The organism is Sphingobium sp. SA916, from assembly GCF_002894065.1.
Taxonomy (GTDB): domain Bacteria; phylum Pseudomonadota; class Alphaproteobacteria; order Sphingomonadales; family Sphingomonadaceae; genus Sphingobium; species Sphingobium fuliginis.
Map to the genome: position 1 here is coordinate 1 of NZ_LXYF01000027.1, position 92,597 is coordinate 92,597.

86 protein-coding genes and 8 pseudogenes are annotated in these 92,597 nt (G+C 60.5%); 54 read left to right on the plus strand and 40 right to left on the minus strand.

Going from position 1 to position 92,597, the window contains the following annotated elements:
- From A8G00_RS06425 to A8G00_RS06450, 7 genes and pseudogenes are all read left to right on the plus strand, one after another.
- Positions 1–284: pseudogene (locus A8G00_RS06425) on the plus strand (transposase); the annotation flags it as partial.
- 51 nt (positions 285–335) lie between these two features.
- Positions 336–569 (plus strand): annotated as a pseudogene (locus A8G00_RS06430) (transposase); the annotation flags it as partial.
- A gap of 225 nt (positions 570–794) precedes the next feature.
- Positions 795–935 (plus strand): hypothetical protein, encoded by a 141-nt coding sequence (locus A8G00_RS25055; protein WP_157035906.1) that lies wholly within the window; start codon positions 795–797, stop codon positions 933–935.
- Positions 936–1,019: 84 nt separating this feature from the next.
- On the plus strand, positions 1,020–1,349 hold the full coding sequence (locus A8G00_RS06435) for a transposase (protein WP_046766339.1): 330 nt from the start codon (positions 1,020–1,022) through the stop codon (positions 1,347–1,349).
- Between the two features lie 62 nt (positions 1,350–1,411).
- A pseudogene (gene tnpB, locus A8G00_RS25560) lies at positions 1,412–1,603 on the plus strand (IS66 family insertion sequence element accessory protein TnpB); the annotation flags it as partial.
- 181 nt (positions 1,604–1,784) lie between these two features.
- Positions 1,785–2,003, plus strand: a pseudogene (locus A8G00_RS06445) (transposase domain-containing protein); the annotation flags it as partial.
- 43 nt (positions 2,004–2,046) lie between these two features.
- Positions 2,047–2,199 (plus strand): annotated as a pseudogene (locus A8G00_RS06450) (IS701 family transposase); the annotation flags it as partial.
- A 260-nt stretch (positions 2,200–2,459) separates the two neighbouring features.
- On the opposite strand, the gene istB reads toward A8G00_RS06450, so the two are convergent.
- The 6 genes from istB to A8G00_RS06470 form a co-directional block, all read right to left on the minus strand.
- Complete coding sequence (istB, locus tag A8G00_RS06455; RefSeq protein ID WP_024018982.1) at positions 2,460–3,269, minus strand: IS21-like element helper ATPase IstB; 810 nt, start codon at positions 3,267–3,269, stop codon at positions 2,460–2,462.
- Positions 3,269–4,732, minus strand: a complete 1,464-nt coding sequence (gene istA / locus A8G00_RS06460; protein ID WP_162833671.1) for an IS21 family transposase — start codon at positions 4,730–4,732, stop codon at positions 3,269–3,271. The genes istB and istA overlap by 1 nt, the downstream gene beginning before the upstream one ends.
- 203 nt (positions 4,733–4,935) lie before the next feature.
- Complete coding sequence (locus A8G00_RS25065) at positions 4,936–5,088, minus strand: hypothetical protein (RefSeq protein WP_161942147.1); 153 nt, start codon at positions 5,086–5,088, stop codon at positions 4,936–4,938.
- A gap of 209 nt (positions 5,089–5,297) precedes the next feature.
- Positions 5,298–5,876, minus strand: coding sequence for a DUF4142 domain-containing protein (locus tag A8G00_RS06465; protein WP_024018980.1), 579 nt, complete (start codon positions 5,874–5,876; stop codon positions 5,298–5,300).
- 37 nt (positions 5,877–5,913) lie between these two features.
- Positions 5,914–6,069, minus strand: coding sequence for a hypothetical protein (locus A8G00_RS25070; protein ID WP_172451803.1), 156 nt, complete (start codon positions 6,067–6,069; stop codon positions 5,914–5,916).
- Between the two features lie 315 nt (positions 6,070–6,384).
- On the minus strand, positions 6,385–7,221 hold the full coding sequence (locus tag A8G00_RS06470) for an IS5 family transposase (protein WP_024018979.1): 837 nt from the start codon (positions 7,219–7,221) through the stop codon (positions 6,385–6,387).
- Positions 7,222–8,020: 799 nt separating this feature from the next.
- Here A8G00_RS06470 and A8G00_RS06475 point away from each other — a divergent pair.
- A pseudogene (locus tag A8G00_RS06475) lies at positions 8,021–8,356 on the plus strand (transposase); the annotation flags it as partial.
- Here the strand turns inward: A8G00_RS06475 and A8G00_RS06480 are convergent.
- Complete coding sequence (locus tag A8G00_RS06480; protein ID WP_024018977.1) at positions 8,333–9,262, minus strand: DMT family transporter; 930 nt, start codon at positions 9,260–9,262, stop codon at positions 8,333–8,335. The pseudogene A8G00_RS06475 and the gene A8G00_RS06480 overlap by 24 nt on opposite strands.
- 80 nt (positions 9,263–9,342) lie before the next feature.
- Between A8G00_RS06480 and A8G00_RS06485 the strand changes: the two genes are divergently transcribed.
- The 9 genes from A8G00_RS06485 (at position 9,343) to A8G00_RS06525 (ending at position 19,093) form a co-directional block, all read left to right on the plus strand.
- Positions 9,343–10,779: an aromatic ring-hydroxylating dioxygenase subunit alpha gene (locus tag A8G00_RS06485; RefSeq protein ID WP_253257933.1), complete on the plus strand. Its 1,437-nt coding sequence runs from the start codon at positions 9,343–9,345 to the stop codon at positions 10,777–10,779.
- A 25-nt stretch (positions 10,780–10,804) separates the two neighbouring features.
- Entirely contained in the window at positions 10,805–11,329 is a 525-nt protein-coding gene (locus tag A8G00_RS06490; RefSeq protein ID WP_008827666.1) for an aromatic-ring-hydroxylating dioxygenase subunit beta, read from the plus strand.
- A gap of 42 nt (positions 11,330–11,371) precedes the next feature.
- Entirely contained in the window at positions 11,372–12,469 is a 1,098-nt protein-coding gene (locus A8G00_RS06495; protein WP_024018976.1) for an NAD(P)-dependent alcohol dehydrogenase, read from the plus strand.
- A 72-nt stretch (positions 12,470–12,541) separates the two neighbouring features.
- The gene (gene ppdK / locus A8G00_RS06500) at positions 12,542–15,208 is read left to right on the plus strand and encodes a pyruvate, phosphate dikinase (RefSeq protein ID WP_008827668.1); all 2,667 of its coding nucleotides are present in this window, start codon (positions 12,542–12,544) and stop codon (positions 15,206–15,208) included.
- A gap of 52 nt (positions 15,209–15,260) precedes the next feature.
- Positions 15,261–16,223: a dihydrodipicolinate synthase family protein gene (locus A8G00_RS06505; protein WP_008827669.1), complete on the plus strand. Its 963-nt coding sequence runs from the start codon at positions 15,261–15,263 to the stop codon at positions 16,221–16,223.
- Positions 16,224–16,248: 25 nt separating this feature from the next.
- The gene (locus A8G00_RS06510) at positions 16,249–17,262 is read left to right on the plus strand and encodes a ketopantoate reductase family protein (protein ID WP_024018975.1); all 1,014 of its coding nucleotides are present in this window, start codon (positions 16,249–16,251) and stop codon (positions 17,260–17,262) included.
- Positions 17,263–17,275: 13 nt separating this feature from the next.
- Complete coding sequence (locus A8G00_RS06515; protein ID WP_008828091.1) at positions 17,276–18,343, plus strand: tartrate dehydrogenase; 1,068 nt, start codon at positions 17,276–17,278, stop codon at positions 18,341–18,343.
- Between the two features lie 44 nt (positions 18,344–18,387).
- On the plus strand, positions 18,388–18,672 hold the full coding sequence (locus A8G00_RS06520) for a DUF1330 domain-containing protein (RefSeq protein ID WP_008828092.1): 285 nt from the start codon (positions 18,388–18,390) through the stop codon (positions 18,670–18,672).
- 10 nt (positions 18,673–18,682) lie between these two features.
- The gene (locus A8G00_RS06525; RefSeq protein ID WP_008828093.1) at positions 18,683–19,093 is read left to right on the plus strand and encodes a BphX family protein; all 411 of its coding nucleotides are present in this window, start codon (positions 18,683–18,685) and stop codon (positions 19,091–19,093) included.
- Here the strand turns inward: A8G00_RS06525 and A8G00_RS06530 are convergent, their stop codons facing one another.
- From A8G00_RS06530 to A8G00_RS06540, 3 genes are all read right to left on the minus strand, one after another.
- Positions 19,094–20,026, minus strand: a complete 933-nt coding sequence (locus A8G00_RS06530) for a 2-dehydropantoate 2-reductase (protein WP_008828094.1) — start codon at positions 20,024–20,026, stop codon at positions 19,094–19,096.
- Positions 20,027–20,030: 4 nt separating this feature from the next.
- On the minus strand, positions 20,031–21,350 hold the full coding sequence (locus A8G00_RS06535; protein WP_008828095.1) for an LLM class flavin-dependent oxidoreductase: 1,320 nt from the start codon (positions 21,348–21,350) through the stop codon (positions 20,031–20,033).
- A 62-nt stretch (positions 21,351–21,412) separates the two neighbouring features.
- On the minus strand, positions 21,413–22,342 hold the full coding sequence (locus A8G00_RS06540; protein WP_008828096.1) for a fatty acid desaturase: 930 nt from the start codon (positions 22,340–22,342) through the stop codon (positions 21,413–21,415).
- Positions 22,343–22,536: 194 nt separating this feature from the next.
- Here A8G00_RS06540 and A8G00_RS06545 point away from each other — a divergent pair, with 194 nt between their 5' ends.
- Both A8G00_RS06545 and A8G00_RS06550 read left to right on the plus strand, forming a co-directional pair.
- Positions 22,537–23,388, plus strand: a complete 852-nt coding sequence (locus A8G00_RS06545) for an IclR family transcriptional regulator (RefSeq protein WP_008828097.1) — start codon at positions 22,537–22,539, stop codon at positions 23,386–23,388.
- Between the two features lie 100 nt (positions 23,389–23,488).
- On the plus strand, positions 23,489–24,721 hold the full coding sequence (locus A8G00_RS06550; protein ID WP_253257934.1) for a multidrug effflux MFS transporter: 1,233 nt from the start codon (positions 23,489–23,491) through the stop codon (positions 24,719–24,721).
- Positions 24,722–24,730: 9 nt separating this feature from the next.
- Here the strand turns inward: A8G00_RS06550 and A8G00_RS06555 are convergent, their stop codons facing one another.
- From A8G00_RS06555 to hpaH, 3 genes are read right to left on the minus strand one after another with little or no spacing between them, the layout of a single operon-like run.
- Positions 24,731–25,897 carry a CaiB/BaiF CoA-transferase family protein gene (locus A8G00_RS06555; RefSeq protein WP_024018973.1) on the minus strand — a complete coding sequence of 389 codons (1,167 nt, stop codon included), beginning with the start codon at positions 25,895–25,897 and terminating at the stop codon, positions 24,731–24,733.
- Positions 25,898–25,901: 4 nt separating this feature from the next.
- Positions 25,902–26,690: an HpcH/HpaI aldolase/citrate lyase family protein gene (locus A8G00_RS06560; protein WP_008828100.1), complete on the minus strand. Its 789-nt coding sequence runs from the start codon at positions 26,688–26,690 to the stop codon at positions 25,902–25,904.
- A 9-nt stretch (positions 26,691–26,699) separates the two neighbouring features.
- The gene (gene hpaH, locus A8G00_RS06565) at positions 26,700–27,515 is read right to left on the minus strand and encodes a 2-oxo-hept-4-ene-1,7-dioate hydratase (RefSeq protein WP_008828101.1); all 816 of its coding nucleotides are present in this window, start codon (positions 27,513–27,515) and stop codon (positions 26,700–26,702) included.
- A 139-nt stretch (positions 27,516–27,654) separates the two neighbouring features.
- On the opposite strand from hpaH, the gene A8G00_RS06570 reads away from it, so the two are divergent.
- The 10 genes from A8G00_RS06570 to A8G00_RS06615 all read left to right on the plus strand — a co-directional run bounded on the left by A8G00_RS06570 (position 27,655) and on the right by A8G00_RS06615 (position 38,325).
- On the plus strand, positions 27,655–28,515 hold the full coding sequence (locus A8G00_RS06570; RefSeq protein WP_008828102.1) for an alpha/beta fold hydrolase: 861 nt from the start codon (positions 27,655–27,657) through the stop codon (positions 28,513–28,515).
- Positions 28,516–28,610: 95 nt separating this feature from the next.
- Positions 28,611–29,138, plus strand: coding sequence for a TIGR02444 family protein (locus A8G00_RS06575; protein ID WP_229710705.1), 528 nt, complete (start codon positions 28,611–28,613; stop codon positions 29,136–29,138).
- 43 nt (positions 29,139–29,181) lie between these two features.
- Positions 29,182–30,099, plus strand: a complete 918-nt coding sequence (locus A8G00_RS06580) for an SDR family NAD(P)-dependent oxidoreductase (protein WP_024018971.1) — start codon at positions 29,182–29,184, stop codon at positions 30,097–30,099.
- A gap of 10 nt (positions 30,100–30,109) precedes the next feature.
- On the plus strand, positions 30,110–31,279 hold the full coding sequence (locus A8G00_RS06585; protein WP_008828105.1) for an acyl-CoA dehydrogenase family protein: 1,170 nt from the start codon (positions 30,110–30,112) through the stop codon (positions 31,277–31,279).
- A gap of 108 nt (positions 31,280–31,387) precedes the next feature.
- Positions 31,388–32,602 (plus strand): CoA transferase, encoded by a 1,215-nt coding sequence (locus A8G00_RS06590; RefSeq protein ID WP_008828106.1) that lies wholly within the window; start codon positions 31,388–31,390, stop codon positions 32,600–32,602.
- Positions 32,599–33,813, plus strand: coding sequence for an acetyl-CoA C-acetyltransferase (locus A8G00_RS06595; RefSeq protein ID WP_008828107.1), 1,215 nt, complete (start codon positions 32,599–32,601; stop codon positions 33,811–33,813). The genes A8G00_RS06590 and A8G00_RS06595 overlap by 4 nt, the downstream gene beginning before the upstream one ends.
- A 2-nt stretch (positions 33,814–33,815) precedes the next feature.
- Positions 33,816–35,408 carry an acyl-CoA dehydrogenase family protein gene (locus A8G00_RS06600; RefSeq protein WP_103000338.1) on the plus strand — a complete coding sequence of 531 codons (1,593 nt, stop codon included), beginning with the start codon at positions 33,816–33,818 and terminating at the stop codon, positions 35,406–35,408.
- Positions 35,405–36,265 (plus strand): MaoC family dehydratase N-terminal domain-containing protein, encoded by an 861-nt coding sequence (locus tag A8G00_RS06605; protein ID WP_024018969.1) that lies wholly within the window; start codon positions 35,405–35,407, stop codon positions 36,263–36,265. The genes A8G00_RS06600 and A8G00_RS06605 overlap by 4 nt, the downstream gene beginning before the upstream one ends.
- A gap of 22 nt (positions 36,266–36,287) precedes the next feature.
- A complete protein-coding gene (locus A8G00_RS06610; protein ID WP_037517491.1) occupies positions 36,288–37,163 on the plus strand; it encodes a MaoC/PaaZ C-terminal domain-containing protein in 876 nt (291 codons plus the stop codon).
- Positions 37,150–38,325: an acyl-CoA dehydrogenase family protein gene (locus A8G00_RS06615; RefSeq protein WP_031308881.1), complete on the plus strand. Its 1,176-nt coding sequence runs from the start codon at positions 37,150–37,152 to the stop codon at positions 38,323–38,325. Before A8G00_RS06610 ends, A8G00_RS06615 begins: the two co-directional genes overlap by 14 nt.
- A gap of 94 nt (positions 38,326–38,419) precedes the next feature.
- Here A8G00_RS06615 and A8G00_RS06620 read toward each other — a convergent pair whose 3' ends face one another.
- The 17 genes from A8G00_RS06620 to bphC form a co-directional block, all read right to left on the minus strand.
- The gene (locus tag A8G00_RS06620) at positions 38,420–39,604 is read right to left on the minus strand and encodes an acyl-CoA dehydrogenase (RefSeq protein ID WP_008828112.1); all 1,185 of its coding nucleotides are present in this window, start codon (positions 39,602–39,604) and stop codon (positions 38,420–38,422) included.
- Positions 39,605–40,022: 418 nt separating this feature from the next.
- Entirely contained in the window at positions 40,023–40,388 is a 366-nt protein-coding gene (locus A8G00_RS06625) for a cytochrome c (protein WP_008828113.1), read from the minus strand.
- Between the two features lie 31 nt (positions 40,389–40,419).
- Positions 40,420–41,886 (minus strand): FAD-binding oxidoreductase, encoded by a 1,467-nt coding sequence (locus A8G00_RS06630; protein WP_008828114.1) that lies wholly within the window; start codon positions 41,884–41,886, stop codon positions 40,420–40,422.
- Positions 41,887–41,899: 13 nt separating this feature from the next.
- The gene (locus A8G00_RS06635) at positions 41,900–42,124 is read right to left on the minus strand and encodes a non-oxidative hydroxyarylic acid decarboxylases subunit D (RefSeq protein WP_008828115.1); all 225 of its coding nucleotides are present in this window, start codon (positions 42,122–42,124) and stop codon (positions 41,900–41,902) included.
- Complete coding sequence (locus tag A8G00_RS06640; RefSeq protein ID WP_226869789.1) at positions 42,121–43,575, minus strand: non-oxidative hydroxyarylic acid decarboxylases subunit C; 1,455 nt, start codon at positions 43,573–43,575, stop codon at positions 42,121–42,123. The genes A8G00_RS06635 and A8G00_RS06640 overlap by 4 nt, the downstream gene beginning before the upstream one ends.
- Before the next feature lie 19 nt (positions 43,576–43,594).
- On the minus strand, positions 43,595–45,034 hold the full coding sequence (locus tag A8G00_RS06645) for an aldehyde dehydrogenase family protein (protein WP_008828117.1): 1,440 nt from the start codon (positions 45,032–45,034) through the stop codon (positions 43,595–43,597).
- Between the two features lie 41 nt (positions 45,035–45,075).
- Positions 45,076–46,623, minus strand: a complete 1,548-nt coding sequence (locus A8G00_RS06650) for an FAD-binding protein (RefSeq protein WP_082718778.1) — start codon at positions 46,621–46,623, stop codon at positions 45,076–45,078.
- A gap of 8 nt (positions 46,624–46,631) precedes the next feature.
- A complete protein-coding gene (locus A8G00_RS06655; RefSeq protein ID WP_061939277.1) occupies positions 46,632–47,201 on the minus strand; it encodes a hypothetical protein in 570 nt (189 codons plus the stop codon).
- A 2-nt stretch (positions 47,202–47,203) separates the two neighbouring features.
- A complete protein-coding gene (locus A8G00_RS06660; protein WP_235600877.1) occupies positions 47,204–47,809 on the minus strand; it encodes a UbiX family flavin prenyltransferase in 606 nt (201 codons plus the stop codon).
- A gap of 166 nt (positions 47,810–47,975) precedes the next feature.
- The gene (locus tag A8G00_RS06665) at positions 47,976–49,448 is read right to left on the minus strand and encodes an NAD-dependent succinate-semialdehyde dehydrogenase (protein ID WP_061939273.1); all 1,473 of its coding nucleotides are present in this window, start codon (positions 49,446–49,448) and stop codon (positions 47,976–47,978) included.
- Positions 49,449–49,580: 132 nt separating this feature from the next.
- Positions 49,581–52,079 carry a TonB-dependent receptor gene (locus tag A8G00_RS06670; protein ID WP_061939270.1) on the minus strand — a complete coding sequence of 833 codons (2,499 nt, stop codon included), beginning with the start codon at positions 52,077–52,079 and terminating at the stop codon, positions 49,581–49,583.
- 27 nt (positions 52,080–52,106) lie between these two features.
- Positions 52,107–54,287 carry a TonB-dependent receptor gene (locus A8G00_RS06675; RefSeq protein WP_061939268.1) on the minus strand — a complete coding sequence of 727 codons (2,181 nt, stop codon included), beginning with the start codon at positions 54,285–54,287 and terminating at the stop codon, positions 52,107–52,109.
- A 27-nt stretch (positions 54,288–54,314) separates the two neighbouring features.
- On the minus strand, positions 54,315–54,908 hold the full coding sequence (locus A8G00_RS06680) for a 2-hydroxychromene-2-carboxylate isomerase (protein WP_061939266.1): 594 nt from the start codon (positions 54,906–54,908) through the stop codon (positions 54,315–54,317).
- Positions 54,905–56,167 carry a Rieske 2Fe-2S domain-containing protein gene (locus A8G00_RS06685; RefSeq protein WP_103000331.1) on the minus strand — a complete coding sequence of 421 codons (1,263 nt, stop codon included), beginning with the start codon at positions 56,165–56,167 and terminating at the stop codon, positions 54,905–54,907. Before A8G00_RS06685 ends, A8G00_RS06680 begins: the two co-directional genes overlap by 4 nt.
- Before the next feature lie 24 nt (positions 56,168–56,191).
- A complete protein-coding gene (locus tag A8G00_RS06690; RefSeq protein WP_103000332.1) occupies positions 56,192–56,680 on the minus strand; it encodes an aromatic-ring-hydroxylating dioxygenase subunit beta in 489 nt (162 codons plus the stop codon).
- Positions 56,680–57,006 carry a non-heme iron oxygenase ferredoxin subunit gene (locus tag A8G00_RS06695; protein ID WP_008828127.1) on the minus strand — a complete coding sequence of 109 codons (327 nt, stop codon included), beginning with the start codon at positions 57,004–57,006 and terminating at the stop codon, positions 56,680–56,682. The genes A8G00_RS06690 and A8G00_RS06695 overlap by 1 nt, the downstream gene beginning before the upstream one ends.
- A gap of 44 nt (positions 57,007–57,050) precedes the next feature.
- Entirely contained in the window at positions 57,051–57,950 is a 900-nt protein-coding gene (gene bphC / locus A8G00_RS06700; RefSeq protein WP_103000333.1) for a biphenyl-2,3-diol 1,2-dioxygenase, read from the minus strand.
- Between the two features lie 231 nt (positions 57,951–58,181).
- Between bphC and A8G00_RS06705 the strand changes: the two genes are divergently transcribed.
- From A8G00_RS06705 to hcaB, 18 genes are all read left to right on the plus strand, one after another.
- Positions 58,182–59,600: a Rieske 2Fe-2S domain-containing protein gene (locus A8G00_RS06705; protein ID WP_103000334.1), complete on the plus strand. Its 1,419-nt coding sequence runs from the start codon at positions 58,182–58,184 to the stop codon at positions 59,598–59,600.
- Positions 59,597–60,091 carry an aromatic-ring-hydroxylating dioxygenase subunit beta gene (locus A8G00_RS06710; protein WP_103000335.1) on the plus strand — a complete coding sequence of 165 codons (495 nt, stop codon included), beginning with the start codon at positions 59,597–59,599 and terminating at the stop codon, positions 60,089–60,091. The genes A8G00_RS06705 and A8G00_RS06710 overlap by 4 nt, the downstream gene beginning before the upstream one ends.
- 25 nt (positions 60,092–60,116) lie before the next feature.
- Positions 60,117–61,067, plus strand: coding sequence for a PdxA family protein (locus tag A8G00_RS06715; RefSeq protein WP_253257935.1), 951 nt, complete (start codon positions 60,117–60,119; stop codon positions 61,065–61,067).
- Between the two features lie 10 nt (positions 61,068–61,077).
- Complete coding sequence (locus A8G00_RS06720; RefSeq protein WP_008828132.1) at positions 61,078–62,358, plus strand: Rieske 2Fe-2S domain-containing protein; 1,281 nt, start codon at positions 61,078–61,080, stop codon at positions 62,356–62,358.
- On the plus strand, positions 62,355–62,843 hold the full coding sequence (locus A8G00_RS06725; RefSeq protein WP_008828133.1) for an aromatic-ring-hydroxylating dioxygenase subunit beta: 489 nt from the start codon (positions 62,355–62,357) through the stop codon (positions 62,841–62,843). Before A8G00_RS06720 ends, A8G00_RS06725 begins: the two co-directional genes overlap by 4 nt.
- Positions 62,844–62,885: 42 nt before the next feature.
- Positions 62,886–63,491, plus strand: coding sequence for a glutathione transferase GstA (gstA, locus tag A8G00_RS06730; RefSeq protein ID WP_008828134.1), 606 nt, complete (start codon positions 62,886–62,888; stop codon positions 63,489–63,491).
- A 167-nt stretch (positions 63,492–63,658) separates the two neighbouring features.
- Positions 63,659–64,510 carry an alpha/beta fold hydrolase gene (locus tag A8G00_RS06735; RefSeq protein WP_008828135.1) on the plus strand — a complete coding sequence of 284 codons (852 nt, stop codon included), beginning with the start codon at positions 63,659–63,661 and terminating at the stop codon, positions 64,508–64,510.
- A gap of 18 nt (positions 64,511–64,528) precedes the next feature.
- Positions 64,529–65,452: a catechol 2,3-dioxygenase gene (locus A8G00_RS06740; RefSeq protein WP_024018961.1), complete on the plus strand. Its 924-nt coding sequence runs from the start codon at positions 64,529–64,531 to the stop codon at positions 65,450–65,452.
- A gap of 2 nt (positions 65,453–65,454) precedes the next feature.
- Positions 65,455–65,886 (plus strand): heme-binding protein, encoded by a 432-nt coding sequence (locus tag A8G00_RS06745; protein ID WP_037517470.1) that lies wholly within the window; start codon positions 65,455–65,457, stop codon positions 65,884–65,886.
- Positions 65,887–65,926: 40 nt separating this feature from the next.
- Positions 65,927–67,411, plus strand: a complete 1,485-nt coding sequence (locus A8G00_RS06750; RefSeq protein ID WP_008828138.1) for a 2-hydroxymuconic semialdehyde dehydrogenase — start codon at positions 65,927–65,929, stop codon at positions 67,409–67,411.
- A gap of 4 nt (positions 67,412–67,415) precedes the next feature.
- Positions 67,416–68,210 (plus strand): 2-keto-4-pentenoate hydratase, encoded by a 795-nt coding sequence (locus A8G00_RS06755; RefSeq protein WP_008828139.1) that lies wholly within the window; start codon positions 67,416–67,418, stop codon positions 68,208–68,210.
- Positions 68,211–68,232: 22 nt separating this feature from the next.
- Entirely contained in the window at positions 68,233–69,171 is a 939-nt protein-coding gene (locus A8G00_RS06760; RefSeq protein ID WP_008828140.1) for an acetaldehyde dehydrogenase (acetylating), read from the plus strand.
- The gene (dmpG, locus tag A8G00_RS06765) at positions 69,168–70,199 is read left to right on the plus strand and encodes a 4-hydroxy-2-oxovalerate aldolase (protein ID WP_008828141.1); all 1,032 of its coding nucleotides are present in this window, start codon (positions 69,168–69,170) and stop codon (positions 70,197–70,199) included. The genes A8G00_RS06760 and dmpG overlap by 4 nt, the downstream gene beginning before the upstream one ends.
- Before the next feature lies 1 nt (position 70,200).
- The gene (locus A8G00_RS06770; RefSeq protein ID WP_024020833.1) at positions 70,201–70,971 is read left to right on the plus strand and encodes a 2-keto-4-pentenoate hydratase; all 771 of its coding nucleotides are present in this window, start codon (positions 70,201–70,203) and stop codon (positions 70,969–70,971) included.
- A 1-nt stretch (position 70,972) separates the two neighbouring features.
- Positions 70,973–71,206 (plus strand): 2-hydroxymuconate tautomerase, encoded by a 234-nt coding sequence (locus tag A8G00_RS06775; RefSeq protein ID WP_008828143.1) that lies wholly within the window; start codon positions 70,973–70,975, stop codon positions 71,204–71,206.
- Positions 71,196–71,477 (plus strand): 2Fe-2S iron-sulfur cluster binding domain-containing protein, encoded by a 282-nt coding sequence (locus A8G00_RS06780; RefSeq protein ID WP_008828144.1) that lies wholly within the window; start codon positions 71,196–71,198, stop codon positions 71,475–71,477. Before A8G00_RS06775 ends, A8G00_RS06780 begins: the two co-directional genes overlap by 11 nt.
- A gap of 19 nt (positions 71,478–71,496) precedes the next feature.
- Positions 71,497–73,002: an aldehyde dehydrogenase gene (locus A8G00_RS06785; protein WP_008828145.1), complete on the plus strand. Its 1,506-nt coding sequence runs from the start codon at positions 71,497–71,499 to the stop codon at positions 73,000–73,002.
- A 31-nt stretch (positions 73,003–73,033) separates the two neighbouring features.
- Positions 73,034–73,834 (plus strand): 3-(cis-5,6-dihydroxycyclohexa-1,3-dien-1-yl)propanoate dehydrogenase, encoded by an 801-nt coding sequence (gene hcaB / locus A8G00_RS06790; RefSeq protein ID WP_031309914.1) that lies wholly within the window; start codon positions 73,034–73,036, stop codon positions 73,832–73,834.
- Between the two features lie 59 nt (positions 73,835–73,893).
- On the opposite strand, the gene A8G00_RS06795 is transcribed toward hcaB, so the two are convergent.
- From A8G00_RS06795 to A8G00_RS06825, 7 genes are all read right to left on the minus strand, one after another.
- On the minus strand, positions 73,894–74,934 hold the full coding sequence (locus tag A8G00_RS06795) for a 2Fe-2S iron-sulfur cluster-binding protein (protein WP_008828147.1): 1,041 nt from the start codon (positions 74,932–74,934) through the stop codon (positions 73,894–73,896).
- An 82-nt stretch (positions 74,935–75,016) separates the two neighbouring features.
- Entirely contained in the window at positions 75,017–76,120 is a 1,104-nt protein-coding gene (locus tag A8G00_RS06800; protein WP_008828148.1) for an alkane 1-monooxygenase, read from the minus strand.
- 86 nt (positions 76,121–76,206) lie between these two features.
- Positions 76,207–78,747: a TonB-dependent receptor gene (locus A8G00_RS06805; protein ID WP_103000337.1), complete on the minus strand. Its 2,541-nt coding sequence runs from the start codon at positions 78,745–78,747 to the stop codon at positions 76,207–76,209.
- 50 nt (positions 78,748–78,797) lie between these two features.
- A complete protein-coding gene (locus A8G00_RS06810) occupies positions 78,798–79,349 on the minus strand; it encodes a 3-phenylpropionate/cinnamic acid dioxygenase subunit beta (protein WP_008828561.1) in 552 nt (183 codons plus the stop codon).
- Positions 79,350–79,363: 14 nt separating this feature from the next.
- Positions 79,364–80,731, minus strand: a complete 1,368-nt coding sequence (locus A8G00_RS06815) for an aromatic ring-hydroxylating dioxygenase subunit alpha (protein WP_008828560.1) — start codon at positions 80,729–80,731, stop codon at positions 79,364–79,366.
- 25 nt (positions 80,732–80,756) lie between these two features.
- Entirely contained in the window at positions 80,757–81,284 is a 528-nt protein-coding gene (locus A8G00_RS06820) for an aromatic-ring-hydroxylating dioxygenase subunit beta (RefSeq protein ID WP_024020830.1), read from the minus strand.
- A complete protein-coding gene (locus tag A8G00_RS06825) occupies positions 81,277–82,629 on the minus strand; it encodes an aromatic ring-hydroxylating dioxygenase subunit alpha (RefSeq protein ID WP_008831827.1) in 1,353 nt (450 codons plus the stop codon). The genes A8G00_RS06820 and A8G00_RS06825 overlap by 8 nt, the downstream gene beginning before the upstream one ends.
- 210 nt (positions 82,630–82,839) lie before the next feature.
- On the opposite strand from A8G00_RS06825, the gene A8G00_RS06830 reads away from it, so the two are divergent.
- Positions 82,840–84,486 (plus strand): sigma-54-dependent Fis family transcriptional regulator, encoded by a 1,647-nt coding sequence (locus A8G00_RS06830; RefSeq protein WP_024020829.1) that lies wholly within the window; start codon positions 82,840–82,842, stop codon positions 84,484–84,486.
- 107 nt (positions 84,487–84,593) lie between these two features.
- Complete coding sequence (locus A8G00_RS06835; RefSeq protein ID WP_008829811.1) at positions 84,594–85,820, plus strand: NAD(P)/FAD-dependent oxidoreductase; 1,227 nt, start codon at positions 84,594–84,596, stop codon at positions 85,818–85,820.
- A 19-nt stretch (positions 85,821–85,839) separates the two neighbouring features.
- Here the strand turns inward: A8G00_RS06835 and A8G00_RS06840 are convergent, their stop codons facing one another.
- Positions 85,840–86,628 carry a 1,6-dihydroxycyclohexa-2,4-diene-1-carboxylate dehydrogenase gene (locus tag A8G00_RS06840; protein ID WP_024020828.1) on the minus strand — a complete coding sequence of 263 codons (789 nt, stop codon included), beginning with the start codon at positions 86,626–86,628 and terminating at the stop codon, positions 85,840–85,842.
- A 149-nt stretch (positions 86,629–86,777) separates the two neighbouring features.
- On the opposite strand from A8G00_RS06840, the gene A8G00_RS06845 reads away from it, so the two are divergent.
- From A8G00_RS06845 to A8G00_RS06865, 4 genes are all read left to right on the plus strand, one after another.
- Positions 86,778–87,764 (plus strand): dihydrodipicolinate synthase family protein, encoded by a 987-nt coding sequence (locus A8G00_RS06845; protein WP_008829814.1) that lies wholly within the window; start codon positions 86,778–86,780, stop codon positions 87,762–87,764.
- Between the two features lie 43 nt (positions 87,765–87,807).
- Entirely contained in the window at positions 87,808–88,983 is a 1,176-nt protein-coding gene (locus A8G00_RS06850; RefSeq protein WP_008829815.1) for an aromatic ring-hydroxylating dioxygenase subunit alpha, read from the plus strand.
- Positions 88,980–89,477: an aromatic-ring-hydroxylating dioxygenase subunit beta gene (locus A8G00_RS06855; RefSeq protein ID WP_024020827.1), complete on the plus strand. Its 498-nt coding sequence runs from the start codon at positions 88,980–88,982 to the stop codon at positions 89,475–89,477. Before A8G00_RS06850 ends, A8G00_RS06855 begins: the two co-directional genes overlap by 4 nt.
- A 358-nt stretch (positions 89,478–89,835) precedes the next feature.
- A complete protein-coding gene (locus A8G00_RS06865; protein ID WP_082718776.1) occupies positions 89,836–90,504 on the plus strand; it encodes a TetR/AcrR family transcriptional regulator in 669 nt (222 codons plus the stop codon).
- 2 nt (positions 90,505–90,506) lie between these two features.
- Here A8G00_RS06865 and A8G00_RS06870 read toward each other — a convergent pair.
- Positions 90,507–90,872 (minus strand): annotated as a pseudogene (locus tag A8G00_RS06870) (transposase); the annotation flags it as partial.
- Here A8G00_RS06870 and A8G00_RS06875 point away from each other — a divergent pair.
- Positions 90,864–91,180: pseudogene (locus A8G00_RS06875) on the plus strand (transposase); the annotation flags it as partial. The pseudogenes A8G00_RS06870 and A8G00_RS06875 sit on opposite strands and share 9 nt — an antisense overlap.
- A gap of 329 nt (positions 91,181–91,509) precedes the next feature.
- On the opposite strand, the gene A8G00_RS06880 reads toward A8G00_RS06875, so the two are convergent.
- On the minus strand, positions 91,510–92,532 hold the full coding sequence (locus tag A8G00_RS06880) for an IS110 family transposase (protein WP_008832424.1): 1,023 nt from the start codon (positions 92,530–92,532) through the stop codon (positions 91,510–91,512).
- Positions 92,533–92,597 lie beyond the last annotated feature (65 nt).

Genomic DNA, 92,597 nt, shown 5'->3' on the forward strand with positions numbered 1-92,597 from the left:
GCGTTGCGGCATCGGCCAATCTTTTCCTGGATGGTTTGTTGGGTGAGAAACGGCGCAAAACAGGATGGATGCGTGCAGAGGCGGCCGGAGATCCTGAGCCCTGGCGACAGCGGGCCATTCTGGGTCGCGGACGCTGGGACGCGGATGCGCTGCGTGACATCGTGCGTGACTATGTCGTGGAAAACCTTGCCACAGCTGACGCGGTCCTGGTCATCAATGAGACCGGCTTTCTCAAGCAGGGCAAGTCCTCCTGCGGTGTCGCTCGTCAATACACGGTGAGTAGCCCCTAGATTTCTGGACGCCTTCTATCCTAATTTTGAGGACAGGAGACGACGATGGGGAAGCCCAATTTCAGCGATGAGTTCAAGCGTGATGCGGTGGCCCAGATCACCGAGCGCGGGTATCCGGTAGCGGAGGTTTCCGAGCGGCTCGGCGTCAGCCAGCATTCGCTGTACGCATGGAAGCGGCAACTGGCGAAGGTGGTGTCTGGCGATGCCGGCAAGGATGCCGAGATCCGTCAGTTGAAGCGCGAGTTGGCCCGGGTGACCGAGGAGCGCGATATACTAAAAAACGATCGCGGGTTTGGCCCGCCTGTTCGCGGTAGAAACGGGCCGTGGTATGATGGCAGGCGGAGGGTCGCGGCCGTTAGCTTATTGGTGGTGTGATACCCCGTTAAAAAACGTGGCCCGTGGGCATTTGCGTACTTGAGAGTGGTGGCGCCGTCCTCGGCGACCCCGGTTAGGAAGATGACGGTTTGCATCGCCCATACCCTCCAGTTGTGATGGAGGAATGGAGTGAACAAATCAAAATCGGGCGGCATTGACGCTCTACCCATGCTGTCGCCTGGCGCGGCAGCCATTGATATCGGTTCGACCATGCACATGGCGGCGGTCAATCCCGATGTCGATGATCGCCCGGTCGTATCGCTCCGGTGAGGGCCGCCTTGCGGTGATCGGCTGATATTTCGAGATGGTACCGGTGCAAGCGCCGGTGTTTGCACCGATACTAAGGACGGTGCGATGAGTCAGATCACGGTAATTTCGGGGCCGGAGCGGCGACGTGTATGGACCGACCAGCAGAAGCGCACACTCGTCGCGGCGGTTTCGGCGCCCGGTGCTAACGTGGCGGAGATTGCCCGCCGTGCCGATCTGCGGCCGAACCAGATCTACAGATGGCGGCGGCAGATGGGGCAGGCAGCCCAAGGCTTTGCAGAAGTGCAGGTGCAGCCCGATCCGATGCCAGTGACCGGATCGGCGATCACTGTGGAGTTCGAGCGGGCGATCGTGCGGATAACTGCTGGCGCCTCGCCGGGGCTGGTGTCGGCAGTACTGCGGTCGGTCAAGCCGTGATCCCAGTCCCCTCCGGCGTTCGGATATGGATTGCAACGGGGCACACGGACATGCGGCGCGGCATGCGCAGCCTGGCCCTGCAGGTGCAGCAGAGCTTCGGATGTGATCCCTTCGCCGGGGATCTCTACATTTTCAGGGGACGCCGCGGCGACCTCTGCAAGATCATCTGGCATGATGGTGTCGGCATGTCGCTTTATGCCAAGCGTCTCGAGCGCGGGAAGTACATCTGGCCTTCGGCCGTGGACGGGGTGATTGCCATCTCCCCTTCGCAGATGGCCTGCATGTTGGAGGCTATCGACTGGCGTAACCCCAGGCGGATTGATGGCGTTGAGCTTACAGCATTCGATGAGCGTAGCGATCACCGCCCAGTTGTCGCCGCCCTCATCGGAGCCGGCGAAAAGGGCATTCTTACGGTTATGCATACATTTCCATAACCGTAAAAACTGGTTATTCGCCGGTTCAAAGGCAGGCGGTGATCGCGCTGCCGCCATCTACTCCGTCATCGAGACCGCCAAGCTCAATGGCCTCGATCCGCAAGCCTATATCGCGGATGTCATCGCCAGGATCGCAGGCAACTGGCCCGCTGCCCGCTGGGATGAACTCATCCCATGTAACTGGCGGCCAGATCAGCAGCAGATCGCCAACGCCGCCTGAGCCGCGGTCTTCTCGCCACGCTCACAAGGAGATCGCCCATACTCCTGCTCCCGATGCATGGCAGCGCCTCTCCGCGGGCGAAGGCACCAAAGGCGCACGGCTTCATGACTGGGCCTATTGCGAACTCGCCGATCTCGACGCCGACGAATATGATGAGACCAAATCGGGTCTTTGGACCCGCGGCCTGCTGATCCGCCACACTGTAGGGCGACATTTACGGAGGCCGGTTGGCGTCAATTATGATGGCCGGTAAGCGGCCGCACCGAGTGGTGGGATTTGGGTATCACGCGAGCCTTGTAGTGGCAACGGGCCTTGGGCAACCGGATGTTGGTAATTGTCGCTGGCGCCGGTGGTGAAGGCAGCTGTGGCATTGCGGGAGTAATTGACGGTGGCGACAATTACCTGGTGTCGCAATGCCTTATGCGGAATGCTCCCTGGACGCGAGGTTGGCGACAATTACGATGGCCGGTCCGATGCCGGGCCGGTTGGGTGATTATTGGCTGGTTCGATGCGACTGATGGCGGAGCGTTTTCGGTAGCTCTCGCCGTTCATCTCGATGATGGTTGAGTGGTGAACGAGGCGGTCGATGGCGGCGACACTCATGGCGGGATCTGGAAAAACGTTGTCCCAAGCGGAAAATGGCTGGTTGGCGGTGATCGCGATCGAATGGCGCTCGTAGCGATGGGCGATGAGCTCGAACAGGGCGCTGGTCTCGACCTGATCCTTGCGGACATAGGACAGATCGTCGAGCACGATGAGGTCGTACTTGTCGAGTTTGTCGAGCATGGAGGGCAGACTGAGATCGCGGCGCGCAGCCTGAAGTTTCTGGACCATATCGGTGGTGGAGCAGAACAGGACCCGGCGCCCAGTATCGATAAGCGTATGGCTGATCGCCGAGATGGCGTGCGTCTTGCCGGTGCCCGACTGTCCGAAGAACAACAGGTTGCCCCCATTGTCGATCCAACCATCGCCTGTTGCGAGCGAGAGCAGATGGGGTTTGCGCACACCAGGGGCAGCGTCGAAATCGAAGGTGGCGAAGGTCTTGCCTGCTGACAGGCCGGACTGGTCCCGATGCCGCTGGATACGCCGCGTGGTGCGTTCGGCCATCTCGATCTCGAGAAGCGAGGCGAGCAGTTGAACAGCAGGCCATCCATCCCGATCGGCGGTATCGGTAAGCCGCTTCCAGTTGCGGTTGATGCTGGGCAGGCGCAGGGCCTTGAGCATGGTGGGCAGCACGGCTGCGGCTTGATCCTTGGTCCGGGTCATCAGCGCAACTCCATGCTGGTAAGCAGGCTGTTATATCCGCGCGGATCCGGTGGTGGGATCGTCACCTCGTGCCTGGCTCGAAGGGTCGGAAGAAACTCCTGCCTGAGCGCGGTGACATCGGGGAGACGACCAGCATCGAGTGCCGCGTCGATGCGCAGAGCCAGCGCGTCGACACAATCTCCTCTTGCCGCGATATCGAGCAGGGCGACGGTGTCACGGCAGGCTTGGTGGGCATCAAGCTGGTCGTCGAAGGCTTGCCATGCCCGCCTGTAGGCGTGGGCGGGGAACAGGGCGTCGCGGTATACCAGGTTCCGCAATGCCCCGGGCTTGCGCCTCAGGTTGGCGATCATGTGGCGAAAATCGATCTGGTGGCCTCTTTGGGGATGCGGCATACGGACCCGTGGGGTGGTCATCACCTTGTCGGGGCCGAGGAATAGATCGATGCGGTCATCGAAGAGATGGGCGTGCAGCCGACGACCGACCAGGCGGGAGGGGACCGAATAGATGACCCTGTCGATAGGAACGGTGCCGTTACGGCTGACATCAACCGCGATCATGGCAAAGTCTGTGGTGCGGTGTGCTGGCAGGCGTCCCAGCAGGCGGCGTTCCTCGTCGACGAGCCTGGCCTTGCGGCGGTTCTGCTTGGCGACTTCGGCTTCTACAAAATCGCGCCAGGCGCCGAGGCTGTCGAAGTCCCGGCTGCCCCGGCGACGCAGGGCTTGGTCGAGGCGTCGCTTGAGATGGCCATGAGGGCCTTCGATCGAGCCGTTCTCGTGGGCCTCGCCGCGGTTGTTGCGGGTCGCGATCATGCCGTAATGACGGCAAAGGTCGTCGTAGCTGCGGGTGAAATCCCGCTGCGCATCGGCGTCGAGGTTCTTGTAGGCAGCGGACAGGGAATCGCTGCGGTGCTCGACCGGGACGCCGCCCAGCTTCCACAGCGCATCCTGCAGATGCTCGGACAGGGCGGCAAAGCTCTCGCCCCCCAGTACGACAGCGGCATGCTCCCAGCCACTGCAGGCCAGGCGGAAATGATAGAGCCGGTGGGCGAAAGGCTCGCCGGTGATGGTGACCTTCAGGTCGTCGCAGACCGTGAAATCCGATAGGCCCTGCCGCCCGCTCTCGTGGCGCTGCGGGAAGAATATCTCCTTCTCCTCGCCATGCAGCGCCCGCCAGCGGGCAATCCGACGTTCGAGCGTGCGCCTGATCCTGTCGGGAACGGCCTCTTCGCCAAACTCGTCCTGTAGCGTCTCGAAGATGGTGACGGCGAGAATGCCGTCGATCTTGAGCAACTCCTCGATACGGGGCCAGAAAGGCTCAAGAGGATCGGCGCGGGTGCGCCAATGGCGTCCCTGCTTCTTCTGGGAAGGCAAGCGCGGATCGTTCTCGATCCGGCGTGCGCTACGCTCGCTAATACCGGCCTTGGCGGCCGCAACGGACTGGGTGTGATGGCGACGTTCAACCATGAAAAGAAATACCTGCTGATCGGAAAGGTGGTGGCCCGGCATCGCAACCCATCGCTTCAATGTTCGATGAGTGTTCCGATACCACCGCTCGCCGCAGCCCGATCCGCACTCCCGCCCAGGGGAGAAAAGATCGCCATCGGTTGTCTGGCCTGCTCTCCGGTCGGGGCTCCGCCCCTCCCTGCGATCAGGCCAGACAACCGATCCTACCGGCCATCATAGTTGCCGCTGAACCGGCCATCGTAAATGTCGCCGCGCAGCCACACCATCAGCGATGGTGACCTTGCGGGCGTGTCGGGGAGCGCAATCGTCGGCAGAAGCTCTCCTCGCTCACCGAAGAGGGACGTGCTCTCGCGCAAGCGCTTTTCGAAGATCTCAGGCCCAACCTGGCGAATGCTTACTGGGGCAGCAAACGTATCGGCCGTTACGGCTGCTGACAGTGATGGAGCATCTCTGCTGGCCGGATCAGGCGAGCAATGCCGCCGGCTACAACCGCAGCATCAATGGCAGTAAACAGGTGCCGGACCAGGTCTGGGGGGCTGCGTCGACCTGGCCCGGCGGGTATCACCTATCCTGCAAGCCCGGTGGGGGTCAGCGACTTGCCGGTGGCGAGCTCGTTCTCCAGCACCGGGACCGCGGTACCGGCGACCTGCTGCAGCGCCGGGTCGGTTCCGTCCTGTGCGTAACCCTTATGCACCGCCCAGGTATCCTGCTGAACCTGCGCCGACTGGGTGAGATAGAGGTTGTCGAAAGCGCTCTTCGGCGCCTTCTGGAGCAGCTTGAGGAGGGCAGCGCGGTCGGCGGAAAGGGTCGAGGACGGCGCCTTGATCGTGCGCTGATCGTTCTTCAACGCCGCCAGCAGCGCTTTGTGGCTACTTTGCGTCTCTGCCAGAACGCGCTTCGCATAGGCCTTGACGTCATCACGCTGCGCGCGCGTCGCGGCGAGCTGCGACGCCTTGATCTGGTAAAGATTGGCGTCGGCCGCGGCGAGCACGTAGTTGGGTCCACTCTGGCTTGCGATCGGCGAGACGCCGATGTCGGCGCTGGTCATCGTTCCCGAAGTCGCCGGCGAAACAGCCTGAGCCAACACCGGAACTGGCGCCAGGGTAAGCAGCGCGGCAAATATCGCAATCTTCATCGAAATCATCCGTTGGTTTTGTTAGACATTGACCAAGATCAACGGCTCAAACGATAAGGAAACGGAACGGTTCCCTTTTTGGGTCTAATCTGGGTAAATCGGCCCGGCGCGTGACGGCGGGGGGCAGACCTTTGTCGGCGATCGGCCGCCTGATCCGCAGCGCCAGCAGCTCAGCGACATGACGCGCACCCAGCTCGGACATGGTCGCATTCTTTTCGCCATACCCGTTATCGCTGACTATCCTCGACCATGACAAGCTTCTCTCAAAGATCGCTCGTGCGGTCGATAATAAGCGGGTAGGTAATTTAGTTGTTCGCGCGCATATCACTGATGTCCGACCGGGCCAGTTGAGTGCGTCAGGTCAAGGCGTTTACCTGCTGGTATGGGGCGGGTAGACAGCGACAATCGAACTCGCGACAGACTAATTGCCGCGCGAACCTTGCACTGTGAGGATTTGACATCCAAGGCAGCGGTACCACGGTGAGCGTCGGGATTAAGAGCCGGATTCGGAAGTTTCTCAATTCTGACAAAGCCTTGCGGTTCTGCGCGTGAGCATGCGGATTGAGGCGACGAGGGCCCAAGCGGTGGACGAGGCTATGGATCGCTCCCAGTCTTTTGCGAGCCGACGACAGCGCCCGAGCCAGGCAAAAGTCCGTTCGACCACCCATCTGCGGGGCAGCACCTGAAAGCCTTTCGCCTTGTCCGATCGCTTGATGATTTCGATCGTCCATTTGCCCATGCCAACCAAGGCGGATCGTAGCTTATCGCCTGCGTAACCGCCATCGGCAAAGATGTGTCGCAGCCAGGGAAACCGTTTGCGAATGGCTGCCAGCACATCGACGGCCCCATCTCGGTCCTGAATATCGGCGGCATGTACGAGGATGAAGATGAGGAAGCCGCAGGTGTCCGTCAGGATATGTCGCTTCCGGCCTTTCACCTTTTTGCCCGCGTCATAGCCCGAGATTCCGCCACTTTCGGTGGTCTTGACCGATTGGCTGTCGATCACTCCGGCGCTGGGCGAAGCTTCACGCCCTTCGATTTCCCGCAGGTTCATGACCAGCACCGTGTTGATCGCGTCGAACAGACCGGCATCGCGCCAGGCATAGAAATAGCGCCGCACCGTCGATACCGGAGGAAAGCACTTCGGCAGAAGCCGCCACGCCCACCCGCTTGCCGCGATGTACAGCATCGCGTTCAGAACCTCGCGCATGTCGGTAGTCCGGCGTCGGCCACCTCGCCTCGCCGGTGGAACGAAAGGTGCTGCCAGCACCCACTCCGTGTCCGTCATATCCGATGGATATCGCAAACCTTCCCGACTATGCTCACGCCGGGCAATACCAGTCCATGCCACCATCCACTCCTTCTTGTCGCAAAGAGGCGTGAATCACAACATGCTGGTATTGCTCAACAACTTTCGGATCGGGCTCTGAAATATGCTTTGATATCAGCATAGCCAATTGCGGTCCTCTCGATGCAATTAGCGGCGGCGGTTCTTATCGCGTGCCTCCGGCGCCGGAGGCACGCAGCCGATTTCATTGTCCATCGATCCCCCGTCTTGATCAGATCTGCGACGAGCTGGCGCGACGCCTCCCCAATCGTTCCTACCATTCGCGCGCTCTCGCCCCGATCGCGCGCGGTCTTCATGGCCCCGTCGCCAATCGCCTGAGCAGGCGCAAGGCGGGGACCCGGCGGCACTCGACCCTTGGCTATCTCAGCCCCATAGATTTCGAACGGGAAGCTGGCGTAGCCTGGTTGAACCTATCTCGGTGTCCGCCAAACCGGCAGCCCGCTCGGTAGCAGTAGTCGTCACCGGCGAAGCGTCGAGCGATCCCGCTGAGACGGGAGCCGCGGGCGTGGTGAAGCTCCTCGATCAGCTCGCCGGATACGCCAGGGTAATAGACGCGCCTGCTCCGCGACGCGTCCGCTCATCGCGCGGTTCGCGCGTGTACTTCTCTGTAATGACTTCAACGCCGCCGACGCCGCCATGAAGGCGCGGCTTGGAAGCGACGTGCCAACGCCTTCAGTTTTAGTCCCAAGGAGATCGTCCGGTTCATCAAATCTCGGCCTAATTCCAGCCACGCGCTGGACGAGGCGAATGGGCGCGCTGTCTGGCCGCAAGCCCTGGCCGGACACTCGCCTTGCTGGTCCATAGCGCTGAGGTGCAGGATCGCGATGGCGCTGTGCCGCTGCTCAAGCAATCGCGCCAGCGCCACCCTTGCGTTGAACATATCTTCGCCGACAGCGCCTACAACAGCGATCGCGTCCGCAACGCTACCGCCATGACCGTCGAAATCGTCCGGAAATTCGCCGATCAGACCGGCTTCGTCGTCCATCCAAGGCGATGGGTCGTCGAGCGGAACTTCGCATGGAGCAATCGAAACCGACGCCTCGCCAAGGACTTTGAGCGAACCATAAATTCCGCGACTGCTCTGCTATACGCCGCAGCAGCCAGGGCCTCATTGACCTTATGTCTTGACCCGACGCGATAAGAGGATTGATGCAACCACCAACAGCGAACCGATTAGGTGGTATTTTGCGAACCGTTCTCCAAGCAGAGGTACGGCCATCAGGACCCCGAGCACCGATGGCAGGTTCATGTAGACCCCCGCGCGGCCCGAGCCGACCAAGGCGACCGCGCGATTGAACAGCGCGTAGGACAGCAGCGAAGGAAATATCCCGATATAGAGCAGCGATGCGAGCGCAGCAGGTGAAGCCACGGTCAGGCCAGCCCACCAGAGGTGCCAGGCATAGGGCACACTCAAAGCCGCGATCCCGACCCCGAACAGGACAGCCAGCAAACTGAGGTGGTGCATCGCCGGTGCGCGGCGCAGGAAGGTGGCATAGGCGGAATAGAGAAAAACCGCAATGATGGCGAGCAGATCGCCTCGGTTCAGCGCATCCCAGCGCAGATAGTCGGGATGCCCCTTGGTCATGATCCACGCGATTCCGGTGATCGAAAGGAGTGCGCAAACGAGGAGGATCGGGCGCACCCTCTCCCGAAACAGCACAACTGGCATGAGCAGGGTCATCACCGGCATGGTCGATTGCAACAGAAGATTGTTGGTCGCGGTGGTGAACTGCAGGCTTTGATAGACGAGAAAAGAAAACAGCCCCACCCCTACAGCCCCGAGGAGCCCAAGGAACCGCCAGCCGCCAACAATGGCGGGCAGGTCGTCGCGGAGGTGCCGCCAAGCGAAAGGGAGCACGAAGACCAGCGCCACCACCCACCGCCAGAACGCCAGAGTCACAGGTGAGAGCAAGTCCTTGGCCGCCCGCCCGACGATCGGATTCAGGGCCCAAAAGAACGAGGCCAGACACAGCAATAGGGCTGGTGATTGCCAGAGCCTGGACCCAAGACCAAGGATGCTGGACGTGTTGCTATCGGCATCTTGCAACCTAACATTCTCCCCACAAACGCCCCTTGAGAATCGTCCTTGCGCCAACGGTAGGTTTTGCATATGGTGCATCGCGTTGCATGTATAGCACGAATCGACTATGCGGCACTCGTAACAAAAAGCATGGGAGCGATGCGATGAATGGATCGTCGGCACTCGTCGATAACGCCGGTGCGAGCCAGTCTCGCCGGGTGTTCTGGGATCAAGATGTCTATCAGCTGGAGCTGGAGCGAATATTCTCGCGATGCTGGCTCATGCTCGGGCATGATTCGCTAGTTCCCAAACCGGGCGACTTCATTACGACGTACATGGCAGAAGACCGTGTCATCTTGTCGCGGCAGCCGGACGGTTCGCTGAAGGCGTTCATCAATTCCTGCACGCACCGCGGCAACCAGATCTGTCATGCTGACAGCGGCAGCGCCAAGGCGTTCGTGTGCAATTATCATGGTTGGGTTTTCGGTCAGGATGGTTCGCTCGTCGATGTTCCGATGGAAGAGCGGTGCTATCACAGCGATCTCGACAAATCCAAGCTAGGGCTCGCGCCGATCCGGGTCGAAACTTACAAGGGCTTCATCTTCGGCTGCCATGATCCCGAAGCGCCATCGCTTGAGGACTATCTGGGGGACTTCTGCTGGTACCTCGATACGATCTGGGACGGTCCGGACGGTGGTCTGGAACTGGTCGGGCCGCCGTTGAAAAGCACCCTCGCCTGCAATTGGAAAGTCCCGACCGAGAACTTCGTCGGCGATGGGTATCACGTGGGCTGGACGCATGCCGCCGCTCTCCAGATGATCGGGGGCGAGCTGGCTGGCCTGTCGGGCAATCGCGCCGACATGCCGTTTGACGACCTTGGTCTGCAATTCACCATGCGGCATGGCCACGGGTTTGGCCTGATCGATAATGCGGCGACTGCGATCCACGTCAAGCGCGACGGGTACGTCAAATATCTCGAGCAGACGCGGGGCGGAATTCGCGAAAAATTCGGGCCGGAGCGCGAACGGCTCTATGTCGGTCACTGGAATACGTCGATCTTCCCCAACTGTTCGTTCCTCTACGGAACCAACACCTTCAAGATCTGGCATCCGCGCGGGCCGCATGAAATCGAGGTCTGGACCTATACCATGGTGCCGAAGAATGCCGACACCGAAACTAAGCGGTCGATCCAGCGCGAAGCGATCCGTTCATTTGGTACGGCGGGAACGCTCGAAAGCGACGATGGCGAAAACATGTCGTCGGCCACCTACAACAACAACGGTATCATCACCCGAAAGGGGCGGATGAATTCGAGCATGGGCAAGGACCGCGAAGGGCCGCACCCCGTCTATCCAGGAATTGTCGGGGTCAGCTTCATCGGCGAAACCTCGTATCGAGGCTTTTATCGTTTCTGGCAAGAAATTCTCGATGCGCCAGATTGGGCCGCCATCCGGGCCAATGACGATACCTGGGATGCAATGTGGACCAACCGTAATTTCTGGCCTGAACGTCTGTCGGCGAAGCAAGCCGAGCCGCAAGACTGATCCCGACAGCAATCTGGACCGCAAGATGACCGAAACACGCAAGCCCGTAGGCATGGAACTGCATCATGCCATCGTCAGTCACTATTCCGCCGAGGTGCGGATGTTGCAAAACCAGCAATATCGCCAATGGTTCGATACTGTAATCGCCGAAGATATCCATTACTGGATGCCAGTTTACGAACAGCGGTTTGCACGTGACCGCCGCCCGGATCCAACCCCGGGGGATGCCGCAATCTACAACGATGACTATGCCGAGCTGCAGCAGCGGGTCGACCGGTTGCTGACGGGCCAGGTATGGATGGAAGATCCGCCATCACGAATCCGCTATTTCGTTACCAATGTCGAAGCATTCGAAATTGCACCGTTTGAATTCGAGGTGTTCTCCAATGTTCTGGTGCACCGCAATCGCCGACAGAGCGAAGTTTACGTGCACACGCTGGGACGCGAAGACAAGCTGCGGAAAACAGACAGCGGCTTCAAGGTATTCAGCAGGAAGCTGAATATCGACGCGCGCGTCGTGCAGGACAAGAATCTCTATTTCTTCGCATAAGCAAATTCGATCAAATAGAAATCAGGAAACGGGAGAGAAATAATGGACGCATACGCGGCAATTATTGAGCGTCAGGGTGGTGAATTCGTTCTGGATAACGTCTCAATCGAGGATCCGCGCGACGGCGAAGTGCTGGTCAAGGTTGCTGCAGCTGGCATGTGTCATACCGACCTGACGGTTCGCGATCAATATTACCCGACGCCGCTGCCGGCGGTGCTGGGCCATGAAGGTTCGGGCGTTGTCGAAAAGGTCGGACGCGGCGTGACCACTGTCAAGCCAGGCGACAAGGTCGTGCTCTCCTTCAGCTATTGCGGCACCTGTCCATCGTGCCTCAAGGGGCATCAGGCCTACTGTCCGAGCCTGTTCCCGCTCAATTTCATGGGCCGCCGCCTGGATGGTTCGACGCCGATTACCCGCCACGGCCAAGAGGTCAACGCCTGCTTCTTCGGGCAATCCTCGTTCGCGACCTATTCGATCGCGTCGGAAAACAACTGCGTCAAGGTTGCCGACGACGCACAGATCGAACTTTTGGGCCCACTGGGCTGCGGCATCCAGACCGGGGCGGGCAGCATCCTCAATGCGCTTTGTCCCGAACCTGGCTCCTCGATCGCGATCTTCGGGGCCGGGTCGGTGGGCCTCAGCGCAGTGATGGCCGCCAAGGCCTCGGGCTGCCTCAAGATCATCGCGGTTGACCGCAACGCAGGCCGCTTGGAACTGGCGCGTGAACTGGGCGCCACCGATGTGATCGACGCCAACACGGTCAACGCTCAGGAAGCGATCGTCGCGATGACCGGTGGCGGCGCCGACTATGCCATGGATACTACCGCCATTCCAGCGGTGCTGCGCTCGGCGGTGGACAGCACGCACAACATGGGTGAAACCGCAGTGGTCGGCGGGGCGCAGCTGGGCACCGAATTTTCGCTAGACATGAACAACATGCTGTTTGGCCGCAAGTTGCGTGGCGTAGTCGAAGGATCGAGCACCCCGCAGGTCTTCATCCCGCAACTGATTGCGATGCAGAAGGCCGGGCTGTTCCCGTTCGAGAAGCTCTGCACCTTCTATGATCTCGACCAGATCAACCAGGCCGTCGAGGATACCGAAAAGACCGGCAAGGCGATCAAGGCCATTCTCAAAATGTAGATCGCTTCTGGGGCGGCGCACCAATCGAATTGCGCCGCCTTGGACCTGCACCTGAACCTCAGGAATTTAACAATGTCGAGTGTGTTTCCCTTCGGTTCCGGCGTTCTGGTCGCAGGTCAGATTGACCTCGACAAGCGCGTCCTGGGCGGGAAGGGGGCCAACCTCGCCGAGATGGCGCGGATCGGGCTGCCCGTCCCGCCTGGATTCACGATCTCCGCCGGCGAATGCCTCGCTTATCTTGACCACGGCAGAGCTTCACTTGATCGCATCCGCGATGAGGTTTCGGCTGCTTTGGGGCTGGTCGAACGGGCGACGGGCAAGACGTTCGGCAATCCTCGCGATCCCCTGCTGGTCTCGGTGCGTTCGGGAGCGCGGGTATCCATGCCGGGGATGATGGACACGATCCTCAACCTTGGCATCAATGATGCGACCGTCACCGGCCTGGGCCAGTCCTCCGGGGATGAGCGGTTCGCGCTCGACAGTTATCGCCGCTTCATCCAGATGTATTCCAGTGTCGTGCTCGAAATCGAGCATGGCGTATTCGAGGCAGCCCTTGACCGCATCAAGGAAGATCGCGGCGTCGATGAGGATATCGATCTTCGAGTGGACGATCTGCGCGGCCTGATCGCGACCTTCAAGGATCTCGTGCTTGCCCATCACGGCGCGGCCTTTCCTCAGGATGTACATGAACAACTCTGGACGGCAATCGAGGCGGTGTTCCTCTCATGGGACTCACCGCGAGCCAAGGTCTACCGGCGCCTGAACGATATCCCCGGAGATTGGGGCACGGCGGTTAACGTCCAGGCCATGGTGTTCGGAAATCTTGGCGAGACCAGCGCTACCGGTGTCGCCTTTACCCGCAACCCTGCAACCGGCGAGAAGGCCTACTACGGCGAATGGCTGGCCAACGCCCAGGGTGAGGATGTTGTCGCCGGCATCCGCACGCCCCAGTATCTGACCAGGGCTGCCCGCGAAGCCGCAGGTGCGCGGCTTCCCTCAATGCAGGAAGCGATGCCGAAGGCCTATGCTCAACTTGCTGAGGTGTTCGAACTGCTGGAGCGCCACTATCGCGACATGCAGGACATCGAATTCACAGTCGAACGCGGCAGGCTCTACCTCCTTCAGACCCGTTCGGGCAAGCGCACTGCCATGGCCGCGCTCAAGATTGCCGTCGACATGGTCGAAGAGAGCCTGGTCGACGAAGTGACCGCGCTGCTCCGCCTCGACCCGGCCTCGCTCGACCAGTTGCTTCACCCCTCGCTCGATCCGAATGCGCCGCGGGTGCTGCTCGGAAAGGGTTTGCCTGCCTCGCCCGGGGCAGCCTCGGGGGGTGTGGTATTCGATGCGGAAACAGCGGAACGGTGGGCCGAATTTGGAGAGAAGGTCATCCTCGTCAGGCATGAGACGTCGCCTGACGACATCCATGGCATGCACGTCGCAACCGGCATTCTGACGGCGCGCGGCGGCATGACCAGCCACGCGGCCGTGGTCGCGCGGGGTATGGGCCGGCCATGCGTGGCGGGCACCGCCAGTCTCAAGATCGACCCGGTCGCGCGGGTCGCCGAGATCGGCGGCCAGCGGCTCGAAGAGGGCGCATTCATTACGATCGACGGTTCGACCGGCGAAGTGTTCCTGGGCGAACTACCGACAATCCAGCCCAAACTTTCGGGCGATTTCGCAACGGTGATGGCATGGGCTGACAAGCATCGCCGCCTGAAGGTTCGGACCAACGCGGAAACCCCGCTCGATTGCGAAATGGCCCGCCGGTTCGGGGCCGAAGGGGTCGGGCTTTGCCGAACCGAGCACATGTTCTTCGATGAAAGTCGGATCCTCGCTATGCGGCAGATGATCCTGGCCGACAGCGAAAAGGAACGACGCTCCGCGCTCGACCAGCTTTTGCCCGAACAGCGCGCCGACTTCCGACGAATCTTCGAGATCATGGAAGGCTTGCCAGTCACCATCCGCCTCCTCGATCCGCCGCTGCACGAGTTTCTGCCGCATACGGATAGCGAGTTCACCGAGCTTTCGCGGGCGATGGGTATTGACGTGGAGCAGGTTCGGAATCGCGCAATCGAATTGGCGGAAACCAACCCCATGCTGGGGCATCGAGGCTGCCGACTTGGCGTGGTCTATCCCGAAATATACGAAATCCAGGCTCGCGCGATTTTCGAGGCTGCGCTCGAAGTCGCGGGCGAGGCGGGCATGGCGGTCTGTCCCGAAATCATGATCCCGCTGGTCGGATTGCCGCGTGAACTCGAATCACTGAAGGATACCCTGTACAGGGTAGCTGAAGTCGTGTTCGCCGAAAAAGGCGAGCGGATCGCCTTTAGCGTTGGCACCATGATCGAGCTGCCGCGGGCAGCCCTGGTTGCCGACGAAATCGCTGCAAGCGGGGAATTCTTCTCGTTCGGAACCAATGATCTGACCCAGACTACGCTGGGCATCAGCCGCGACGATGCGGCGCGTTTCCTGGGTGCTTATGTGGAAAAAGGCATTATCGCCAAGGACCCGTTCGTCACTCTCGATATCGAAGGGGTCGGCAAGCTGATCGAAATGGCATCGCGCAAAGGGCGCGAAACTCGGCCCGACCTTAAACTGGGGATCTGCGGCGAGCACGGCGGCGATCCGGCCACGATCGCTTTCTGTGAGGAGATCGGGTTGGACTATGTCAGCGCATCGCCTTTCCGGGTGCCGATTGCCCGACTGGCTGCGGCCCAGGCGGCGCTGGCGCCTTCATGAACGGCAGATGCAAGCTGAAATTCTGAACCAAATCGAGATGAGGTGCACATCAATGGAATATGATCGTAAGGACGCCAAGGCTTGGGCTACGAAGACCGTCAGGGGCTTCTATCAGTGTCCGATTACCCCGATGACCGCCGATTACAAGTTCGATGTGGACGGTATCCGCTACAACATCGATAAATATGTCGAAATGGGCGTAGATGGCTTGGCCGTCGGCGGGTTCATCTCCGAATGTTGGAACGTCTCAGCGTCAGACTGGTTTCGCTATCACGAGATCGTCGCCGAGGCGAATGCCGGGCGGCTCGATCTGTGGACCATCGTGCTCGATCCCAGCGTCTATACCGCGATCGAGAAGATGCAGTTCGTCGAGAAGCTCGGGTATAACGGGGCTGAGGTGATCAACCCGGTTGTGCAGCTCAAGCGCGACGACGAAATCTATGCCTGGTTCAAGTTCCTGACCGACAACACCGATCTGGCCGTCTGCCTCTACCGGACCCCGGTTTCGGGAACCGTGCTGAGCTGGGACCTGATGCGCCGCCTGGCCGATATCGATACCGTGATCGGCGTCAAACAAGGTGCCATGAGCCGTGCCGAGACAATCAAAATCCGCCAGCTAATGCCCGAAGGCTTCAACACGATGGAGCCATTCGAATACTTCTTCCTCGACGATCTGCGTCTTGGCGGCACCGTTTGCTGGGGTGAATTGTCTTACATGCTGTACGGCAAGAAGCGCCATTTCGCCAAGGAATACATCCGCCTGGCGCATGAAGGAAAATGGGAGGAAGCGCGGGCCGCTTCCGATCAGCTCAGCGAAGTCCGCGAATTCTATCACGACAACTTCCTGTGGGATATCGCCCGCACCGCGACCTATGCCAGCGCACTTGCCAATGTGAAGGCCTGGTACGAAGCGATTGGCCTCAAGGCTGGCCCGATCCTGCCGCCGGTGGCTGATGTGACGCCGGAAAAGAAAGAGCAGATCAGGGCCAAGCTGGTCGAACTGGGCATTGCCTGAGCCGAACCAACGGGAATCCCAAAGCATGTCCAAGCAATTGCATTTCTGTTTCCACGGTGCCGGCGGGCTAGGCTCGGTCATCGGCGGATTCCTGGCGCGCGGCGGCCACAAGGTCACGCTGATTGCGCGCAAGCCCCATGTCGAGGCGATCCGCCGGGATGGCCTGAGTATTTCGGGTGTGCGGGCGCAATTCGTCCAGCGCGAAAACCTCTTCGCGGTCGAAACGCCCGAGGAGGTTGAAGGCGACATCGACTATTACATCCTGCTGACCAAGGCCAAGGGTACCGATCAGGCGCTGGCCGATGCGCAGGTGTTGGTCGATCGCACCGCTTGCGCGCTGACTTTGCAGAACGGCGTGGGCAAGGAAGGCAAACTCCAGGCCGCGTTTGGCAAGGACAAGGTGATCGGCGGCTCGATCATGGACGGGGCGACCCTGCTCGAACCGGGCAAGGCGCTCAATCACATGGCGGTTCCCGTCACCGCCTATTTCGGCGAGCTGGAAGGCGGGGAGAGCGAGCGCACGCGGATCATGGCCGTAGCGCTCGACGCTGCGGGCATGGGTTCGCGCTCAACTCCCGATATCGTCCATGTCCATTGGGAAAAAGTGGTTCAGGTCGGTGGAGCATCGTCGTGGAGCGCCAGTACGCTGGGCGCGCTTCCAAAGCTCGATTTTGTGGATGGTGTGGCGGTTCGCGAAGGCGCCGAACACTATGTCCACGTCGTCAAGGATCTGCTGGCGATCTACAAGGCACTTGGCTACGAACCGCAGAACTATTTCGCGCCTGTATCCAGATTGGTCGAGATTGACCGTGAAAGCTTTGAAGAGGCAGTGTACGGTGTCATGGCGATGGGCACCAGATTCAAGCCGGAAAACCGTCCCGTCCGCACCTCGATGCATGACGATCTCGTGGCGGGCCGGCGGATGGAAGTTGACGAGGTCCTGGGGCCGCTCGCGGCGGCAGCGGAGCAACTGCAGGTTCCTGCGCCAGCCTTTCTCAGCGCTTATCGGGTGCTCAAGACTTTGAACAGCTATCTGTAGGGAAAGATTGACCATGAGGCGTTATTCCATCGCCAGCATTCCGGGAGATGGAATTGGCCGCGAAGTGGTGCCTGCCGCAATCGCGGTGCTGACGGCGGCAGCGGCCAAGTGCGGTTTCGTGCTCGAATTCCGGCACTTCGACTGGAGCTGCCAGACCTACCTCAAAACCGGCAAGATGATGCCCGATGATGGGCTAGACCGGTTGCGCGATCATGATGCGGTGTTCCTCGGCGCGGTCGGCTTTCCCGGGGTACCCGATCATATCTCGCTGTGGGGGCTGCTGTTGCCGATCCGGCGCGAGTTCGAGCAGTACGTCAATCTGCGTCCGGTGCGGCTGCTGCCGGGCATCGCTTCGCCCCTGCGCGACAAGGCTCGCGGCGACATCGATTTCTGGGTGGTGCGCGAAAACTCGGAAGGCGAATATTCCCAGATCGGCGGTCGGACCGGAACTGGCGAGAACGAAATCGTCGTCCAGCAGGCGATCTTCACCCGCCGGGGCACCGACCGCATCTTGCGCTATGCCTTCGACTTCGCTCGGCGGAGCGGGCGCAGGCATGTGACCAGCGCGACGAAGTCCAATGGACTCTATCATTCGATGCCGTTCTGGGACGAGCGCTTTGCCGCGATCGGCGCCGAATACCCCGATGTTGCCGCCGATCAGTATCATGTCGATATTCTCGCCGCACGCTTTGTGATGTCGCCCGAACGGTTCAATGTGGTGGTTGGTTCGAATCTTTTTGGTGATATCCTTTCCGATCTGGGGCCGGGAATCACTGGCACCATCGCTGTGGCTCCTTCTGCTAACCTCAACCCCGAACGGCGGTTCCCTTCGATGTTCGAGCCGGTCCACGGGTCTGCCCCGGACATCGCCGGGCAGGGCATCGCCAATCCGATCGGCCAGATTTGGTCGGGTGCAATGATGCTGGAGCATCTCGGCGAAACCGAGCCCGCCGCGCTGGTGATGCGCGCACTCGAAACGGCGCTCATTGCGCCCGATATCGCGAGGACCCCCGATCTTGGCGGAAACGGGACAACTGCGGGATTTGCGCAAGCTGTTCGCAACACCTTGCTGGGGCTCTAGCGGGAAAGCTGGCGGTCCCGGCGCTGACCAAAGGAAACGGAGTGATGGCTGCCTATTTCATCGGATCGATCAAATCGCACGACGAAACCTGGGTGGCAGGCTATATGGCCGCAGTTCCGGCGCTGGTCGGACGCCACGGCGGGGAAATGGTCTGCCGTTCGCACGAGTTCGTCCGTTATGAGGGCGAGGGAGCCGCACCTGACTATGTCGTGGTGATCCGGTTTCCTTCGATGGAGGCGATCGACGCCTTCATGAACGATCCGGACTATGCGCCGCACAAGGATGCGCGCATCGCCTGCGCCACATCGGATATCTTCGCGATCGCCTGAGGAGGCCGCCATGAAGGTTCTGCGCACTTACCTGATCGCCGTGGGGATCTGGTATCTCTGCAATCTCGTGCTGCTCTGGCCGCCGGTCTATGCGGGGGCCCTGCGGCTGATCTACCCCGGTATTGCGCTGGGGCAGGGGACGCCGTCTTTCGGCCTGCTGCTTGATGCCTGGTTGATCGTTGGCATCCAACTGGCAGCAATCGGCCTCGTGGCGTTGTGGGGCGCGCGCGATCCGTTGCGCTACTGGGCGCTGGTTCCGGTGATCGTGCTGACCGAACTCGTCGGCTCCGCCTGGGACATCTATAGCGTCGTTTGGAGCGGCGAAGCCTTGTGGGTCGGCTTGACGACCTTGGCCGCGCATGCTGTGATCATGGCGGGTGCATGGTTTGCCAGGCGCGCGATGGAGCGGGATATCGTCTGATCAATCAGGTTGAAGCCCGCGGGCGCGCAGCCGCGCGAGGATTTCGTCTGTGGCCGGGCAGGGCAGGTCGGCCTGTCGCGCGAAGCGGGGTATGGCCCCACTGAGGTGGACGAATTCCGACGGTCTGCCCGCTTCGAGATCGCGCTGCAGCGAACTGGTGACGTCGGGTGGAAAGCGGCCGATGAAGTCCAGCTTCTCGTATATGCAATCGGGCGGCAATTCGATGCCCAACGCCGCTGCGATCCGTTCGACCTCGGCCATGGCCTCGCGCAAAAGCGCGCTGGCCTGGGGATGGCCCAGCACCTGACCGACCTTCAGGCCGAACGCCGGGGCCACCGCGCCGATCGTCGCGGCCATCAGGAACTTGTCCCACAACGCTGGGCGCATGTCGCCTGTCAGAGTGGTGGGGACCCCAGCGGCAATAAGGTCGCCCGCAAGGATTGCCGAGGCCTGTCCGGCAGCCGGGTCGGTTGCGCGATCGGCGACCGGGCCGGCCAGCAGCGTGGCGGGGACGCCGGTGTGGCGCACGATCCCGTCTTCCAGCTCGAAGAAGCCGTGCATGCGTGCGCCAAGCACGACAGCGCGGGGCAGGGCGGCCTGGGCGATGCCGGGTGCTTCGACCCCATTCTGCACCGTCAGCAGCGTGAAGCGGCTTCCGCGCAGTGGTTCGAGCAGGGCAAGCGCCGATTCGATCTGAAACGTCTTGGTTGCCAGGATGGCATGATCCGGCGGCGTTGCGGGATCGCATGCTGCGGACACCGGCACACGCACTTGCCGCTCGGCCCCGCCTTCGGACAGCAGCACGCCCGTGTTTCGCAAGGCCTCGAGCCGCGCTCCTCGGGCGATCAGCAGAACTTCATGCCCGGCGTTGTGCAACCGCGTGCTCAGGAAACTGCCGATTGCCCCGGCGCCGATGATGACAAACCGGCTCACCGCATCAGGCGAAGAAGCGGTTGTCCGGGCGCGGCAGGCCTAGATGGTCGCGCAGCGTTTCGCCTTCGTATTCGGTGCGGAACAGGCCGCGCGCCTGCAGTTCGGGCACAACCTTGCCGGCAAAGTCTTCCAGGCCTTCCGGCAGGTAAGGGAACATGGTGGTAAAACCGTCGCAAGCGCCTTGCTCAAGCCAATGCTGCATCTCGTCGGCGATGGTCTTGGCGGTGCCGACAAAAGCCAAACCGCCATAGCTGCCGGCCTTCGCGGCGAGCTGGCGGATCGTCAGGCTCTCAGCTCTGGCCAATTCGATCATGAACCGCCGCGAACTTTTGCTGGCGTTGGATTCGGGGATGTCGGGCAGGGGGCCATCGGGATCGAAGCCCGATACGTCGTGACCCAGCATGCCGGACAGTGAATGGATGCCGCTGTCGTAGTGGACCAGGCTGTCCAGTTTCGCGCGCTTCGCGTGGGCTTCCTCGACGGTGTCTCCAACAACCAGGAATACGGCCGGCATGATCTTGATGTGATCGGGATTGCGTCCTACCGTCGCCGCCCGCCCTTTGACGTCGTCGTAATAGGCTTTGCTGCCTTCCAGCGTCGATTCCGCAGCAAATACGGCTTCGGCGGTTTCGGCAGCGAGCTGGCGGCCCGGGTCCGAGGCACCGGCCTGGAAGATGACCGGCCAGCCTTGAACCGGACGGGCGATGTTAAGCGGCCCGGTGACCGAGAAATGCTCGCCCTTGTGGTTCAGCGCACGCATCCGGGCGGGGTCGAAATAGATGCCCTTTGCTGCGTCCATAACGAAGGCATCGTCGGCGAAACTGTCCCACAGCCCGGTCACAACGTCATGAAACTCGCGGGCGCGGTGATAGCGCGCGGCGTGATCTGGCTGGGTCTCCAGGCCGAAGTTGCGGCTGCTGTCCGGATTCGAAGTGGTCACCACGTTCCAGCCGGTCCGCCCGCCGCTGATGTGATCGAGAGAGGCAAAGCGGCGCGCGACATGGAACGGCTCGTCGTAAGTGGTCGAGGCCGTTGCGACGAGGCCGATTCGCTCAGTCACCCCGGCCAGTGCGGAAAGCAACGTGAATGGCTCGAACGAGGTCACAGTGTGGCTGCGCATCAGCGCCTGGCGTGGCAGGTTGAGCACGCCGAGGTGATCAGCCATGAAGAAATAATCGAACTTGGCAGCTTCAAGGCTGCGGATGAAGCGCTGGATCGCTGCCAGGCTGAAGTTCGCGTCGGGTAAGGCACCTGGATACCGCCAGGCTCCGGTGTGGATGCTGACCGGGCGCATGAACGCGCCAAGGTGAAGTTGCTTGGCCATCAGTGCGTTTCCCGGTCTGGAGGTACGGCCGGACCATACCGAACGGTCCGGCCGTTATTTCGTTAGGCAGGCCTTGCCTTGCCTTGCGCCTGGTCGAGTTCCCGGCGAACCGCAAAGTGGTCGTCATAGTTCTCGGGCTTCAGGGCGAAGGCTTTCTGGCGCGGGATGCGGTTGGCGTTGATTTCATCGTACTTGAGGTAATAGGCCTTGTGCATCCGGTAGAACGGGATTTCAGGCCAGAGGTGGTGGATCAGGTGGTAATTCTGATAAACCAGCAGCGGGTTGAGCAACCATTCCCAGCCGAACCGCATGGTTGTCGCCATGTAAGGGTCTTCGTCTTGCGCGATGATCGCGGGATGATGTGGCAGGATGACGAAGACGATGGCGATGATGAACAGCGTGATCCGTGACGGCACGAACCACAGCATGAACAGTTCCCAGCCGAAGCCGAAGTAAATTGCCGCAACGAACAGCAGCGCGAGGAGCGAATAGAAGACAAGCAGTTCGGTGCCATGTTTCTTGCGCACGTTCTGACCATATTTGACGAAATACCAGATGTAGGCACCATCGAAGAAGGTCCAGCGGAATGGAACCTGCCACCAGGGCGATTCATGCTCGAACCGGTCGGGGTCTTTGGGTCCATTGGTATGCGTGTGGTGCTTGTTGTGGACCCAGCGGAGCAGGACCATCGGGGCATAGGGAAAGAGGAAGAACAAGCCGATCGCGCCGATCGATTCGTTGATCCAGCCAACGCTCGACAGCGACTTGTGCGAGGCGTCGTGGATCACGCTGAAAAGCAGATAGGTGACGAGGCCGTTTGAGATCGCACCGACCCAAAGCGGAAGCATAGCGTTCAGCGCCAGGTACCAGGTCGTTGCGATCCCTGCCATGGAAACGACAAACAAGAGAGCTGTCGGCAGGGCGAGAACGGGCGCCTTTCGCAACTCTTCGAAATGCTCTTCGGACGATCTGGGAAACGCGATTGCAGCCATTACCCGACTTCCTTTCCTCTCACTGGTTTTTAAGCGCCTGGTTGGGTTGACGCTCGGCCTCTTTGTCGCAATTGACTCAGATCATCCCCTTGCACGCGTTTGCACCTTACACTATTCGTTGGACAATATGCAACCCCTTTCCCATAATGCAAGGGGCTTTGGGGCCGGGGAGTGGCTGGTGAAGGGGAATACCGATGAACGCACGCAAGGCTAGCCAGCTTACAGCTAAAGGTGATGAAATCGAACATCAGGCTAACGAGCGCTTGCCTCCCGAAGATTTGAGCGCGAATGATTCGCCGCGCAAGGCTATCCAGTCCGTGGAAATTGGTGTTCGCGTCCTCAGGGCCTTGATGGATTGCCCAAGGGATGGCGCACATCTGCGTGAAGTTGCCGAGAAATCGGGTCTGTCACGCAGCCAGGCACACCGTTACCTGCTGGCTTTTGTCAATACAGGCGTGGTCGAGCAGAATGTCCAGAATGGCCGCTATGCACTAGGTGAGTTTTCAGTTCGTATTGGCATGGCCGCGCTGGCGCGGGTGGAGCCGGTACGGATCGCTGGCGATAATCTGGCGAGCGTGCTGGAAGAACTGCAAACGACAGGGTTGCTGGCGGTCTGGGGTAATTACGGGCCATCGGTGATTCGCTGGATCGATGGCGGTCTGCCCCTGTTTACCAGTTTGCACGTCGGCTCTGTTTTGCCATTGCAGGCTTCGTCGACTGGCATCCTGTATTTGACCCATTGTTCACGAACTTTGACCCAGCCCGTCATCGAGCAAGAGCGCGCCAGCGGGCTGGTGGTTTCCGACGACGAACTGGAAAGGCAGATAGTCCAAGCGCGCGAGCTGGGATACGCGACCACACAGGGTACGGTTGTGCCTGGTCTCTCTGCCTTGAGTGTACCTGTGTTTGATTCCGCGAACAGGCTTGTTGCGACGATGAGCGTTCTCTCGCGAGTTCAGGACAAGCATTTTTATTCGAAGACGAAGATCGAAAAGATCCTTTCGGCGGCCATAGCAGCGAGTCGTGCGATCGGCTGGCAAGGATAGCTCCTGCGGCTTTACATCAGAAGTGGACGGGCCTCCATATTGGTGGACCGGCTTCATGGCGGGGGCGCTGCCAGGCCCGACCATCCGGAAGGTATGAACGTTGTCGCTGTCCGATAAAGAGCCAATCGGCAAACGGGAGTTCATCGCCATGATGGCGATGATCCAGGCATTGCAGTCACTTGGGTTTACAACGTTGCTTCCGGCTTTGGGTGCCATGGCAACCGATCTGGGAGCAAGCGGTTCAAACCAGCGGCAATGGGTCATCGGCACCTTCCTGATCTGCTCGGGCCTGTTTTCGCTCGTCCCGGGGACGATCTCCGACCGGCTTGGGAGGAGGCCGGTCCTGCTGGTTTGCATGGTTCTGTTCGCCCTGATCAATCTGCTTTGTGCTTTCGTGGCTGACTTTTCGGTCCTGCTGGCGGCCCGCGCGCTGCTTGGCTGTGCCTCTTCCGCCCTGACCGTCCTTCCTCTGGCGATCGTTCGCGACCGCTATCAGGGCGAAGACATGGCCAAGCTGCAGGCCTTTGTCGCGATGCTGTTTATGGCAGTCCCGACCCTCGCCCCAAGTTTGGGTTATGTGATCTTTACAGCGCTCGGCTGGCGTGCCGTCTTCATCGTCATCGGGGTGCTGTCGATGGGAGTGTCAGCTTGGTATTTCTTCCGCATGGAAGAAACGCTGCCGCTTTCCCGGCGGCAGTCTCATGGTGCGAGTGAATTGTTCGGCAACATCCGCCTCGTTCTGACAAATCGCCGGTCGATCGGTTACGTCATTGGCATGGCCCTGATTTTCGGCGCTCACTTCGGCTTCATCAACAGCTCGCAGCAATTGATCGGCGAACATTTCGGGGCCGGTGGGGCCTATTCGGTAATCTTTGGCTTGATGGCGGGCTCGATGATGCTGGCCAGCATTGCCAATTCCGCTATCGTACACCGTTTCGGCATCCGAGGGATCGGCCATGCCGCCATCCTGTGCCATTTCCTTGTGTCGATCGGCCAGATCTATGTGGCATCCCGACCGGGCGAAACCCTGCTTCAGTTCGTGCTTCTGACATCCGCGAACATGTGCTTGCTGATCACGGTCTTCATCAATTTCACTGCGATTTCCCTGCAGCCATTCGGCAAGGTGGCCGGGGCCGCGGCCTCTGTTCAGACGTTCTTCCGTTTGGTGCTTGGCGCGGGGCTGGGCGCACTGATCGGGCAGGCCTACAATGGTTCCCCGCTGCCTCTGGCCTGTTCGTTCTTCGGGGTGGCGAGCGTGACCATCGTGCTTGTACTGTTCAGCGAAGGCTGGCGATTGTTCGGGGGACCTATACCGGTTCAGGCTGCGAACTGACTGCGCCGCCTATTCGTCTCCGACCGACTCGGGACTTCCCGGCGCGGCCAGATCCGAAACCATTCGCACCCCGTCGATCACGATCGGGCTGGCGACGCCTTTGCGCCCTCCGGCCATTGCGGCGAGGCCCCTGGCGATGACCTGTGGATCGGCGAACACTTCGTCGAGTTCGTTGATTGGTCCGGCTGGCACGCCAACCTCTTCAAGCGCGTCGAACAGCGCTTGTCGGTTCCACTGGGCCGTGCGCCCCTCGACCGTTGTGACCAGTTCCGCCCGGTTCGAGAGACGGGCAGGATTTGTGGCGAAGCGTGGGTCTTCATGCAGTGAACACCGCAAAACGCGGCACAAGCTGGCGAACTGGCCGTCGTTGCCGGCCGCAATCACCAAGGGCCCGTCAAGCGTGGGGAAGGCTTGATAGGGTGCCAGATTGGCGTGACCGTTGCCGAACCGGCGCGGCACATTACCCGATGTCATCCAGTTCATCGCCTGATTGGCCATGACAGTCACCTGGGTGTCGAGCAGTGCCATGTCGATGTGGGCGCCGCTGCCGGTGCGGTCCCGGCGGTTGAGCGAAGCGAGGATCGCCACCGTGCTGTACATGCCCGTGAACAGATCGGCCACGGCGATGCCCGCCTTCTGCGGTTCGCCATCGGGTTCGCCGGTCATCGACATCATGCCGCCCATGGCCTGGGCGATGAAATCGTAGCCTGCGCGGTGGGCGTATGGCCCGGTTTGTCCGAACCCTGTGATCGAGCAGGTGATCAGGCGCGGATTCAGTGCGGAAAGCGCGGCATGGTCAAGCCCGTACTTCGACAGCCCGCCGACCTTGTAGTTCTCGATCACGATATCTGCGCCGCTTGCCAGATCGCGAATGATGGCCTGGCCCTCCGCGCTGGCGATGTCGATTGCGAAAGACCGCTTGCCGCGATTGGTCGAATGGAAATAAGCCGCTCCCAAATTGGTGCCATCTTCTGCTGTCACGAACGGCGGCCCCCAATGCCGCGTATCGTCTCCTACGCGGGGCCGTTCGATCTTGATCACTTCGGCGCCAAGGTCCGCCAGCAGCTGTCCGCACCATGGGCCAGCCAGGATGCGGGCTAATTCAAGCACCCGGACGCCATCAAGCGGTTTGACCGGGTCACTGGAACGAGGCGTCTGCCAAGCCGGTTTTGCCATAGCCTCAGTTGCCGCCCTGTGCCGCGATACGCTCACGCCAGACCCGGAGTCCGTCGCCCGCGCCCTTGGCCATCGTGAAGCTGTCGATCCCGTTGGCGATGAAGCGGGCACCGCCATCGAGGAACTGCTGGACGAGGCGTTCGTCGCGCGAAAGGATCCCGGCCGGTTTGCCGGTTGAGACGATCCGCGCCAGTGCTTCGCCGGTCAGCTTGAACAGGGCATCGAAATTGATTGCGCCCAGCAAACCTTCGGTCGCGGCCAGGTCCGCAGGTCCAAGGAACAGCGCGTCGATTCCGTCCACTGCGGCGATCGCCTCAATGTTGTCGACGGCGGTCGCGGTCTCGATCTGGGCGATGATGCAAACCTGCGCATTGGCTTCTGCGACATAGGCAGGATAGCCACCCCAGCGCGCGGCACGGGCGCCGCCGAGGCCGCGTTCGCCTGCAGGCGGATAGCGGGACGCAGTTACGATGGCCTGGGCCTGTTCGGCGGTCTCGACCATCGGAACCATCAGAGTCTGCGCTCCAAGATCGAGAACCTGCTTGATCGCTACCGGATCGTGGCCGGCAATCCGGACGATCGCCGAACACGGCGGCGTCGCCTCGACCGCACGCAGCTGCGCGACGATGCCGGGCAGGGTTTGCGGGCCATGTTCGCCATCGATCAGCAGCCAGTCATAGCCATGGCCCGCGCAGATTTCGGCAATGTCTGGATGGGCCAGGGCCAACCAGAAGCCAAGCTGGACCGGACCTTCGCGCAAGGCCGCCTTGAAGCGGTTGACCGGTGTCTGCATTTTCGCCCCTTAAACGAACCGGAACCCGATTGAACCAAACTCGCCAAAATCGGCGTTGAAGACATCGCCCGGCGCCGCTTCGACCGGGCGCGTGAACGATCCGCCAAGCACGACTTCTCCGGCTTCGAGCCCTTGCCCCCAAGGCGCGAGCCGCCGTACCAGCCAGGCGACGCCGTTGGCGGGGTGGTTAAGCACCCCTGCCGCAAGGCCGGTTTCCTCGATCACCCCGTTGCGGCTGAGCAGGGCGCCGATGCGGCGCAGATCGAGCCCGTCGGGTTTCGCCGGCAGACCGCCGACGATGATTCCGGCATTGGCGGCATTGTCGCTGATCGTATCCAGGACCTTGCGCGCCACTCCGGTTTCGGCATCCTTGGGATGCACCCGGGTGTCTATGATCTCGATTGCCGGAGCCACATAGTCGGTGGCGCTCAGGACGTCGAAAATCGTCGTCTGTGCTCCTTCCAGGCGGCGCCCGAGCACAAAGGCCAGTTCGACCTCGACCTTGGGCGTGATGAACCGGGCGGTCGGCACGTCGCTGCCCTGTTCGAACACCATGTCATCCAGCAAGGTGCCGTAATCGGGTTCGGTGATTCCGGCTGCCTGCTGCATCGCGCGCGAGGTCAGGCCGATCTTGTGACCAAAGACGGCCCGGCCGCGCTCTCGCTTGAGATCGACCCAGGCCTGGTTGATGCGGTAGGCATCCTCGATCTGCATGCCTGGATAGCGCACGGAGAACGGCCGGATCCGTTCGCGGGTCTGCTCGGCATGGTCGAGTTCCTGCGCCAATTGCGCGACCAGTCGATCGTCGAATGTCTCGCCTGTCATGTGTCCTGCTCCCAATGCGCAACACTTGGGAAAACTCATTGCACAATGTCAAACGATATCTTAGGCTCCGGCAAAATTGACTGTGAACTCCGGCAAGGAGTCGCGCGAATATATCGTCAGGATCACATGGGAGAATGTCATGGCTGCTGAAGGGGTTATCAGGGAAGAAAAGATCACGGGCCGCGGCTTGACCTCGCACACCCTCTTGGCGGGCGATCCGTCCAAGCCGGCAATTCTGCTGCTTCACGGTGCGGGTCCGGGCGCACATGCCGCATCCAACTGGTATCACCTGATGCCGGACCTCGCCGAAAACTTCTTCGTGATCGCGCCCGACCTGATCGGTTTCGGCCAGTCGGTGATTCCCGATCCGTGGCCTGACAGCGTGATGGGCTGGATCGGCACCCGGGTCGACCAGTGCTTTGGCCTGCTTGAGGCGCTCGGTGTGAAGAAGGCCCACGTTGTAGGCAATTCGATGGGCGGCGCGCTGACCCTGCAAATGATGAGCGAGGAGCCCGACACAATCGACAAGGTGGTGCTGATGGGTTCGATCGGAGCCCCCGGCCCGCGCACCCCGGAACTGATCCGCCTGCTCTCGTTCTATTCCGACCCACGATATGCCCGCTATCGCCAGGTGATGCACAGCTTCGCCTACGATGCCGAGAAGTTCGAAGGCATGGAGGAAATCGTCGAGAACCGTTACAAGATCGCCACCGATCCGGGAATCATGAAGACCGCGGTCAAGATGATCGATTCGATGAAGAACGGCATTGAGACGCTCAACATGCCGCCCGAACTGCTGGGCAAAATGCCGCACGAAGTGCTGATCTTCCATGGCCGTCAGGACCGGGTGGTGCCGCTCGACACCAGCCTATACCTGATCCAGCATCTCAAGCATGCCGAACTGTACGTTCTCGACCGTTCGGGCCACTGGTCGCAGCTGGAACGGTGGGATGTCATGCGTCCGATGATGGAAATCCATTTCGGCGCCCGCACGTTCTAGGCGGTTGGCCTCGTTGCATGTCTGGTCAGCATTTTCACCAAGGTCCGCGATTGGGTACTTCGGCACGGTCGGACCAAGGCCCGGCCGTGCCGCCAGTGGGTGATGAAGCTTCAATTCAGGTGGAGCAGCACGCGGCGGCGTTATGGGACTATTCCTTACACATTTATGCCAAGCCGGGCGTGGCAGCTTCCTGCCTTGCCTTGCAGGATCAGCATGGGTGTGACGTCAACACGGTGTTGCTTTGCCTTTGGTTGGCAGGGGCGCGTTGCACCATTCTCGCTGTTTCGGACATCGAGGCCGCGCAGCACTCGGCAGCAACTGCGAATGAACGCTTCGTGCAACCGGTCCGTTCGGTGCGGCGCTGGATGAAGCAGTGGTGCCAATGTACGCCTGAGTCGGAAATTAACGCCGCAGCCTATGCGGCGCTGAAGACGGCAGAGTTGCATGGTGAACGTCTGGTCCAGTCCCAAATGCTCGCTGGGCTGGACCTGGACCAGTTGACCCGTGCCGAGTCGTCCGAAGCAGCAGTCCAGGCAAGCTTTGCCAACTATTGTACCTTGGCGAGCACATCTGGCGGAGTGGCAGAGGAACTGGGTGAGCTTGTTGCCAGAGCCTGGCATTGAGCCAGTCCTGCCTGTCGGGCTAATTGCATTTGAGGAACGGGATATGGATCGGTGCCTGGATGGATCAGTTGTCGCGATCACTGGTGCCGGGCGCGGAATAGGTCGCCAACTGGCGTTGTATTGCGCCGCGCAGGGGGCGGCAATTATCGTCAACGATCCTGGCGTGGCGCAGGCGGGCAACGGCGGCGATACCGCATTCGCTCAGAACACCGCTAACGACATCATCGGTGCCGGGGGCAAAGCGGCGGCCAACTTCGGTAATGTTGCAGATCCGGCGGAGGCGCAGAGCATTATCGAGGATGCGGTACGGAAATTTGGCCGAATCGATGCGGTCGTGAACAATGCAGGCATCTTGCGAGACAGCATCTGGCACAAGATGAGTCACGCGGACTGGACCAGCGTCATCGCGGTCAATCTTACTGGTGTCTTCAACGTTTCCAAGGCCGCCACGCCCTATTTTCGTGAACAGAAGGCGGGCAGTTTCGTTCATTTCACTTCGACGAGCGGTCTGATCGGCAACATCGGGCAGGCGAACTATTCGGCGGCAAAGTTGGCCGTCGTCGCGCTTTCGCAGTCTATCGCGCTCGACATGGCGCGAGTTGGCGTCCGCTCGAACTGCATCGCGCCTTTTGCGTGGAGCCGCATGACCTCGTCAATTCCCGCGACAACGCCTGCCGAACACGAACGTGTCCAACGGTTGCAATCCATGTCGGCAGACAAGATCGCGCCGTTGGTTGCCTATCTGGCATCCGACCTATCCAAGGACGTGACCAACCAGATTTTCGCGGTTCGCAAGAATGAAATCGCCCTGTTTTGCAAGCCCCGGCCGATCCGGTCGATGACCAAGGTCGAAGGCTGGACGCCGGAGGCAATTGCCCACGAGCTTGTACCTTCGTTTCGCAGCAGCTTCGCGCGCGCCGATGAAGTCTCGGCGCATGTCTTTCCTTATGATCCAATCTGACAGGTAACCGATGAGCAACGCCGGCATGGATGCAGAAGTCTTCGAACAATTCTTGATACAGCTTGAACGCTTCGTGCGCGACCGGCTCATTCCTGTCGAGCGCAAAATTATTGAAACCGACCTCATCCCCGAAAACGTCCTCGAAGCGATGCGCGACATGGGTCTGTTTGGATTGACCATACCGGAAGAGCATGGCGGCGCCGGCATGAACATCAGCCAGTATATCCGCACCATGCACACGCTAAGTTATGCGATGCCGGCATTCCGCTCGATCATCTCGATCAATGTCGGCATGTTCGCCTCAGCCCTCAAGAATGGTGGAACAGAAGCGCAGAAGGCTGCATGGCTGCCGCGCATTGCCGCGGGTGAAATCGCCGCTTTCGGCCTGACCGAACCGGGTTCGGGATCAGATGCGGCGGGTCTGCAGACGACTGCGGTGCCGACCGGCGACGGCTGGCTTCTCAATGGCACCAAGCGATATATTACCAACTCGCCCTTTGCGAAGGTTGGACTGATCATGGCGCGGACGGCCATGGAAAATCTGCCCAAAAACGCCCATATATCGGCATTCATCGTCCCGCTTGACATACCCGGCGTGACGATCTGCAAGTCGGACAGGAAGATGGGCCAGTCGGGTAGCCATATCGCCGATATCGGGCTGGAAGATGTCCACGTTGGCAGCGAGGCTCTGCTCGGCGGCGAACTTGGCAAGGGCTTCGCATTCGCGATGATGAGCCTCGACAACGGCAGGATGTCGGTGGGCGCCGCAGCGACCGCTTATGCCCGCCGGGCGCTGGATAGCGCCATCCGATACGCGACCGAGCGCAAGGCATTCGGCGAGCCGATTGCCAACTTCCAGTTGATCCAGCAGATGCTCGCCCAGAGCGAGATCGAAATCTATGCCGCCGAATGCATGATGGACGATGTCACTCGGCGCGCCGACGCAGGCGAGAACATCTTGCGCAAAGCAGCGGCGTTCAAGGTTTTCGCGACAGAAATGTGCGGCCGCGTGGTGGATGCCTGCGTCCAGATCCACGGCGGTGCCGGCTATCTTGCCGAATACGATGCCGAACGTTTCTTCCGCGATGCGCGCATATATCGGATTTATGAAGGCACGACCCAGATCCTGCAACTCCAGATCGCTAAGCACATGCTGCGTGAATTTGCGGCGGCGAATTGACCTTCGTGGGTTGCACTTCATCCGCAGGCTGCACCATGGGCGGCCAGGGGGTTCATTCCGCCCCGCCCTGGCGCATGGCCAATTCGCCTGCGGGCCGGATCAAACGCCATGTATAATTTTCTCGATGGCCTATCGATCATTGAGGCATCGTCATTCGTCGCCTCTCCCACGGCGGGCCTTTATTGCGCGCAATTTGGCGCACAGGTGATACGCGTCGACCAGATTGGCGGCGGCCCCGATTACCGGCGCTGGCCTGTGACGGCGGCGAATGATTCGCTCTATTGGGAGAATCTCAATCGTGCAAAAAAGTCAGTCGCGGTTGATCTTCGCAGGCCTGAGGGGCGTGAAATAGTGCAGGAACTCGTGAGGGCAACCGGCCAGTTCATCACCAATTTTCCGGTGGATGGTTTCCTGTCCCATGCCCTCCTCGCGCAGGGGTGTCCGGATCTTGTCACCTTGCGGATAATGGGATGGGCCGATGGCTCGCCCGCGCTCGATTACACCATAAACAATGCCGTGGGATACCCTATGCTGACTGGAACGGGCCCCGATCCGGTCAATCATGTCCTGCCCGCATGGGATCTCATTTCCGGCGCATACGGAGCATTCGCCATGCTTGCCGCGATGCAGTGGCGAAGCACCAGTGGCGAAGGATGCGAGATCCGGCTGCCGTTGTCAGACGTGGCGATTGGCACGGTCGCCAACCTCGGTGGACTTGCAGAAATGCTCTATACGGGCCGGGATCGTCCGCGCCTTGGCAATGCAGTTTATGGTTTGTTCGGTCGCGACTTCACCACGCGCGACGGGGTGCGGACAATGATTGTCGTTGCCACGCATCGCCAGTGGGCCCATTTGCTGGGGGCGCTGGGCCTTTCCGAAGATGTTGCGGCCATCGAACAAGAGCGCGGTGTTTCTTTCGAACAGGATGACGGCCTCCGATATACCTTGCGTGACATGCTCTATCCCTTGTTTGAACGGGCGATCCGGTCGCGTGATTACGCCGATCTGTCTACTGCCTTCGATGCGGGGGGAATCGTCTTTTCGCCCTATCGCAGGATGCTTGATGCGGTTCACGATCCAGCGCTGGTAGCGAACAATCCGATTTTCGGGATGGTGCCAAATCCCAGCGGCTTCGACTATCCCGCCGCGGGCACATTCGCCACCGTTCCCCAAATGCACCGTCGGGATCCTTGTCCCGCGCCGTGCAATGGCCAGCATACCGAAGAAGTCCTGGCGGATCTGCTCTCGCTGCCTGCCGCCGAAATCGCCCGCCTGATCGACGCAGGTATTGTGGGCAACATGGCGAGTGGAGACCCGAAATGACCCTTCGTCGCGCAGCCATTGTCATGCCGATCCGCACTGCGGTGGGCAAGTTTGGCGGCTCTCTTTCGCCGATGACTGCAGGCGAGCTTGGCGCAGTCATCCTCAAGGCCCTGATCGAGCGCACGAAGATCGATCCCGCCCGGGTCGACGATGTCGTGTTCAGTCAGGGATATGGCAACGGCGAGGCGCCGGCCATCGGCCACTGGTCATGGCTGGCTGCCGACCTGCCGCTTGAAGTCCCCGGCTATCAGCTCGACCGGCGCTGCGGTTCGGGGCTACAGGCGATCGTCAACGCCGCGATGATGGTGCAGACGGGGATGTCCGACGTTGTTGTCGCCGGCGGGGTCGAATCAATGTCCAACGTCGAACATTATTCAACCGACCTTCGCGGGGGCAAACGTTCCGGCAGTATCACCCTTCACGACAGGTTGACGCGCGGACGCCTTATGTCTCAGCCGACGGAGCGTTTTGGTGTTATCTCCGGCATGATCGAAACGGCCGAAAATCTTGCCAGGGATTATGACATCAGCCGGGAACAGGCAGATGCCTATGCCGTGCGCAGCCACCAGCGGGCCGCGGCCGCCTGGGCGAATGGAATGTTCGACGACGAAATCGTGCCGGTTGTGGTGCCGCAAAGAAAGGGCGCGCCTGCCATCTTCGCACACGATGAAGGTTATCGCGGCGACGCGACGATGGCTTCGCTCGGCGCGCTGAAGGCGATTGAGGGCGGCGTCGTAACCGCTGGCAACGCCAGTCAGCAGAACGACGCCGCTGCCGCTTGCCTTGTGGTGGCCGAAGACAAACTCGACGAACTGGGGGTGGAACCGATCGCCTTTTATCATAGCTCGGCCGCGGCGGGCTGTGATCCCAGTCGTATGGGAATTGGTCCCGTTCCTGCAGTGCAACGCTTGTTCGCCCGCAGCGGCCTTGGCTGGGGCGATATTGATCTGGTTGAGCTGAACGAAGCCTTCGCACCGCAAGTCCTGGCGGTTCTGAAAGGATGGGGCTGGTCGGATGACGACGGCCGGAACGAAATCCTCAATGTCAATGGTTCGGGTATATCGCTTGGCCACCCGATCGGTGCAACCGGTGGTCGTATTCTTGCCAACCTTACCCGCGAACTTGTGCGCACGAAAGGCCGCTACGGTCTTGAGACGATGTGCATCGGCGGCGGACAAGGCATCGCCGCAATCTTCGAGCGCGCGGCCTGAAGGTGGCTGATCTGCGCCAGGCCCTGAACGCCGCGAGAGACTATCGCGACTCGGTCAAGGCAGCGTTGGGCGCGCGCTTGGTGTCCGGAAGGATTGATGAGGAGCAGCGGGCCGCGCACGGTTATGCCTGGGTGGCCACGCTTGTGGCTGCGCTTGAAGCGGTGCTCGAATGGTCCGAAGCCAGGGGCAGCAAGAATGACTTTGACGCCAGGATCGCCACTCTGGCCTTCGCTGAATGCATTGGCCAGATCGGTGGCGGCCTGCCGATGGGCCAGAACGAAATCTTCCGCCCCGGCGACCTCGGACTTGGCAGCGCTGCCCGCACGCTTTTCGACCGGTGCGTGGACCTACTCGATGTGGACTATGCTGCAACCAGAGGCGAAGTGGCTGCAGCCCTGGCCCAGGGGCAATGGCCAAGCGAGTCGCTCGATGATGCCGAAGCCGACACGATCCGCGAGCAATACCGTCGCTTCACCAATGCTGTCATCGTGCCCCAGGCTCACGGATGGCATCTGGCGAATGATCTGATCCCCGAGGCAGTGATTCAGGCCATGGCCGATCTCGGTACATTCGGAGTCTGCATACCCGAAATCTATGGGGGACTTGGCCTCGGTAAGCTAAAGATGTGCATCATAACCGAGGAATTGTCGCGGGGCTGGATTGGCGCGGGCTCGCTTGGCACGCGGTCGGAAATCGCCGGCGAACTGATCGGCTTGAACGGCACCGAAGCGCAAAAGGCCTGGTGGTTGCCCAGGATCGCAAGCGGCGAGGTTTTGCCGTCAGCAGCCTTCACCGAACCCGACACCGGATCGGATCTTGGCTCCATTCAAACCCGCGCACGGCACGACGGCGATCACTGGGTCATCAACGGGGCGAAAAACTGGATTACCCATGCCAGCCGATCAGATCTGATGACGATGCTGGTGCGAACATTACCTGAAGCCAGGGGTTACGCCGGGCTGTCGATGTTGCTGGTGCCCAAGCCTCGGGGCACGAGCGATGACGGTTTCCCAGCCCCTGGCATGACCGGAAGCGAGATCGAGGTCCCCGGTTATCGCGGGATGCGCGAATATGCCCTGCAGTTCGATGCCATGACCGCGCCGGCAGACGCCCTGCTGGGCGGCGAGGAGGGGAAAGGGTTCAAGCAGCTCATGCGTACCTTCGAGGGCGCACGCATCCAGACCGCCGCGCGGGCTATCGGCGTCGCGCGGCGGGCCATCGAACTGGGCCTCGACTATGCCTTGGTTCGCAAGCAATTCGGCAGGGCCATCGTCGGGTTTCCGCGCGTGTCGGACAAGCTGGCGATGAGCCTTGTCGATTTTGTGATGGCGCGTGAACTCTGCTATGCTGCCGCGCGAGCCAGGGATTCGGACAAGCGCTGCGATATTGAGGCCGGCATGGCAAAGTTGCTTGCCGCTCGCGCCGCCTGGTCGAACGCCGACGCTGCGCTGCAGATCCACGGCGGCAATGGTTATGCCCTTGAATACGAGATCAGTCGCATCCTTTGCGATGCGCGCATCCTCAGCATTTTCGAGGGCGCTGCGGAAATTCAGGCTCAGGTGATTGCCCGCGGCCTGACCGGGGATGATATATGACCACCCAGCCGTACGTACAATGGCAAAGCTGGATTGGTCGTGAAGAATTGCGTCACGACTATCTGGAACCCGCTGCCGCACGACGGTGGCTGGCGACTTTCGACCGCGTTGCGCCGGCAGATGGCAGCGTGCCGCAAGGCTATCATTGGTGCCTTTGCCTGCCAGACGCGCCAACAGCCGCATTGAGCGTGGATGGACATCCGGTGCGCGGCGGCGAAAGCAGCTTCATGCCACCACTTCCTCAGTCGCGCCGGATGTGGGCATCGAGCAGGATCGAATTTCTTTCGCCGTTGCTCATCGGCCAGAAGGTGCAGCGCAGATCGCGGATCAATTCCATCGCCGAAAAGCAAGGCGCGACCGGCAAGCTTGTTTTTGTCGAGATGGCACAGGAAATCCACTGCAAAGGCGAAATCTTCGTTCGCGAAACCCAAGCGATCGTTTATCGGGATCCCATGCCTTTGGGGCCCGCAGAGCTGCCGCGGCCGCCTGACATGACCTTCGACGGATCTCGATGGGTTGCGCACCGCGCGCTGGTCCCCTCGGAAGCCTTGCTGTTCCGATTTTCGGCGCTGACCTTCAACAGTCACCGGATTCATTATGATCGGGCCTACACCTGCGAAATCGAGGGGTATCGCGGCCTCGTCGTTCACGGTCCGTTGACGGCGACACTGCTGCTGGAACTCGCCCAGCAGCACTTCGGCGACAATGCGCTTCGGTGCTTCGATTGCCGAGCGGTGTCTGCCGCGATCTGCGGCGAGGAACTGCATTTGGCGCTTCGCGCGAACGGTAATAGTGTTCAGTTCGTCGCCCATGCGCGCGACGGCCGTCCGATCATGGTTGCCAGCGCCACCCTTTGACCACCTTCCAGGGAAATTGAAAGTGACAATCGATCCGCAAAAATTGCTCAACTTTCGTATTCCTGCGGTTCGTCAGACCGTCACTCCACGCGATGCTGCATTTTACGCCTTATCGATCGGGATGGGGCGAGATCCTACCGACCTCGCGCAGCTGCCATTCGTGGATCCCCTTCGTGGACCGGTTGCCATGCCCGGCATGGCGCTCGTTCTCGCGAGTCCCGGGTTCTGGCTGGGGCACCCTGATTCCGGTGTGGATCCGGTTTCCGTCCTGCATGCCGGTCAATCCATGGTACTGCTTGGCCCGGTTCCGGCAACTGGCGAAGTCGAAAGCACAACCCGCGTCACCCACATTGTCGACAAAGGCGTGGGCAAGGCCGCGTTGATATTCACCGAAACCAATATCCGCGATGATTGCGGCACCTGCTTTGCCTGTCTTGAACGTACGATCTTCATTCGCGGCGGCGGCGGGTTCGGAGGGGAAGGCGAAGCTCCGCGAAGTTCGCCGGTACCCGTGGCGGAAGGCAATGCCGCTCTTGTCATTGACCTGACGACCGGTCCCGAACAGGCCCTGATCTATCGTCTAAATGGAGATCTCAACCCGCTGCACAGCGATCCAGCAATCGCGGCGCGCGCCGGGTACAGGATGCCGATATTGCACGGCCTGGGCACGATGGGCATCATCGTTCACGCCATCCTCCGCGGGCGGCTCGGCTACCAGACCGAGCGCCTGCGCGCAGTGCAACTGCGTTTCGCCGCACCGGTGTTCCCTGGTGAAACCATCAGAACCGAAATCTGGAATAACGGCGCTTTTCGGGCATCGGTGCTCGAGCGCGACGTCATCGTTGCAGATCAAGGGTTTTTCACAATCTCTCCGGATGAGGGCGATGCAGTTTCTTAGTCCTTTCGAACCTCAACACTTTCACGAAATCCGCGACGGTGTGCGCCGGCTTTGTGAAAAGTTCCCGGGTGAATATTGGCGCAAGCTCGACGCTGATCGCGAATATCCGACTTCTTTTGTCGATGCGTTGACGAGCGCTGGCTATCTTTCGGTACTTATACCCGAGGAATATGGCGGATCAGGTCTGGGCCTTTCGGCTGCAGTTGCCATCCTTGAGACGATTCAAGCGATGGGTTGCAACGGAGCGGCATGCCATGCCCAGATGTATAACATGGCCATCATCCTTAGACATGGATCGGATGAGCAAAAGCGCCTTTATCTGCCCGCGATCGCAAGCGGCGCACTGCGCTTGCAGGCTTTCGGCGTAACCGAGCCGGGAAGCGGCTCCGATACCACTGCGTTAAGGACGACGGCAGTTCGCGATGGGGACTATTTCGTGGTGAGCGGCCAGAAAATCTGGACCAGTCGCGCCGAACACAGCGATCTCATGCTGCTGCTAGCGAGGACTTCGCCGCGCGATCAAGTGACGAAGAAAACCGACGGTCTTTCCATATTCATCGTCGATATGAACCAGGCTCGCACCGCGGGTTCGCTAACGATCCGGCCTATCCGCACCATGATGAACCATGCCACGACGGAACTTTTCTTCGACAGGATGCGCATCCCGGTCGCCAATCTCTTAGGCAAAGAAGGCAAGGGCTTTCATTGCATCCTTTCGGGCATGAATGCGGAAAGAGTTCTTATTGCTGCCGAATGCGTCGGTGATGCGAAATGGTTCACCCGAAAATCCATTGCTTATGCCAATCAACGGGTGGTGTTCGATCGCCCCATTGGCATGAACCAGGGCGTCTCTTTTCCGATCGCGCGAGCCCACGCAAATATGCGCGCTGCCGAGCTCATGGTCCATGAGGCCGCGCGCCTTTACGAAGCGGGGCTTGAACATGGACCCGAGGCGAACATGGCAAAAATGCTTGCCGCGGACGTAGCAGTCGAAGCGGGCAACGCCTGCATCCAGACATATGGCGGATATGGCTTTGCTGAGGAATACGACATCGAACGGAAATTTCGAGAGGCCCGCCTTTATCAGGTGGCACCTGTTTCGACCAATCTCATATTGTCATTCATCGCAGAGCATGTCCTGAAACTACCGCGAAGCTATTGAGGCGGCCACCACGCTCCGTCGTTTCCGCTCACTCGACACAACGACTGTTGCTGCGACCAGGCAGCGCAACACTGAAGAAGAAAGGTGGCCTACCCTAGAATGCGGCAATGCCAGTGAGTGCTCGACCAAGGATGAGCGCGTGTACATCGTGCGCGCCTTCATAGGTGTTGACGGTTTCCAGATTCACCATGTGCCGCATGACTTGATATTCATCGCTGATGCCATTACCGCCGTGCATGTCTCGGGCATGGCGCGCAATATCAAGCGATTTTCCGACATTGTTACGCTTGACGAGAGAGACCATCTCCGGCGCGAACCTGCCTTCGTCCATTAGGCGGCCGACACGCAATGAGGCTTGCAACCCTAGCGCAATGTCCGTTTGCATATCGGCGAGCTTCTTTTGATAAAGTTGGTTGGCGGCAAGCGGCTTTCCAAACTGGTGCCGATCAAGTCCATATTGGCGGGCTGCGTGCATGCAATATTCCGCGGCGCCGAGCGCTCCCCAACTGATCCCATAGCGTGCGCGGTTTAGGCAATCGAAGGGGCCCTTGAGACCCTGGACCCCGGGGAGCAAGGCTTCTTCGTCAACCTCAACCTCGTCCATCAAGATCATGCCGGTGGTCGAGGCACGCAGGCTGAGCTTGCCCTTGATCTTGGGAGCGGAAAGCCCCTTCAGGCCCTTTTCAAGCACGAAGCCGCAAATGGCCCCATCATGTGCTTCGCTCTTTGCCCAGACAACAAAGACGTCGGCGAAAGGAGCATTCGAAATCCATGTTTTTATGCCGGAAAGGACATAGCCACCATCAATCCTCTTCGCGATTGTGCGCATGCCCGCAGGATCAGATCCCGCATCAGGTTCTGTCAGGCCGAAGCAGCCGATCAGCGAGCCTGCGGCTAGGCCAGGCAGATATTTAAACCGCTGTTCTTCCGAGCCGAAAGCAAAAATCGGATACATGACGAGCGAGCTTTGCACCGATGCCATTGACCGATAGCCCGAATCCACGCGCTCAATCTCACGCGCGATCAGGCCGTAGGAGACATAGCCAGCTCCAGCACCGCCATAAGACTGTGGGATCGTCGCTCCAAGCAAGCCGGCTTGTCCCATGAGTGGAAACAACTCTGCTGCATCCAGCTCTTCGCGGAAGGCATTGATGACCCGGGGCTGAAGTTCCCCTTGCGCGAAGCCATGAGCCGCATCACGCACCATTCGTTCTTCTTCAGTCAGTTGATCGTCAAAGTTGAAGGGATCGCTCCAATTAAAGCGTGCCATTTCAGTCATACATTCAGCTCGTCATATAATGAAATTAAGTTCATATCCCGTAATGGCGAGGAGTTCTTCAACCGTTACCGCGAGTTTTGTGATTTGGGCGATAAGACTGAAAGTGAAACAATCCACGCAAATACCCGCATGCGGTTGTAGCGAGCTGAAATTCCCAGGAAGGCTACGCTGCCGAGCACAAGGCCAACCGGGCCAGCGAGGAAAGCTGGACCGAAAGCGCTTTTGTGGTGCGGCGAGCGGAACCAGACAACAGCGTAACTAAGCGATCACTTGTGTACCGTAGCTATCGATAATGACGACTATCAAACACAAGGTGCGTGCTCACCAAAGCAACCAGCTATCCGCATACTCCGTTGGCACCCTAGCAATTTCAGCCTTACGAACCCTGTCGACCTTTTCCGCCCAGCTTGATTTGACCTCAAAGTGCCTTGTTTTTGGCGGGTTCGGCCTTTGCGGGGGGAAGCTTCTGCGCCACGATGTGATCGTAGATCTGCTTGATCTCCGCGTCCGACAATTCGGTCGGTCGGAACGGCGGCATTTCGATCAGGCCCTGGCGAACGACCGAATGTAGGTAATCGTAATCTAAGTCCTTGCGACCGATGAGCGAAGGCACCGGAGCACCTTTTTCGGCCAGCAGCATGGTGCCACCGTGGCCCGGGCCGGGGTTGTGGCAACCTGCGCAGTAACGCTCATAATTCTCCGCACCGTCCACCACTGATTCGCCTTGTGCGGACGAACAGGCAGCAAGTGCAGCGAAAAGCGAAAGGGCGAGGAACTTATTCATTTTACCTCCGCAGGCATGGCGACGCATCGGCTCAGACCGAGGCAAAGATCGAGTTGGGATCAAGCGCCTGCTTGACCCGCGCATGCAGGGCCGAGCGGCCACCCTTTTCATAGGTCTTGGCAACCGCCGCCCCCAGCCCGGGGTCGGTCAGGATCTGGCCGAAGCCGGCCTCGGCCTGCGCGGCGATCAGGGCTTCGGCGCAGGTCTTGGCCCGTACCGCATCCTCGCCCTTCCCGGCGGCATGGGGCAGCACCTGGCGATGGTTGGCCGAACGCCAGATCGCGGTGGTTTCGCCAACGAAGTCGAAGCCGTTTTTGGCACAGATATCGCGCGACAGTTCATAGAGCTTGACGGCTTCCTCGCCATCCACAGGGCTGACCGGGTTGACCGTAAGCGCCATGTCGCCGCTCCAGCCTGCTGTCCTGGCCGGGGGATCGGCCACCACACCGGTCATAGTGCCCATCCGCCAGGCCCACAGCTTGGGATCGATGCCCTTGCCATCGGTAATCACCCTTGCGCCGCTGATCGACGAGAACGCGCCCTTGACCATGTCCCACAGGATCGCGACGTTGCCGGGCAGGCCATAGAGCGAGCCGTAAAGGTTCCAGTAGCCTAGTCCGAGCACCTCACCAGCGGCCTTGACCGCGCTTGCCGCCATCGGCCCCTGGCCCTCAAAATCGGCGCGGCGCTTGCCGAGCAGGGCCGCTTCGTGGAGCGCATTGCCCACCGCGACGCCATTGGCCACCACCATGTTGAGCTTGAGCGGCCCGAGCACGTCCAACAACGCGCCCAGATCGTCCTCCTTGGGGACCGAGACCATGAAGGTCTGGTGCGCCGGGGGCTGCGGCATCATCCACATGCCCACCTTGGTCACCACCCCGAAATCGGACTGGGTGAACAGGCCATCGACCCAAGGGCCATAGCCGAACTTGAACAGCTGCCAGCAGGTGCTCTTGGGCATGGCGCCCATGCCGGTGCGCACCATCTTGCCATCAGCCAGCATGACCTCGAGCCCGCACTGCATCAGGAAATGATCGGAATAGGGGGTGTAGCCGGGGCGGCGGTTGATGAAACTGGCGGCCACGCTTTCATCGGGATTGCCGGGAAAGTCGACCCACAACTTAATTCCCTTTTCCTTGATGTGGGCATCGAGCTGGCGGAAGGTGACGCCCGGTTCGACAAGGCAGGTGGCCAGTTCGTCATTGACCTCGAGGACCTTGTTCATCTTCTGCAGGTCAAGCACGATCACCTTGTCCTGTACGGCTTTTTCAAGTCCGTAGGCGCCGTTGCAGACCGTCTGGACCACACCGCCGCTGGTGCGCGCAGCTTCCAGCACCTTGGCGAGCTGGGCTTCATCGGCCGGAAGCACCACGCCTGCCGGTGCCATCCCTGGGACAGCATAGCGGGCCAGGGTCTGCGGGCTGGTATCGACGGCGGCCTTGCCGAGTGCCTGGGCGAGGGTGCCGAGCGTGGCCGTCTGGCGGGCTTGATCGATCATGGCGTTGGGAGCCTTATTGCTGGAGAATCTTGGGATAACGCTGGAGATCGCCGGCATCGACGGCGAAATCGGCCGAGCGCACAGCCGGGTCGATAGCGCGGGCCGGTTCGCTGTCGCGCCAGGAAAAGTTGCAGGTCGGGCAGCGCAGGATCGTCCACACGACCGCGCCGTCCTGCCTGCCCTGATGATCGGTGACAGCGCCGCTCGATTTGCAGCGCCCGCAGACGGTGGTGGTCATGACAGGGCTCCCAGCTGCATTTCGCGGATCCGCTTGCTCAGGGCGTCGATCTCGTCCCCGGTCGGCGGGGTGACAAGGTGCGCTTCACCCACCGGATCGGGCGGGAGATAGCTGGTCGCGTCGATGATCAGGCGGTGCCCCTTGCCCGGGACCACTGCCGAAGGATCGATCGGCACGGCAGGCATGTTGGGCAGCACGATGATATCGTCCGCACGGGTGCGGGTCGAAAGCGCCCACATCACCTGGTTGAGATCGAACGGATCGACATCGGCATCGACCATAATCAGGTTCTTGAGGTACATCACGCCGTGCGGCGTGCTCAGCGCGCGCAGCGCGACCGTCTTGGCAAAGCCGGCCATGCGGTTCTTGACCGAGATGATCCCGGTCAGTCCGTGCTGGTAAAGCGCGTTGACCGCGGTGACTTCGGGGAAGCTCTGGCGCAGCTGGGCATAGATCGGGGCGGAGGTGTGCAGGCCGATCAGCGTATCGTGCTCGGTCCAGCCGCGCCCGATGTAAATGTTCTCGAAGATCGGATCGCGCCGGTGCGACACCGCCGTGACCTTGAAGATCGGCGCCTTGCGCACGCCGCTGTAGGAACCGGGGAATTCGCCGAACGGCCCTTCCAGCTCGCGTTCACCCAGTTGCAGTTCGGCCTCTATCACGATTTCGCTGTCGGCCAGGATGTCGATCCCGTTGCCCGATTTGGTCAGCCGGATTGGCGCGCCCATCATCGCCGAGGCATAGGAATATTCCGATTCCTCGTAGCCGATCGGGGTGGCAGCAAACACCGCAAGGCCGGGATGATTACCCAGCATGACCGCAATCTTTAGCGGAACGCCTTCCCGTTCGGCCGCCATGATCTGACGTCCCATGTCGTGGGAGGGGATCGTCATCAGGGTGAAGCTGTCCGGCCCTTGGATCTGCAGGCGATAGATGCCGACATTCTGCTTGCCGAAATTGTCTGGATCGAGCGGATCGCGCGAGGCGACCGAGGCCTTGCCGATGTAGAACCCGCCATCATATTCGTTGATCCGATAGACCGGCAGGACATCGTAAAGGTTGATGTCCTGTTCGATCCGGCATTCGTGCACCGGGGCCTGGGCTTCTGGGACAAAGCTGATTTGCGCTTCCTGATCGCCCCAGCGGCCGGCGATCTCGAAGAAAAGCTCGCGGATGGTCGTGCCTTTAGGTCGGCCCAGCAGCAGGGCGATATTGTCCCACGAACCATGGACGCCCACCGCCAAGCGCTTGCCGGGGTAACCGGTGATATTGTCGAATACGATCGCCGGCGCGCCGTTGGCATCGCGCGATGCGGCGACGGCTATGTTGCGCACGCCGGGTTCGGGCATCACCGCATCGCTCCAGGTGATCGCCTGGCCGGCATCCTCGAGCAGTTCGAGGAAGTCGCGCAGCGACGAGATCGAGCGGGCGCGGTTAGGGAGATCGTTCATGGTCATTCGTTCCCGCCTGTCAGTGTCCGCCCTCAGTCGCCGACTGGATCGTGACCCATTTCCATTCGGTCATGATCTCGAGATCGGCTTCGGTCCCTTCGCGCCCGAAACCTGACGCTTTGGTTCCGCCGAACGGGACGTGGGGCTCGTCGTGAAGGGTCGGCGCGTTGATGTGGACCATCCCCGCTTCGGCACGTTGGGCAAAGGCCAGAGCCTTGTCGAGATCGCGGGTGAAGATCGACGCGCTGAGGCCGTATTCGGTGTTGTTGGCGAGTTCGAGCACTTCCTCAAGTGTGTTGAACGGAAAGAGCGAGGTGACCGGGCCGAAGGTCTCTTCCTCGAACACGGTCATTTCGGCTGTAACGCCGCGCAGTACCGTCGCTGAGCATACGTTTCCGTTCCACTCAGCACCGGCTAGCAGTTCTGCGCCCTTGGACCGGGCATCGTCGATGTGGCGGCAGACCCGGTCGCGCTGGCGTTCGGAAATTATCGGGCCCAGCATGGTGGTAGGATCGCGCAGGTCGCCGCTCTTGGCGCGGCCTGTCGCGGCGGCGAAGGCCTTGGCGAACTGGTCGAAGATCGACTGTTCCACATAGATCCGCGAAGCCCCCATGCAGACCTGGCCCTGGTACATGAAGATGCTGAACAGCGCGGCGTTGACCGCCTTGTCCAGATCGGCATCGGCGCAGATCACCAGCGGGCTCTTGCCGCCCAGCTCCAGCGTGTACTTCTTGAGGTTGCGGGCCGCGATTTCGGCGATGTGCTTGCCGACGCGCGAGGACCCGGTGAAGGTTATCGATGCGACCTTGGGATGGCCGGTCAGCACGTCGCCGATCTCCGCGCCATTGCCGTAGACCACGTTGAACAAGCCGTCGGGAACGCCGGCCTCCTTCCACAATTTAGCGAGCAGATCGGCGATCATTGGCGCGGCTTCCGAGGGTAGCAGCACGAAGGCGTTGCCTGTGGCCAGGGCCATGGCCGACTGTTTGATCCCCTTGATCAGCGGCACGTTGAACGGGGTAATCCCGGCGACCACACCGACCGGCTGGCGCAGGCTCATGCTGAACCGCCCAGGGGTGTCCGAAGGGATCGTTTCCCCCCGAATCCGGCGCGGCACGCCGATCGCCGCGCGCAGGAAGCTGACCGCGAAGCGGGTTTCGAACCCGGCCTTGGCGATCGGCGAACCGATTTCGTCGACCAGCACGTCGGCGAATTTGGCGGTATCGCGCTCCATGATTTCGGCGGCTTTCGCGATCCACCCTTCGCGCACTGCGGCGGGCAGATCGCGATGCTGGAGATAGGCCTGATGCGCGTTCTCCACGGCGCGGTTCACGTCTTCCGCGGTGCCGGCGGGAACCCGGGAATAGACCGAATCATCGACCGGGTTAAGATCGTCGAAATAGGCCCCGCCCGTTGCAGCCACGGCGGTGCCGCCAATCCAGTGCTCAATTTGCGTCATGGTCGTCAATCCTTGAAGTCTTTGTTCAGCCGGCCGTGTGATTACGCTTGGTTGCGCATCGCCTGGGGCCATATCCCCTGCTTGCCGGGGGAGAGGATGCCGTTGGGGTCGAGCACGTCCTTGAGACGGTGGTGCAGGTCCCACAGCGCCCCATCGTTGTGCTTATAGGTCTTGGCGATCTGGTCCATGAAGGCGAGGTGGGTGCGGTATTCGCCGAAGCCCGCACCGGCTGCCTCGTCTACCAGCTTGCCGAACAGGTCATAGGCGCTCTTGCGCATGCCGTCGTCGGCGCGATCGTACATGATCATAAGGATGTGGTGCATGTCGCGCCAGCCGACCAGGAACTCGCCGATATAGTCGAACCCGAAATCGTGGCAGCGCTGTTTGATCAGGTTATACTGGCTCAGCGCTTCCTTACCGTCGGGTGCCGAGATCGGCGAGAAGTTGATATGCCCGCCGCCGCCGATCCAGTTCATAATGCTGAATTCGGTCATGTTCGGCTCGCCGCGCATCAGTTGCACGCGATAGTCCCAGGCGGGATCGTTATCGCGGTTGAGGTGCAGCTTGGCACCCGGAATGCTCATCATCGCTTCCTCGACGAGCTTCCAGTTGTTCTCGATGACCGGCGGCGGACCATAGAGCGCGGCGTAGAAGTTCCACATGCCCAGGCCATGATCCGACGCGATCTTCTTGCGGATCGAATCTGGGATAGGGCCCTTGCCGTCGAAGTAATGGCGACGCGTGGTCTTGGCGGACACTTCCCACAACAGATCGACCGCCACAGCGGCGTTCGGGATAACCTGGTTGATTTTCAGCGGCAGCACCGCATCGAAGATTGCGGCAAGGTCTTCCTCGCGCTCGTAAGTGATCATGAACGGCTTGTAGCCCGGCGGTTCGGGCATCAACCAGATACCCATCTTGGTAACAATGCCGAAATTGGACTGGGTGAACATGCCATCAAAATGCGGACCGGCTGCATGCTTGGTGGATTGCCAATGCTGCGACCCCTCGATCGCGCCCTGACCGGTGCGGACGACCTTACCGTCGGCAAGGACAACTTCCATGCCGCACTGCATGACGAAGTGATCGCCGTAGGGGGTGTAACCCGCGCCATGTTCAAGCGCGTTGCCCATGACGCCGCCCCAACCTGGTGCCGCAGGATCGACCCAAAGCTTGCTGCCGATCTTGCGCAGATGGCGGTGAAGCTGAAAATAGGAAACGCCTGGTTCGACCAGCGCATAGCCGTATTTCTCGTTGACTTCGAGAATGCGGTTCATACGCTTGAGGTCGAACATGACATAACCGGACTGGCGCGGGGCCGGGCCACCATAAGCGAAATTGCGGCCGTTGCCGAATGTCCAGATCGGCAGCTTGTAAGCGTTGAATACCTTCAGTGCCTGCTGAATCTGTTCCATGTTGGCCGGTGCCACGGCAGCCGAGGGCAGCATCTCGCCATCGGCCAGCGGTGAATAGGCGTCGCGATAGGCCGACAGCGGCAGTTCATCGACGAAGACCCATTCCTTGCCGACGATAACCGCTAATTCGTCCAGAGCCTTGGTAAAGGTTGCGGCGTCGACCCCTTGTGGCATGCGCGTACTCACGACTGCTGTACTCCCACTTCGAATGCCCATGAAACCAGCATGCCGGGGCTCTTGCCATCGAGGCCGCAATGTCCTGACTGGCACCGCAGTTCGGCATCCTGGCGATCGCCGACGAGCGCATCCTGCATGTGGTGGGCAAGAACGCTGGGCCAGCCGACGCTGGCCCGCGCAAGCAGCGTTGGCGCGCCGACAGTCTGGTGTTCCCAGCGCAGCTTGCGGTATTGATGGGTCCACTGCAGTAGCGGGCGGGCGCCGCCGGCCACAAGGATCTGCCCGGCGATCATCGCCGCGGGATCGGAAGTAAGGCCGACCAGCACGCCTTCAACCGCTTCAAGTTCATGCAGCAGGCCGTTGAAGCTCCGGTCGATCCGGACAACCTGCGGTGCGCGCCCCGAATTAATAAAGGTTTCGGCAAATAGTCGACTTTCGGGAACGTGCGTCTCTTCGATGACGATGATCTTGCGCGGCCGCTGAGCAAAAGCGCTGCGGCCGATTCCCAGACCGGCAACGACAGCACCCACGGCGCCACCGCTCACGACGGTGCGACGGCTGACATCCCACGCCATTCTCAATTCCCTTCCATTTGCCCAGCACCCGAAACAAGGCTTGCAGCCTCTTTGCTAAGGCCTTGCCAGCGTTTCTCCGACTTCAAATGAAGCCCGAACAGATCCAGTATCCGCATGCAGCTGTGATCGACTACCTCGGCCAGCGAGGTCGGCCGCGCATAGAAAGCCGGCACCGGGGGGAAGATCACTGCCCCCATTTCAGTGCAGGTCGTCATGTTGCGCAGGTGCGCCAGGTTGAGCGGCGCTTCGCGGGTGATCATCACAAGGCGGCGCCGTTCCTTCAGCATCACGTCGGCCGCACGGGTGATGAGGTTGTCGGACAGGGCGTGCGCCACCGCGCCCAGCGTGCGCATCGAACAGGGCGCGATCGCCATGCCTTCGCACACGAACGAACCGCTGGCGATCGAGGCGCCGACGTTGCGGACGTTGTGCACCACATCGGCCAGTGCTTCGAGCCGGGCTTTGCCTTCGGGCAGTTCCTCGCGAATGTTGAGCAGCGCCGCCGGAGACATCACCAGATGGGTTTCCCAACCGCCCGTCTCGCGCAGTAGCTCAAGCAGGCGAAGGCCATAGACCGAGCCGGTTGCGCCGGTCATCCCCACGACCATGCGCTTCACGGCAGGAGACTTTCCTGCGCGTTCTGGGCGGTCAAGGTCGCATAAGGCCTAACCCTGAAGGGCATGCTGAATTCCGTCTCCCACTCTTTTGCCGACATCATACAATGCATTCCGCATTGAGCAACGAAAATCTTGACTCCTCGGGACCGCATTCCGCTTACACCGGACTCTCATTCCGGACCCCAACACTGATGGTCTTCATCTCCAAGAATTCTTCAATACCGTGTCGCGAACCTTCTCGGCCAAGTCCCGATTCCTTGATGCCGCCAAACGGTGCGGTCTCGGTCGAGACGATGCCGCTGTTTAAGCCGACCATCCCGGTCTCAAGTCCTTCGGAAACCCGCCAGGCGCGGTCAATGTCGCGGGTGAAGGCATAGGCCGCCAGCCCCGAGCGCGTGGCGTTGGCAAGCGTCAGCGCTTCGACCTCGGTTTCGAAACGGAACACCGGGGCAACCGGCCCGAAAGTCTCCTCGTCCGCTAGCCGCATCGCCGGGCTCGCTCCGGTCAGAACAGTTGGTTGGAAGAACAGCTCTCCGGCCTCGTGTCCCTTGCCGCCTGTGACCAGCTGGGCACCTTGCGCCACGGCGTCGGCGACATGCCCGTGAACCTTGGCCAAGGCTGATGCGGTGATTAACGGTCCCTGGTCGGTTGCACCTTCAAGGCCGTTGCCGACCCGGAACGCGGAGACCCTGGCGGCCAGCGCCTCGACGAAGCGGTCATGAATGCCGCTCTGCACCAGGATCCGGTTGGCGCAAACGCAGGTCTGTCCGGTGTTACGGAATTTCGATGCGATCACCCCCTCGACCGCCTGATCGAGATCGGCATCGTCGAACACTAGCAGCGGGGCATTGCCGCCCAGTTCCATCGAAACCCGTTTCAGGGTGGTGGCGCATTGCGCAGTCAGCAGCTTGCCAACCGCGGTCGAACCGGTGAAAGTGAACTTGGTGACATCGGGATGGCTGGTCAGGACCGATCCGATCGCGGGTGCATCCCCGCAGACCACGTTGAACACGCCGGGCGGAATGCCCGCTTCGAGAGCGAGCTTTGCCAGAGCGCAAGCGGTCAGCGGGGTGAGTTCGGACGGTTTGAGGGTCACGGTGCAGCCCGCCGCCAGTGCAGGCGCGACCTTGCGGGTGATCATCGCGGCGGGAAAGTTCCACGGCGTAATGGCGCCAGCCACGCCGACCGGCTGACGGATCACGATAATCCGCCGCTCGGAACTGGCCGGAATGACCTCGCCATAGACACGGCGCGCCTCTTCGGCGAACCACTGGATGAAGCTTGCGGCGTAATCGACCTCGCCCAGCGCTTCGGCCAGCGGTTTGCCCTGTTCGGCGGTCATCAGCAAACCAAGATCGTGGCGATGGAGCCGGACCAGCGCCAGCCAGTCATGCAGCACGCGCGCGCGTTCCTGAGCGGGCCGCTTGCGCCAATCGATGAAGGCGCGGGAATTGCTTTCAATTGCCCGGTGCGTCTGGGCAGCGCCCAGCTTGACGACATTCGCCAGCGTTTTTCCGGTTGCCGGGTTAGTGACCGCGTAGGTAGAGTCGGCACAGATCTCGGTGCCGTCGACAAGCGGCTGGCCGGTCAGGAAATCGCTGCGCTCGAGCGGGGGGATCGTAACGGTCAAGTCGTTGCTCCTTTGGCCCCAAGACAAGTTGCCGATACCAAATTAGACGGCGAGGTGTCTGGCAGGTTCTTGGTCGGTGCCACCAGAAGGTTGAGGGCGGCGGCGGACCGCCGCCCTCAGGAGTGGTAAGTGTCAGTACTTATAGGCGAGCTTGAGGAACCATTCACGCGGGCGTGAATAGGTTGCCACCGCTGTTCCAGCGACGTTGGGATCAACGAAACCGCCCTGGATATAGCGTTTGTCCGTCAGGTTGGTCACGCCAGCGGTCACCGTATAGTGCTCGCTCTTCTCGGTGAACGAAGCACTGGCACCGAACACGCTGTAGCCAGGCTGGCGCAGTTGCGGGCTGTTGATCGCATCCTTGAAGGTTTCGCTCTGGTACGACCAGTCGCCGCGCAGAGTCAGTTTGCCCATGTCGCCTTCATAGACGTCGGCATTGAACGAGGCCGATCCGGTCCATTCCGGCACGAAGGCGAACTTCGAGTTCAGGTTCACGGGGAACGCGAACGGATCAATGGAGCGGTAATAGGCATCAAGATAGCCAACGCCGAAGGTCAGGCGTAGCCAATCGGTCGGAGCCGCCTCGCCTTCGACTTCAAAGCCTTTGATCCGGCCGGTACCGGCGTTTCGTGCCCGGGGGGCGATGCCTTCGCTGACGACGACCTGGATGTCATCGTAGTTTGACATGAACGCGGCGAGGTTCAGGCGCAGACGGCGATCCAGCAGCTCGGTCTTGAGGCCGAGTTCGTATGATTCCACGAATTCGGGCCTGAACGACGGCGCAACCTGTTCAGCCGGGAAGATCCGCTGCGTGAATCCGCCGTTCTTGAAACCCTTGGAATAGGAGGCATAGACAAGGATATCGTCAGTGATCTTGTAGTCAGCCGAAATTGCCGGCGTCCATTCCTTGGCCTTGGCGGCAACCTGGACCGCCGGCATCGTGTGGTTTCCACCAGGGTTTGTGGCGGCTGGTGCGCAGCCTCCAGGCAGCGGGAAGCCGAACAGCGGGCTCGTCGGATCGGTCACCAGCAAGGGAACCGGCTGGCCGGTTACGCATTGGCTGAATGCAACGAACACGCCTTGCGGGTATGGAATGATGCCGGCCTGCCCCAGCGGAACTGTGTAATCGTTGTAGATCGTCTGGAACGAGGGATCAAAACGCTTGGTCTCATTGGTATAGCGGATACCCGGCGTAATCGAGAACCGATCGGTCACTTTGAAGGTCGCCTGCAGATAGCTGGCATAGCTGTCGTTATCGATCTTGCCACCGCTGAGGAAATCGGCAAAGCCAAAGTGCAGGTCATTCTTGTCCTGGCCTTTTTCCTTCAGGTAAAAGGCACCCAGAACGAACTTCACGCGATCGTTCAGGATGCTGCCGGTCAATTGCAGTTCCTGCGAGGCCTGCCAGAGGTCAATGTTGTTGGTCGACTCAAGGTAGGGATGCGGTGTGGCGTCGAAGTCCCACACAGTCGTGGCCTTCTGATCACGGTAGGCGCTGATCGACTTCAGGTTGATGTCGCCGAAATCATAATCCATCGTCAGCGTAGTGCCCCACAGGTCGAAATCTGACTGGTTCTTGCCATCAGACCAGGTCGTGTCGATATCGCCCGTGATCCACTGCTTGGTGGCGCAGCTTGGATTGTTGACCGGCGCTAGCTGGCCATCCGCACCGCAAGCACCGGCGCCGCCACGAAGCTTGTTCCAGGCATAGGTCGCACTGGGGAAAACCACGCTCCGACCATTCAACTGTACGACCTGCAGCAGGTTCGGCGATTCAAACAGGTCTACCAGAGTAGAGGCAGCTGCCGCCTCGCGGCGGATGTTGATATCCCCGCTCAGGTTGACGGTCAGTTTATCGGTCGGCTCCCACTTGAACGCAATGCGTCCGCCGAAGCTGTCCTTGTTGCCCTGGCGGCCGCCGTCGAACAAACGCTTCTGATAGCCGTCGCGGGTTTCATAGGAAGCAACCGCGCGCATTGCGAGATTGTCGCTCAGAGGCACGTTGATCATGCCCTTGAAATCGGCGCGGTTGAACCGTCCGGTTGCCGCTTCGAGCTTCATGTCGAACTCGTTCTGAGGTTCGACGGAATTGACGACGATCGCGCCGCCGATGGTGTTCTTCCCGAACAGCGTGCCCTGGGGCCCGCGCAGGACCTGCACGCTCGAAACGTCGGCCATGTCGAGCAGCGCACCGACCGAGCGGGCAACATAGACGCCATCGACATAGACGCCCACGCCCGGGTCGACCGTGATATTGAAATCGGTCTGGCCCACGCCGCGGATGAACGCGGTGATCGAGGCACTGGAACCGGAGAGGTTGGCTACCGGCGAGATGCTGACGTTCGGCGCGAACTTGGCGACTTCCGCAACGTTGACGATCTGCTTTTCTTCCAGCATCGCCCCGGTCATCGCTGTGATCGCGACCGGCGTTTCCTGCAGGTTCTCGGCCCGCTTGCGCGCAGTCACGATGATTTCACCTAGACCGCCGGTATGTTGCTCCTCAGCCTGAGGCTCACTTGCTGCGGCGTCCTGCGCATGCGCCGCCATCGGTGCGAGCCCGATTGATCCGACGATCGCCGAGGCGCTGGCGCGCAGGACGACCTTCCGGAAATTGAAAGATCGGTTTGTCATTGGCATTCTCCCTTTTGTTTTGTCACTTTACAACTTGGCCTCGATTGTCATTCCAATCTTACGAGGTTGTTCATAGAACCCGTCGGTGCCCAACGTTCCGGGGCGCACGGTTTGCAGCACCTTCTCGTTGGTCAGGTTCGTCACCCACAGGCCGACCTTGAAGGCTTCGCTTCCAGGCTGCCAATTGATCGAGAGGTTGGACAGGGTGTAGGGGCGTTGCGAGAATATGTTGGCGAAGTCGTAATATACCCTCGAACTCCACAGCAGATTTCCTGCCAGAGTGACGCGCCCGTTGCCGACGTCATGGCTCCAATCAAACCCCACATTGCCCGACCATTCGGGCGCCCGGGTCATGACCTTGCCTGAAGCATCGTAGGGAGCAGCCACGTTGCCGACGTAGTTGCCGTTGCCATTCACGATCGGCGTAAAGCCCTGGGCGTTGGGGAAATCCTTATAGCGGGCATGGGTATAGGCAACCGCCGCACGCAGCCTTAGGTCGCGGACCGGATTGATGATGGTCTCAAACTCGCCGCCATAGATTTCGGCGTTGGCTGCATTCTGCAGGATGTATCCGGGACCGGTCGGAGCCTTCGACTGAAGTTGGAGGCCCTTGTAGTCGTAATAATAGGCGGCTAGGTTGGTGCGCAGCCAGTCCAGCGGATCGGACTTAATCCCGAATTCAGCCGCCTTGATGTTCTCCGGGTTGACCGGGGTGCCGCTGATTCCCGCCATGTTGTATACCCCGCTCTTGAACGCGGTGCTGTAGGTGGCGTAGACGTTGGTCTTGTCGGTCACCTCATAACGGACACCGACTTTGTAGTTGAACTTGTTGAACGTTTTTGAAACGTCATCGACCAGCAATACTCCATTGTTGGTTTGGCTAAACCAGCGCGTCTCGGTAGTGTAACGCCCGCCAAGAGTGAGGAACAGCTTCGGCTGAACCTCATAGGTGCCTTCGGCAAAGCCCGCGAATGAGCGTCCATCAAGCTTGGGTGTCAACGACGGCCCTCCCAGGGGCAGAGCCGGGTTGGTGGTGGTCCAAGGCTCGAGGACCGGGGCACCACCGCCGAACTGGTAGAAGTACCCGCCGACCAGCCACTGGAAGCGGCCGGGATTGGCCGAACTCAGCTTGATTTCCTGACTGCCCGACTCCGATTCAAACACTGCCGGAAAGTTCGAAAGATTGATGTTCGAGGCATCGCCATCGGTGGTCTGCCGCCAGCGCAGGTTGAGAAAACCGGTGGTGGTTTCAAGCAGGACGCTACCCAGATCGAGCCGGGTGTGCAGTGCCGCGCTCCACCGTGTGAGGTTGAGCAGCGGAACCTCGGTCAACGACGCCTGCCAGGCATCGGTCGGTACGATCACGCCCGGCCAGTTGCGGCCCGCGGTGTTGCCGTCCAGCGGTTGCGGCGAATTGGTCGTGCTTTCCTGATTGAAGTATTCCCCGGTCAGGACCACCTTGAAATTGTCGGTCGGCTTGAACAGCAACTTGCTGCGCAGGTCGATGACGCGCTGGTTGCCAAGTGTGCCGCCGCGGACCAGATCGTCGATATAGCCATCGTTTTTGCGGAAAAGCGCGGCAAAGTCAGCCGCGACCTTGTCGCTCATTGGCCCGGTGAAATAGAGCCGGGCATCGTAATCGCCGGCATCGCGCCTCATCCGGCCCACGCGCAGCGAAGCCTTGCCGCGGAAGTCGAAGCTGGGATCGGGGGTGATGACGTTGATCAGTCCGCCGGTGGCATTGCGACCGAAGGTCGTGCCCTGCGGCCCGCGCAGCACCTCGACCCGCTCGACCTCGACCAGGTCGATCCAGTTGGCGGCCGATTCCGGTTGGTAGACGCCGTCGATGTAGGTTGCGATATTGGGTTCATCACCAACCGAAATGCCGGTTGAGCCGACGCCGCGTACGACCGGCTGGAAGACACCCATATTACGGCTGCCGATGAAGCCCGGCACAACCTGAGTGAGGGAGCGGACCGTTGAAACATCGGCGGAAGCAAGAGCATCGCCGGTAACCGCAGTAACTGCAACCGGCACGGTTTGCAGCTTGGCCTCGCGCCGAGTGGCGGTGACGATAATGTCACCTAGGCCTGTGCTTGCAGCCTGGGACTCGTCCGTTTCGCTTGTGATGTCTTGTGCTAAGGCCATCTGCGGCGTCAGCGCGGTCACTCCCAACAAAGCGACAAAATAGCAGTCCTGCTTTTTCACGTATCCCCCCTTGTGTAATCGAATTTTTTATTTTGACTTGTTCAAATACTCGGCAAGAAAATCCAATCGGTCATTTCCCCAGAAAATCTGGTCGTCAACGAACATCAGCGGCGCACCGTACACGCCGCGCTGGATCGCCTGGCTCCGGGCCTTGCGATATTCGTTCTGGCCAGTCGGCGACTCGACGAAGGCAATCAGCGCTTCGGCGTCGAGACCAGCTGCTGTGGCGCATGCGGCCAGCTCGTTGCGGTCGCCCGGGTCGATCCCCTGGCCCCAGATCCGGCGGTAGGCATCGGTCACAAATGCCTCGGCCTTACCGTGCTCGCGGGCGAACAGCACCGCGCAATTCCAGTCTGCGCAAGCGAAGCTCGCCGGAAAGGTGAGGGGCACCCCATAACGTTCGGCCCAGCGCTCAAGGTCTGCCTTCATGACCTTGATCTTGGGCAAGACTTCGCGATTGGACGGGCCATAGTTGCCGGCGGCAATTTTGGCTTCAGGAATGTCAATCGGCCAGTATTCCACCGTGCTTCCCGCTACCCGCGCGATCTCCGGCAGCTTGAGCTGGGCAAGGTAGCTGAACGGGCTGATGAAATCGAAGTAGAAGTCGATCGTGCGGGTCATGCCGGTTCCACCTCAAAGCCGACCATTTTGCGATAATTGTCCCAGAAGCCGATGATCGCGCCCTCGGTGACGAGATGGTCGGCATCCTCGGCTCGACCGCCACCCATCGCGATGTAGGACGTCGCGCTTGCCTCGCCGACGATGGCGTTCTGGACGATCTCCACCGCTTCGCCGTCTTCCATCGAAATGAGCCCTGCAGGTCCGATCAGGTTAGCCTGTTTGAGCCGGATGGCCTGCATTTCCTCGTCGTCGTCCTGGTAGCCGAAATGGGTCCAGACCAATTCGAATTCGTCTGGGCCGTAAGTCACGGTCTGGCGTACGGCGAGCGTGTTCTGGATCTGCTGGAGGACGAGGTTGGGGTAGACCGCGAGGATCACCAGAGTGACATTGTCCGCGAACTCCTGCCGACCTTTCAGCAGCGACATGTCCTGCAGCTTGAATTCGGTGTCGAAGGTGCGGGAATCGCCGTAGGCCTGCTTGTCGGCGGCATCGTCGTTGCTAGCCGCGATCGAATAGAGCAGCGAGTGGCGTTTGTTGGCATCCATAAGCGCCTTACCGGTCTGGGTTGAGCGATACAGACCGAACGTGTTGTGGAATAGGTGCAGCAGGCTCGCGTGGTAGGGATCGCGGGTGTTCTCCGCGTAAAGCTTCCAATTCCCGCGGATGCGCTGGCGCTGGTCGCCCAGAACGGTGACGGGTTTGCACATGATCCGCTCGATCTGCTCGACCACGATCGGACCGAGGAAATCACGGCAGGATTCAACCGTTTCGGAGAAAGAAGCGAAGACCAGACCGTTGACCGATTCGGTGCGTAACTGTCTCAGATTGTGCTGGCTCATGTCAAAATCGCCCGGCATCCCGCCTTGCCCCTTGAGGCCGCGGCGGAAGGGCACGCCGATCAGGTTACCCTTCAGGTCGTAGGCCCACTGGTGGTAGACGCATTCCAGACTTGAGCGGTTGCCGCGCATTTCGCGGCAGACCAGGGCACCGCGATGGGCGCAGCGATTGACCACGACATGCACCGAGCCGTCGCTGTCGCGCGTGAGGATCACCGGCGTTTCGCCCACGAAGGTCGATTTGAAATCACCTGCCTTCGGAACTTCAGCTTCAAGTCCGACGAAGGACCAGCAGTCACCCTTAAAAATTTTCTCCTGTTCGCGATCATAGTACTGGCGATCGGTGAAAACGCGGTACGGAACCCGGCATCCGGCAGTGGACGGGGCTTGATCCAAGGTGTCTTGTTGCTGGGCAATGGACATGATTGGGTGCTTTCAACTTTGCAGCTAGATCGGGCGGACCATCATCGTATCGATGAGGTGGGTGTCGAAGATCGCGGTCTTGGAAAGGAAGCGCGGGGCAGCCCCGGAAACGTCGATTTGATCGACATATTTTCCGGAATTGTAGATCGACGTCTGACCGTCGTTGCGCGTCATCAGGACCACATAGTTGGTCTGTGTGATGACGATCTGCCCGCTCGTCGACTTCACGCGGGTCGGACCGAGAATATGCCGGTAGCTGTGCGCGGGAAAAATGTTGGCGCGGCGCAAAGACACGATGCGATCGACCAGCATGCCGCGGCTGTCGCAGAACACCGCGGCCAGATTCAGCGAACGATTGTGGTTCTCCGCAGAGATCACACTGTATCGGCAATTTTCCTCGAACAGGTCGGGCCATTCTTCCAACCGGTCGTCATCGATCAGTTCCGCGTGAAGCGCATTGACCTGCGCAGCGGCATGCTGAAACTGCATCTGCTCAAGGGTGGGAAGGCCCATCAGGCTGCTCCTTCGGGCTTCGTGATGCAGACCCAGCCATCCTCGATTTCGACCGGATAGGACGCGATCGCCACTTGGCAGGGAAAGGCCTTGGCTGCGCCGGTCTTGATGTCGAACGAGCCGCCATGGAACGGACACTCGATGATGTCGCCATCCTGATATCCGTCGGTCAGCATGGCATTGCCGTGAGTGCAAAGATTGTCGGTAACGAAAATCTCGCCATCAACATTATATACTGCGAGGGCCGGCATTCCTTCGGCGAACGCCGCGACCGGCTCGCCGTCTTTTACGCCGGCAACTTCACAAAGGCGCAATTGGTTCGACATGATGGGGTTGTTTCCCTGTCAAGAATTGATTTACATGGAGATTGTCACAGCAGCGGAACGTCCATTCCGTAACCGGCAGCCTCGTTGCCATGACCGAAGATGTCACGGGTGTAGTATTCCTGCTGGCTCGGCGCCTGGCGCGCACCCCAGCCAAATTCCCACAGCCAACCCGACGGGTTAGCGCAGTAAAACGTCAGGGCCTGGTCATTGGCGTGCTTGCCCAACTGGAGCGCGACGTCAATCTTCTTCGCACGCACAACGTCATGGGCCATGCCGAGATCATCGAGTTCGGTGTATTCGAACATCAGGTGATTGATGCGCTTTTCCATCGGCCCAAGACCGAAAGCAACAGAATGCTGTCGTTCGTTGCAGTGCATGAAGTAGGGCTGGGCAACCATGCCGTTCGGCAGATGAAGGTGGTATTCGACTGAACCGCGCAGACCCAGCAGTTCATAGAAACGAGCCGCCGCCTCGACATCGTCCTGGCGCAGAATGCAGTGCCCAACGCCTTGCGATCCGGTCAGGAACTTGCCGAACATCGGACGGCCAGGATGAAACGGCTTGTGCGTATCGACCTGGGGGCCGAAGAAGATCTCGGTCGGATTGCCGCCCGGATCGGCCAGCTTGAGTAGCCCGAGAACGCGGCGCTCGCGCGCGTCGGCTTCGGTGCCCACGGTGAAGGGGATTCCCGCCGCGCTCAGCTTTTCCTGCATCGCGGCGAATTCCTGCGGCCCGGCCACGCGCCAGCCCATGTAGGCCAGGTCATCGCTGCCATCAGCGTGCAGAACGATGCGGTGATGCCAAAGGTCCATCCGCAGATAGAGCCGATCCCCTTCGCCTTCATCGACGACTTCCATGCCGGCGACTTCGGCGGCGTAAGCGCGCCAGGCAGCGAGATCGGAAACGGAAAGACCAAGATAGCCGAGTTCGGTGACGACCGACATAGTTCAAACTCTCCCAATTCACCCCAAAACAGGGCCATTTTGCGATTTGCTGGCAACCTTGCTTCGATTCGAGCCGCCGGTTTCAGCCATTTCTGACCCACGACCTACCAGAACGTTTTTCATTGTGCAATACGTTGCACGAAATGATGGGATGAGGTAATCACCGTGTGCCATCTGCGGTTGATTCGCGGATGGTATTGGGTGCCCGACGCACAGAACGGGAGAGGATCGATGGAACTCAATGATAAAATCGGCGGCAGGATTGCCGACTTGCAGGGCTTGAAAGGGCGCATGCGCGCTTGGCTCAAGAAGGATCACGAGCGCGGGATCTTCCAGCTGGACCGCGCCGCTTTCACCGAAGCTGCGCTGTTTGAGCTCGAGATGAAGTACATCTTCGAGCGGAACTGGGTCTACCTCGCGCACGAGAGCCAGGTTTCCAAGCCGAACGATTTCATCACCACGAAAATCGGCCGCGTCCCCATCCTTGTGACCCGCGACAAGTCCGGCGATGTCGGCGCCTTCGTGAATGCCTGTTCGCACCGTGGCGCGCGCCTGTGCCGCGAGCGGGCTGGCAACAAGCGCAACCACATGTGCCCGTTTCATGGTTGGACGTTCTCGTCCGGGGGCGACCTGCTAGACGTCACCGATGAGAGCATCGGGGGCTATCCGGAGGCATTCAATCGCGCCGATTTCGGGCTTCAACCGGTCGCCCGGGTGGAAAGCTACCGCGGCTTCATTTTTGCCAGCCTCTCCGCCGATGTCGTCCCGCTGGTCGATCACCTCGCCGGCGCGCGGGATTTCATCGATATCCTGGTGAACCAGTCGAAGTCCGGCGCAATGGAAGTTTTGCCCGGAACCAACCGCTACCGCTATCACGGCAACTGGAAGATGCAGGTCGAGAACGGGCTCGACGGCTATCACGTCATGACCACGCATGCCAACTACTTCATGACGGTTCAGCGCCGCGTCGAAGGCATTTCGAAGAACGAAACCAAGGCGATTAGCTTCAATGGCTTCACCGCGCGCGATGGCGGGTCGTTCTCGTTCCACAACGGACACACGGTGTTGTGGGCCGACTATGCCAACTTCATGGATCGCCCCAATTTCGAGATCATCGACTGGCTCGAAGAGTCCTACGGCGCCGAAAAGGCCAAGTGGATGAACAAGCGCATCCGTAACCTGCAGCTGTTTCCCAACGTCTTCCTGATGGACCAGACCAGCACGCAGATCCGCATCATCCAGCCGCTGGCCGTTGATGAGACCGAAGTCAGCACGGTGTGCATCGCCCCGGTCGGCGAAAGCCCCGAGGCGCGGGCCCTGCGGCTGCGTCAGTATGAGGATTTCTTCAATTCGACCGGCATGGCGACCCCGGACGACCTGACCGAATTCAACAACTGCCAGACCGGGTATGGCGCCGGCGAAGGCCGCTACAACGAGATGTCGCGCGGTTCGACGCGCTGGGACACCGGCCCGGGCAAGTTCGGCGAGCCGCTCGATTTCAATGTGGTGCTGAGCAGCCCGGCGGTTGCCGACGAAGGCCTCTATGTGGCGATCCATGACGAATGGCTCACGCTCATGGAAAAGGCCATCGACAGCGAGTGCAGCGAGCTTGCCGCCTTCCTTGAGCGTTCGCTGGAGAAGGCACGATGACCGCATTCCATTCGCGCTGGCTGGCGGTTTCCCGCTTCATCGGTCAGGAAGCTATGGCGCTTGACGACAAGGACTGGGATGTCTGGCTGGCGCTCTATCACGAAGAGGCGGAATACTGGGTTCCAGCCTGGGACGATCACGAACGGCCGACTGCGGATCCGCAGAACGAAGTCTCGCTGATCTACTATCCGAACCGGGGCGGGCTTGAGGATCGGGTGTTCCGGATCAGGACCCGGCGCTCGGCGGCGAGCACGCCGCAGCCACGCACGGTTCACCAGTTCTCCCTGCTGTCTGCTGAGGAGAGCGATGGCCAGGTGCATGCGCGGACGTCTTGGACCACGGTTTCGGTGCTGGAAGGCAAAGTCGCCACTCTCAGCGGGTGGGCCTTCTATGATCTCGAACCTCGGGATGATTCGTTCGTGATCCGCCGCAAGAAGACGGTCGTCGTCACCGATCTGTTCCAAGAAGTAGCCGATGTCTACAGCCTCTGAGCGGGTGCGCCCCGTCGTGGGGACGATGATCGGTGATCCCGCCGGGATCGGACCCGAAGTGGCTGTCAGGGCGCTGGCCGACGGTGCCGTACACACGGATTCGATCCCCGTGCTGGTCGGGTCTGCTGCGGCGGTAGAGCGGGCGCTCGATTTCACTGGCACCAAGGCACGGCTGCGGGTGATGCGCGGCTTCGAAAAACCCAGCGACGATCCCGCGATCATCGACGTCATCGATACCGGCGCGCTGCCCGGTGGCGTTCTGCCCCTGGGCGAGGACACCGAGGCCGCCGGGCACGCCACCGCGCAATGGCTGGATGAGCTCGACGCGTTGGCCCGCGACGGTTCTTTCGCCGCCACGATCATGGGGCCGATCAGCACTGGTTCGCTTAAACTGGCCAAGAAGCTCGACAGGGTCATCAGCCCGACCCCGGGCGAAAGCTATCTGGTGCTGCTGACCGGGCCGCTCAGGGTTGCGCATCTCACCGACCACATGTCGCTGCGGCAAGTGATCGACGTCATTTCAGCCGATCTCGTCGCCACGGCGGTGGGGCAACTGCACGAGGCCATGCAATCGTGGGGCATCGCCCAACCGCGGATCGCGGTTGCCGGTCTCAACCCACATGCCATGGGCGACGAGGATCGCCTTGAAATTGCGCCTGGGATTGAAGCCGCGCGGGCAAGGGGCATCGATGTCGAAGGGCCTATCGCGCCTGACTCGGTCTTCCGCCACTGCATTGAGGGTCGCTACGACATGGTCCTGGCGATGTTCCACGATCAGGGCCACATCGCGGTCAAGACCTGGGGCTTTTCGGGCAACAGCGTGATCATCATGGGGCCTCCGTACCTGCATATGTCGGTGGCCCATGGCACCGCCTACGACATCGTCGGTACCGGCAAGGCCGATGCCGCGATGATGCTGAGCGCGATGCGCACTTGCGGACGACTCGCTTCGGGCCGCGGTTTCGAACAATCTTAGGGAGAAGACCATGAACGCCGAAACCATGCCCGTCGCCGCGGGGTCGGAGCCGACTGCGGTCGATTACGCAGTCTATCACAGCCAAGCGATCTTCACTGCCGAACAGGAAAACATCTTTCGCGGACAGACCTGGTGCTACCTCGGCCTCGAAGCCGAGCTGGCCAACAGCGGCGATTTCCGTTCGACCCATGTCGGCAATACTCCGGTGGTGGTGACGCGGGCAACCGATGGCACCATCCATGCCTGGGTAAATCGCTGCGCCCACAAGGGCGCAACCGTGTGCCGCTCGCTGCGTGGCAACCAGGCCGACGGGGCGTTCGTCTGCGTCTATCACCAGTGGGCCTACGACGCGACCGGTGCGCTTGTCGGCGTGCCGTTCCGGCGGGGGCTGAAAGGCGTGGGCGGCTATTCGAAGGAATTCAATATGGCCGAGCATTCGCTGGAGCGGTTGCGGGTCGAGACATTCGGCGGCCTCGTGTTCGGCACCTTCAACCCGACCATCGCCCCGCTCGACGACTTTCTGGGTCCAGTGATGCGCAAATACATTCAGCGCGTCTTCCAGCGCCCGGTCAAGGTTCTGGGCTATGCGCGACAGTTCATGGCCGGCAACTGGAAGCTCTATTCGGAAAACAGTCGTGACAGCTACCACGGCGGTCTGTTGCACCTGTTCTATCCCACTTTCGGCATCTACCGCCAGAGCCAGGAAAGCGCGGGTCTGGTTTCGGACGAGGGCTACCACACCGTCTTTACCGTGTCTAAGCCCAAGGGCGATGTCGACTACGGCTCGTTCGGTGACGAGGCCAACCGCGAGATGCAGGGTGAGGCCAAGTTGCAGGACGAGCGCCTGCTGGCATTCCGCCCGGAGATCGCTGATGATGTCGGACTGCACATCCAGTCGATCTTCCCGTCTGTCGTTGTCCAGCAGATCCAGAACACCCTCGCCACCAGGCAGATCGTGCCCCACGGGACCGACAAGACCGAGCTGGTCTGGACCTATTTCGGCTATGCCGACGATGATGATGAAACGACTCGCCACCGCCTTCGCAACCTCAACCTGGTTGGACCGTCTGGGTTGATTTCGATGGAAGACGGCGAAGCGGTCGAACTGTGCCAGCAGGGCACGATCGGTGCCGAAGGCAAGCGCAGCTTTGTCGAGATGGGCGGGGACGATGTCCGACCGTCATACGCCCCGATGGGTATGGATGAAAATTCCGTGCGCGGGTTCTGGAAGGGCTATCTCGGGCTGATGGGCAATGCCTTGGCCGATCTCGCAGCGGAGGGCCGGGCATGAGCGTTGCAGCCGAAGTAGCGCAAGTCGCGCAAAGTGCGATCGACGATTTCAACGCGGCTTACGGGCTTTGCCTTGATGATGACCGGCTCGAGCAATGGCCTACGCTGTTCGTTGACGATTGCCTGTACCAGGTGATCGCGCGCGAGAATGTCGATAACGGCTTGCCCGCAGCTGTGATGTATTGCGACAGCAAAGGGATGCTGGCGGATCGGGTTGTCGCGCTGCGCAAGGCAAACGTCTTCCCCGAACATTTCAACCGGCACCTGATCGGGCGTGCGGTGATCACCGGCGCGGAAGGCAACCAGGTTTCTGCTGAAGCCAGCTATGTCGTCTTCCAGACCCGTAACGATGGTGAAACGCGTATCTACAATGCCGGCAAATATGTCGACTGGTTCGATCTTAGCGGTGGAACCGTTCGTCTGAAGAGCCGGACCTGCATCTACGACACGCTGCGAATCGCCACCCTGTTGGCGACCCCGATCTGAGCCGATCCCGCATTTCCTGGTTTGCCCAAAAGGAGACTATCCATGAAGCTGTTCATTAGCCCTGGTGCCTGCTCGCTCGCACCGCATATTGCCCTGCGCGAAACCGGTGCGGCGTTCGATGCGGTGAAGGTCGATCTGGCGACCCGCAAGGTAGAGACCGGAGACGATTTCCTGACGGTCAATCCGTCAGGCAAAGTTCCTGCGCTGACCCTCGACAGTGGCGAAACCCTGACTGAAAATCCTGCGATCCTGCTCTACATCGCCGATCAGAAGCCAGACGCGGCCCTGGCGCCTCGTGATGGCACGTTGGAGCGTTACCGCCTGATCAGCCGACTGAGTTTTCTGGGGTCGGAATTCCACAAGGCGTTCGTACCGCTTTTCACACCCGGCAGCAGCGACGAAGCAAAGCTCGCGGCCTCGACCGCCGTCAAGAATCATCTGGGTGCGCTGGACAAGGAACTTTTGGACAAGGAACACTATGCCGGTTCTGAATTCAGCGTCGCCGACATCTATCTGTTCGTGATGCTGGGCTGGCCGGCCCATGTCGGGATCGACATGAGCGCCTATCCCAACCTTGGTGCTTATTGCGGCCGGATCGCGCAGCGCCCGTCGGTTGGCGCAGCACTCAAGGCCGAAGGGCTCGTCTGATCGGGCATGCGCGAGGCGGCGATTTCTGCCGCCTCGCGGCATTCTTTATTTGCCAATGCGTTTGAAATAGTGCAATGAAAGCTACTGTAAGGTGTCAGTTCGCCGACTCGGTCCCGACACCATGTGGATACAAAATCAACTAAGCGGGAAAGGACTGGTTGGCTATCATGGCAAGCGCGACATTGGACACGAGCCGACCGGAAATCGCCAATTCGTTCGTCATCGGCGGAAGCTCGACCAATTATCATGACGTCGGCGAGGGCGATCCGGTCCTGTTGGTTCATGGTTCCGGGCCTGGCGTGACTGCATGGGCCAACTGGCGCCTGAACATTCCGGTTCTTGCTCAGGATTTCCGGGTCATCGCGCCCGACATGTTCGGTTTCGGCTATTCGGACAGCAAGGGCCGGATCGAAGACAAGCAGGTCTGGGTCGATCAGCTCGCCAGTTTTCTCGACGGATTGGGCATCGACAAGATTTCGATGGTCGGCAACTCGTTCGGTGGCGGGATCACGCTGGCATTCATGATTGCCCACCCCGATCGGGTGGAACGCGCCGTTCTGATGGGGCCTGCAGGGCTCAACTTTCCGATTACTCCTGCGCTCGACAAGGTTTGGGGCTACGTGCCGTCAGTTGAGGCCATGCGCGAATCGCTCAAGTACCTTGCCTGGGATCACAGCCGCCTGACGGAGGATCTGATCCAGTCGCGCTATGTCGCCAGCGCCCGGCCCGAAGCACATGAACCCTATCATGCAACGTTCGGCGGCGCCGACCGCCAGGCCAACGTGGCGATGCTCGCCAGCCGCGAGGAGGACATCGCCGCAATCGCGCACGAGACCTTGATCCTGCACGGGATTGCCGATCAGGTGATCCCGCTCGATTCTACCGTACGCTTGGCCACGCTGATGCAGCGGGCCGATCTGCACCTGTTCGCCGAATGCGGACACTGGGTGCAGATCGAGCGGATGGCAAGTTTCAACCGGATGGTTGCCGAGTTCTTTAAGCATGGCCTCAAGGCCTGATCGGAGAGGAGATTCTTCATGGCTTTGACTGGTGTAATTCGTCCTGGCTATGTCCAGCTCAGGGTTCTGGACTTGGACGAGGCCATTATCCACTACCGCGACCGGATTGGTCTAAACTTCGTCAATCGCGAGGGGGATCGGGCCTTTTTCCAGGCGTTCGACGAATTCGATCGTCACAGTATCATCCTTCGCGAGGCCGATCAGGCGGGCATGGATGTGATGGGCTTCAAGGTCGCCAAGGACGCGGACTTGGACCATTTTACCGAGCGCTTGCTCGATATCGGTGTCCATGTCGACGTGATCCCGGCGGGGGAAGATCCCGGTGTAGGCCGCAAGATTCGGTTTAACACGCCGACACAGCACGTCTTCGAACTTTACGCCGAGATGGCGCTGTCGGCCACCGGTCCGGCCGTCAAGAACCCCGATGTCTGGGTCGTGGAGCCACGTGGCATGCGTGCCACCCGCTTTGATCACTGTGCGCTCAACGGCGTGGATATAGCCAGTTCGGCCAAGATTTTTGTCGATGCGCTTGATTTCTCAGTCGCCGAGGAACTGGTCGATGAAACCAGCGGCGCCCGGCTCGGCATCTTTCTTAGCTGCAGCAACAAAGCACACGATGTCGCCTTCTTAGGCTATCCCGAAGACGGTAAGATCCACCATACCTCGTTCAACCTGGAATCCTGGCACGATGTTGGCCATGCCGCCGACATCATCAGCCGCTACGATATTTCGCTGGATATCGGGCCGACCCGTCATGGGATCACCCGCGGGCAGACGATCTACTTCTTCGATCCCTCGGGCAACCGCAACGAAACCTTCAGCGGCGGTTACATTTATTATCCGGACAATCCGCAGCGCCTGTGGCAGGCAGAGAACGCCGGCAAGGCCATCTTCTACTACGAAAAGGCGCTCAACGACCGCTTCATGACGGTGAACACCTGATCATGGACGGGGTGGTTTCGGTCCGGACAGTAGGCCACGAATTGGCGCTCAAGGCAGCGGCTGCCGCCGTTGCCATGGGTGCGGCGGCGGGCTGTCCGGTCGTTGCCGCGGTGGTCGGCGCGGGGGGAGACCTGGTCGCGTTCGTGCGCGCCAGCGGCTCCCCTTCGCCGTCTGCAAAGATCGCGCAGGACAAGGCTTACAGCGCCGCCAGCTTCCGCGTCCCGACGCCGGATCTCTATGCGATGGTTTCGGGCAATCCGGCCTTGCGCGACGGGATCGTCGCGCAGCCGGGAATAGCGATGTTCGGCGGCGGCCTACCGATCGAAATTGCCGGTGAATTCGTCGGTGCGATTGGTATTTCCGGCGGGAGCGAAGCGATGGACGTCGAGTACGCCAACGCCGGCCTCGCTGCGATCGGCGCAAGGCAATTCTGACGCCCCATGGGTTCTGGCAAAACGTAGGTAATATGCACCAATGACTTCCGTCTCCTCCTCTCCAATCACGGATACTATCCTGAACTTCATCGACGGGTCCTATCGCGAAGGCAGCGAGGGCAAGTCGTTTTCCAACGTCAATCCGGCCACCGGGGCCGAGATCGGGGTTGTGCACGAAGCAAGCCAGGCAGACGTCGCCGACGCCGTGGCTGCGGCCAAGGCCGCGCTTACCGGGCCGTGGGGCAAGATGACCACGGCCGAACGGGTCAAGCTGATCACCGCCGTGGCGACCGAGATCGAACGCCGAGCGGATGATTTCCTGGCTGCCGAAGTGGCCGACACCGGCAAGCCGCGTCATGTTGCGTCGCATATCGATATTCCGCGCGGAGCCGCTAACTTCCGCATGTTCGCCGATGTCGTCTCGACGATGCCGGGCGAAAGCTTCAACACGCCAACCCCCGATGGCGGCCAGGCGTTCAACTATACCGTGCGCAAGCCCAAGGGTGTGGTCGCCGTCGTCTGCCCGTGGAACTTCCCGCTGCTGCTGATGACCTGGAAGGTTGGCCCGGCGCTTGCCTGCGGCAATACCGTGGTGGTCAAGCCGTCCGAGGAAACGCCTCGTACCGCTGCCCTACTGGGCGAAGTGATGAACGCGGTGGGCATGCCCAAGGGTGTCTACAACGTCGTCCATGGATTCGGTCCGGGTTCGGCCGGCGAATTCCTCACGTCCAACCCCGATGTCGATGCCATCACCTTCACCGGCGAAACCGGCACCGGACAGGCCATCATGCAGAAGGCCGCGACCGGCGTTCGCGACATCTCGTTCGAACTCGGTGGCAAGAACCCGGCGATCGTGTTCGCCGATGCCGACCTCGACAAAGCGGTCGAGGGTCTGTCGCGCTCGGTCTTCCTGAACACCGGGCAGGTCTGCCTCGGAACCGAGCGGGTCTATGTCGAACGGCCGATCTTCGATGCCTTCGTGGCGCGGATGGCGGCGGCGGCGCAGGACTTCAAGCCGGGCGTGACCGGTGATCGCGCCTATCTCGGCCCTCTGATCAGCGCCGAGCACCGCGAGAAAGTGCTGGGCTACTATCGCCGTGCGGTCGAGGACGGGGCCACCGTGGTCACCGGCGGCGGCGTTCCTGAAATCTCGGGCGCGGAAGCCGGCGGCTTCTTCGTGGAACCGACGTTGTGGATCGACGTCGCCCACGGCGACACCGTGATGCGCGAGGAAATCTTCGGGCCGTGCTGCGGCATCTTACCGTTCGACAGCGAGGACGAGGTGATCGCGCTGGCAAACGATACGGTATACGGCCTGTGCGCCTCAGTCTGGACCGAAAACCTGTCCCGCGGACACCGCGTGGCGGCGGCGATGGAGGTGGGGGTGTGCTGGGTCAATTCCTGGTTCCTGCGCGATCTGCGCACGGCTTTCGGCGGGTCCGGCCATTCCGGCATAGGCCGGGAAGGCGGGGTGCACAGCCTCGAATTCTACACCGAGATCACCAACATCTGCGTAAAGCTTTAAGACGATGACTATCGACCCTAAAACCATCGAACAAGCGGCTCTGGCGCTGCGCGGCGCCGCCGAAAGCGGCACACCGGTCAGTCCGATCCGAGACCTGATTGCCGCCGGTGGCGTTGAGGCCGCCTATGCTGTGCAGGAATCCAACACCCGGCACTACCTGGCTAGCGGGCGGCGGCTCGTAGGGCGCAAGATCGGCCTGACGTCGCTTGCAGTCCAGCGCCAGTTGGGGGTGGACCAGCCCGATTACGGGATGCTGTTCGCAGACATGGACGTGCCGGAAGGTATCCCGGTGTCGCTTGATCAGGTCATCCAGCCCAAGGTCGAGGCCGAGATTGCGATCGTCGTTGGGCGGGATTTGCCCCACCCCGACATGACCACCGCCGAGATGATCCGCGCGGTCGAATATGTCGTTCCGGCAATCGAGATCGTCGACAGCCGCGTCGCCAACTGGGACATCAAGATCTGGGACACGATCGCCGACAACGCGTCGAGCGGACTGTTCGTGCTCGGCGCGGTGCCGCGCAAGCTAGATAGGCTGGATTTGCGCACGTGCGGCATGGTTATGGAGGTAAAAGGCGAACCGATTTCGGTCGGCGCCGGGATCGCCTGTCTTGGTAGCCCAATCACCTCTTCCCTGTGGCTGGCGCGGGTCATGGCGAATGCCGGGCGGCCCCTGCTGGAAGGCGACGTGATCCTTTCGGGCGCGCTCGGCCCGATGGCCGGGGTTTCTCGCGGAGATGTCGTTGAAGCGCGGATCAATGGGCTTGGCACTGTCCGAGCTACGTTTGCTGCTGACTGAATTGGAAGTGGAGGTTGGTCAAATGGCCAGGATGAAGTGCGCAATTATCGGTTCCGGCAATATCGGCACTGATCTGATGATCAAACTGCTCAAGGGCTCGGACACTCTGGAGCTGGCAGCGGTAGTCGGGATCGATCCGGCCTCGGAAGGCCTGGCGATGGCCCGCGAAAGGGGCGTGGCCACCACTCACGAGGGGATCGAGGGCCTGTGTCGGATGCCGCAATATGCCGATATCGGCATCGCCTTCGATGCGACTTCGGCCTATGCGCACAAGGCGCATGACGAGATACTCGCCCGCGACGGCAAGCTGATGGTCGACCTGACACCGGCAGCGATCGGTCCGGCGACCATCCCGCCTGTCAACCCCGCGGTCGATGCGACCGTTCGCAACATCAACATGGTGACCTGCGGCGGCCAGGCTACGATTCCGATCGTCGCGGCGGTCTCGCAGGTGGCCAAGGTGCACTATGCGGAAATCGTCGCGTCGGTTTCGTCGCGCTCCGCCGGTCCCGGCACCCGTGCCAACATTGATGAGTTCACCCGCACCACCGCGCGGGCGATTGAGACTGTCGGCGGTGCGGCCAAGGGCCGGGCTGTGATCATTCTCAATCCCGCCGAACCGCCGATGATCATGCGCGATACGATCTTCACGCTGTCGGAAATGGTCGATGAGGAAAAGGTGCGCGATTCGGTCCTGGCGATGATTGCCAGGGTGCAGTCATACGTGCCGGGCTACCGGCTCAAGCAGGACGTGCAGTTCGAACGCTTCGGTTCGAACCGGCCGCTCAAGATCCCCGGCTACGGTGAATTCGAAGGCCTCAAGACCAGCGTGTTCCTCGAGGTCGAGGGCGCGGGCGATTATCTGCCCAACTATTCCGGTAATCTCGACATCATGACCGCTGCCGCCAAGGCGGCAGGCGAGAGCTTGGCCAAGACTCATATGGAAAAGATCGCAGCATGACCTTTGATCCAACATCTGATCGGCTCTACATCCAGGACGTGACCTTGCGCGACGGGATGCACGCCATCCTGCATATGTATGGCACCGACAGCGTGCGCACGATCGCCAAGGCGCTTGACGAGGCAGGGGTGGATGCGATCGAGGTCTCGCACGGCGATGGCCTGAACGGTTCGACCTTCAACTATGGGTTTGGCGCCCATACCGACTGGGACTGGATCGAGGCTGCCGCTGATGTCATCCAGAACGCGGTGCTGACAACGCTTCTGGTGCCCGGCATCGGCACCGCCGAAGAACTCAAGCGCGCCTATGCCATGGGGGTGCGCTCCGTGCGCGTCGCGACCCACTGCACCGAGGCCGACGTCGGCAAGCAGCACATCGGCATCGCGCGCGATCTGGGCATGGACGTATCGGGCTTTCTGATGATGAGCCACATGATCGAGTCCGAAGCGCTCGCGCAGCAGGCGCTGCTGATGGAAAGCTATGGCGCGCATTGCGTCTATGTCACCGACAGCGGCGGGGCGCTCGACATGGATGGCGTGATCGCACGTCTCCAAGCCTATGACCGGGTGCTCAAGCCTGAAACCCAACGCGGCATCCATGCGCACCACAATCTGTCCTTGGGCGTGGCCAATTCGATCGTCGCCGCGCAGACGGGCGCGGTGCGGATCGACGCGAGCCTTGCCGGGATGGGTGCGGGAGCCGGTAACGCACCGCTCGAGGTGTTCATCGCCGCCGCCAACCGCAAGGGCTGGAAGCACGGCTGCGACGTGATGGCGCTGATGGACGCGGCGGACGACATCATACGCCCGCTTCAGGACCGTCCGGTGAGGGTCGATCGCGAGACGCTCAGCCTGGGCTATGCAGGCGTCTATTCAAGCTTCCTGCGCCATGCGGAAAAGGCAGCGGAACAGTACGGAATCGATACCCGCGAGATCCTCGTCGAATTGGGCAACCGCCGGATGGTCGGAGGCCAGGAAGACATGATCATCGACGTTGCGCTTGATCTGATCAAAGCTAAGGCCAACTGAGATGGACAGGCTGGCGAAATACGCGGAAATGCTCGACTCTGCACAGCGTGAAGCAACAGCTACCCCGCAAATCACCCCTGTGGACACCGCTTTCACGGTGGAAGAGGCCTATCAGGTGCAGAAGCTCTCGGTCGATCGGCGCCTGTCGCGTGGCGAACGGCGCATCGGCGTCAAGATGGGGCTGACCAGCCGGGCCAAGATGTTGCAGGTCGGCGTCGACGAAGTGGCCTGGGGCAGGCTGACCGATGCGATGCTGGTCGAGGAAGGATCCGCCCTTTCGCGCGCGCGCTACGTCCACCCCCGGGTCGAACCGGAAGTCGCCTTTCTGATGAAGGCCCCGCTGGTCGGTAAGGTGACTGCCGCCGCTGCGCTGGCAGCAGTCGAAGCGATCGCCCCGGCGATGGAGATCATCGACAGCCGTTACGAGAACTTCAAGTTCGCGCTCGAGGACGTGATCGCCGACAACACTTCCTCGTCGGGGCTGGTGATCGGATCCTGGCACGATCCCCGGATCGATTTTTCGAATCTGGGCGTGATCCTCGAAATCGATGGCGAAGTGGTACAGGTCGGGTCGACCGCGGCGATCCTTGGCCACCCCATCCGTTCGCTGGTTGCTGCGGCCCGGCTGGTTGCCGAAGCGGGCGAACAGATCAACGCCGGTGACATCGTCATGGCTGGCGGCATCACCGCCGCGCCCAACCTGGCTCCCGGCCAGACCGTGCGGACGACCGTGCAGAACCTTGGCGCGGTCATGTTCCAGGTGGAGGCCTGATATGCCGATCATCGAGGTCAACCTGCTCGAAGGGCGCCCGCCGGAAGCCAAAGAGCGGCTGATCCGGGCGCTGACCGATGCTGCCATCGGTGCGATCGGGGCGCCGCGTGAGTCAGTTCGCGTCATCCTTCGCGAGATGGACCCAGCGCATTTCGCGGTGGGGGGGGTAAGCTTTGCGGCGAAGGCCGCTGCCGCGCAGCCCCGAGTCGAAGAAGATTGGTCGAATGAGGCTTGAGCCCTACCAGATCCGGATCCTCGGAGGGGGGCAGTTCGCTTGCCCCGAGGGTGAACGCGTACTGATCGCGATGGAGCAGTTTGGTTCCAGCGATATAGGAGTGGGCTGCCGTGGCGGTGGTTGCGGGTTTTGCCTGGTTCGAGTTGTTGAAGGCGAATACCGGACCGGCAAGATGAGCACGGCCAAGGTTTCTGTCGCCGACCAGGCAAAGGGATACGCCCTGGCCTGTCGGATCTATCCGATGGATGACCTAGTCATCGAAGTTCTATGAAAACCAAGGGAGAGTTGTCATGGCTACGCAGTTGAAAAGTACAGAAAACGACTACGGCATTAAGTCCGAGTACGGCCATTATATCGGCGGCGAGTGGATTGCCGGGGACAGCGGCAAGACCATCGATCTACTCAATCCCTCGACCGGCAAGGTGCTGACCAAGATCCAGGCCGGCAATGCCAAGGACATTGAGCGTGCGATTGCCGCTGCCAAGGCTGCTTTTCCCAAGTGGTCGCAAAGCCTGCCCGGCGAGCGCCAGGAGATCCTGATCGAAATTGCGCGCCGGCTGAAGGCACGCCAGTCGCACTACGCGACGCTCGAAACGTTGAACAACGGCAAGCCGATGCGCGAATCGATGTTCTTCGACATGACCCAGACTATCGGTCAGTTCGAGCTGTTCGCTGGCGCGGCCTATGGCCTGCATGGCCAGACGCTCGATTATCCCGATGCGATCGGCATCGTTCACCGCGAACCGCTCGGTGTCTGCGCGCAGATCATCCCGTGGAACGTACCGATGTTGATGATGGCGTGCAAAATCGCACCAGCGCTGGCATCGGGCAACACTGTCGTTCTGAAGCCGGCCGAGACGGTCTGTCTTTCGGTGATCGAATTCTTCGTGGAAATGGCCGATCTGCTGCCGCCGGGTGTGATCAACGTCGTCACCGGCTATGGTGCGGATGTGGGCGAGGCGCTGGTCACCAGCCCCGATGTCGCCAAGGTAGCATTCACCGGTTCGATCGCCACTGCCCGCCGTATTATCCAGTATGCCTCCGCAAACATCATCCCGCAGACGCTCGAGCTGGGCGGCAAGTCGGCGCACATCGTGTGCGGCGATGCCGATATCGACGCGGCGGTGGAAAGCGCTACGATGTCGACTGTGCTCAACAAGGGTGAGGTCTGCCTGGCCGGTTCGCGCCTGTTCCTGCACCAGTCGATCCAGGACGAGTTCCTGGCCAAGTTCAAAACCGCGCTTGAAGGCATCCGCCAGGGCGATCCCCTCGATATGGCAACCCAGCTTGGCGCCCAGGCGTCGAAGATGCAGTTCGACAAGGTAGAAAGCTACCTGCAGCTCGCAACCGAGGAAGGGGCCGAAGTTTTGACCGGCGGCACCCGCGCCGATGCTGCAAATCTGGCGGGTGGCAACTTCATCAAGCCGACGGTGTTCACCAATGTGAAGAACACAATGCGCATCGCGCAGGAGGAGATCTTCGGGCCGGTGACCACTGTAATCAGCTGGAACGACGAAGCCGACATGATGCAGCAGGCCAATGCCACCACCTACGGCCTGGCCGGCGGCGTGTGGACCAAGGATCTTGCCCGCGCCCACCGGATCGCGCGTCAGCTTGAAACCGGCACGGTCTGGATCAACCGCTACTACAACCTTAAGGCCAACATGCCGCTGGGCGGTTACAAGCAGAGCGGCTTCGGGCGTGAATTCAGCCATGAAGTGCTGAACCACTACACCCAGACAAAGTCGGTCGTGGTCAACCTTCAGGAAGGCCGCGTCGGGATGTTCGATCAGTGATCGAGAACCCGCGATCTTCGGGAGGAACGATGTGACTGCAAGGCTCGAAGGACAAGTGGCGCTGCTAACCGGCGGCGCCACAGGGATCGGTGAGGCGGTCGTCGCGCGCTTTATCGAAGAAGGTGCCAAGGTTGGCGTCCTGGTCAGGGATGCCGCTCAGGCCGACTTGGTGCGTACGCGGCATGGCAACGCAGTAGTCGTGATTGAGGGCGATGTCCGCAATTATGTCGACAACGAAAAGGCAGTCGTCGCAACCGTGGCTGCATTCGGCAAGCTTGACGTGTTCGTCGGCAATGTCGGGATCTGGGATTTCATGACCCCGCTTGCGGACATGGAACCCGAAAAGCTCTCGGAAACGCTGGACGAGATCTTCGGCGTCAACGTAAAGGGCTACTTCCTTGGCGCCCGTGCCGCAATTCCGGAGTTGCGTAAGACCAAGGGCAGCATCATCTTTACTGCCTCGACTTCAAGCTTCTACACCGGCGGTGGCGGTACGCCCTATGTGGCGTCGAAGCACGCCGTGCTGGGCCTGATCCGCCAGCTCGCCTGGGAACTAACCCCCGACGTCAGGGTCAACGGCGTGGCGCCAGGCGGCACCCGAACGCCGCTGGGCGGTACCCATGCGGGCGGAACAGCCGATGTTCACATGGAAGATATGGAAGGGCTCGACGCGATGATTGCCGGGATGACGCCGCTCGCGCGGATCGCCGAACCGGATGATCACTCCGGCCTCTATGCCTTGCTCGCCTCGCGTCGGGACTCGGCCTACATGACAGGAACGGTTTTGCTCAGCGACGGTGGAATCGGCATCGGCAAACGCCCCGGAAGCTGAAGCGGCTTAGATCTCTCCACCCTTGGCGGGTGCTCGATTCGTCGAGCGCCCGTCTTTTTTTACGTGCGATTGCTGCGATCAAGAAAGCGGTCGGCCGAAATGACCGAACGTGAGAGGCCGGCGGCAAGCAATTGCGCTTCGGCAAAGTCGATCATCGCCGGTGGGCCACACAGATAGGCTTCGTGCGCCGCCAGGTCTGCAACGCCCGCAATCTGCTCGGTGATCAGCCCACGCGCTCCTGCCCAGTCGCTGTCTGGCTCTTCATCCGACAAGGCCGGGACGAATTCGAAAGGGGCCATCCAGCGTTGACGAAGGGCCGCAATTTTGTCGAGGGCATAGAGATTGGACTTACGGCGCGCACCGTACAGCAGGTGCACCGCCCGGTCTGCGCCCCGGTCGAGCGCCTGCTCCAGAATCGAGATGATCGGCGCTAGACCACTACCCCCGGCGATGCAAAGAATGGGGGCAGTGCTGTCCTTGAGGGCGAATTGCCCATAGGGGGCGGTAACCTTCAGCTCCATTCCGGTGCGATCGGTGCAGAACAGCCAGTCGGTAAATGCGCCGCCCGGAACGTGCCGGATGTGAAAATGCAGTTGCTGGGTGGGTTCACCAACCGTCGCGAAGGCGAATGAATAACTGCGTGCACCTTCGATGCCGGGAGCGGTCAGATCAGCGTATTGTCCGGGAGTGAAGGCCAGTGGCCGATCCAGTTCGATGGTCAGCCCGATTATATCCTCGCATAGCCGTTGTGCGGCGACGATGGTGCCGCGATATGTAGCAATGGCGATCCCTTGCGAGAGTGGCGCATCAACCGCGATTGTCAGATCCGAGCGCGGAATGGCCTGGCAGGCGAGGCGAAAGCCGCTGCGCAGTTCGTCGCCCTCAAGTGCAAGGGCCGACGGGCTCAATTCGCCGATCTTGCCAGACACGAGCTTGAACTTGCAGGTACCGCACGAGCCAACCTTGCAATCGTGCGGCATGGCCAGACCCGCGTCCAGCATCGCTTCAAGAAGTGTCTTGCCCGCCGGTATGTCAAGCGTGGTCGGCGATCCTTCCACGGTTACGGTGTTCATCTTGGATTTGCGCAGGAAAGAAAACATTGTCGGGTTTTTCCGAAATGGGCGGGCGGAATCTGCAGTTGCAGATTGTCGCCCGAATGAGGGTGGACGATTGGCCTGGCGTTCAAGTGCTGGCCAGCCAGCGCGGCCAGCCAGCCTGTGCGTTGGCCTGATCCGCCAGCTTGCGTTCGCCGGGGGTGGCGAAACGTTCGTCCCAGTCCTTGAGGCGCGGTTGCGCGATGAAGCGGAACCAGACCGGCGGGATCAGTCCGGCGGCGAAGCACAGGAACAGTGAGGGCATCTGCGGCGCTTGCGGTTCGGGCTTCAGCGCATAGAAGGGGATATGCCCGTCAAGGTGATGGTTGATGTGGTTGGTGATTTCCGCACCGATCGGCCGGACGATCGCGCCAAGGTGGTTCCAGGCGTGATGGAGCTCGATCGGCGCCCCTTCGACCCGGATCAGGCCATAGTGCTGGAAGTAGTTGAACCCCTCCACGAACATCTTGGCCATTACCATCGCGCCGACAGCGGTCAGCGCCGCGCCAAGGCCTGCCGTCAAGCCCACAAAGACGATGATACTGCCCGATAAGAGCGGCAGTAGCCACACCGGATTGCGCCATCCCAGCGAAGCATGGCCAAGCTTGCGGAGGATTTCGGCCGACTTTTCCCAAGTATCCTTGTAGGAACCCCAACTCGCCTGGAACACGAAGCTGTAGATGGTCTGCCCGCGCCGAGGGGTATCGCTATCCTTGGCCGTGTCGAGATGGACGTGGTGGGTGACGATATGGGCAATATCGCGATTGGGGTCGCCGTAGAACGCGCTCAGACACTTGGCGACATAGCGAGGAAACCAGTGGCGGCGGTGCATCAGCTCATGCGCCACCGGCAGGGTCGGCACCGCCGAGAGCCAACCCAGGCTGAGCAGCGATCCGGCCAGTTGCCAGCTTGAATTGTCGGCGCCGGTGATCGGGTTGATCGCGGTCGCAACCGATCGGGCAAAGGCCCAGACCAGCAGGATCATGCACGGGAGCTGGAGGTACATGGCGAAATCGCCAAGCAGTGCCGTGCCCTGCGCGCGCATCTTGTGGTCCGCCGGCAGCAGGATATCCAGCGTCATCAACACCGGAAAGGTCGCCGCGCCCAGCCAGACGTAGCTGCCGCCGAGCATGAATCCGATAACGCCCGCCAAGGTCATGACCGGAATGAGAAAATAGCGCAGTCCGTCCATCGGATTTCTCCTTAGTTATTCTGTTCTGGCCTTGCCCGTCGAGGCAAGGGTGAGGGCGGTGGCGGTCCGCCGCCCTCGGGCCTTCATCAGTACTTGTAGGCGAGCTTGAGGAACCATTCGCGCGGACGCGAGAAGCTGGCCGTTGCGGCGCCGCCGACGTTGAGATCGACATAGCCGCCCTGCAGATAGCGCTTGTCGGTCAGGTTCGTGACGCCCGCAGTCAGGGTGAAGTGCTCACTCCTGTCGGTGAACGAGGCACTGGTGCCGAACACGCTGTACGCGGGCTGGAACAGTTGCGGGCTGTTGACTGCATCCTTGAAGGTGCCGCTCTGGTAGGACCAATCGCCGCGCAGGGTCAGCTTGCCCATGCTGCCTTCATAGACGTCGGCGTTGATCGCGGCCGAAGCTGTCCACTTGGGAACGAAGGCGAACTTCGAATCCAGCGTGACTGGCGCCGCGCTCGGATCGATCTTGGTGTAGTAGGCATCGAGATAACCCACGCCGAAGTTCACGCGAACCTGTTCGATCGGGGCAGCTTCGCCTTCGATCTCGAAGCCCTTGATCCGGCCGGCACCGGCGTTGCGAACCTTCGGAGCGATCCCTTCGTTCACAGTGATCTGCATGTCGCTGTAATCGGAAAGGAACGCCGCGATGTTCAGGCGCAGGCGCCGGTTGAACAGTTCGTTCTTCAGGCCGATTTCGTAGGATTCGACGAATTCCGGCGTGAACGAGGGGGTCGCGATTTCAGCTGGGAAGATGCGCTGGCTGAACCCGCCGTTCTTGAAGCCTTTCGAATAGGACGCATAGATCAGCGAATTGTCGGTTATCTTGTAGTCCGCCGAGATCGCCGGGGTCCACTCCTTGGCCTTGGCCGAAACCTCGATGGCCGGCATCGTGTGGTTGCCGCCCGGGTTGGTCGCCGAAGGCGTGCAGTTCGGTAGCGGGAAACCGGCCAGCGGGCCTGACGGGAACAGGTTGGCCGCCGGGTTTGCCTGTCCGACGAGGCACTGGCTGAACGCGACGAATGCGCCCTGCGGATAGACCGATGCCAGCACTGGATCGAGTTGCGAGCGGTCGTTGAAGATCGTCTGCACAGACGGGTCGAACCGCTTGGTCTCGTTAGTGTAGCGGATGCCCGGCGTGATCGAGAACCGGTCGGTCACCTTGAAGGTGGCCTGCAGGTATGAGGCATAGCTGTCGTTGTCGATGTCGCCGCCAGTAAAGAACTGGGCAAACCCGAATTCCATCGGGGTGTAGTCAGTGCCCTTTTCCTTGAGATAATAGCCGCCCAGAACGAACTTCACCTGGCCATCCATCAGGCTTCCGGTAAACTGCAGTTCCTGCGAGGCCTGCCACACATCGATATCGCTTGCGATCCGCAGGATCGTATGCGGAGTGCCGTCGAAATCGTATTCCATGTGCGAACTCTGGTCGCGGTAGGCCGAAATCGACTTCAGGCTGAAATCGCCGAAATCGTAATCGAGGGTGAGGTTCGTGCCCCATAGATCGAAGTCCGACCGGTTGACGCCGCCAGCCCAGGTGGTGTCGATGTCGCCAGTGATCCAGCGGGTGCTGGCGCAGGCCGGGTTGCCGGTCGGCGCAAGGGTACCCGGAACGCCAAACCCGCCCCAAGGTGCTCCACAGCTGCCATCGGTGACGCGGATCTTGTTCCAGAAATACATCGAGCTGGGCGCAGCGATCTGGCGGTTGGGGCCGCCGGGTGTCGTCGCGCTGTTCGGGATATCGACGAAGCGCAGCGGCACGTTCTGGTCCTGCAGTTCGAGCAGCGAAATGGCCGTCTGCTCTTCGCGGCGGATGTTGATATCCCCGCTGAGGCTGACGGTCAGCTTATCGGTCGGCTCCCACTTGAACGCAATGCGTCCGCCGAAGCTGTCCTTGTTGCCCTGGCGGCCGCCGTCGAACAAACGCTTCTGGTAGCCGTCGCGGGTTTCATAGGAAGCAACCGCGCGCATTGCGAGATTGTCGCTCAGCGGCACGTTGATCATGCCCTTGAAATCGGCGCGGTTGAACCGGCCGGTCGCCGCTTCGAGCTTCAGGTCAAATTCGTGTTGCGGCTGGACGGAATTGACGACGATCGCGCCGCCGATGGTGTTCTTGCCGAACAACGTGCCCTGCGGCCCGCGCAGGATCTGCACATCAGCGATGTCGGTCATGTCGAGCAGCGCACCGACCGAGCGGGCGACATAGACGCCATCGACATAGATGCCCACGCCGGTATCCACGGTAATGTTGAAGTCGGTCTGACCGACGCCGCGGATGAACGCGGTGATCGTGGCGCTGGAACCGGAGATGTTGGCAACCGGCGACATGTTCACGTTGGGCGCGAACTTGGCCACCTGGGCGACGTTGTTGACTTCGCGCGCTTCGAGCATCTCGGCATTCATAGCGGTGATCGCGACCGGCGTTTCCTGCAGGTTCTCAGACCGCTTGCGCGCAGTCACGATGATTTCACCTAGACCGCCGGCCCGTTGCTCCTCGGCCTGAGGCTCGCTTGCTGCTGCATCCTGCGCATGCGCCGTCATCGGCACAAGCCCGGTAGATACTACGATCGCCGAGGCGCTGGCGCGCAGGACGCCTTTCTGAAATACATCAATCGGTTTTGTCATTTGGCATTCTCCCTCGTGTTTTATCATTACTATTTATAAAGGTGGATAGACTAAACGTAGATGTTGAGGTTCTTGCTCAACATTACATTGTGCTTGAGGATCGCTCGGCGTTTGACCAGTTGAAAGCTGTTGCCGACCTGACGCCAGATATCGATACGGTTGCCGATTAGCGAATCCTCGTCGCGTTCGTTGCGATTGCGATAAGCATAGAAGTTCGAATAGACTCGGAACTCGTCGGCCTTTTCGGTAAGCTCCACCTCGACGTTGGTGATGATATGGGTGTAGCGCGTCGCCGGATCCTCCGACCAGGCCGTTCCGGTCTCGAGCCGAGAAAGCCGCTTGAGGATTTCGGGCTTGCTGTCGTTGTAATAGGCCATCCGGGTCAGGTCGGTCACCTGCTCGGTCTTGTCGCGGCGATAGCGGGTTTCGATCCCCGGCATGTGGTAATGCAGGTCTTCCGCCAGCATGCTGGCCCAGGCCTTGTAGTGTTCATCGTCGAGCAGCCGTGCTTCGCGATACAGCGTCTGGGTCAGCGCGTGGGTCAGTTCGAGCGATGCGGTAGTCCCTTCACATGTGCGCTCGAGGGTTGCGGTGTCGGTCATAGCTGTAGTTCCTCTCAGAGCGCGAACAGGCCAGGAAGATCGCGGGTTTCGCCCACATTGCCCAGCTGCGGTTCGGGCCGTGCCGGCATCTTGCCGAATTCGTCATGGGTCATCATGTCGAGCCAGCGCTGATAGAAGCCGCGCTGGTTGGCGTCGTTGTACTGGCCGCGATAGACGATGCCCGGCAGGGTATCGTGTTCGATCTGGCGGCCGATCCCGCAGCGATAGTGCAGGCGCTCGTGCCGGGTGACGACGCCGCGGTTGACGGTGGTGCAGTTTTCCCAGTTTTCGCCGTCATCCATCTCGAAGGTGCCACCGGGGCCAAAGGTCTGCATCACGCCTTTGGTCACTTCCTCCTTGATGTCGTCGGGCATGTTCTTGTTGACGATCACCCAGGTCTTCAATTCGAACTGCATTGGCCCCTTGGGTTGCCACTGGCGGAAGGTGGAAATGCCCGGCAGGAACGAGACGTTGGGGAAGATCGATGCCGAGGCGACCGAACCGAAGATCTTCGAGCGCATCTCGCCCAGGCGTTCTGCCATCTTCGGGCGGATCTTGTTGTAATAGTCCATCACCTTGGGGCGCCCGAGCAGGAAGAGGTCGCCCACGCCTTCGGTGCCGAATTCCCAGCCGTGGCCGTTCACGCTGGCGTGATAGGAATTATCCATGTCGATCGGCGGGAACGGCTGGCCGTTGTTCATCGACCGAGTGCCCGAATCATGCGTCCAGCCGGCGTGATAAGCGTCGCCGATGAAGTTCTCGACCCCGAACTTCCAGTTCGCGCTGATCACCGACTTGATGCAGCCGCCAATGAATTCGGTGCCGCCTTCCTCGTTGTCGAGGATCATGTCGAGATACCACCGGAAATCGCCTAGCCAGGCTTCCAGGCTCGGCGCATCGCTGTTGAAGGTGGCGAACACCAAGCCCTTGTAGTTGCCGACCTTGGCGACGTTCTTGAGGCCATGGTTCTTGAAGTCGATATCGCCCGCGTCGTAGCAATATTCCTCGTGCATGCCCTTGAGGTCGCCGGCGGTGTCAAACGCCCAGCCGTGGTAATTGCAGACGAACCGACGGGTGTTCCCGGCATCGGCGAAGCACACCTTATTGCCGCGGTGCGGGCAGGAATTGAGCATGACCCGGATCGAACCGTCGGGCTGGCGCGCGACGATCACCGCGTCTTCACCCATGTGGGTCGTCAGGAAGTCCCCGCTGTTTGGGATCTGGCTTTCGTGGGCAACGAACAGCCACGACCGCGCGAAGATGCGGTACAGCTCCTCCTCGTAGATGTCCGCATCCGAAAAGATCCGGCGGTCAAGCCAGCCTTCCTTGAGGTCCATGTAGCGTGAATAATCCGGTTCGCGACCGATCCGTTCGAAGCGCATGATTGTTCTCTCCCGTCAGGCTTGTTCAGAAAAAGGCGTTGAGGTTGCTGTCCGGCAGCACGGAATGGTCCAGCACGATTTCGCGCGCGGCCAGCAGCCAAGCGCTGCCTTCGCTGCGCCAGAGGTCAGTGCGTCCGGCGGTGAGCAGGCGGGTGGTGCCATCGATCCGATTGCGGTGCATCCCCAGCACCGAATGGACCCGCACCTCGTTATCGGCCCGGGTGGCCAGCACCTCGACGTTGGAGACAGCGCGGCGGATGTAGTTGGGCGGATCTTCGGCCCAGACGAAGCCGGATTTCAGGCGATCCACCCGCATTTTCAGCCTACCCAGATCCTCGTTGAAGATTACCCCTGGGCCAAGTGGAAAAGGCGGCGAACGGTCAGCGCGGAACCTTCGGCTCTTCAGTTCCAGGCGATAGCTGACGTCTTTGCCAAGCATGGCCAGCCAGCCGTCGAGATCTTCGTTGTCGAGCAGCCGGGCTTCGCGGTGGAGTGCCTGGGTAACTGCAACGATCACCTCCACCGGGGGAGGGGCAAGCGGTCGGTCAAGCATGCTCGGCCTCCTCGTCGGTCAGCGAGTTAATGTTGTACGTGGGCACTTCGGCCCAGGTTTCCGCCATCATGTGCTCTTGCCAGCGGCGGTAGAAATAGCGCTGGTTGTGTTCGCTTACCAAGCCGGAGGCGATATCGCCGGGGAAGCCCTCGCGCTTGCCCGAGCGGCCCAGCGCCATGTTGGTGTAGACATCCATCTGCGCCGTGCGCCAGCCGCGCGACTGTTCGGTGCAGGCGGTCAGATTGTCGCCATCGTCGTTGTCGAAAAGGCCCGCCAAGCCGAAGGTCAGGCACTGGTTTTCGAGAATCTGCGCTTTCACCGCCTCGGGCATGTCGTTTTCGGCCATGGCCCAGGTCCACTGTTCGATCTGGGTGGGACCCTTTGGATGATAGACCCGGAACCAGTTGAGCCCGGGCAGCAGTTGCAGGTTGGGGAAAATGGTTATGTTGACCTGCGCACCCCACACCTGCCTGCCGCGCACTTCGCCCAGACGGTCGATCACCGTCTGGCGGTTGGCCTCTAGGTATTCGAGGATCGGCTTGGGATCAGGATAGAAGGCGTAGCCGGAAACGCCGTCGAGCGCGCTCAAGACCATGTGCCCGTTCATGCCGGCGACCGACAGCCCGCCATCGAGATCGACCCCGGAATTGCCGACGCTGAGCCCGGTGAGGTCCATCGACTGGACTGCTGCCATCGCGCCGGCATGTGCCCAGCCCAGGTGATAGCCATCGCCGCAGACGTTCTCGACTGGCAGCTTCCAGTTGGTGCCCAGCACCATCTTCTGCGTCTCGCCGAGCAGTGCCGATCCGCCCGGCATGGCATCCAGCCAGACATCGAGGAAAAACTTGGCATCGCCCAGATAGTCATCGAGGCTGGGCGAATTGGCATCCCAGCAGCCGAACACCAGGCCCTTGTACTCGGCCACTTTCGTCACCGGGATCAGGCCGAACTTGGTGCGGTCGAGTTCGCCGAAATAGGCCTCGCTTTCCAGCGGCACCCCGGCGAGCGCGCCGTCCGGGGAAAAAGACCAGCCGTGATAGTTGCAGGTGAAGGCGCGCGCATTGCCGCGATCGGCGCGGCAGATCCGGTTCCCGCGGTGGGTGCAGCTGTTAAGGAACGCCTTGATCGACCCGTCCTTCTGGCGGATCACGATCACATCGTCTTCGCCCATGAAGGTGCGGAAATAGTCGCCCGGCTTCGGAATCTGGCTGGTGTGGACCAGGAACAGCCAGCAGCGCCCGAAGATCCGCTCAAGTTCCTGCCGATAGATGTCTTCGCTCGCGTAGATCGAGCGCGATTGGCGCCCGGTGCGTGAATCAACCAGATCGGCAATGTTGTCGTTCATTTGATCCTCTCCCAACAGCATGGCTAAAGCCGCCATCGATTTTTCTTGTCGGGACAGTTATAAGCACGAATCGTGCCAATATCGTTTTCGGGCCGATTTACCGCAGTCCGGTTGGTCAATCCCACGGCGAGGCACCGTGCAGATCGACGTATATGTAAATGTCGAGGCTTAAGTCTGGGCCGGAAGTTACGAATCTGATAAGCTGACCGGATGGAGACGCTCCCAGGATACGCCGACCTTGCCAGCAAGCTGCTGTTCTCACCGGAAATGGGCCGGATCTGGCATGACGGTGAACGCTGCGTACTGCTCAGCCAAGCGGCCCTGGCCAGCTGGCGCAGCCGCCTGGTGGCCGAATTGGGGCTAGAAGCGGCCAGCCGGTTCTTCTGGGGTGTCGGTTTTGCCGAAGGCGCACGGTGCGCGATCGGCGCGAAGAAATTGCGCCCGGATGGTGATTATCTCGAAGCATTCGCGGTCGGACCGCAGGCACACGCCTTGACCGGGTTCGGCTGGACCCAGATCGAAACTCTTGAAAACGATCCCTCGCGGGGGCATTTCGAAGGCCGGTTCACGGTCCACGATTCGATGGAGGCGGCGATCCATCTCAACGCGATGGGGCACAGCACCGATCCGGTGTGCTGGATGCAGACCGGCTTTGCAAGCGGCTTTGCCACAACCTTCGCGGGACAACCGATCATCATGCGCGAAGTGGAATGTGCGGGGCGAGGCGATGCTGCCTGCGTACTTCACGCCAAACCAAAACCCGAATGGGATCAGTTGGACGACCTCGAATTGGCCGCGACGCCGCTGGTCCTGTCCGAAACGTGGCATGATGCGGGCCAAACGGTGATTGGGATATCGGCAGCGTTCCTCTCAGCCAAGACCATGATCGAACGCACCGCAGCGAGCAATGCGACGCTGCTGTTAATGGGCGAGACCGGGGTCGGCAAGGAAGTGCTGGCCAAGCTCGCTCATCGGCTGAGCACGCGCGAGGCGGAGCCGTTCATCGCGCTCAACTGCGCGGCGATCCCTGAGGGGCTGATCGAATCGGAGCTGTTCGGCGTGGCCAAGGGGGCCTATACTGGCGCGGTTGCCGCCCGGCCCGGTCGGTTCGAGCTGGCCAATGGCGGCACGCTGTTCCTGGACGAGATATCGACACTGTCGCCACTTGCACAATCGAAGATTCTGCGCGCTGTCCAGGAAGGTGAGTTCGAGCGGGTCGGCGATACGCGGACGATCAAGGTGGATGTCCGATTGATCGCAGCATCGAATGTGGAACTTAACGAGGCGGTGCGGGAAGGCACGTTTCGTGCCGACTTGTTCTACCGGATATCGACTTTACCGGTCCGGGTGCCGCCGCTGCGCCAGCGCCGCGAGGACATTCCGGTGCTGCTGGAACACTTCCGTCTGCGTTATGCCCTGCGCCATGGCCGAACAGTATCGGGCTTCACTCCGCGGGCGATTAACGCGCTGTTGGCTTACGATTTCCCGGGCAATGTGCGCGAACTTGAGCGAATGGTGGAACGCGCCGTGCTGTTGGCGGACGACGGACGAGCGATCGACGTCAGACACCTGTTCTTGGAAACCGACGGCCTCGAATTGAAGCCGGCGATGTGCATGACCAACGATGGCAGGATCAGCGCCGTTGACAATGTTGGTAGTCGCGCCAACTTGGTGCGCCAGATGCTGGATCTGATCGTCGATGAGGGCGGAAGCCTGCTGGAAATGGAAGGGCTGGTGATCCGCGAGGCCCTTGATGCAAGTGGGGGCAACGTTGCTCGCGCGGCGCGCACCTTAGGCTTTACCCGTCGGCAGCTCGCCTTGCGTCTTGAAAAAATGGAAATCCAGGAATCCGCCTAGCGCGCGTTAACTCTCGCAACGCATTGCATATTGTGCAAAGAAGGTCTATAGGGAGGTGCGCCTTCCGGCAATAAGACCGGGAAAGCACGCAAAGTTGGGAGAATCGCATGAAATCGGTAGCCGTGGTCGGAGCAAATCTTGCGGGTGGCCGCGCGGTGGAGTCCTTGCGCCAGGCTGGCTTCGATGGCCGGATCACCCTTATCGGCGAAGAACCGTGGCGGCCCTACGAGCGCCCGCCCCTGTCCAAGGAGGTGTTGTGGGATCCGGCCAATGTACCGGACAATTTCTTCCTTCATGACGAGGCCTGGTACGCCGCCAACCGCATCGAAATGCGGCTTGGCACGCGTGCCGAAGCGCTCGACCTGGCGGCGAGCGCTGTGCGCCTGACGGGCGGAGACCTGGTCCAAGCCGACCGCATCCTGCTGACCACCGGTGGTTCCGCCCGCAAGCTCAACATGGAGGGTGCCGACGCCGCCAACGTGCATTACCTGCGCACCCGGGACGATGCCACCCGGATGGCGACGGACCTCAGGGACGGCGCCCGGATCGTCATCATCGGCATGGGTGTGATCGGGGCTGAAGTCGCGGCCAGCGCGGTCAAGCTGGGGTGCCGAGTGACCGCGATCGAACCGCTTGCCGCGCCTATGATTCGCGCGCTCGGGCCGCAGTTCGGGCAATGGCTGGGCGAGGAACATCGCCAGCGCGGCGTCGACACCCGCTTCGGACGCGGCGTGAACGCGATGAAGGTGCTTGACGGGCGGGTGACGCAGGTCGAACTCGATGACGGATCACTGGTGGATTGCGATGCCGTGGTAGTCGGGGTCGGGATAGTGCCGGAAATCAGCCTAGCCCGGGACGCAGGCATCGTCACCAATAACGGCATCATCGTCGATCGGCGGTGCCGCTCCAGCAATGAGAATGTCTTTGCCGCCGGCGACGTGGCCGAACAGGAGAGCTTCTTCGGCGGCCATATCCGCCAGGAAACCTACCAGAATGCTGCCGATCAGGCTCAGGCCGCGGCGCTCGCCGTGCTCGGGCAGGGCGTCGATTACTGCAAGCCGGTGTGGTACTGGAGCGACCAGTTCGATCTCAATATCCAGTTCTGCGGCCATATCCCGGTGCAAGCCGAGGTAACCCTGCGTGGAGACATGGCAAGCAACCAGTTTACCGCATTCTTCCAGTCAGGCGAGATGATCGAGGGCATCCTGACTGTCAACCGCGCCCCAGACATGGGCATCGGCAAACGGCTGATCGAGCGCCGAGCCAATGCCCAGGCCGCGCAGCTGGCCGATGCCGATGTGTCGCTCCGCGATATCCTCAAGCAGGCTGGTTAGGCTCGTAAGGCGGGCGGGATCAGCCGATCCCGCCACCTGCGACGTAGAGGGTTTGGCCGGTGATGTAGGACGCCTCGTCGGCGGCTAGAAAGCAGATCGCGGCGGCCAGTTCCTCGGGCTCGCCGAAGCGACCCAGCGGGGTATCGCGCAAGGTCTGCTCCATCACCTCGCCAAAGCCCTTGCGGTCCGCGTCGGAATGCGGAGCGGTATTACGCGGGGTGACACGGGTCACGTTGACCCCGCCAGGAGCCACGCAATTTACCCTGATGCCACAATCCTCCAGTTCCAGCGACAACGCAGCGGTCAGCGCCGCCACGCCACCTTTCGCAGCCGCGTAGGGCACGCGATTGACCCCGCGCGTTGCCACCGAGCCGATGTTGACGATCGCGCCGCGACCCGCCGCGCGCATGTGGGGCAGCACTGCATGGCAACACCACAGCGTCGGCCACAACGAGCGATTAATTTCGGCGACGATTTCTTCGGTGGTGTATTCCCAATAAGGCTTGGCCCAGATCGTGCCACCGACATTATGGACGGCCACGTCGATCCGCCCGAATTTATCGCTTACAGCGTTGTACAGGGCAGCGGCTCCAGCCTGTTGCTCGAGGTCGTGGATGGCGGGGTGAGCGTCGACAGATTCGGCCATAAGTCGCGCAACCGCATCCAGTGTCGCCTGTTCTGCACGATCGGCAACGACGACTGTGGCGCCTTCTCGCCCTAGGCGCTGGGCCGTAGCAAAGCCGATGCCCTGGGCTGCTCCCGTGACAATCGCGATCTTGCCTGCAAATCTTACGTTTGCGTCTGTCATCTCTGATTTCTCCAAACCCGCACCCGTCCGGCCGGAAGGGTGCAATCCTAGTCACATTCGGCTTCATAAATCCGCATTCCTCCCTTGCCAAGCCCGTGGGCAATGCGTTACATATTGGCTAATGATTGAAAATCTTTGGGAGATGTTGCGTGGCGCGTGAACTGCTGACTGCTGCTGATATAAAGGGTGCCTGGGCGATCGTGCCGACGCCCGCCAAGGAAGGTGCTACCGATTGGCGCGCCACTGATACGGTTAATGTCGACGAAGCAGCCCGCATGGTCAACGGCCTGATCGAGGCCGGAGTCGACGGCATCCTGAGTATGGGAACGCTGGGCGAGGCCGCGACCATGACGCTTGACGAAAAGCTCGTCTTTATGAAGACTATCGTAGATGCCGCAGCGGGCCGGGTTCCGGTGTTTGTCGGCACAACCTGTATCAACACCCGCGACACCATCGCGCTGACCCGCGAGGCAGTCGATATCGGCGCGACCGGGACGATGCTGGGCGTACCGATGTGGTGCGCGCCGAGCGTCGATGTCGCGGTCCAGTTCTACAAGGATGTCGCTGAGGCGGTGCCCGATATCAATATTGCAATCTATGCCAATCCCGAAGCATTCAAGTTCGATTTCCCGCGCCATTTCTGGGGTCAGGTCGCCGAAATCCCCCAAGTTGTTACTGCCAAGTATATCGGTGTTGGCACACTGCTGCCCGATCTGGCCGCAATCAAGGGGCGGATCAAGCTGCTGCCGATCGACTTCGATTACTATGGCGCGGCGCGGATGGACGATTCGGTCGATGCCTTCTGGACAAGCGGCGCGGTCTGCCATCCTCTCGTCAGTACGACATTGCGCGATCTCGTCGCACAGGCCCGCGCCACCGGCGACTGGAGCAAGGCCAAGACCTTCATGGGGCGGCTCGCGCCCACGGCAGCAACGCTGTTTCCCAATGGCAGCTTCAAGGAATTCTCCACCTACAACATTCCGCTGGAAAAGGCGCGGATGACCGCCGGTGGATGGATGAACGCCGGACCTTGCCGTCCACCCTATCACTTATGTCCCGAAAGCTATCTCGAAGGCGCGCGTAATTCGGGCCGGATGTGGGCCGAACTGGGCAAAGCGCTCGAAACAGAGCGTTGAAGACGGTCAGATAAACGATCACTGGAAATGCGGGAGCAAGAGGATGGCTGACGCGACCTTGACCTGGCCGAAGAATTATAACGAAGTTCCCAAGGCGGCCTTTACGCGATCGGATCTCTACTTGGAAGAGATCAAGCGGATATTTCACGGCCCGGAATGGCATCCGGTTGCGCACGAAAGCGAGTTGCCCAACCCAGGCGATTTCCGGACGATCCGCCTCGCAGGAATCCCGCTGTTGATCTCGCGGGATGAAGGGGGCGAGGTTCGCGTGTTTTACAATGCCTGCTCGCATCGCAGCAACCAGCTCGAAACTGCGGTAATGGGTAACAAAACCGAGTTCGAATGCCCCTATCACCGTTGGCTGTTCAGTGCCAAGGGCGAGCTTGTTGGATGTCCCAACCCGCGCGAATTCGTACCCGGTTTCGACAAGGCGGACTACCCCTTGGGGCAGCCGCGCTTCGATCTGTTCTACGGCCTGATATTCGTGACGTTCTCGGCTGAGACAGAACCCCTTGACCAGTTTCTCGGCGAAGCAGGAGAAACCCTGCGCGAACTGATGGCGGGCGACGGTCGCCTTAAACTGCTGGGCTATCAGAAGGTTCGCTATGACAGCAACTGGAAGGGTTACAACGACAACGACGGCTACCATGCCCCGCTGCTCCACGCGGCATTCAAGATGCTCAATTGGCAGGGCGGCAAAGGGCGGCAGTATACCGCCACGAAACGCGGCCATGTCTGTTTCGAGTCGGCACTCTCCGTGGCGAGCGGTCCCAGCGTTCTAAAAGATAAGGATCTGATTGCCTTCAAAGGGCAGGATCCATCAGTCGGGTCACGCATCGTCCAGTTGTTCCCGACTTTCGTTTCAACCAAACATCTCGACGTCATAAACCTGCGCTTCGCGACCCCAATCGATGCCGAAACGACCGAGGTCCACTACGCCTATTTCGCCCACCAGAACGACGATGCGGACATGCTTCGCCACCGGTTACGGCAAAGCTCCAATTTACTGGGTCCATGCGGTTTAATTAGCATGGAAGACGCTTCGATCTTCCACCGGATCCACATCGGCAGCCACACGCCTGGCAATGCGATCTTCCAGAAAGGCGTGCGTGATCCTGCCAAGCTCGAGTCCGAGTTTTCGCAGAACGATGAAAGCGGTAACCTTCCGCGCTGGGAATATTACCGCTCGGTGATGGGATTCGAAAGGGCACAAGCATGATGCTTTCGCCCACCAAACTGGAATGCGCTCTTGACCGCCTGCTGCTGGCGGACGCCAACGCGCTCGACAGCAAAGACATGACAGGCTGGCTCACTAACTATGCCGAGGAAGAACAGGCATCTTATTACTGCCGTGCGGCCGAGAACACAGAACATAACCTCGAACTCGGCTTCATGTTCGACGATTGTAGGGCGCGACTGGAAGATCGCGTCACTTATGTCACAGAGATCTGGGCAGGGACCTTTCAGGACTACCGCACTCGCCATTTCGTTCAGCGGGTCAGCCATCGGCAGGTCGATGCCAGCACAGCAGAGGCCATGTCCAACTTTTCGGTTTTCATGACGCCGATGGATACCGGGGTCACTCAAATTCTTGCCGCAGGTCGCTATCTCGATATGGTTCGGCTTTCGGGCGATGGTCGGGCCAAGTTTCTGTCCCGCCGTGCCGAATTGGATACGTCAGTACTCCCGCGATATCTTGTCTACCCGATATGAAAAGTTATGCAATATAGCTAAATATTCCAGAGAAATACCGATCTATATTATAGCTTTAGCAGTAATCTTCGGAAGATTTCGATATGAGTTCACAATGTAAGATGGTGAAATTGCCAAAAGATATCGCGGATAAAATTATACGCTTTTCAACTGGAAGAACGGATTCAATGTTACAGAAAGAGCTTGGGATAAGCTATAATACGTGGAGAAAAATTAAGCGAGGACAGCCACTTAGAGAAAGCTTAGCGGCAAGAATAATATCTAGAATTAGTATAATATAATCATATTCTTATCAAGAGATTAATTTTCCTTAATTTCCTTAATCTGTCACTGACATTATCGAGCACCATTTTTTTCGATGATCCGAAGCCATGTAGGATTTATGCGGCAAAAAAATGTCCTATCAATCAGTTCAAAGAGAGAACTGAAAAAAAGTGCGCGTCGCAAAAATATCGTAAACGTTGCGATGAATGCATTTTTAGAGAGTGGCTACGATAATGTCACTATGTCTGATATTTCTAGTATATTGGGCGGGTCGAAGAGCACTCTTTGGCAATATTTTGATCACAAGGAAGACATTGCTGTTGCCGCTATTGAATTGAAAGTTCAGTTATTTAGAAATTTTCTTGATCTCGATATTTCCGAATGTAGTAGTATAACCAGTATGTTGAATTTATCTTCGAAAAGATTTTGCCATTTCTTGATGCGAGATGACACCATCGAAATCGAGCGAATTATAATTATCAACAATCGGCGCATTCCCAAGTTAGGAAATATTTTCTACTCTAATACATTTTTGTATTTTCGAGATCAAGTTTCCTTATTTTTAGCTAATTCTTTATACGACGAAGATCCGGATGACGCGGCTATGCTGTTACTTGATCTTTGCACCTCAGGATTCAATCGAAGGTTGATACTGGAGTTGCGACACGCAAACAACATTCTAGCCGACCAAATCGCTGATCGCGCGGTACAGATTTTTATGAAGATTTACCATAAGTGCCTGGTTCGTCATCATGCGGATTGATTTCATAGTCTTGCGATACGTCGGATGACGATTTGAACGGGCGGGATGAAGACCCAAGCCTTTGCCGAAGCGATGGTTTTCTCGAAGTCCTCTGCTAGGCATCGGTTTCGGTTGAGCCATGCCAACGTCCGTTCGACCACCCAGCGGCCGGGCAGCACCTCGAAGCCTTTGGCGGTATCTGACCGTTTGATGATTTCGATGGTCCATTTCGCCATTCGCCGCAGAGCCTTCCTGAGTTTGTCGCCAGCATAGCCGCCATTTGCGAAGACGTGCCGCAGATACCAAAAGCGCGCGATGATTTCGCGTAGCACCATTGGGACTCCGTCGCGGTCCTGAATGTGGGGCGTGCGGATCACAGCATGCACCAGATCGCGTTCATTCTCAAGCAGGCCGAGGATGGTACGACCGTCGAGGAGGTGTGCCGCAAAGCCGGCATATCGGTTCAGACCTACTATCGATGGCGGAGCAAATATGGCGGACTGATGCCGTCGGAGACGAAGCGGCTGAAGCAGCTCGAGGAGGAGAATGTCCGGCTCAAGCGGCTCGTGGCAAACCTCAGTCTCGACAAAGAGATGCTGCAGGACGTCATCCGCCGAAAAATGTAAGGCCTGATCGAGCTCGGGAGATCGTTGGCTATCTGCGGGCGAACTACCAGGTGAGCGAACGGAGGGCCTGCGGCGCATTTCCGATCAACCGATCGACCCAGCGCTACCAATCCCGTCGCCTCGATCAGGCCGGTCTCAAGATGAAGATCAAGGAGCTGGACACCTTCTGTCATTGGGTGCGGGACTGCAAGGTAGATCGACTTGGGGTTCATGCTTCTGTCCGTGATCGACGCGTGGTCGTCACATGATGCGGTCGGAAAAATCAGGGTAGCCGATCTCGAAAACGGCGTTGATCGCCAAAGCGTCCAGCGGCTTGTCCCTGACCATCGTCCCCTCGCCGGTCACCCGCAGGGGACCTCTACGTAGCTGAGTATCCGGGCATCTTTTCTCTCCTCGAAGGCTATGCCGGCTGGCCGTACCTGAAGTCGGCTTCATCGACCCACATCCGGTGCAGAATGATGCCAAGCTTGCGGGCGAGCGCGACCTTGGCGCGCTTCGCGCTGCGGCGCTTGGCGATATTCATTGCCCAGGCCTTGATCTTCGACCATTTCGCCACGCGCGTCATCAGAACGTGCGCTGCCTCGAACAGAGCGACCCTGACCGCCGGATCACCGGCACGACTGATCCCGCCGTTCCGATCTATCTCGCCCGATTGATATTTTCGCGGCGTCAGGCCGAAGCAGGGACCGACTGACTTGGACGATCGAAAGCGGGCAGGATTATCGACCGCGGCACGGTAGGTAAGCGCGACAATCGCGCCAACGCCTGGCGCGGTCATGAGCCTCCGGCATACGGCGTCGGTGCGAACGATATCCCGGACCTGCCCATCCAGGACAGCCAGCTGCGCGCGTAATACTTGGCGCACAACGAGCAAGGGTTCCATGATGGAGGCAAGCGTTGCATTGCCCGAGACTATGTCGCGGACGGCATCATCCCAACGGCCCCGCAGCAGTCGGCCGAGGCGCAGGCCGAAACCCTTCAACAACCCGCGTACGCTATTCTCGATGTCCTTCTGCCGGCGCATCAATGTCGACCGCGCGGCCAGCAACGTACGCTGCTCGCGGGCGGGAATGGTCTTGACGTGCACCGGCCTGAACCAGCCCGAGCGCAATAGCTGGGCCATACCCCGGGCGTCGTTGCGGTCCGTCTTCATGACCATCGCCGACAGCGCAGCGCGGACCTGCCGGGTCTCCATCAGAACCGGCTCAATCCCTGCGTCCTGGAGGCCGCGAAAAAGCCATTCCGAAAGCGGTCCGGCCTCGAAGCCGACCAGTTCGAGTTCAGCGCTGTAGGGGGCCAGGCAATGGGCGATCGCCTCCGGATCGCTAATCGTCACTGCTTCCAACAGAATATTGCCACCGGCGTCGATCACGCAAATCGCCGTCTTATCCATAGAAACATCAAGCGCGGCATAGGCAGTCATGGCTTTCCTCCTCGATAGGGGATGCTCAATATGGGGCGAATCGCACCCAATGACCGCATCTCGAA

Coding starts and splice junctions, on each gene's coding strand:
- A8G00_RS06435 (WP_046766339.1), top strand. CDS start 1,020: ATGAGTCAGATCACGGTAATTTCGGGGCCGGAGCGGCGACGTGTATGG.
- istB (WP_024018982.1), bottom strand. CDS start 3,269: ATGACCCGGACCAAGGATCAAGCCGCAGCCGTGCTGCCCACCATGCTC.
- istA (WP_162833671.1), bottom strand. CDS start 4,732: ATGGTTGAACGTCGCCATCACACCCAGTCCGTTGCGGCCGCCAAGGCC.
- A8G00_RS06465 (WP_024018980.1), bottom strand. CDS start 5,876: ATGATTTCGATGAAGATTGCGATATTTGCCGCGCTGCTTACCCTGGCG.
- A8G00_RS25070 (WP_172451803.1), bottom strand. CDS start 6,069: ATGTCCGAGCTGGGTGCGCGTCATGTCGCTGAGCTGCTGGCGCTGCGG.
- A8G00_RS06470 (WP_024018979.1), bottom strand. CDS start 7,221: ATGGTGGCATGGACTGGTATTGCCCGGCGTGAGCATAGTCGGGAAGGT.
- A8G00_RS06485 (WP_253257933.1), top strand. CDS start 9,343: ATGTATAGCACGAATCGACTATGCGGCACTCGTAACAAAAAGCATGGG.
- A8G00_RS06490 (WP_008827666.1), top strand. CDS start 10,805: ATGACCGAAACACGCAAGCCCGTAGGCATGGAACTGCATCATGCCATC.
- A8G00_RS06495 (WP_024018976.1), top strand. CDS start 11,372: ATGGACGCATACGCGGCAATTATTGAGCGTCAGGGTGGTGAATTCGTT.
- ppdK (WP_008827668.1), top strand. CDS start 12,542: ATGTCGAGTGTGTTTCCCTTCGGTTCCGGCGTTCTGGTCGCAGGTCAG.
- A8G00_RS06505 (WP_008827669.1), top strand. CDS start 15,261: ATGGAATATGATCGTAAGGACGCCAAGGCTTGGGCTACGAAGACCGTC.
- A8G00_RS06510 (WP_024018975.1), top strand. CDS start 16,249: ATGTCCAAGCAATTGCATTTCTGTTTCCACGGTGCCGGCGGGCTAGGC.
- A8G00_RS06515 (WP_008828091.1), top strand. CDS start 17,276: ATGAGGCGTTATTCCATCGCCAGCATTCCGGGAGATGGAATTGGCCGC.
- A8G00_RS06520 (WP_008828092.1), top strand. CDS start 18,388: ATGGCTGCCTATTTCATCGGATCGATCAAATCGCACGACGAAACCTGG.
- A8G00_RS06525 (WP_008828093.1), top strand. CDS start 18,683: ATGAAGGTTCTGCGCACTTACCTGATCGCCGTGGGGATCTGGTATCTC.
- A8G00_RS06535 (WP_008828095.1), bottom strand. CDS start 21,350: ATGGCCAAGCAACTTCACCTTGGCGCGTTCATGCGCCCGGTCAGCATC.
- A8G00_RS06540 (WP_008828096.1), bottom strand. CDS start 22,342: ATGGCTGCAATCGCGTTTCCCAGATCGTCCGAAGAGCATTTCGAAGAG.
- A8G00_RS06545 (WP_008828097.1), top strand. CDS start 22,537: ATGAACGCACGCAAGGCTAGCCAGCTTACAGCTAAAGGTGATGAAATC.
- A8G00_RS06555 (WP_024018973.1), bottom strand. CDS start 25,897: ATGGCAAAACCGGCTTGGCAGACGCCTCGTTCCAGTGACCCGGTCAAA.
- A8G00_RS06560 (WP_008828100.1), bottom strand. CDS start 26,690: ATGCAGACACCGGTCAACCGCTTCAAGGCGGCCTTGCGCGAAGGTCCG.
- hpaH (WP_008828101.1), bottom strand. CDS start 27,515: ATGACAGGCGAGACATTCGACGATCGACTGGTCGCGCAATTGGCGCAG.
- A8G00_RS06570 (WP_008828102.1), top strand. CDS start 27,655: ATGGCTGCTGAAGGGGTTATCAGGGAAGAAAAGATCACGGGCCGCGGC.
- A8G00_RS06580 (WP_024018971.1), top strand. CDS start 29,182: ATGGATCGGTGCCTGGATGGATCAGTTGTCGCGATCACTGGTGCCGGG.
- A8G00_RS06585 (WP_008828105.1), top strand. CDS start 30,110: ATGAGCAACGCCGGCATGGATGCAGAAGTCTTCGAACAATTCTTGATA.
- A8G00_RS06590 (WP_008828106.1), top strand. CDS start 31,388: ATGTATAATTTTCTCGATGGCCTATCGATCATTGAGGCATCGTCATTC.
- A8G00_RS06595 (WP_008828107.1), top strand. CDS start 32,599: ATGACCCTTCGTCGCGCAGCCATTGTCATGCCGATCCGCACTGCGGTG.
- A8G00_RS06605 (WP_024018969.1), top strand. CDS start 35,405: ATGACCACCCAGCCGTACGTACAATGGCAAAGCTGGATTGGTCGTGAA.
- A8G00_RS06615 (WP_031308881.1), top strand. CDS start 37,150: ATGCAGTTTCTTAGTCCTTTCGAACCTCAACACTTTCACGAAATCCGC.
- A8G00_RS06620 (WP_008828112.1), bottom strand. CDS start 39,604: ATGACTGAAATGGCACGCTTTAATTGGAGCGATCCCTTCAACTTTGAC.
- A8G00_RS06625 (WP_008828113.1), bottom strand. CDS start 40,388: ATGAATAAGTTCCTCGCCCTTTCGCTTTTCGCTGCACTTGCTGCCTGT.
- A8G00_RS06630 (WP_008828114.1), bottom strand. CDS start 41,886: ATGATCGATCAAGCCCGCCAGACGGCCACGCTCGGCACCCTCGCCCAG.
- A8G00_RS06635 (WP_008828115.1), bottom strand. CDS start 42,124: ATGACCACCACCGTCTGCGGGCGCTGCAAATCGAGCGGCGCTGTCACC.
- A8G00_RS06640 (WP_226869789.1), bottom strand. CDS start 43,575: ATGAACGATCTCCCTAACCGCGCCCGCTCGATCTCGTCGCTGCGCGAC.
- A8G00_RS06645 (WP_008828117.1), bottom strand. CDS start 45,034: ATGACGCAAATTGAGCACTGGATTGGCGGCACCGCCGTGGCTGCAACG.
- A8G00_RS06650 (WP_082718778.1), bottom strand. CDS start 46,623: ATGCCACAAGGGGTCGACGCCGCAACCTTTACCAAGGCTCTGGACGAA.
- A8G00_RS06655 (WP_061939277.1), bottom strand. CDS start 47,201: ATGGCGTGGGATGTCAGCCGTCGCACCGTCGTGAGCGGTGGCGCCGTG.
- A8G00_RS06660 (WP_235600877.1), bottom strand. CDS start 47,809: ATGGTCGTGGGGATGACCGGCGCAACCGGCTCGGTCTATGGCCTTCGC.
- A8G00_RS06670 (WP_061939270.1), bottom strand. CDS start 52,079: ATGACAAACCGATCTTTCAATTTCCGGAAGGTCGTCCTGCGCGCCAGC.
- A8G00_RS06680 (WP_061939266.1), bottom strand. CDS start 54,908: ATGACCCGCACGATCGACTTCTACTTCGATTTCATCAGCCCGTTCAGC.
- A8G00_RS06685 (WP_103000331.1), bottom strand. CDS start 56,167: ATGTCCATTGCCCAGCAACAAGACACCTTGGATCAAGCCCCGTCCACT.
- A8G00_RS06690 (WP_103000332.1), bottom strand. CDS start 56,680: ATGGGCCTTCCCACCCTTGAGCAGATGCAGTTTCAGCATGCCGCTGCG.
- A8G00_RS06695 (WP_008828127.1), bottom strand. CDS start 57,006: ATGTCGAACCAATTGCGCCTTTGTGAAGTTGCCGGCGTAAAAGACGGC.
- bphC (WP_103000333.1), bottom strand. CDS start 57,950: ATGTCGGTCGTCACCGAACTCGGCTATCTTGGTCTTTCCGTTTCCGAT.
- A8G00_RS06705 (WP_103000334.1), top strand. CDS start 58,182: ATGGAACTCAATGATAAAATCGGCGGCAGGATTGCCGACTTGCAGGGC.
- A8G00_RS06710 (WP_103000335.1), top strand. CDS start 59,597: ATGACCGCATTCCATTCGCGCTGGCTGGCGGTTTCCCGCTTCATCGGT.
- A8G00_RS06715 (WP_253257935.1), top strand. CDS start 60,117: ATGATCGGTGATCCCGCCGGGATCGGACCCGAAGTGGCTGTCAGGGCG.
- A8G00_RS06720 (WP_008828132.1), top strand. CDS start 61,078: ATGAACGCCGAAACCATGCCCGTCGCCGCGGGGTCGGAGCCGACTGCG.
- A8G00_RS06725 (WP_008828133.1), top strand. CDS start 62,355: ATGAGCGTTGCAGCCGAAGTAGCGCAAGTCGCGCAAAGTGCGATCGAC.
- gstA (WP_008828134.1), top strand. CDS start 62,886: ATGAAGCTGTTCATTAGCCCTGGTGCCTGCTCGCTCGCACCGCATATT.
- A8G00_RS06735 (WP_008828135.1), top strand. CDS start 63,659: ATGGCAAGCGCGACATTGGACACGAGCCGACCGGAAATCGCCAATTCG.
- A8G00_RS06740 (WP_024018961.1), top strand. CDS start 64,529: ATGGCTTTGACTGGTGTAATTCGTCCTGGCTATGTCCAGCTCAGGGTT.
- A8G00_RS06745 (WP_037517470.1), top strand. CDS start 65,455: ATGGACGGGGTGGTTTCGGTCCGGACAGTAGGCCACGAATTGGCGCTC.
- A8G00_RS06750 (WP_008828138.1), top strand. CDS start 65,927: ATGACTTCCGTCTCCTCCTCTCCAATCACGGATACTATCCTGAACTTC.
- A8G00_RS06755 (WP_008828139.1), top strand. CDS start 67,416: ATGACTATCGACCCTAAAACCATCGAACAAGCGGCTCTGGCGCTGCGC.
- A8G00_RS06760 (WP_008828140.1), top strand. CDS start 68,233: ATGGCCAGGATGAAGTGCGCAATTATCGGTTCCGGCAATATCGGCACT.
- dmpG (WP_008828141.1), top strand. CDS start 69,168: ATGACCTTTGATCCAACATCTGATCGGCTCTACATCCAGGACGTGACC.
- A8G00_RS06770 (WP_024020833.1), top strand. CDS start 70,201: ATGGACAGGCTGGCGAAATACGCGGAAATGCTCGACTCTGCACAGCGT.
- A8G00_RS06775 (WP_008828143.1), top strand. CDS start 70,973: ATGCCGATCATCGAGGTCAACCTGCTCGAAGGGCGCCCGCCGGAAGCC.
- A8G00_RS06780 (WP_008828144.1), top strand. CDS start 71,196: ATGAGGCTTGAGCCCTACCAGATCCGGATCCTCGGAGGGGGGCAGTTC.
- A8G00_RS06785 (WP_008828145.1), top strand. CDS start 71,497: ATGGCTACGCAGTTGAAAAGTACAGAAAACGACTACGGCATTAAGTCC.
- A8G00_RS06795 (WP_008828147.1), bottom strand. CDS start 74,934: ATGTTTTCTTTCCTGCGCAAATCCAAGATGAACACCGTAACCGTGGAA.
- A8G00_RS06800 (WP_008828148.1), bottom strand. CDS start 76,120: ATGGACGGACTGCGCTATTTTCTCATTCCGGTCATGACCTTGGCGGGC.
- A8G00_RS06805 (WP_103000337.1), bottom strand. CDS start 78,747: ATGACAAAACCGATTGATGTATTTCAGAAAGGCGTCCTGCGCGCCAGC.
- A8G00_RS06810 (WP_008828561.1), bottom strand. CDS start 79,349: ATGACCGACACCGCAACCCTCGAGCGCACATGTGAAGGGACTACCGCA.
- A8G00_RS06815 (WP_008828560.1), bottom strand. CDS start 80,731: ATGCGCTTCGAACGGATCGGTCGCGAACCGGATTATTCACGCTACATG.
- A8G00_RS06820 (WP_024020830.1), bottom strand. CDS start 81,284: ATGCTTGACCGACCGCTTGCCCCTCCCCCGGTGGAGGTGATCGTTGCA.
- A8G00_RS06825 (WP_008831827.1), bottom strand. CDS start 82,629: ATGAACGACAACATTGCCGATCTGGTTGATTCACGCACCGGGCGCCAA.
- A8G00_RS06830 (WP_024020829.1), top strand. CDS start 82,840: ATGGAGACGCTCCCAGGATACGCCGACCTTGCCAGCAAGCTGCTGTTC.
- A8G00_RS06835 (WP_008829811.1), top strand. CDS start 84,594: ATGAAATCGGTAGCCGTGGTCGGAGCAAATCTTGCGGGTGGCCGCGCG.
- A8G00_RS06840 (WP_024020828.1), bottom strand. CDS start 86,628: ATGACAGACGCAAACGTAAGATTTGCAGGCAAGATCGCGATTGTCACG.
- A8G00_RS06850 (WP_008829815.1), top strand. CDS start 87,808: ATGGCTGACGCGACCTTGACCTGGCCGAAGAATTATAACGAAGTTCCC.
- A8G00_RS06855 (WP_024020827.1), top strand. CDS start 88,980: ATGATGCTTTCGCCCACCAAACTGGAATGCGCTCTTGACCGCCTGCTG.
- A8G00_RS06865 (WP_082718776.1), top strand. CDS start 89,836: ATGATCCGAAGCCATGTAGGATTTATGCGGCAAAAAAATGTCCTATCA.
- A8G00_RS06880 (WP_008832424.1), bottom strand. CDS start 92,532: ATGACTGCCTATGCCGCGCTTGATGTTTCTATGGATAAGACGGCGATT.